Origin of the sequence: Buttiauxella noackiae ATCC 51607, from assembly GCF_001654865.1 — a bacterium.
Taxonomy (GTDB): domain Bacteria; phylum Pseudomonadota; class Gammaproteobacteria; order Enterobacterales; family Enterobacteriaceae; genus Buttiauxella; species Buttiauxella noackiae.
The window spans coordinates 1-115,343 of sequence record NZ_LXEO01000014.1; the positions used below are offsets into that span (position 1 = coordinate 1).

The following is a 115,343-nucleotide window of genomic DNA, read 5'->3' on the forward strand; positions in this document are numbered from 1 at the left end:
CGGCATTGCGCCGAAGCGGGTTTTTTATTAGCAATAACAATTAAGCGGTTTTCTTCGCTTTCTTGTCTGCTTTAGCAACAGGAACGACTGCTTTAGCCTGCGCTGCTTCGTTGCCATCTTCGGTGAATTCACGACCGTAGAAGGTATCCATCAGAATTTGTTTCAGTTCAGAGATCAGTGGGTAACGTGGGTTAGCACCGGTACACTGGTCATCGAACGCATCTTCAGACAGTTTATCAACGTGAGCCAGGAAGTCAGCTTCCTGAACGCCAGCTTCGCGGATGGACTTAGGAATACCCAGTTCAGCCTTGATGCTGTCAAGCCATGCCAGCAGTTTCTCGATCTTAGCAGCAGTACGGTCGCCCGGTGCGCTCAGACCCAGATGGTCTGCGATTTCAGCATAACGACGACGCGCTTGTGGGCGGTCATACTGGCTGAATGCAGTCTGCTTGGTTGGGTTGTCGTTCGCGTTATAACGGATAACGTTGGAGATCAACAGGGCGTTCGCCAGACCGTGAGGAATGTGGAACTGTGAACCCAGTTTGTGAGCCATTGAGTGACACACACCCAGGAAGGCGTTAGCAAACGCGATACCTGCGATAGTCGCAGCGTTGTGTACACGCTCACGAGCAACTGGGTTTTTAGAGCCTTCGTTGTAAGATGCTGGCAGGTTTTCTTTCAGCAGTTTCAGCGCTTGCAGAGCCTGACCGTCAGAGAACTCGCTCGCCAGAACAGAAACATAAGCTTCAAGTGCGTGAGTCACGGCATCCAGACCACCGAATGCACACAGAGACTTAGGCATGTCCATGACCAGGTTGGCATCAACAATCGCCATATCTGGAGTCAGAGCGTAGTCAGCCAGTGGGTATTTCTGGCCAGTTGCATCATCAGTTACAACGGCAAACGGAGTCACTTCTGAACCAGTACCGGAAGTGGTGGTAACCGCGATCATTTTCGCTTTTACGCCCATTTTCGGGAACTTGTAGATACGCTTACGGATGTCCATGAAGCGCAGAGCCAGTTCTTCGAAGTGAGTTTCTGGGTGCTCGTACATAACCCACATGATTTTCGCAGCATCCATCGGGGAACCGCCGCCCAGCGCGATAATCACGTCTGGTTTGAAGGAGTTCGCCAGTTCTGCACCTTTACGTACTACGGACAGAGTTGGATCAGCTTCTACTTCGAAGAAGACTTCAGTTTCAACGCCAGCTGCTTTCAGAACAGAGGTGATCTGGTCTGCGTAACCGTTGTTGAACAGGAAACGGTCGGTAACGATCATCGCACGTTTGTGACCATCAGTAATCACTTCGTCCAGCGCGATTGGCAGGGAGCCACGGCGGAAGTAGATAGATTTCGGAAGTTTATGCCACAACATGTTCTCAGCTCGCTTAGCAACGGTTTTCTTGTTGATCAGGTGCTTAGGACCCACGTTCTCAGAGATGGAGTTACCACCCCATGAGCCACAACCCAGAGTCAGGGAAGGCGCGAGTTTGAAGTTGTACAGGTCACCGATACCACCCTGAGAAGCAGGGGTGTTGATCAGGATACGTGCAGTTTTCATTTTGTCGCCGAAGTGCTTAACGCGCTCTGGCTGGTTGTCCTGGTCTGTGTACAAGCAAGAGGTGTGGCCGATGCCGCCCATCTCAACCAGTTTCTCAGCTTTAACAACCGCATCTTCGAAGCTCTTAGCACGGTACATAGCCAGAGTTGGAGACAGTTTTTCGTGAGCAAACGGCTCAGATTCGTCAACAACGCTAACTTCACCAATCAGGATCTTGGTGTCAGCCGGTACTGTGAAGCCTGCCAGTTCAGCAATTTTAGTTGCTGGCTGACCAACAATAGCTGCGTTCAGTGCGCCGTTTTTCAGAATGATATTCTGTACGGCTTTCAGCTCTTCGCCCTGCAGCATGTAGCCGCCGTGAGAAGCGAAACGCGCACGTACTGCATCATATGCAGAGTCAACAACAATGACGGACTGTTCAGAAGCACAGATTACGCCGTTATCGAAGGTTTTAGACATCAGGATAGAAGCAACAACACGTTTGATGTCGGCAGTTTCGTCAACAACAACAGGGGTGTTACCTGCGCCTACGCCGATTGCTGGTTTACCGGAGCTATAAGCGGCTTTAACCATGCCTGGGCCACCGGTTGCCAGAATCATGTTGATATCTGGGTGGTGCATCAGTGCGTTAGACAGTTCAACAGAAGGCTGGTCAATCCAACCAATCAGATCTTTAGGTGCACCGGCAGCGATTGCAGCTTGCAGAACGATGTCTGCTGCTTTATTGGTCGCGTCTTTTGCACGTGGGTGTGGAGAGAAGATGATCGCGTTACGTGTCTTAAGGCTGATCAGAGATTTAAAGATAGCCGTTGAAGTTGGGTTAGTGGTTGGCACGATACCGCAGATGATACCGATTGGCTCAGCGATGGTGATAGTACCGAAGGTGTGGTCTTCATCCAACACACCGCAGGTTTTCTCATCTTTATAGGCGTTGTAGATATACTCTGAAGCAAAGTGGTTTTTGATCACTTTATCTTCAACGATACCCATGCCAGATTCGGCAACGGCCAGTTTCGCGAGAGGGATTCGAGCATCTGCAGCAGCCAGAGCGGCGGCGCGGAAGATTTTATCAACTTGCTCTTGAGTAAAGTTGGCATATTCACGCTGGGCTTTCTTGACGCGCTCTACGAGTGCGTTAAGTTCAGCGACATTAGTTACAGCCATAATGCTCTCCTGATAATGTTTAAACTCTTTTAGTAAATGAGCTGCTCGAGACGACAGTATAGTCAGCGGGCAACAGCTTGCGTAAAAGACGGGCCACGACTATCCAAAAACTTCCCAAAACATCTTGCTGATTTACTAAAAGAGCCTTATCGAAAAACCTATTCATCGTGTGAATCAAATGCTCTTCGGATGTATCCAAGAGTACTCACTTCTGAGTAGGTTTTTTGTGATTTACATCACATTATATTAAGGCTGACTCCATTCAGCATGACTGATTTAGGTTACTGATAAGTCTTTAAAATTTCCGTCACAGCAATAGCGAAACAAATTACCATATTTTCAACATGTGGGTAACAATATCGTTTAATATCGCATTTGCTTATAAAAGTAGTTATCTATGCTGCGAAAGTGCGTGGCGCCAACACCTGTTTTCCATTACATTACGCCGGCCTTTGCTACTTTATTTGCGGAGTTTTGAGTGGCTCAATCCTTGTTCGATTTGCCTACCTATTTTAAGTTCTTTATTGGCTTGTTCGCGCTGGTAAACCCAGTGGGAATCATCCCTGTATTTATCAGTATGACCAGCTACCAAACGGCGTTGGCCAGGAATAAAACAAACCTCACTGCGAATCTCTCAGTAGCGATTATTTTATGGACGTCATTGTTCCTTGGTGATGGGATCCTGCAATTATTCGGCATATCAATTGATTCTTTCCGTATTGCTGGTGGTATCCTGGTGGTCACTATTGCGATGTCGATGATCAGCGGTAAACTCGGGGAAGATAAACAGAACAAACAAGAAAAATCAGAAAGTGCTATCCGTGAAAGTGTGGGTGTCGTGCCATTGGCATTGCCTTTAATGGCAGGTCCCGGTGCAATCAGTTCGACTATTGTATGGGGCACGCGTTACCATAGCTGGAATTATTTGGTTGGTTTTTCAATCGCTATTGCACTCTTTGCTTTTTGTTGCTGGCTGGTTTTCCGCCTTGCGCCGTGGTTAGTCCGTTTGTTGGGGCAAACTGGTATCAACGTTATCACCCGTATAATGGGGTTGTTGTTGATGGCGCTGGGTATTGAATTTATAGTGACTGGCCTGAAAACTATCTTCCCAGGGTTATTAAGTTAGTTCTGCTGAAAGCGGCAAATGAAAAAGCAGAATAATTATTCTGCTTTTTTTGTTAATTTTTTACCAATGCGATTAAAGCATAAGCATTTTTTTAGTTTTCATAAGAAAGTTATTCATAAGAAAATGCTTTGGAAACCGCGTATTAACTCCCTTCAGTTTTCCCCGCTGTACATAAAACTGACAATCAGTTCGTTATTTAACTCACACTACACAATGATGCTTGCTGCCGCTTTATTGAGATGATATTAGTAAATCATGCCATCAAGCAGATGAATGTGCTAAAAAACAACCAATTGTTAAATTTTCGTGAATGATGGTTGGGTGCCGTAAGCCCAGGTGAAATCCATCTTTCTTTTCACCGTTATATCTTTTATTTTTAAAGAGTTAACCGATTCCCTGGCACGGGAAAAACATCGTTACGAACCACTCTCTGAATAGATAAAAGAGAAATGGTTAACAAATTTGCAAATTGTATTGGCGGGCATCAGAGGCTTTTGATACTTTCCGGGCAACACAATTATCTGAGAAATGTTTCATTTACAGATGACTCATAAAAATCAACCTGGGTACAGGGTAGGTTGATTAAGAATCGACGGAGCAGGGTGCCAATAAGAGCATCCCAAAAAATAAAGTCGGTGATAGCAAGTAAGACAGAAGTTAATCCGGGCAGTCGCATAACGCTCTTGCACTGTTAAGGAACCCTAAGGGGAAGAGGCTGGCTTTCGGGTCGGTAATTATAATGAGTGGAGTATCAACACAATGTCCATCATCACAAAAAAAAGTCTGGTAGCAGCAAGTATTTTATCCGCGCTAATCGTAGGCAACGTGGCCATGGCGGCCGAAGTTCCTGCAGGTGTTCAACTGTCAGAAAAGCAAACGTTGATTCGAAATAACGGTGCTGAACCACAGTCTCTGGACCCAAATAAGATTGAAGGTGTTCCTGAGTCAAACGTTAGCCGTGATCTTTTTGAAGGCTTACTGATTACTTCTCCAAAAGACGGACACCCAATTCCGGGTGTAGCTGAGTCCTGGGATAACAAAGATTTCAAAGTCTGGACCTTCCATCTGCGTAAAGATGCTAAATGGTCTAACGGCGAACCCGTCACAGCGCAAGATTTTGTTTATAGCTGGCAGCGTCTGGTTGATCCAAATACCGCTTCCCCATATGCAAGCTACCCGCAATACGGCCATATCGTAAACGTTGATGCCATCATTGACGGTAAAATGAAACCAAGTGAATTGGGCGTAAAAGCCATTGACGACCACACTCTGGAAGTCACTTTGAGCGAGCCTGTTCCTTATTTCTACAAACTTCTGGTTAACCCGGCGATGTCCCCGGTGAATAAAACCGCCATTGAGAAGTTTGGTGAGAAGTGGACCCAACCTGCAAACATCGTCAGCAACGGTGCCTACAAACTGAAAGACTGGGTTGTTAACGAACGCATCGTAATGGAGCGTAATACCAATTATTGGGATAACGCTAAGACTGTTATTTCACAAATTACTTATCTGCCAATCTCTTCCGAAGTCACGGATGTGAACCGCTACCGCAGCGGCGAGATTGACATGACGTATAACAACCTGCCGATCGAGCTGTTCCAGAAGCTGAAAAAAGAAATTCCAGCTGAAGTACACGTTGACCCGTATCTGTGTACTTACTACTACGAAATCAACAACCAGAAAGCTCCATTTAATGATGCGCGCGTTCGTACTGCTCTGAAACTGGGCCTGGATCGTGACATTATCGTTAATAAAGTGAAGGCGCAGGGCGATCTGCCAGCATATGGCTACACCCCTCCTTATGCTGACGGCGCAAAACTGACTAAGCCTGAGTGGTTCTCATGGACCCAGGAAAAACGCAACGAAGAAGCTAAGAAATTGCTGGCTGAAGCGGGTTACACCAAAGATAAACCGCTGACCTTCGACCTGCTGTACAATACCTCCGATCTGCACAAGAAACTGGCAATCGCTGCCGCGTCTATCTGGCAGAAAAACCTCGGTGTGAACGTTAAGCTGGTAAACCAGGAATGGAAAACCTTCCTCGACACTCGTCACCAGGGCAACTACAACGTTGCGCGTGCTGGCTGGTGTGCGGATTACAACGAGCCGACCTCCTTCCTGAACACCATGCTTTCTACAAGCTCAATGAACACCGCGCATTATAAGAGCCCAGCCTTTGATGCCATTATGGCGGAATCGCTGAAAGCGACGGATGATGCACAACGTGCTGCTGCATACGATAAAGCGGAACAGCAATTGGGCAAAGATTCTGCAATCGTTCCGGTTTATTACTACGTGAATGCCCGTCTGGTGAAACCATGGGTTGGCGGTTATACCGGTAAAGACCCGATGGATAATATCTATACTAAAGATATGTATATCATCAAACATTAATGGCAATTCGTGGGGCAAGTTTTAGTCTTTCTACTTCACGCTGTACGTGAATTATTTAGGGTAATTTTTGCCCCATCGTGTCTTATTTTATCGCACTCTAAAGGCACAGCCAGAAGGTATGGGCAATGTTGAAATTTATTCTGCGTCGTTGTCTGGAAGCAATTCCGACACTCTTTATTCTTATAACAATTTCATTCTTCATGATGCGCCTTGCTCCAGGTAGCCCTTTTACCAGTGAACGCGCACTGCCGCCGGAAGTTATGGCGAACATTGAAGCCAAATACCATTTAAACGATCCGATCTCGACCCAGTATTTCAGCTATCTGAAACAACTGGCGCACGGTGATTTTGGCCCGTCATTTAAATATAAAGATTACTCAGTGAACGACCTGGTGGCTTCAAGCTTCCCTGTCTCGGCAAAATTGGGTGCTGCTGCATTTATCTTTGCCGTCGTGTTAGGCGTTTTGGCTGGGGTTATTGCCGCACTGAATCAAAATACCAAATGGGATTACGCAGTAATGGGGGTGGCCATGACGGGGGTAGTTATCCCGAGCTTCGTGGTGGCGCCATTACTGGTTCTTATATTTGCGATAACCCTCAAGTGGTTGCCCGGAGGCGGGTGGAACGGCGGGGCCATTCAATACATGATCTTACCAATGGTCGCGTTGTCTTTGGCTTATATTGCCAGTATCGCGCGTATCACTCGTGGCTCAATGATTGAAGTTCTGCACTCCAACTTTATCCGTACCGCACGTGCGAAAGGGTTGCCGATGCGCCGCATTATTTTGCGCCACGCCTTGAAACCTGCACTGTTACCCGTTCTGTCATATTTGGGCCCGGCATTTGTCGGTATCATCACAGGCTCGATGGTTATTGAAACCATTTACGGATTACCAGGTATCGGCCAGTTGTTCGTAAACGGAGCGTTGAACCGTGACTATTCATTGGTTCTGAGCCTGACCATTCTGGTCGGCGCGCTGACTATTCTCTTTAACGCGATTGTTGATGTGCTGTATGCCGTTATCGATCCGAAAATCCGTTACTGACGCTGGAGTACGCCATGATGTTGAGTAATAAAAACAGCGAGGCGCTGGAAAACTTCAGTGAAAAACTAGAAGTAGAAGGCCGTAGCCTTTGGCAAGACGCCCGTCGCCGCTTTATGCATAACCGTGCAGCGGTAGCGAGTTTGATTGTCCTGGCACTTATCGCGCTGTTCGTGACCTTCGCGCCGATGCTGTCGCAATTTAGTTATTTTGATACCGACTGGGGAATGATGTCCGCTGCACCGGATATGACCTCTGGTCACTATTTCGGGACAGACTCCTCGGGCCGTGACCTGCTGGTTCGTGTCGCAATCGGTGGTCGTATCTCGTTGATGGTGGGTGTTGCAGCAGCACTGGTCGCAGTAGTGGTTGGCACATTGTATGGTTCGCTTGCGGGCTATCTGGGTGGCAAAACCGACTCTGTGATGATGCGTCTGCTCGAGATCCTCAACTCCTTCCCATTCATGTTCTTCGTTATTTTACTGGTGACATTCTTCGGGCAAAACATCTTGCTGATTTTTGTCGCAATCGGCATGGTTTCCTGGCTGGATATGGCGCGTATCGTGCGTGGCCAAACGCTGAGCCTGAAACGTAAAGAGTTCATTGAAGCAGCCCAGGTTGGCGGTGTTTCTACCGTTAACATTGTGGTTCGTCACATTGTGCCAAACGTACTCGGCGTGGTAGTTGTTTATGCCTCGCTGCTGGTGCCAAGCATGATCTTGTTCGAATCGTTCCTGAGCTTCCTGGGACTGGGTACGCAAGAACCACTTAGTAGCTGGGGCGCATTGCTAAGCGATGGTGCCAACTCCATGGAAGTTTCTCCATGGTTACTGATGTTCCCGGCAGGCTTCCTGGTTATCACCCTGTTCTGTTTCAACTTTATCGGCGATGGCCTGCGTGATGCCCTCGACCCGAAAGATCGTTAAGGAGTGCCGCGATGAGCACAATTGAAAATCCTGCGGTGGTTACTCCACTGAGCCAGGCTTCTACGTTGTTAGACGTAAAAGATCTGCGCGTCACCTTCGGTACGCCAGACGGTGATGTTACTGCGGTAAACGATCTGAATTTCAGCCTGCGAGCCGGTGAAACGCTGGGCATTGTGGGCGAGTCCGGTTCCGGTAAATCGCAAACGGCTTTTGCTTTAATGGGTTTGCTGGCGGCGAATGGCCGTATTGGCGGCTCAGCGAAGTTTAATGGCAAAGAGATCCTGAATCTGCCAGAAAACCAGCTTAACCGCCTGCGTGCAGAACAGATTTCGATGATCTTCCAGGATCCAATGACCTCGCTGAACCCTTACATGCGTGTAGGTGAGCAGTTGATGGAAGTACTGATGTTGCACAAGAAATTGGGTAAAGCAGAAGCGTTTGAAGAATCAGTTCGTATGCTCGACGCAGTTAAAATGCCTGAAGCACGTAAACGCATGCGTATGTTCCCGCATGAATTTTCCGGCGGTATGCGCCAGCGCGTAATGATTGCCATGGCTTTACTGTGCCGTCCAAAACTGCTGATTGCCGATGAACCAACGACCGCACTGGACGTTACCGTTCAGGCGCAAATCATGACGCTGCTGAACGATCTTAAGCGTGAGTTCAACACCGCGATTATCATGATCACCCACGATCTGGGTGTTGTTGCCGGCATTTGCGACAAAGTACTGGTTATGTATGCCGGGCGTACTATGGAGTATGGTCAGGCGCGGGATGTGTTTTACAACCCGGTTCACCCGTATTCTATCGGCCTGCTGAATGCGGTACCGCGTCTGGATGCTGAAGGTGAATCTCTGCTGACTATTCCTGGCAACCCGCCAAACCTGTTGCGTTTGCCGAAAGGTTGCCCGTTCCAGCCTCGTTGCCCGCATGCGATGGAAATCTGTAACACGGCTCCGCCGCTGGAACAATTTGGCGAAGGCCGCTTACGCGCCTGTTTTAAGCCAGTGGAGGAGTTAGTATGAACGCCGTGACAGAAGAGAAAAAAGTCCTCTTAGAAATCGCCGATCTTAAAGTTCACTTTGATATCAAAGACGGTAAGCAGTGGTTTTGGCAACCTTCTAAAACCCTGAAAGCGGTTGATGGCGTGACGCTGCGTTTATACGAAGGCGAAACGCTGGGTGTGGTAGGGGAATCTGGCTGTGGGAAATCGACTTTTGCCCGCGCGATCATTGGCCTGGTGAAAGCGACCGAAGGCCGCGTAGCATGGCTGGGTAAAGATTTGCTGGGCATGAATCAGGACGAGTGGCGCGATGTGCGTAGCGACATCCAGATGATTTTCCAGGACCCGTTGGCGTCACTAAACCCGCGTATGAATATCGGCGATATTATCGCTGAGCCGCTGCGCACTTATCACCCGAAAATGCCACGCCAGGAAGTTCGTGATCGTGTAAAAGCGATGATGATGAAAGTAGGCTTGTTGCCAAACCTCATCAACCGTTATCCGCACGAATTTTCAGGTGGCCAGTGTCAGCGTATCGGGATTGCCCGTGCGCTGATCCTCGAGCCAAAACTGATTATCTGTGACGAACCGGTTTCCGCGCTCGACGTGTCAATCCAGGCTCAGGTTGTGAATCTGCTGCAAAAACTGCAACGTGAAATGGGGCTTTCCCTTATCTTCATCGCGCACGATTTGGCAGTGGTAAAACACATCTCTGACCGTGTTCTGGTGATGTATCTGGGCCATGCAGTTGAGTTGGGCACCTATGATGAGGTGTACCATAATCCGCTGCACCCTTATACCAAAGCATTGATGTCTGCTGTGCCAATTCCTGACCCGGATCTGGAAAGAAATAAAACGATACAACTTCTTGAAGGGGAGTTGCCATCGCCAATTAACCCGCCGTCAGGCTGCGTATTCCGTACGCGTTGCCCGATTGCAGGGCCAGAGTGTGCGAAAACCCGCCCGGTTCTGGAGGGCAGTTTCAAGCATGCCGTTTCCTGTCTGAAGGTTGACCCGTTATAATCTCGCAGGGCTGGCATATTGCCAGCCTTTTTCACAGGCGAGGTTTTCGTGACAGGGAATAAGAGTTCTTTAAGACAACGTTGTTACCACGTTTTATTTGACCAACGAACCCGCTCAGGGCGCCGCTCCGAAGTATTATGGGGTTTGCTGGCCCTGCTTAGTGTCATCACCGTTTTTATTGAATCCAGCATCGGCAATCAAGTCACTTTCACACCAGAGCAGTGGCGCTGGTTTATCGCCATCGAAATTGGTTTTACCCTGGTTTTCACCCTTGAATACATACTGCGCGTACTCACCTGGCCTGAGCCAGTGCGCTATGTATTTAGCTTCTGGGGTTTTATTGATCTCGCGACGATTCTGCCGCTCTATGTTTTGTGGCTATGGCCGGAGCTGGCAATACACTACTTCTTTGCCTGGCGTGCCATGCGGGCGGTTCGCGTGCTGCGTATTCTAAAATTACTGCGCTTAATGCCCGCACTAAATAGCTTATGGCGCGCAGTGGTCAATGCCCGCCACCAACTGATTCTATTCTATTCATTTATCGCCATCGTATTAGTTACGGCTGGTGCATTAATGTATGGAATTGAAGGGGCCGTTAACGGCTTCACAAGTCTTGGCGTTTCGGTTTATTGGGCCGTGGTGACGGTTGCGACAGTTGGTTACGGCGATATTACGCCTCACACTCCGTTAGGAAGGTTAGTGGCGTCATTACTTATCTTGATTGGCTACTCGGTGATTGCTATCCCAACCGGGATTTTGACCGCGCAGATGACGGCGGAATTACAGCGCAAACGGCTGGAGCGAAAATGCCCGTTATGCCATCAACAAGATCATGAGACTAACGCGCAGTATTGTAAGTCGTGTGGTGGGCGATTACCGCTAATAGGCAAAGAAGAGTAGCGCGGCAGCAGTGCCGCGCTAAAAGCATCACTCGCGCCAGAGGATATGGCAGAGTTTGTGATCTTTTTCGCGGCACAACAGCACACGAGCAAAGATATCGTTAATTTCGCCACCGTCTGTATCGGCAAGGCCAATCACGACTTCGGCGAAAAAGTCAGGGTTCAGGTCGAAATCTACATGTTCCTGCCAGTCTTCAGCTGGGTCAAAAAGCTCGGCACCGCCACGCTCTTCAAATTGCAGGTTAAATAAAATCACATCTGCCGGGTCGAGGTTATCTACCGCCAGTTCCAGAAAAATATCGTACGCCTGCTCGAGAGTTTCATCTTCTGTCAGGCGATTGTTCAGATCCATTTCCATCTCATTTTCCACTTATCGAGTGCTGATGCGCCACGTTTTACAGCAACGGGCTAAAGAAGTAAAACAGTCGCTCTACCACGCGTTGCCACATTGGGCGTTTCAACCACAAGCGTAGATCAACCAGCCGTGAGCGGGAGATATAATCGTCTTGCACGGCGGCAAGGTCGCTGGCAAAACCGGAGTCGTCGATAACCAGAGTTATCTCGAAATTGAGCCAAAGGCTACGCATATCCAGATTCACCGTGCCTACCAGACTGAGTTGTCCATCGACCAGAACGCTCTTGGTATGCAGCAAGCCACCTTCGAACTGATAAATTTTCACACCAGCCGCCAGAAGCTCGGTAAAGAATGCGCGGCTTGCCCAGCCCACCAGCAACGAATCATTCTTGTGAGGAACGATAATACTCACATCAACGCCACGTTGGGCAGCGGTACAAATTGCGTGAAGTAAATCATCGCTCGGCACGAAGTAAGGGGTCGTCATAATCAAATATTCACGCGCGGCATAAACAGATGTCAGCAATGCCTGGTGAATTAAATCTTCCGGGAAACCTGGGCCTGAAGCAATGGTGTGAATCGTATGACCGCTGGCTTCTTCAAACGGCATAATATTTGCGTCTGGGGCCGGTGGTAAAATCCTTTTACCAGTCTCAATTTCCCAGTCACAGGAATAAACAATGCCCATCGCGGTCGCGACCGGTCCTTCCATACGAGCCATTAAATCAACCCATTGCCCAACACCTGCATCTTGTTTAAAGAAGCGTGGGTCGACGAGATTCATACTGCCCGTATAAGCGATGTAATTATCGATCATCACCATTTTACGGTGCTGGCGTAAATCCATGCGGCGCAAGAACACACGCATCAAATTAACTTTGAGCGCTTCAACGACTTCGACACCGGCATTACGCATCATATTTGCCCACGGGCTGCGGAAGAAGGCTACGCTTCCTGCCGAGTCGAGCATTAAACGGCAATGGATGCCACGGCGAGCCGCGGCCATCAGGGACTCAGCAACTTGATCGGCTAAACCACCGGGCTGCCAGATGTAGAACACCATCTCGATATTATGGCGAGCCAACTGGATATCACGAATTAACGCATGCATCGTTTCATCAGAGGTCGTGAGTAGTTGCAACTGATTGCCTTTGACACCGCCAATTCCCTGGCGGCGTTCACACAACTGGAATAACGATGTCGCAACCTCGCTATTTTCTTCAGCAAAAATATGTTTGCAGCTTTTAAGATCGTTAAGCCATTTTGCGGTTGATGGCCACATAGCTCGTGCGCGTTCGGCGCGACGTTTGCCCAGATGCAACTCACCAAATGAGAGGTAGGCGATTATCCCTACCAGCGGAAGAATATAAATAATCAGCAGCCATGCCATGGCTGAAGGAACTGCGCGGCGCTTCATTAAAATTCGCAGCGTTACGCCTGCTATTAGAAGCCAATAACCTAAAATGATCAGCCAACTAACGACTGTATAGAAGGTTGTCATAGTTCAAAAATCCTTTAGAAACCGTATGCTTTTGAGTTTACGCACAACCGCCAGAGGTTGACACTAAAACTATACCCAAAATCATTTGAGTTGTAGGAAGGCTACGTACCAACAACTTTAAGTATGACGGGTATAATCGTAAAACGGCTGGTCTGGCGTGAAGAAGACACTATAATGGCGCGTCTTACATGCAACCTGAGTCGTAAAAATGAGGCGTAGTAGAACTGAGGTCGGGCGTTGGCGTATGCTTCGTCAGACACAACGGCGCAGATCGCGTTGGCTGGAAGGTCAGTCACGCCGTAACATGCGCATTCACGCCATCAGAAAGTGCCAGACAAACCGCCAGCGTAACTCCTTGCTGTTTGCCATTCACGATCAATGGGCGTCGTAAAGAAAAGGGCACCGCTTGCGGTGCCCAGTATCTTCAAAATCCCGGTCTTACGAGAAGTGCATTGCCAGTAAAATAATCAACACAGTAACTGATGCCGCCGCGACAATCACCAACGGATGTTTGGCAAGCCAGGCGTTCCAGCGTGCTTCCTGATTACCCACAGATTGCTTGTGGCGCTCATAAGACTCATCAAACAAATCCATAAAAATTTCCTGATAACTTTATTCACTGTACTAATAGTTGAATCAGAATACCTTTTTATATGGTTTGATCGCCACCTGCTTGTACACACCCGCAGCAATATAAGGATCTGCTTCAGCCCATGCTTGCGCATCTTCAAGAGATGCAAACTCGGCAATTACCGTTGAACCGGTAAAACCCGCAGCACCCGGATCGTTACTGTCGACAGCAGGCATAGGCCCGGCAGTTAACAGGCGACCTTCGTCGCGTAAAAGTTGTAGGCGGGCCAGGTGAGCAGGGCGCACAGCCGTGCGTTTTTCGAGAGAGTCGGCATTATCTTCCGCATAAATGACATACAGCACGTGCAGCACTCCTTATAGATATGAGATATGTAAAACACGGTAAGTGAATGGAGCTAAGACTGCAACTTGAAATCTGTTGTGTATTAACAAGATGTTAAATCGCTACGTTGAATGTGGGAAAATAGAGCGCCTGGTAGGAAAATGAGCGACTTTGTTCGATGCGTTGTTGAATATGATTGCTATTTGCATTTAAAATTGACGCCTGTTTAAGAGACCTAAGACATTATGACGTCAATGACCCTTGATTTACCTCGCCGCCGCTTTCCATGGCCGACCGCACTCTCCGTCGTACTTCATGGTGCTATTGTCGCGGCGGCTCTCTATACCTCGGTACATCATCAGGTTGTTGAGTTGCCAGCACCTGCACAGCCTATCAGTATCACTATGGTGACTCCGGCTGAGCTTGAACCCCCGCAACCTGAAGTTGTTCAGCCACCGCCAGAGCCGGTAGCTGAACCGGAACCTGAGCCTGAACCGATCCCTGAGCCGCCGAAAGAGGCGCCAGTTGTCATTCATAAGCCAGAACCGAAACCAAAACCTAAGCCAAAACCGAAGCCGGTGAAAAAGGTTGAAGAGCCGAAGCGCGAAGTAAAACCGTTTGAACCGCGTCCGACTGCGCCGGTAACTAACACCGCACCAGCACGTCCCGCGCCGGTTGCAAACACGGCACCTGTTGCCTCAGCAGCACCTGTTGCAACTGGGCCGCGCGCGCTTAGCCGTAATTCGCCACAGTATCCTGCCCGCGCACATGCGCTGCGCATTGAAGGCAGGGTACGTGTGAAGTTTGATGTTGCTGCAGATGGTAGTGTGAGCAATGTGACGATTCTTTCCGCGACACCTGCCAATATGTTCGAGCGCGAAGTGAAACTGGCGATGAAAAAATGGCGCTACGAAAGCGGCAAGCCGGGGCAGGGTATGATTGTCAACGTGGTCTTCAAGCTTAACGGCGGCGCGACGATGGAGTAATTCATCTCCTGCACCAAATAAAAACGGAACCTGATGTGGTTCCGTTTTTTTTTACTTACAGGAATGTGTAACTCAGGTTCACCCCCACACCATAATTGCGCCCCGGTGCGGGTTCGTAGTAGCGGCCATTGCCCTCATTGACGATAACGGAACCCACATATTCGCGATCAAACAGGTTATCGACGCGCCCCCAAATATCCAATAACCAGCTTTCCTGAATCCGCAGTTTATAACCACTGTTGAGAGAGGCGACAGTGTAAGCAGGTGCTTTCGCAGTATTCTCATCATTGGCCTGAATATCACTCATATAACGCACGTCAGCTCCTGCATAGAAGCCCTCTGGCGGCGTGTATTCAAGCGAAGCATAGCCCATATTACGCGCGATGCCCGGAATACGATTCCCCTCGCAGTTGTCATCACCGCATGAGTTGCTGCGATAGGTCGCATCGAGATAAGTCCATGCCATTTTTACGCGCCAGTCGTAGCCAAGTTGGCTATCAGCAGAGAGCTCCACCCCACGGCGGCGTGTTTCACCGGCGTTTTTGTAGGTCGTACGCCCACCACTGCTTTGGTCTGCAACAATCTCATCATCGGTATCGGTCTGGAACAGTGCTGCGGTAAGCAAACTATTGCCAACGCGCGTTTTACTGCCGATTTCTACGGTATCGCTGGTGGACGGTTTTAATCCAAAATTCAAACCTGACTGGCCGTTATCACGATACGAGAGTTCGTTGATGGTCGGCGTTTCAAAACCACGACCAGCAGAGGTGTAAATATTCCAGGCATCGGTCACGGCGTATTTCAACGCGGTGGCAGGTAGCCATTTGTGGTAGCTCGCGTCTCCGCTGTCATCACCATTTTTACCTTTGATGTATTGATCGTTCGAGTCGAAATAGACTGAGCTAAAACGCACGCCGGCATCAAGACTCAGTTTATCGGTGAGTTGCCAGGCAGTTTGCAGATACGGGTCAACGTTCCACATCAGGTTACGTTCATCACGGCGCAGATCGCCTTTCTCGCCTAAAACCGTGGTGCCGTTTTCTATCACAAAGTTTTCATACCCTTTGCGCTTTTCCGACATGGTTTCGTAATCAAGCCCGGAGGTTAACGTCACCGGCACAGACAGAAGATTGCCGCGGTGCGTCCAGCGAGAATCTATCCCTTGGTAATGGCGTGACAGTGAAATAACTCCACCCGGATGGGTCGGATTTAACTGCGGGGCGACAGGAATAGACTGATATTGCGTAGTTTCGCGCACCCCCGCATAGGTCATGACACTTAAATCATCATTGGCGGTTAGCTGCCTGTCGTAGCGCAGGCCAGCCTGAGTCTGTTTGGTGGTCTTGCGGGTATTGTACTGTTCGGCGCGAGGAGCCTGAGTCGGGTCATTGCGCCATTCCTGTTTAGTTAACCCGCCCGGATCGTTGGCATCAATATCCACGCTATTAAGCAGCAGCGTTAATTTGCTCGCTTCATTAAGACGTACACCAAGCTTTGCGTTGCCGAGATTTTTCTGGGCGCTGCTGTGGTCGCGATAACCGTGCGTGGTGAAGCGCGAAGCGGAAACGGCATAATCGACATCACCGGCATGAGTACCATCACCCGTGGCACCGGTTGCTTTAATACTATTACGCCAGCTTCCGAAACTGCCGTAATAGCTACTCGCCTCAAAGGTTGGGGGCTGTGTGCCGGTGGTGGTGTTAACGTTAATCACTCCGCCCGATGCGTTGCCGTACAGCGCCGAGAAGGGGCCGCGTAACACTTCAATGCTTTCAACGCTGTTAATATCGATATTTGAGGTTTGTCCCTGGCCGTCAGGCATGGTTGCAGGAATACCATCGACATACATTCTTATGCCGCGCACACCATAGGTGGAACGAGAACCAAATCCGCGCACCGAAAGCTGTAAATCTTGCGCATAGTTCTGGCGATTCTGAACCTGAAGGCCCGGCACGCTGCTCAGGCTTTCTGAAAGGTTAACGCGCGGTGCGGCCTGGCGCATGTCGTCGCCATTGACGACGCTGACCGCGGCTGGCGTGTCCAGCTCGGAAATCGGGCCCTGTGTGGCCGTAACGACCATCGTGTCCTCAGCGGCAAGAACGGGAAAGGCAAAAGACGACAGGGCAGGAGCTAATATCAGCGGGAGAGAAATCTTTCCATGGTGCGCAATTTTCATCAGACATTTTCACTGGTGGGAGCATTTTACGTTCCGGACGAACCATCTGGAACATTCAAGTGCGTATGTTAATACTTGTGATGAATGTTTGAAAAGTGTTAACGGCACATAACGTTAACGCAAGTTTTTATCGCTAAAAGTGTTTCGTGAGTATTTGCGCGGCGGGGAGTCAGGTTTAGTTAGTCAGAAAAAAGATTTTCATTTCCCTGCATCCAGTTTGTTTCCTCGTTCGTATATCAGAGTGTGAGCCAACAACGTGCTCCTGACTTGATGAGGAAATAACCATGAACAAAATCCTTAGTGCTGCGATCTCTACCTCGCTACTGTTTAGTGCTGCCGGCATGGCTGCCGTGATGTCAGACTCCGTGATGGTCGGCGGCGCGGCAATGTACCCTTCAAAAAATATCGTTGAAAATGCGCTCAACTCTAAAGACCACACGACGCTGGTTGCCGCCGTGAAAGCGGCAGGTCTGGTCGACACACTACAGGGAACCGGGCCATTTACCGTGTTCGCGCCGACCAATGCAGCGTTTGCCAAACTGCCCGCCGGGACGGTTGAGAATCTGGTGAAGCCGGAAAACAAAGCGGTACTGACCAACATACTGACTTATCACGTTGTGGCGGGAAAATACGATATGAAACAACTCGAGAAAAAAATTAAAGCGGGTGGTGGCCATGCGGAATTGAAAACCGTGAGCGGGCAGCCTTTGTGGATAATGAGCAACGGCCCGCACAACATCCAGTTGAAAGATGCCCAGGGAAATATCGCCAATATCAGTACTTATGACGTTAATCAGAAAAACGGTGTAATTGACGTTATTGATACTGTCCTGATGCCTAAATAAATCCTGTCTATACTCGGTGTGAGTGCGCGCGGCCTGCGTCCACTCACACTTCAATCAGGGCAGATATGGATAACAAGCAGGTTCAACAACAGGTAGTGCTGGTTAAGGCGATTGCCGGTGGCGATCGAGAAGCCTTTGAACAACTATATCGCCAGACGTCACCGATGCTTTTCCCGGTAGCGTTGCGTATGTTGCGCCGCTCTTCATGGGCCGAAGAAGTCCTGCATGACAGTTTTCTTGCCGTCTGGAATCGTGCTGCAACGTATGACCCTGCCTTTAGCTCCCCTATGACCTGGCTTACGCATATTGTGCGCAATCGTTGTATTGATTGGCTAAGAAGTGGCCCTGCGCGCAGCAGTGAGCTGGAAGAAGAACTAACCGACTATACGCCAGGGACGAGTTATCAAAGTGAAGAAAATCAGCATGACGATAAGCAAGTCGACAAGCTCACGGAGTGCCTGGCGCACCTGCCTGCGGATCAGCGGCAAAGCGTGGTGCTGGCTTACTATCAGGGCATGTCTCACAGTGAAATTGCGACCTGGTTGCATCAGCCGCTTGGCACGGTAAAAAGCTGGGTGCGCCGGGCGCTGGATCACCTTAAGGACTGCGTAGGATTATGAAAAGCAGACAAGATATCGACAATGCATTGAGCGCACAGTATGCCCTGGGCACGCTGCGTGGGAATGCGCGTCTGCATTTTGAAAAACGCCTGGCGCAGGAACAAGAACTGGCACAACAACTTGGGCGTTGGCAAACCTTGCTGGCACCATTTGAAAACAGCACACAGCCACAGATTCCGCCGGAACGGGTATGGAAAAAATTAGAGCTTAGCCTGCCGCCGCAAAAAACGACTGCTTCAATATGGAACTGGAATTACCTCGGATGGGCGCTCGCTGCCGGGCTTGCCGCTATCGTGCTGGTGCCGTATTTCACCAGCCGTTCGCCAGAACTCTCACCGCTGGTGGTGTTAAACAGTAGTGATGCAACAAAAGGGCAATGGATTGTTAATGCAGATAGCGAACGCAAAACGTTGCAGCTAGTTCCGGTGCAACCGCGCGAGATTGCGGCCAACAACAGCTTGCAGCTATGGGCGATACCTTCGGGGGCAAAACCGATTTCACTCGGGCTGGTTAACGCCAGCCAGTCTACTCAACTCACTACGGGCAACGTCGCCTTGTCTCCAGGCACGACGATTGCTATCAGTCTGGAGCCGCAGGGTGGTTCACCAACCGGGCAGCCAACCGGGCCGGTTGTATTCAGTGGGACGCTGTAAAATTAATGCCGGATGTCGCTAATGCTAATCCGGCCTGGAGTTTTAAAGTTTACTGCATAGAGCCATCTTCTTTATGCGCCAGTTCATGCACACGCTTACGTGTCCCGAACCAGCCCAGCACCAGAACGACGGCAATCAACGGAATTGAAGCGATAGTGTAGGTTCCGTTGGGATAATCGAAGGCCATCAGTACCAGCACGCTGAACAGGAACAACAGCGTCAACCATGAAGTAAACGGCGCGCCGGGTAATTTAAAGCTGACGTCAGCCGCTTTGCCTTCTTTAATCGCTTTGCGTAAGCGCATCTGGCAAACCATTATAAACGCCCAGGAAGAGATAATGCCCAGCGAGGCGACGTTAAGCACAATTTCAAAGACCTGCGAAGGCACAAGGTAGTTCAGCACCACGCCAATCACATAAATCCCAAGCGTGACCAGAATGCCGGCATAAGGCACTTGCTGCTTACTCATTTTCGACATGAATTGAGGCGCTGAACCGCCCATCGACATCGAACGTAAAATACGCCCGGTGGAATAGAGGCCCGAGTTCAGGCTCGAAAGGGCCGCCGTCAGCACCACCATATTCATGATGTCGCCGATATACGGTACGCCAAGTTTAGAGAAAAACGTCACAAATGGGCTTTGCCCTGCCTGATAAGCCGTCCAGGGTAGCAATAAAACCAACAATGTTACTGAGCCGACGTAAAACAGGCCGATACGCCAGATAACGCTGTTAATCGCTTTTGGCACCATTGTCTGCGGGTCTTTGCATTCGCCAGCGGCAGTACCCACCAGTTCGATAGAAGCAAAGGCAAACACCACACCCTGGATAAGCACCAGAGCAGGCAGCAGCCCATGTGGGAAGAAACCGCCGTTATCGGTAATTAAATGGAAGCCCGTTGTGTTGCCGTCGAGCGTTTTCCCGCTGCCGAGGAACACAGTCCCGACCACCAAAAAGGCGACGATAGCGAGGACTTTGATCAGCGCGAACCAGAACTCCATTTCAGCAAACCACTTCACACCAATCATATTCATGGTGCCGACAATACCAAGCGCACCGAGAGCAAACACCCACTGTGGCACATCGCCAAAAGCGCCCCAATAGTGCATATAAAGTGCCACGGCGGTGATATCGACAATGCCCGTCATTGCCCAGTTAACAAAGTACATCCAGCCAGCCACGTAGGAGGCTTTTTCACCGAGGAACTCGCGTGCATAAGAGACGAAACTGCCGCTCGAAGGGCGATGAAGAACCAATTCGCCTAGTGCGCGTAAAATAAAGAAAGAAAAGATGCCGCAGACCAGATACACCAGCGCCAGTGCGGGGCCAGCCATTTGCAGGCGCGCACCGGCACCCAAAAAGAGGCCTGTACCAATCGCGCCGCCGATGGCAATCATCTGCACCTGGCGATTACCCATTGCCTTGTGGTACCCGGAATCGTGCGAATTCAGCCAGCGCCGTTTAGCCGCGTGCTTTTCCGCTTCGGTTTTTTGCGTTGTGTTCATGTTACCCCTGTCTCCTGGTTAAAAGTCCCCGCAAGTGCCTGGCTTTTTATAATTTCAACGCCATGACAAAACGGGTGCCAGATCCTATCCAGAAATGTTAAAGGACGCTAATGTCTTTTTCACAAAAGGGAGGGATAACAAGCGATGGCTGAAAAAATAATCAGACCATCGCTGAAAACAAAAACTAGTCGCGAGTCCAGGTCAGCTCATAGTGGTAATGCTGTTTGTCGAGCAGATATTCTGGAGAAACGCTCGGGCTCCAGGAATCATCGCCGCCTACGCCCATATGGAAACCATCCAGATTTAGCCAACTACCAGGTTCCTTAACTAACAGATGACGATGCGAGGTTTCACGCAATTGTTGCTGGCTAAAGCGGCTGATATTGAAGTGGAAATTTCCCTGCCAAAGATTGTTACCGTACTCAAGCTGCTGAGTATCACAGCGCAGGCCATTTTCGGTCGGGAAAACATACGGCGTATGCATTTCATCCAGCGGCCGTTTCCAGCTATCGAACAGGGCGGATTGTTTGCGATCAGGATAGTTTTCATGTGGCCCTAATCCCAACCAGCTGACTTCGGAATGAACTTGCGATAACTGGCAGGTCAGCCCGATGCGCGCAGGCGGCGGCGTGCCATAAGCCACATCAACATCCACGCTCACGTGGAGTGCACCCTGGCAATCAATTCGCCAGTTCTTGTGGCTGATGAACACCGTTTTGCCGTCATGTTTCCAGTTATGAACGGTACGAATCAGGACTTCATTTGCAAGCTGCTCGGCTTCGCAGGTTTCCAGTTGGGATTCAAGTTGATACATTCCCGCTGCTTTCCAACGCTCGACCCAAGCGTTCGGGTCAATTCGAGTCACTTCGCTAACGCCAATATCGTTATCCAGCGGTGCACGGGTGAATTGATCCTGCAACGGCTGTAGCAACGCAGGCTGCTGCGCGGTCCACCACTGGTTCATCAATCCCGTTTCACGATTAAACTGCCAGTGATGCCGCCCGAGTCGAACATCACAATGGCAATGGCTAATGGTCAGCTCTGGTTTTTCACCGTTAAAAGGCAGTGAGGTTGCGGTGAGAATGCCAGGGAGTTGCCACTGATCCCATGCGCAAATATGCCCGGCTTCAGACCATGGTGTGGCGTTAATTTGCTGCACTTTTACCGTCAGCCATACATCGCCGCTGCGGGTAATATCAGGCAGGGAGTCGAAGATAACTGCCTGTTTGCCTTCAGGTGTTATATCGAGCAGCACTTCACCTTCAGCAAGCTTTTCACCCGCTTGCGAAACCTGCCAAATCAGGCGTTCGTTATCGCTATGGCGGAATAGATATTCGCTGGTGATCTCCAGGCGCAAAGACTCTTCGCGTTTCAGTTCAAACTGGAAAAACTGTTGTGCTTGCTGGGCTTCATATAGCGCCGGATGCGGTGTGCGGTCAGCAAAAACCAGACCGTTCATGCAGAACTGGCGATCGTTCGGTTTGTCGCCAAAATCGCCGCCGTAAGCAGAAAACGGCTCGCCGTTCTCATCGTGTTTAATCAGCGATTGATCCACCCAGTCCCAGACAAAACCGCCTTGCAGACGCGGGTGCTGGCGGAATGCCTGCCAGTATTTGTGGAAACCGCCAAAGCTATTGCCCATGGCGTGAGCGTATTCACACAGAATCAGCGGGCGCGTTTCGTCCGGCATGCCGATCCACTTTTTAATCGACCATTTTGGCACCGCCGGGAAGGGCTGATCTTGGTCGGCTCGCGCGTACATCGGGCAAATAATATCGGTTGCCGCGCTGTTGGCACCACCGCCTTCATACTGCACCGGGCGCGAAGGATCGACGGATTTAATCCAGCGATAAAGCGCGTCGTGATTCGCACCGTGACCAGATTCATTCCCCAGCGACCAGATGATAATGGAAGGATGATTAATGTCGCGTTGTACCATGCGCGTGACGCGCTCCGTCATCGCGGGCAGCCAGGTCGGGTCGTTGCTCAGGCGATTCATCGGCACCATGCCGTGGGTTTCAATATTCGCCTCATCCACCACATACAGGCCATAACGGTCGCATAGGCGGTACCACAAAGGATGGTTAGGGTAATGGGAGCAGCGCACCGCGTTAAAGTTATGCTGCTTCATCAGCAGAATGTCCCGGCGCATGGTTTCTTCGTCCATCACCTGACCATTTTCAGGATGATGCTCGTGGCGATTGGTGCCGCGAATCAGCAACGGTTTGCCGTTGAGCTTCAATAACCCTTGATGGATTTCGACTTTACGAAAACCGACGTCATAGGCTTCGGCTTCAATTATTTCGCCTGTGCTATCCAACAAAATAACGACAGCGCGGTAGAGATTGGGTATTTCGGCGCTCCACAGTTGCGGGTTTGCGACAGAGAGCCGGACGGTGGTTCGGTCGCTATAAGCGCCACGTTCATCAATAATCTCGCTGGTCAGCGCTTGTTGCCGCTCACTCACGCATTCTTCACCATGCCACAGTTGCACTTTTACCTGTAACTGGCCGTCGATGTCGCCTTTTACCGCAACAGCTGTTTCCAGCACGGCGTGGCTAAAGTCTTCGTTTAAATGCGAGATGATTCGCATATCGCTCAACTGGATGGAAGGTTTATGCAGCAATGTGACGTCACGGAAAATACCGCTCATCCGCCACATATCCTGGTCTTCCAGATAAGTTCCATCGCACCAACGCAGCACCATGACCGTAATGCGGTTCTGCCCCGAACGAAGGGCTTCACTGAGGTCGAATTCTGAGGGCAGGCGGCTATCTTGCCCATATCCTATCCAGTGACCATTACACCAAAGATGGAATGCCGAATTCACACCATCGAAAATAATCCTCGTCTGCCCCTCATCAAGCCATGATTGTTCGATATTAAATGTGAGCGAGTAACATCCAGTCGGGTTGTCATGTGGCACAAATGGCGGTGTAACCGGAATAGGATAGGTGACGTTGGTATAAATCGGGGCGTCAAAGCCATGCATTTGCCAGTTTGATGGAACGGGTAAGATTTGAGCGTCGGCTAAATCAGCCTCAAGCCAACTTTCGGGAACACTTTCGGGCTGAGTAAAATAGCTAAATTTCCAGTCACCGTTGAGACTGTGCAAACTATCAGATACTGAGTCGTCGCGCGCGGCGCTCGCATCACGCCAACTGGAAAATGGTGGGTGAGCAGGCAGGCGATTTAATTGCGTCACTGCTGGGTTCTCCCAGTCGCGTCGCCCAAGAATCGCGGCCAAAGTGGCAGCGACAAAACCCGAACGGATAGTCATATTTGATGTTCCTTTACATTTTTGCGAAGCGCTCACAATTATTAATTAATATGTTTTTTACCTGCGCAGATGTAAAGCAGTAAAACAATTTCAGGTGAGGCGATTCACAAAAATCACTTCAGGCGTGCGACCTGGCGGGCGAGTACCGCAAGCGCGTCGGCCAGGGCTTGTGGTGACGTGGCATCAGAATTTGGTACTGCTGTCGTTTTACGCTCAATCAGCGTGACGGGAAGAATAGTGGCATGGCCAGGTAAAGCGGGCGCGTGGATTTGGGCAATCAGTTGGTCAACACTGGTATTCCCCAGTGCTTTAAAGTCTTGTTTGATAGTGGTGAGCGGCGGGATAAAACAGGCGCTATCTTCGGTATCGTCATAACCCACCACTGAGACTTGCCCTGGAACGGATAAGCCTGACTCATTGAGCGCACGTAATGCGCCTAACGCCATTTGATCGTTGGCGACCAGCAGCGCGGTAAACTTCGCTCCCGTACTAATGAGCGCCAGTGTCTGAAGATAACCGGAGATTGAACTCCAGTCTCCCTGCAATTGCACGACAGCCTTCAGGTGGTGCTGTGCCAGAGCCTGTTGCCACCCTTCCTGGCGCAGACGGGCTGAAACAGAGGTCAAAGGTCCGCTTAACAAAGCAATATGCTGGTGGCCTCGCTGGACGAGATGAGTCACGGCCAACTGTGTGCCGGTGGTGGCATCAAATGTGATGCTGTGGGTATTGAGATCCGGGGATACATCGAGGAACAATACCGGCACATTGCCGCACATTTCAGTGATAGCGCGAACCTGGTCATCTTCCAGAGGAATATTCACAATTAGCCCATCAACTCGCTGGGAAAGCAGGCTATTCACAGCACCTTTGCAGGCGCTCAAATCAGGCTGTTCAATCATCGATATCACCACGTTAAAGTGGAGTTTGCTGGCCTGAGACTTAATGGCGGCTGCGATTTGCGATGGAGCGTGAAGGGACAAGTTGCTGGTCACAAGCCCAATCGTGTGGCTTAGTTTCCCGGCCAATTGCTGCGCCACCCGGTTAGGAACGTAGTTCAGTGCCTGCATCGCTGCTTCGACTTTACGGCGCGTTTTATCAGAAACGTGCTCTGCCTGATTGATAACCCGCGAAACGGTCTGATAGGAAACATTGGCATGCTTCGCCACATCATAGAGAGTCATCGACTTGGGTTTCATAGCGCATCCTTCTGGCACTCAATTTCAGGGAAATAGTCTACAGGCCTGTTGTAGCCAGAGCATTATCGATCATTTGCCCTGAAAAAAACGCTTTATAGTGAAGACATCGGATTTTAAGAGGTTGAGATGATGACTTTTGAGCGACAAACCTATTTTGCGCGTATTGGTTTTCAGGCGAAAGCCGTACCCACCTTAGAGACTTTGCAACGTATTCATCTGCTGCATACCTGTTCCATTCCTTTCGAAAATTTAGATGTTTTACTGGGACGTACCATCAGGCTTGAACTGGATAATGTTTTTGAAAAGCTCGTCGTCGCTGGGCGAGGAGGTTATTGCTATGAGCAAAATGCCTTACTGCGCGCAGCGCTCGAAGATATCGGTTTTGAGGTGGAAGACCTGGCGGCGAGAGTGTTGATAACGCAACCGCCTGAAATGCCACCAAGAACGCACCGCCTATTGCTGGTGACGATAAATCAACAGCGTTATCTGGCCGATGTAGGATTTGGTGGGAAAACGCTGACTTCCCCTTTGCGGTTGGAAACTGATGTTGAACAGCCTACGGCGCACGGCGTCTATCGCTTAACACATCTGGAGAGCGATTACTTGTTGAGTATCAAACAACCAGATGGCTGGATGCCTCTGTATCGTTTTGATCTGCAACCACAATATTTCAGTGACTTTCAGGTCTCTAATCACTATGTTTCGACATGGCCCGAGTCGTATTTCCGCCATCATTTAATAGTGTGTTTGCATAAAACCGATGGCACGACGTTAACGCTGAGCGACCGACAGTTTAGCGATGAGCAACGCGAGGAAATAGGGGGCGAGCGAGCAATGTATCAGCTACTGCAAGAAAAGTTTGGCTTGCGCCTGGACCATGGGCAGCATGGCATTAGCGTTGCGGAGTTTACCGCTATTTGCCCCAAATGATTTTCTGTTGCTATAACCTGATGTTTTAACGTATGAATAGAATTCGCCATTTTAAAGGAGATTTTTTGTGCCGCACATCACCGTAAAACACTTCCCGCGCGAATTGACTGAAGAACAAAAAGAGGCGCTTGCCGCGGATATTTGTGCCGTGCTTAAGAAGCACTTTAATTCATCTGACGAGTCGCTCTCTGTTGCCTTAACCCCTATTCAGAAAGATCGCTGGAAAGAGGATGTCTACGATAAAGAGATCGCACCAGTACTGGATATTTTGGCCAAAAAACCCGGCTACAGTATGTAGTTTGTTTCAAGAGCCGCTCTGTTTGCCAGGCGGCTCTTGCTCTTAGTTTTTTGTTACATCACTCAATAGCACGGCAATGCTTCTGCCACCTTCGTTTTGTTCTAGCGCTATTTTCACCGCGATAGTGAGTGGAACCGACAGTAGCATTCCCACCGGGCCCAGCAGCCAGCCCCAAAAAATCAACGATAAGAAAACCACCAGAGTGGATAAACCCAATCCGCGTCCCATCATGCGTGGTTCGATGATATTGCCAAACACAAGATTGATGGCCAGATAACCGGCGACGACAAGCAGTGCATCGTACAGCCCACTAAATACCAGTACTTGTGCAACCGGCGGGATTGCTGCCAGAACTGAGCCGATATTGGGAATATAGTTGAGTGAGAAGGCGAGTAGCCCCCAGACAAAGGCAAAACGCACATCCAGCGTGGCTAACATTATCCACACCACCAACCCCGTCACCAGACTGATAGCGGTTTTTAGCACCAGATAATGGCTGACGCTGTCCAAAGCTCGCTGGATAGCCCCCATACCTTCTTCCGGTCGGGACATCAATTGTTGAAGTTTTACCGGCAATTGCGGTACTTCAATCAACATAAATACTACGGTCAGCAGCAGCAAAAAGATTGATGTCATCGCGTTGGAAAGCTGAGTGATAAGACTCGTGACTAGCGTCATTGCCGCGTTAGGGTCGATATATTTAACCAGTTCATCCACCGACACAGATATCCCGATCCGTTGCAGCCACGGGTCCAGTGTTTGCAGAGGGGAGATTAATAATGACCGATATTGCGGCAGCGTACGCGTCAGCTCATTAAGCGTGGTTCCCAGGTAGGCGAGTAGCACGGCCATGAAGAAAATAATCACTGAAATGACAAAGCTAATCGCCAGCACACGCGGGACTCGAATGCGCTCCAGACGACGAATCATTGGGTTGAGGATAATGGCAATAAACAGTGCCAGAATAAATGGCACGATGATCTCTGCAGCCACTTTTATACCCACAAGGATGATGACTAACATCCCCAACATAATGACTGCTTTTAATCCACTTAACGTAATAATGGGTTTTGCCATTATTGACGGTCTCCATCAGAATAATTCGTTCCTTAATTGTGTATATAGTACGGGTGGGGAAAGGAGGGGTATACACTTATTTTTTTTGCTACCCAAGCGTAAAGAATTGAAAAGGGAAGTTAGACGCCTTAAAAAATATGGTACAAATTCAGCGTGTTTGACTACTGAGGACAATTTACTATCCGCAACTGATGAGAAGCAACACCGCGGATACGTTGTGAAAATTATGGACATTATGCTTACGAACAAGCTGTTCAGAACGTTAGTAACCCTTCAAGCCCCGTCTTTCTGTGCTTCATTTTCGCTTTCTGGTGAACAACACTGGCGCAACGCGCTGTAGATCTGCCTTCCTGAATCCCGAATTATCCCGGGATAAATAAACGCATTTTTTATTCGGCTTGCCTGCTATTTATGGCGTATTTGCAAGCTGTGGAACGGCTATTTTCTCTATCGGAGAGAAATCATGATCTATTGGATTTTATTAGCATTGGCTATTGTTGCCGAAATTACGGGTACCTTATCCATGAAATGGTCCAGCGTCAGTGATGATAATCTCGGCTATATTTTTATGCTGTTTATGATCACCTTATCTTATATTTTATTATCATTTTCGGTTAAAAAAATCGCTCTTGGCGTCGCGTATGCCATGTGGGAAGGAATTGGTATTTTATTTATTACCCTTTTCAGTGTTCTGTTGTTCGACGAATCAATCTCACTAATGAAAATCATCGGTCTGACCACGTTGGTTGTGGGGATTGCTTTGATTAAATCGGGAACCAGCGCTAAAAAAACGCGAACGGTAAAACCAGCAAAGGAGAGCGAACATGCAATCATTTGAATGGGTTCACGCGCTATGGCTGCTCCTGGCGATCGTGTTAGAAATTGCCGCGAATATTTTCTTGAAACACTCTGACGGGTTTCGCCGTTTTGGCTACGGCATATTGTCGCTGTGTGCGGTTCTGGCAGCCTTTAGCGCGCTGGGGCAGGCAGTAAAAGGAATTGAACTGTCTGTAGCTTATGCACTATGGGGTGGCTTCGGCATTATCGCCACCGTGGCGGCTGGCTGGATTTTGTTTGGACAGCGTCTTAACCGCAAAGGTTGGGTGGGGCTGGTTTTATTGCTAGCCGGCATGGTGCTTATCAAACTGGCCTAAAAGAAAACCGCCGGGTGCGAAACCCGGCGGTGAGATTATTGACTGGCTAAACTCTGTAGCTGGTCACGAAAACCGGTCACAGAAATTGCGCGATTATCTGCACGATATCGGTCTTTAGCCGCAGGCGCCGAGCTTTGTACCGCAATCAACTGCCAGCCATTGTCCGTTTTTAACATCAATGGTGAACCACTATCACCGGGTAACGTATCGCACTGATGCGACAGAACGGTTTTCTGTGCCCAACCGGTAATCAAACAATCGTTATGAGTATAGAGATCGTCAAGATGATCCTCGGGATAACCTGACTGTGTAACTTTACGATTCTGATTTTTTAGCGCTTCGGTGAGTGCGTCACGGTCGCCCTCAAACAATGGCAACGGCGTGATGCCGGAAGGCGGGTTGTGCAAAATAATCAGGCCAAAATCATGAGGTGCTGCACTGGCGGGAACAATCCAACCGTCACCATCAGGTTTAAGGCGACGACCCAGCGTAGATTCAACCCGGCCTTCAATATCATGAATTTCATAACGCCATTTGCCCTTATTAGACACAAAGCGCAGAGCGATGGCTTTATCGGGTTTCCCATGGGGGGGTTGTAGCAAACAGTGCCCGGCGGTAAGTGCCAGGTGAGGAGAAATTAAGGTCGCGGTGCAAAGATTACCGCTGGCCGTCTCAAGCTGACCGATAGCATCCCACGGCGGTGTTGCGGGATCATTCACTCTTGTGCGGTCATCCTTGCCAAAAAATAGCGTTTTGACATTTGCAGCACTTTCGTCATCGGCATGAGAAAGGGCAGGTAACAAGCACAGTACACCTAACAACATCACAACTTTTTTGCGCATATCACTCTCTGTGGGGCGATTAATTTTGATTGTTATATAAACCCAGCGAATGGACTAACTATAGACGGGTCGCACAAAAAGTGGGAGTAAAAAGTCATTACAGCCAGAAGCTTAGCGTAATAATGCCGCAAAGAATAAGCAGCGTGAGGATGATTTCAAAGCTGTAGCGTCGCAACATCATCCAGACTCCGGAAGTAAACACCCGGCGAACCGGGTGTTTTTAGTGTGGCTATGCTCTCGGGTTTGCCCCGATAACCTTATGCAGCTGGCTGAGTTGCAGGTTTTGCTGCTTCAGTTTTAGCGGCAGGTTTTTTGTGATGCTTTTTAGCAGCCTGGGCTTTCTGTGCAGCTGGTGTTGCCGCTTCAGTTTTAGTTACTGCTTTTTTGTGTTTTTTAGCAGCCTGAGCTTTCTGTTCGGTCTGGGCAGGTTTTGCTGCTTCAGTTTTCTTCACTTCTTTCTTGTGTTTTTTAGCGGCTTGTGCTTTCTGCTCGGTAGCGGCTTTTTTGTGTTTTTTATGATGAGTGGTTTTTGCAGCAGGAGCTTTAGCTGCAGCAGAAGTGGTAGCAGGAGCTGGGGTCGCAGTAGTTTCAGCAGCGAAAGCAGCAGAAGACAGACCCATTGCAGCGGCAACAACCAGAGCTAATACTTTATTCATCTCGACATCCTCAATTCATGTTTGAATTTATGTTTGTTTGAAGCCCTGCGGGGCCGTTGAGATGAACTATAGACTTGTGAATCAATGCGTTCAGTGAGTGATTAGTATCGGTGTGTAACGGATTGTACGAAGCCGGGGGGGGCTAAAAGTCTGAAAACAGACAAAAGAGACACTCTTTTTAGTTGCATTACCAATGAAATCGATGTTCAAAATCTGATTTATATCAAAACGGTTAATAATAAACAGCCAGAATGAAACGGCTTTTTAAATTATCCTTTTAAGCGGCAATAAATCTATTGCCGCTTTTTCGTGAGGAAAACGAATGAAACAACTACCTAAAGTTTCCAAAGTAGCTTTGGAAGAACTGGAATATAAAAATAAAACTAAGCCTGTTATTGCAGGGATTATTGCGACCATGTTATCCGGTGCGAGCATTCAGGCGAATGCATCTACTGATGCAAGCGTAATCACTCCTGCAATTCAAACCACTGTTACTCAGAATACCAATACCTCGGGTAATACATCGGCGGTTATTCTTAACAAACCGGCATTAGAGGGTGAAGCGTTCGCAGCCCATTACAGCCATTCAAGTCACTCCAGTCACTCAAGCCACTATTCTTGTACGCCGGGTTCGACTTGCTAAAATACATAGCCAGCGCAAAGCTGGCTATTTTAAGAAACAAAGGTGGATGTATGATTCCAGTTTATAAAGATAAAAATGAATTAGGCCAGTATGTTGCGTTAGTTCTGGATAAGGCGATATATAGCGATCGTGCGATTATGAAAACATGCTATGTATTCACTGACCGTTATTATATTCATGTAACAAGTTTATCCGCTGAACAATATCAAATCTATTTCTATTCCAAAGCAGAAATAGCCAAAAATACACAAATGGAATCACTCCCGATTCAGCATTTTCTGGAAGAGTTAAATGACAATCAATTGCGGCAAATCTTGTTAGCAGAAACGCAAGTTGTGCATGAAGAGATTGTGCGTAAAGCCTTTTCACCTGCGGCTCAACTGGCTTCCCGAGAGTATGCGCAAGATGCACTCAGCATTATGGTTTCGGCAGGGTGATATGAACATACAATTAGCATCAAATATTTATAGCCTGCCGGCGATTGAAAATATGCTGGAGCAATTTTCAGATTATCTGGAGGGCCATTGTGTATTCAATGGGGAACTGGATTTGCAGTTAAATGTTCGGGATGAGTTTCGTTCTGATTATGCGGAAATTATAAACTCTTTTTTGAATAATATCCTCGATTTGAGTATTCAGGAAAAACTTAACCATGAGTGTTAAATTTAGATCGAAAGAAGCCTTCAGTACTGAGAATTATTCTCTTTTACCTTTCCGCTTCACTAAAATTGATAGCGACCGTTATTTTCTTTCTACTGACTACGGTGAATGGTTAAGCCTTAATTCGGTAACGCTTAACTCATTATTAGCAAAAGAAAAAATAACGGATGAAGAAATCTATTTTCAGCTAAAATCCAGGCATTTTATCTCTACAGATAAGACAAATACGCAAATCGATCTTCTGGCTTCAAAATACAAAACTAAAAAATCGTTTCTCGAGAATTTTTCACAATTGCATATCTTTGTGTTAACGGTTCGCTGTAATAATTCTTGTGTCTATTGCCAGGCATCACGTAAATCCTGTCAGTCAGATCATAATCATTTTGATATGAGTGAAGAGGTTCTGGATAAGAGCATTGAACTGTTTTTATCCATGCCTTCATCCAAATTAACACTTGAATTTCAGGGGGGAGAGTCAACCCTAACGATGCCGTTAATTAAACAAGCGGTACAAAGAGTTAATGAATCAAATACCGATAAAGATATTCAGTATGTCGTCTGTACAAACTTATGTGAATTGAGCGACCAAGACCTGGATTTCTTGATAGACAACAACTTCTCGATTAGCACCTCGTTAGACGGCCCTGAAGAATTACATAACCATAATCGTAAGTTTGGACGCTCGGGGGCTTATGCTCCGCTGGTTGAAAACCTCAAAAAAATCAAAGTGAAAGGGGCTTTCAGCCAGGTTAGTGCGCTGATGACTACCACCCGGCAGAGTATTGAACAACCCAAAGAGATCATTGACGAATACGTGCGCCAGGGCTTTCGCAGCATTTTTATCCGTGAACTCAACCCTTACGGTTTTGCGCAAAAATACTTTCACAAAATTGGCTATGACTCAGCGACCTTCCTGCGCTTTTATGAACAATGCCTCGACTACATCATTGAACTGAATAAGCAGGGCATCGCTTTTCGTGAATCTTATGCCTGCCTGATACTGAAAAAACTCCTCACCCCGTGGGCGACGGGCTTTGTGGACTTGCAATCGCCGTGTGGCTCAGGCTTTGGCGTCACGCTGTATAACTACGATGGCAGCATCTACCCAAGCGATGAAAGCCGCATGATGGCCGAAACGGGAGACAAATATTTCCGTATGGGAAGCATCCTGGAAAACACACGTGAAGAGCTATTTTTTGGGCCAGTGATGCAAAAACTTGCCGCTGCGGGAGTCAACGATAGCTTGCCTGTCTGTAGTGATTGCGCGTTCGCGCCATATTGTGGTGCCGATCCGGTACGTCGCTATCAGGTCACCGGTTCCATTTATGGCCATCCTGGCAAAGATGAATTCTGTGTGAAAAACAAAAGTATTATTCAGATAGTGGTTAAAAAACTGCTCGACGCCGATCCCGAGACCAAAGAAATATTGTTGCAGTGGGGCATAAGATGAACACTCTGTCATTAGCTAAAGACACGCTGTTTCTGTTTTGTCAGGCGGTTGACACGCATCGTCTGAACCAGCCACTATTGGGCAAAGTGATTGTCGACGCCGGAGCGGGTTCTGCAAAAGATCTGCTTTTTTTAGATTCAGAAACGGCAGCGACTGATGTCACTCACACTCTATTTCAGGCCGTAATCTGCTCCATCACCCACCCGCAACTTGACTGGTTGGAAAAGTCACTCAATTGCCCATTAATCGTGGTAAGTGAGACAACCGTTTTCACCGCCGGGGATGTCGTTTCGGTCAGCGTAAAAGGCAGGATCCATCGTCATTATCGCGTCGCTTCCGGTAACAATGCTTTTTTGGTGACCGAAGCCTGTAATAATTTTTGCATTATGTGTCCGCAACCGCCTAAACCACTGAATCTTCAACCTGATGAATCAAGTGAGAGGCGGGTTAATCAAATTCTCAATCTGATCGAGAAAGAGCATATTCCCGATACGTTGTGCATTACTGGCGGTGAACCTACGATGCTGAAGCAGGAGTTGGTTAATATTGTTGAAAATATTTCAACCAAAATGCCAGACACACTGGTGCACCTGTTAACCAACGGACGGGCTTTCTGCTACGAAAAGTATGTTGCTGAAATCGCAGCGGCGGCGAAAGGGAAGATGCTGGCCGGAATTCCTCTGTTTGCACATGTTTCTGATATTCATGACTATATAGTCCAGGGCGAGGGCGCTTTTGATCAAACCCTGGCGGGTCTGTTAAATTGCTACAAATATGGTATCGCTGTGGAATTAAGAGTGGTTCTTCATCAGCAAACCATCCCGTATTTGCCGGAACTGGCGGAGTTTATCAGCCGAAATCTGTTTTTCGTGAAGCATGTTGCTTTGATGGGGATGGAGACGATGGGTTTTGCAAAAATGAACCGCGAAGAGCTGCATATGGATCCATGGGATTACAAAGACACGCTATCCCGGGCCACCAAACTTTTGAACCTTTATGGGATCGAAACCAGGATTTTCAATTTGCCGTTATGTGTCGTGAACAGCGATGTGCACCACCACTGCGCGCAGAGTATCAGCGATTTCAAGAACATTTTTTCGCCTGACTGCTCGGGTTGCACTAAACAGGATGTGTGCTGCGGCTTTTTCAGCTCATCAACGGAAAAGCAACCGTTAAGCACTCATATTGTTCCATTCCATTAATTCACTGGTTTTGTCGGTGCAGCAGTTAAGCCTTTGCCGCACCGACAAGGTGTTATAAATAACGCGCTTCTAAATGCTTACGGAAATACAACGGGTTAAGGTCTTCCCCCGTTGCATTGGTAATCAATTCAGACGTTGTGAATCGGCTACCGTGTTGCCAGATATTCTGACGTAACCAGTCGAACAATGCGCTGAAGTTCCCTTCAGCAATATCGCTATCAAGCTGTGGCAATGCGCGTTTGGCTGCATTGAACAGTTGAGCTGCATACATTGCACCCAGTGTGTATGAGGGGAAGTAACCGAAAGCACCGTCAGTCCAGTGAATATCCTGCATACAGCCATTGCGGAAGTTATCTTTGGTAGAAAGCCCCAACCATTGCTGCATTTTTTCATCCCACAGTGCCGGGATGTCTTCCACTTCAATTTCGCCATCAATCAGCGCACGCTCAATTTCATAGCGTAAAACAACGTGGGCAGGATAGCTGACTTCATCCGCATCAACGCGGATAAAACCACGTTCAACACGCTGGTTCACGGCAGTAAAGTTTGTGCTTTCAAATGCAGGCTGTTTGCCAAAGCGTGCCGTAACCATCGGTAGCAACAGTTTAAGGAACTCTTTGCTTCGGCCCAGTTGCATCTCAAAGAAGAGACTTTGTGACTCATGAATCGCCGTGGAACGCGCCAGAGCAACAGGCTGGCCAAGCCATTCACGTGGCAGGTTTTGCTCGTAACGCGCATGACCTGTTTCGTGGATAACGCCAAACAGTGCGCTGACCAGATCGCCTTCATCGTAACGCGTGGTAATGCGTACATCTTCCGGGACACCACCACAAAATGGATGTGCGCTAACATCAAGCCGGCCGCCGTTAAAATCAAAGCCCAATAGCTTCATGGTTTCCAGGCCAAGCTCGCGCTGGTCTTGCGTAGCGAAGGGGCCAACAGGTGTTATCACCGACTCTTTTGCTTGTTTATCGACAACTTTCTGCAACAGATCTGGCAGCCAGGTACGCAAGTCACCAAACAGAACGTCGAGTTTAGCGCTGCTCATCCCGGGTTCATAAATGTCTAACAACGCGTCGTACGGGGATTTCCCCTTTGCTTCGGCGCGCAGTTTCGCCTCTTCACGGCTAACACGAACCACTTCTTTTAAATTGGTGGAAAAACCCTGCCAATCGTTGGCTGGGCGTTGCGTTCGCCAGCCATGTTCACAGCGCGTTCCAACCAGAGATTTTTCTTCTACCAGTGATGCTGGTAATAGAATGGCTTCTTGATACTGACGTGTCATTTCGCGCAGGTTTGCACGTTCAACATCATTCAAATTTTCCTGAACCGCAGCCTGCAATAGCGTGGCGATTTTTTTATCGGTCAGAATTTGGTGCTGCAAAACACTCAGTTCAGCCAGGGCTTCGCCGCGTGCTGTGCTGCCGTTCGGTGGCATATTGGTAAACATATCCCAGCCAGCGATGGCTGAAAGATGATCAAAACGTGAAAGACGCTGGAAGGTGCGGGTGAGATGATTGTAGTTTTGCTTTTCCATAGGGCCTCATAAGAGATGGTTTACGCTGCGAAAATAGCAAAAAGCCATCCCGAAAACGAGGCCGTAACGGGGTTATTGTGCGCGATGATGCAAACGCGTCCCTACCAGTAATGAGATGACCAAAAGTGAGCCAATAAAACTCGCGACTCCCGACCAGCCAAACTGGTGCCAGAAAACACCGCCGAGCGTCCCGGCAAGACTTGAACCGAGATAATAGCTGAACAAATAGAGTGACGAGGCTTGCCCTTTAGCACGTTTAGCTCGCGGGCCAATCCAGCCGCTGGCGACTGAGTGTGCGGCGAAGAATCCTGCAGAAAAGAGCAGCATTCCTGCAAAGATAGTGATGAGGGGGGAGAAGACGGTAAGCACCAGACCTAATAACATCACCGCAGTGGAAAATATCATTACCGGGCCACGGCCAAATTTGGCTGTCATTGCCCCGGCTTTTGGCGAACTCCAGGTGCCGGTTAAATAGGCCACGGACAGCAACCCCACCACCGCCTGACTTAAAAACCAGGGGCCTTGCATCAAACGATATCCAATATAATTAAACAGCGTGACGAACGCGCCCATCAGTAAAAAACCTTGAGCAAATAAGAGCGGCAGACCCTGATCGCGCCAGTGCAGACGGAAGTTAATAAAGAGGGTTTTTGGCCGCAGCGAAGAAGGGCGAAAATGTTTTGATGCCGGTAATATTTTCCAGAACATAAGTGCTGATGCCAGCGCGAAGCAACCAATGGCTGCGACAGCGATACGCCAGTTAAAGAAGTCGGTAATCACGCCGCTTAACAGACGTCCACTCATACCGCCAATGGAGTTTCCGCTGATATATAGCCCCATCGAAAAGGCCACCACGCTTGGGTGAATTTCTTCACTCAGATATGTCATGCCGACCGCAGCTACTCCACTAAGAGACAGGCCAATCAAGGCGCGCATTACTAATATGCCGTGCCAACTTGTCATCATGGTTGAAAGCAGCGTGCAGCATGACGCGAGTAGCAGCGCGGTAACCATCACGGGCTTACGACCAATGGCATCAGACAGCGGGCCAGTAAAGAGCAGCCCAATCGCCAGCATGGCGGTAGAAACAGATAACGAAATACTGCTACTGGCTGGTGAAACCCCAAATTCATGGGACAGAACCGGCAGTATCGGTTGTACACAATAAAGCAGCGCGAAGGTGGCAAGTCCTGCGGAAAAGAGCGCGAGTGTAACTCGCATAAACTGAGGTGAACCACGCTTAATGTATGTGACAGGCTGGGGAGAACGTCTTTCGTCAACATCTGCTGCCGGGGCTGTGTTGACGAGGGTTGTACGGCTCAAAATGGATCCTTAAAAATACAAAAATGAAATCTTGTTTTCAGAGTAGAAAACTGTAAATGTTCTGTCTAATATATTAATAATCTCAATTGATATTTTTAAAGTATGAATATTGAATTGCGTCACCTGCGCTACTTTATTGCAGTGGCAGAAGAGCTGCATTTTGGGCGAGCTGCCGCGCGTTTACGTATCTCTCAGCCACCTCTGAGCCAGCAAATTCAAATCCTTGAACAGCAAATTGGCTCTCGTCTACTGGCGAGAACCAATCGCAGCGTAAACCTGACCGCCGCAGGCAGCCAATTTCTGCAAGATGCCAGGCAGATTTTAAACCAGGTTGATATAGCAGCAGGGCGCGCAGCGAGACTTCATCAAGGCGAAACCGGCGAGTTGCGTATTGGTTTCACCTCATCTGCTCCGTTTATTAAAACGGTATCCGATAGCCTTTCGACTTTTCGCCGCAGCTACCCGGACGTTCATCTCCAGATGCGGGAAATTAACACACGCGAGCAAATTGCCCCGTTAAACGACGGCGAACTCGAACTCGGTTTAATGCGCAACACTCGGCTTCCGGATACGCTCGCCTGGAGTCTGGTTCTACGTGAGCCACTACTGGCAATGGTGCATCGTGACCACCCGCTGGCTCAATGTTCAAAAGTTTCTCTGCAACAGCTGGCACATGAACCTTTTGTCTTCTTTGACCCACTTGTTGGGACGGGGCTGTATGAGGATATTCTCGGCCTACTGCAACGCCATGGTATTTCACCCTACATCACCCAGGAAGTGGGCGAGGCCATGACCATCATAGGGCTGGTGTCTGCCGGGTTAGGGGTTTCTATACTTCCGGCGTCATTTAAGCGTGTCCGTCTATCGGAAGTGGTGTGGCTGCCAATTGATGAACCGGAAGCGCAATCTGAAATGTGGCTGGTGTGGCCAAAACATCGTGAACTTTCTGCGGCGGCACTTCGCATCTGCGCGCTGCTCACTGAGTCAATAACGACGTTAAAAGGCGGTTAATACAGCAGATTATGTGCGGTAAATCACAACCCTACCTAAATATTTGACTCCTTCACTTGAAGTGTTTCACCATAGCCCAAAGTTTATTTCGAAGCGCGAAAATAAAGGGAGTCGCAAGTGGTTGCTGATAGTCAACCGGGCCATATTGATCAGATCAAGCAAACCAATGCGGGCGTAGTTTATCGCTTGATTGATACCCATGGGCCGGTGTCGCGCATCGATCTTTCTCGCCTGGCGCAACTTGCGCCCGCCAGCATCACGAAAATTGTTCGTGAAATGATTGAAGCTCATCTGGTGCAGGAAACCGAAATTCAAGACCCCGGCAGCCGCGGGCGTCCAGCTGTGGGCTTGATGCTGGAAACTGAAGCATGGCACTACTTGTCTGTGCGTATTAGCCGTGGGGAAATCTCCCTTGGCCTGCATGATTTAAGCAGCAAGCTGATAGTTGAAGATACGGTTGGCCTTGCTGTTAATGACTCACAACCTCTTATTGAACGCATCATCGCGCAGATTGACCAGTTCTTTATCCGCCATCAGCAAAAGCTTGAACGCCTGACGGCGATAGCTATCACCATGCCCGGAATTATCGACACCAAGCGTGGCATAGTGCATCGGATGCCGTTTTATGAAGTCTGCGATATGCCGCTCGGTGAGATTCTGGAAAACTACACCGGTGTGCCGGTTTACATTCAGCACGACATTAGTGCCTGGACGATGGCTGAAGGGCTGTTTGGTGCCTCAAAAGGTGCTCGTGATGTGATTCAGGTTGTTATTGATAATAACGTCGGTGCTGGCGTGATTACCGATGGACGCCTGCTCCATGCGGGCAGCAGTAGCCTGGTTGAAATTGGCCATACGCAAGTTGATCCTTACGGCAAACGTTGTTATTGCGGTAATCACGGTTGCCTAGAAACGATTGCCAGTATTGACAGCGTACTTGAGTTGGCACAGCTTCGCATGAGCCAGTCGATGGGTTCCATGCTGCATGAACAACCTCTGACGGTCGAATCTCTGTGTGACGCTGCATTAAGTGGCGATCTATTAGCGAAAGATATCATTCTTGGTATTGGCACCAATGTCGGCCGTATTCTTGCGATAATGGTGAATCTGTTCCATCCGCAAAAAATCCTGATTGGTTCCCCGTTTAACCGAGCCGCAGATATTCTGCATCCGGCAATCACCAATTGCATTCGCCAGCAGGCATTACCGGCGTATAGCGAGCATATGATTGTGGAAAGTACCCAGTACAATCATCGCGGAACTATGGCGGGAGCGGCGTTGGTAAAAGATGCAATGTATAACGGTTCGTTATTGATTCGCTTGCTGCAAGGCTAATGTCATTGCCTGATCCACTAAAAATTGCGCTATCTCAATCTGGTCGAATAACTATTCTTTTAGACTTTCACTCCTGAACTATTCAATTTTTAATCACTCATACCCAAAATATTTCGAGTTGCAGGCGGGCGATAAACGCACCTGCGACCTGAAGTTTGATGGGTATTTAAAGCATTGCATTGGGAGTTAGTCATGCTTACGCGTTTCTTTATAACGGGTACCGATACTGCAGTCGGGAAGACTGTGGTTTCTCGCGCCTTGTTGCAGGCTCTTGCAGCCAGTGGCAAAAGTGTCGTCGGCTATAAGCCGGTAGCCAAAGGCAGTAAAGAGACGCCAGAGGGCCTACGCAACAAAGACGCGTTAGTTCTACAAAGCGTTTCCACTGTCAATTTACCTTATGAAGCCATCAATCCTATCGCTCTTAGCGAAGAAGAAAGCAGCGTGAGCCATAACTGCCAGATTAACTATTCGCTGCTGTCTGATGGGCTACAGCGTTTGGCCGGGCAGGTGGATCATGTCGTTGTCGAAGGCACTGGCGGTTGGCGCAGCTTGATGAACGACTTACGTCCATTATCGGAGTGGGTGGTTCAGGAACAGTTACCGGTGTTAATGGTGGTTGGGATTCAGGAAGGGTGCATCAATCATGCCTTGCTGACCGCTCAGGCGATTGCCAATGATGGCTTGCCGCTGATTGGTTGGGTAGCAAACCGTATCAATCCCGGCCTTGCGCACTACGCAGAAATCATCGACGTATTAAGCAAGAAATTGCCTGCGCCGCTGGTGGGCGAACTGCCATATTTGCCACGAGCAGAGCAGCGTGAACTGGCAAACTATATCGATTTATCCCGTCTTAGCAGCGCTCTGACTGTAGACCGTTTGCGGGCGTAACCAGCGCGACAGCGCAGAAGCAATTACGCACGCCAGCAGTAAACCGGGGAGTAATGTAAACTCCCCGGTCATTTCACAAACCATCAATGTGGACATAATCGGTGCATGCGTGGTCGCCGCTAAAAGCGTTGCCATTCCGGTTAATGCCAGCAAAATAGCAATACTATCGCCACTCCACGCCCAGATTCCAAACCATTGACCCACCACCATTCCCAGTGCCGCTCCTACAAATAGCGTTGGCGTAAAGACACCTCCTGGTGCACCAGAACCGCTGCTTGCCAGTACTGCCGCCAGTTTGTAGACCAAAATGCCTGCGACAAACAGTAGTGCCGGGGGCTGCGAGAGGAACGATTGCACTACGCTATAACCATTTCCCCAAACCAATGGCGTAATAAGTGAAAGCAGCCCAACCAGCAAACCTCCTAACGCAAGCTGTAACGGAGGCATTAAATGCAAGCGCTGGAACAGTTTACTGCTGTGTGACATCAGCCAAAGAAACAGCGGCCCGGCAAGACCGGCAAGCAGGCCAAACGTGGCCATCAGCAAATACTGTATAGGCTGAGGAGCGCTTAACGTTCGCACGGTATACAACAACGCTTGTTCGTCATTGAGTAAATGAGTCATCAACAAGGCGCTGACGGCGGCAATCACGACTGGGCCTAGTGAGGCAAGCATCAACGTGCCAAACAGAATCTCTGCGATAAACAAACTACCTGCCAGCGGTGCGTGGTAGGCACTTGCCATCCCAGCGGCGGCACCGCAGGCGACCCACAATTTCCATTCATCTTTATTTGAGAAACGCTGGGCAAATACCGAAGCAAAAACGGTGGCCAGTAGCACCATAGCCCCTTCACGGCCAATGGCACTGCCGCTTGCTACCACAATCAGTGACGCGGCTGATTTGACCAGACTTGCGGATACATCAAGACGCCCGTCGCCGGTCTCTATGGCTTCCATATAGTCTGTGGGTGCAGAAGGGCGCTGGCGCGTGGCGCGTTGCCAGCCCCAAAGGAGTGTCCCCGCAAGTAAACCACCAATAGCCGGTGTGAGTAATCTACGCCACGGCGGTAATGCGGCGGCTGCGGCAACCAGGCTTCCGCTATGATCGCCAAGGAAAAGGCCTTCAAGGAAATACATTGACTGGCGAAACAGCCAGACTACCAATGCAGAGGCAACGCCAATCCAGACGGCGAATATTAGCCGTCGAAGCATGCCTTTCATATCGGGGAAGTGGTTTAGATGGCGCATCAAAGCATTGTAAGGTGGATGAGCGTTAGCGTCATCCACCGTTTGTTGCTGTTTTTTCGGATGTCGCTGGCGCTCATCCGACCCTATGGGTTGAGTGGTGCTGGCGTTATTAAACTACATTGAACTATGAAATATTCAGCGCCCGGCGGGTGCGGCCTGAACTGAGGTAATCGGCGATATAATCTTGCGAAATTTCACCGCTGTAGCGGCCATCTTCGTCAGTAATCGGCATCCACACCATGTTGTGCTCGTAGAGTTTTGATAGCACGATTCGCAGGTTATCTTCCGCACGCCCGGTCACGCGGAAAGGATGCAGTAACTCAGAGCATGAACCGATGGCACCACGCGCTTCGCGGCGCTTCACAAAGCCTAATGGCTTACCTTCACCATCCACCACGGTTATCGAGCGCATGTCGTTATCATCCATGGTAGAGAAGGCTTCCGCTAACGGTGTGGACTCACGCGCGGTAATTGTCGGTTGTTGGTCGGTCACATCACCGGCCTGAACTAACAATAGGCGTTTCAAGGTGCGGTCCTGACCCACAAACGACCCCACAAATTCATTGGCAGGCTTAGCTAATAGTTCATCGGGGCTGGCACATTGCACAATTTTACCCTGACGGAACACGGCGATACGGTCACCCAATTTCAGTGCTTCATCAATATCATGGCTGACCAGCATGACGGTTTTCTTCAACTGACGTTGCATTTCCAGAAATTCATTCTGTATCGCTTCACGATTGATTGGGTCGACCGCACCAAACGGCTCGTCCATCAGCAGCACCGGAGGATCCGCCGCCAGTGCTCGGATTACGCCGATACGTTGTTGCTGCCCGCCAGACATCTCACGCGGGTAGCGATTCAGGAAGCGGTTAGGGTCGAGCGCCACCATGCTCATTAATTCACTGGCGCGTGCTTTACAGCGTGCTTTATCCCAACCCAGCATTCGTGGCACGACGGTAATGTTTTCTTCAATCGTCATATTCGGGAACAGGCCGATTTGCTGGATAACGTAGCCAATATTGCGGCGCAGCGTGACGGTATCCAGCTCGTTAGTATTTTTACCGTTAATCAGAATATTACCGCCGGTTGGGGCAATCAGGCGGTTAATCATTTTCAGCGTGGTGGTTTTGCCGCAGCCGGATGGGCCGAGCAGTACACACATTTCGCCTTCAGGTACATTCAGGCTGACGTTATCAACCGCGTTAAATGTTTGGCCGTTCTTCTGAACGAACTGTTTGGTGAGATTTTCCAGTTTAATCATTATCGAATCCCCTTAGGAGTCAGCACCACTTGTAAACGGTGCAGTAACCAATCAAGCACAATAGCCAAAACACAAATCATCACCGCACCGGCAATCAACATACGGATGTCGCTGCTGCCGATGCCGTTTAGCAATAACAAACCTAAGCCCCCAGCACCGATCACCGCGGCAATCGCCATCACGCCAATATTCATGACCACTGCGGTACGAATACCACCAAAAATCACCGGTAAAGCCATTGGGATTTCCACCCAACGCAGGCGTTGCCAGAAGGTCATGCCGATGCCACGACCCGCTTCGCGTAAGCCGGGTGGCAGGCTATCTAATGCAGTGTGCGTGTTGCGTACAATCGGCAATAGCGAATAGAGGAAGACTGCGGTAATGGCGGGGAATACGCCAATCCCTTGTCCAACCAGTGAAAACAGCGGAATCATCAGACCAAACAGTGCGATAGAAGGAATGGTCAGCACTATGGTGGCGATACCCAGTACCGGTGTGGCGAGCCATTTGTGGCGCACGATCAAAATACCCAACGGCACGCCAATAACTATCGCCAGCCCCACAGCTAACAAAACTAGCCACAAGTGTTGTAGCGTCAGGCTGCTGAGATAGCCTGCGTTATCAATCATATAATGTAACGTTTCCATGATGCCTCCTTAGTGCAAGCCTTTTTGTTGCAGGAATTCTTGCGCAACTTTTTGTGGGGTTTCATGGTCGATATCCACTTTGGCATTCAGAGTAGATATCACGTCGTTATTCAGAGATGCGGAGAGGGTGTTGAGAGCGTCCTCAAGCCCAGGGTTTGCCGCTAATGTCTCTTTACGCACAACAGGCGTCACGGCATAACTTGGGAAGAAGGCCTTATCGTCTTCCAGCACTTTCAGATCAAAACCTTTTACGCGCCCGTCTGTGGTGTAAATCAACCCGGCATCCAAAAACCCATCGCGCACCGCGTTATAAACAAGGCCGGGGTCCATCTGGCGGATCTGTGGACGGTCGAGCGGCATGTTGTAGGCTTGCTGCAAAGGCTTCATGCCATCGCTTCGCCCGGCAAATTCCAGATCCAGACCGAGCATCCAGTTGTTATCAGGGTTTGTTTTGCGGACTTGTTCAATTTTTGCCACCAGTTCCGACATGGTATTGATGTTCTCTTCTTCAGCGCGTTTACGCTGCATCGCGAAGGCGTAGGTATTGTTCATGTCTGCCGGTTTCAGCCACACCAGCCCCAGTTTGGCATCAAGCTTCTTAACGGTGTCGTAGGATTCCTGTGGTGTCATTCGCTTGTTGATATGGTTAAAAATAATCAGAGATGTGCCGGTATATTCCCAGGTCATATCCACCTGTTTGTTGATCATCGCATTACGTGAAATTACGGTGGCAATGTTGGTCTGTGGCTTTACCTGGAAGCCTTTCTTACGCAGGTACTGTGTGGTCATGGCAGACAAAATATGTTGCTCGGTAAAGCTTTTTGTCGCCAGCACGATAGGCTCGGCTTTTACTGATCCTGCGAATAGAAACGTTGCGGTGATTGCGGCAAATAACGGTTTAAACGATTTCATGACGGGCTCCTTTTTATTGTTGTTATTTCACGGTGTGGGGGCTTAACACGCGCCCTAAACCTGCGAGTGCAACATCAAGGATCAGGGCAAAGAGCGCTGTGGCAGTTGCACCCAAAATCAGCGTCGGGAAATCATTGAGGTAGATGCCCGGGAATATCAACTCACCGTAACTGCTGGCACCTATCAAAAACGCCAGCGGCGCAGTACCAACGTTAATTGCTGTCGCGATACGGATGCCTGAAAGCATGACTGGCCATGCATTGGGTAACTCGACCTGGCGCAGGCGTTGCCATTTAGTCATACCAATACCGTTGGCAGCTTCGATAAGCGAAGCAGGGACGCCGGATAAACCCGAGTAGGTATTGCGGACAATTGGCAGCAGCGAGGCGAGGAATAGCGCGATTATTGCAGGTTTGTCACCAATCCCGATAAACACCATCGCTAACGCTAAGACGGCCAACGGAGGCAAGGTATTTCCGACGTTAAATATTTGCATCGCATATTCAGCGAAACGGCGAGCAGCAGGGCGACTAAGTAGAATTCCGCTGGGGATCCCCACCAGTAAAGCCAGAGCCATTGAGCTAAACACCAAAATTAAGTGTTGTTGCCCGAGATAAAGCAAATCCACTTTACGAGCGATTAGGGTTTCGGGGCCAATTCCCCAAATCAATAATCCGAGGACGACAATTATTGCCAGCGCACCAAAAAAAGTGCGTTTTACGATGGATGTATTATGCATTGCGGTGTGTCTCCCTGGGTGCACGTTATAGCAACCTCGAGGTCGCTTGTTGTTATGCCTTGTGTCGGCAGGGTGTTTTGACCTATAGCAACGCTGCGGGAATGATTCCAGTAAATAGGGAAATTACCAGGCCAAAGATTAGCGGGTAAATTAACGAGTTAGCCTTGTGCCGCCTCGCTTGAAACATGGTTGTAAAGAATTGTCTTAAAAGTGTTTGAATAAAGTTACGTTGTAACTTTTATGAAAAAATTATCGGGAGTAAATGTCGGATAATGTGGGGTAAATACGGGGGTTCGATATTGGAAAAATAGTTGGTGGATAAGCGCAAACGCTATCCACCGTTACTCAGATTCTTAGGAATAGAGCTCTTTTTGTGCGACAGGGATCTGCAAACCCTTACTCCAGTCAGCAAGTGTCAGGCGAGTTAATTCGCCTAACGCCTGATAGAACGGATGATCAGCATTGGCGATAAATAACTCCAGGAAACGCCCGCTCCACGGCAGGATGTGCCAGGCAAGAAGTTCGTCAACTTTCGGCTGTAGCCTTTCTTCAGCAAGCCAGGCGGCCAGCATCAGCAGCAAACCGAAGTGATCTTCGGGTTCGTTGCTTTCTTGCTCGTTGGAGATGTCGTTTTTACGCATCCAACGACGCAACTCAAGCATCGAATCACCAAAAAGCACTTGTTCTTTATCGAGATAGACCGAACCCCAGGGCGAGGCGGGTAGAGCATCCGGGCCGATGAACAGCCGCTGCCAGGCTCCACTCAAAGATTCTGGCTCGTAGTTAAAACCTTCCGCCATACGCTGCGCGATACTCGCCAGCTCTTCATGCTGCACTGGCCATTGCTCAGTCCACGATGGGTCCTGAAGTGAGGCATACAGTGATGCAACATCCCGGCTTTGGGGTTCTTGATAAAAAAGCGCACCGAGCACTCTTCCCGTCAGGGCGATAGTCGCCAATCGTTGCGTTGTTTCAGACATCATTCTCTTCCTTGTTGCACGAGTTATGCCGCGCATTCTCTACGGATTGCCTGCCAATTGCTATGCATTAGAGATCTACATCCGTTTTAATAACTACTGTGGCTCACTTTGTGACCCATCCTGCGTACTACCACCGCTTACCGGATAGTTTCCGCTGCTGGTACGCGTATAAAGAATTTTTTGCGTATCATTACCACAATGCCCAACAACTTGAGCATCAGGCTTATCAGCTTGATCGTTAGGAACAATGGTTAAGCTAAAGCCAGATTCAGGGACACCGTTATTGATTATCTTTTGCTGAATGTCGGCCTTGACTGTATCGCAGGAAGTTTGTGCGGCCAGTACAGGAGTTGCGGCAGCAAACAGGCATACACCAAGCCAAATTGAACGTTTCATCGTATCTTCCTTCTGTTGAGGGGCTGTATTAAGAATAGTATCTGCAGTGTAAATTGTTGTATTTGCTTATACCCTTCATACTCCAGGTCGAATTATTTTGGGTATATTATTGTTTTTACATTTCAAGTCGGGGACAGGAGTTACGTGAATAAAATTATTATCCTCTGTGCGCTGGTAGCGTCTGTTGCCGGGTGTGACAATCCGAAAAATACGCTTTCTTACACACCGGAAATGGCGAGTTTCTCGAATGAATTTGATTTTGATCCACTGCGTGGGCCGGTAAAAGACTTCAGCCAGACATTAATCAATGAAAAAGGTGAAGTCGTTAAACGCGTTGTTGGCCTGATATCGGAACAAGGGTGCTTCAACGAGCTCGAATTTCACGATCTGGAAAACAATACCGGTGCAACCCTGGTGTTGGATGCTAATTACTATCTTGACGCCATCACCCGCGAAAAACGGGTAAAGCTTCAGGGGAAATGCCAGTTGGCAGAATTGCCGAGTGTCGCAATTACCTATGAGACGGACGATAAAGGTTTTGTGGTGGCCGCGCACGGTGAAGCGACATCTATTGTTTATAACTATGACGCTGATGGATATCCGTTAGGTAAGGTAACTAAAGCAAAAAATGACACCCTGGCTATCAAGGCGAAATCGGGTAGCGACAACAAGAAAAAACTCGATTACACCTCTGAAAGCACGCTCAACGGCAAGTCTATCGCTTTGGTTAAACAAACTTGCGACTACGACGGCTATTTCAACCCACTGGAATGTGTGCTGAACATCACCGATAAAAGCGTCAAACCGCCGAAAGTTGAAAGCTTTACGATTAAAAATAGCATCAATTATTATTGATATTTAGAGCTTGAGTCAGCTTCCTGACCCAAGCTTTTATCAGAGCTACGCGGCGCGAACCTTAGCAATCAGCGCCTGTTTTTCTGCATCAGTTAAGAAGGCAATTCTTAAACCATTCTCTTGTGCGGTACGAATATGTGCCGCACTCAAACCTGCCTGTGGTGCCGCCACATTATATTCATGAATAATATCGATACCCTGGACGGCTGGGTCATCAGTATTGATCGTGGCCAGCACACCTTTATCCAGGAAGGTCATCAACGGGTGCTTATCCATTGAGGCTATAGTGCTGGTTTGGATATTGGACGTCAGGCAAGACTCAATGCCAATTCTGTGTTCCGCAAGGAAATCCATAAGCGCCGGATCTTCAACTGCCTTAACGCCATGTCCGATGCGTTCGGCACCCAGCTCACGAATTGCCTGCCAGATACTTTCCGGGCCAGCGGCTTCACCGGCATGAACAGTGATATGCCAGCCTGCATCGCGCGCACGGTTAAAGTGATTAAGGAACAGACTCCCCGGGAAGCCGAGCTCATCACCGGCCAGGTCAAGGGCAGTAATGCTGTCGCGATGGGCCAGCAGGGCCTCCAGTTCAGCCTGACATGCGGCCTCGCCAAAAGTACGGCTCATAATCCCAATCAAGCGGGCTTCAACACCAAAATCACGGCAGCCCTGGCGTACGCCTTCAATTACCGCTTCTACCACACCCGCAACAGGCAGGTTATGGTTCATGGCCATATAGCCCGGAGAGAAACGTAGTTCGACATAATGCAGGCCATTGAGGGCTGCATCTTCAATGTTTTCCCATGCTACGCGGCGGCAGGCATCGAGATCTGCCAGGACTTTTACGCCCCAGTCCAGTTTTTGCAGGAAACTCACCAGGTCAGGTGCTGTTTCCACGACTTGGACATGAGGACGAAGTGCTTCAAGGGAGTCAGCCGGGATTGGCAAATTAAACTGGCGGCCGAGATCGAGAATAGTTTGCGCACGAATATTGCCATCAAGGTGGCGGTGCAAATCGGTTAACGGCAGGGTGGTATCAATCATGGTCGCACTCTTTTTTTGATTTAAGTGCGCAACAGTATAAGAACAAACGCACCTAAATAGCTACGTTGCGCAAACAAAAAGGGGAGTTTTCTCCCCTTAACTTCACTGGAGAGATTTTATCGCTGCGATTAGGCGCTTCACACCTTCTTCAAGCTTAACGCGTGGGCAGCCGGTGTTAAGTCGCACAAATCCTTTCCCTTCTTCACCGTAGGTATATCCCGGCATGATGGCGACTTTTTGCTGCTCGATAAGCACTTTTTGCAGCGCATTGTCGTCTATAGCCAATGGGCGCAAATCTATCCATGCAAGATAAGTGGATTCCGGTGGATGCCAGTTCAGTTGCGCAAACTCTCCGTTCAGCGCATCGGCGACAAAGCGGAGATTACTTTGCAGGTATACCCGGAGCTCATCAAGCCAGGCGGAACCTTCTTGATACGCCGCAATATGTGCGACAACGGCAAGAATAGCGGGGGATGATAATCCATCCTGACCTTTCAGCACATGTAAGTATTTCTGGCGCTCATCTCTCTCATTGATCAAGCCATAAGCACCTGTTAATGCAGGAATGTTGAAGCTTTTGGAACCTGATGTGAACAGAGCCCACTGACCTTTGCCCACTTCATTCCACGGCGTGTGCTGGTGGCCTTCCCATACCATATCCATATGGATTTCATCACTGATAACTCTCACGCCATGACGTTCGCAAAGTATTGCCATGGTTTCAAGTTCAGTGCGTGTCCAGACTTTGCCGGTAGGATTTTGCGGGCTGCAAAGCAGCATGATTTTGCATTCAGGCTTCGCCAGTTGCGCTTCGAGAGCAACCATATCGCACATCCAACTGCTTTCGGTTTTATGCAACGGAGCACTAAACACCTGGCGTTGGTTGCCCTCAATGGCTTTATAAAATGCGTCATACGCAGGGGTATGGATAAGCACTGCATCGCCAGGTTCAGACCACTGGCGAATGAGTTGCGACACCATGTAGATAACAGACGGGCCGTACACGACTGACTCTTTATCAATCACACTGTTAAAACGTGTGTGATACCAATGTGCGATCGAGCCAAGAAACTCATCATTTTTCCAGCGGCTATAACCTAATACACCGTGAGATAAACGCTGTTGCAGAGCTTCAAGAATGACTGGGGCGGTAGGGAAATCCATATCGGAGATGGTAAAGGGCAGCAGGTCGGCGGCACCGAAACGGTCAGCGACATAATCCCACTGAGTACACCAGGTTCCGTGGCGGTCAACGACTGTGGAAAAATCGAACATATTACCTCGCAACAAACGGGCGCCTCGGCGCCCGTTATGGTTTACGCCTGAGCTATTTGCATCAGATGCGCCATTTCATCTTTCACCGACTGGACCTGCGGACCAATCACCACTTGCAGATTGTGCTGGTTGAGTTGCACCACACCGATGGCACGGAGGTTTTTAAGCGCAGCACTGTCGACCAGAGACATATCTTTCACCGATAAACGCAGACGTGTAATGCAGTTATCCAGGGAGACAATATTATCCTTACCACCCAATGCGGCAAGAATTGCGGGGAAGTTATAACCAGACTTGCCCACTTGTCCAACAATCGCTTTTTCGATTCCGCTTTCAATATCGCGCCCCGGGGTTTTGATGTTGAAACGGGTAATCGCGAAACGGAAAATAACGTAGTAAGCACAGAACCAGATAGCGGCCACAACAGGTACTAAATACCATTTCGTTGCAAGGCCGTGCAGAATGCCGAACACAACGAAATCAATTATGTTGCCATCAGTATTCCCGATAGTGACACCTAATACCGCCATGATGGTAAAACCAAGGCCGGTTAACAGGGCATGAATGAGATACAGAACAGGAGCCACAAACAGGAACAGGAATTCCAGTGGTTCAGTCGTGCCACCGATGACACAGGCAATAACGCCGGAAATCAACAGACCTTTAATTTTGTGGCGGTTTTCAGGACGAGCACAGTGGTACATGGCTAAAGCGGCACCCGGTAAACCGCCCAGGAAGGCAGGCATCTTACCTTGTGACAAGAAGCGAGTAGCACTTTCGGAGAAACCATGAACGCTCGGGCAGCTTAGCTGAGCCTGGAAGATGGTTAATGCACCGCTGACACTGTGGCCGCAAACATCCATAGTGCCGCCAGCTTCAGTAAAGCGGATCAGAGCAACCAGAATGTGGTGCAACCCAAATGGCAGTAACAGACGTTCGCCGGTACCGAAGATCATTGGCCCAAATATACCCGCGCTGTTGATCATATTGCCCAGCGCGTTGATCCCTGCGGCAAATACAGGCCAAATCAGCGGGATCACTAGGCCAACAATTCCCATGACCAGCGTCGTTATAATCGGTACAAAGCGCGTACCTCCGAAGAATGCCAGCGCATCAGGCAAGCGCACATTATGGAAACGCTCATGCAGCAGGAATACAATCACACCGACAATCACGGCACCCAAAATACCGGTATCAATAGATTGAATACCAAGAATATTTTGGATGTTGTTTGCTTTCAGGATGGCGGCATCTGTTGTCGGTAAAATGCCTTTGGCCGTCAGCCAGAAGTTCACTGCAAGGTTCATTACCGCGTAACCGACAAAACCGGAAAACGCCGCTACACCTTTGTTTTCACGCGCAAGCCCAAGCGGGATTGCGATACAGAACATAATTGGCAGGAAGCTAAAAGCAAATGAGCCAACTTTCCCCATCCAGGTGAAAATTAGCTGTAAAACAGGATTACCTAATGCTGGAAGCAGAGTTACGACATCGTGGCTACTGAGCGAACTCCCGATGCCGAGCATGATGCCGCAGAACGACAAAAGCGCCACGGGCAACATAAAGGTTTTGCCAAGGTTTTGAAAAAACTCCCAAAGCGTAATTTTTTGTGGTGTATTAGCCGCCATAACGACTCCTTAAACCCTGGTTGATAGATGAGTGGTGGTACAGAACGAAGCGGATGATAAAACGTTTTACCAACCTTTATTGCGCTGTAGTTCACAGATCTAAAGCTCACCAGAGTGCTTAATACTTCATATCAGGTTAAACGTTTTATCCCTAAATTTTGTTTCATGGAGGGTCCGTCGGCCTAATGACGACTCAGGAAAAGAAAATAACAATTAATGAAGTCGCTGAAGCAGCTGGGGTTTCTGTTACGACAGTTTCTCTGGTTCTCAGTGGCAAAGGGCGCATTTCACCAGCGACCGGATTGCGCGTGAATGAAGCCATAGAAAAATTAGGATTCGTGCGTAATCGCCAGGCCGTTTCATTACGTGGTGGCCAGAGCGGGGTTATTGGGTTGATCGTGCGTGATCTATGCAATCCTTTTTATGCCGAGCTCACCGCAGGTTTAACGGATGAACTTGAAAAACAGAGCAAGCTACTCTTCCTGACCCAAAGTGGCGCGCAGGGGCAGCATATGCAGCGTTGCTTTGACATGTTAGTTGCACAAGGAGTGGATGGCATTATTGTCGCCGGTGCGGCGGGACAGGGGGCGGATATGCGTACCATTGCGCAACAGAAAAATTTACCCCTGGTATTTGCCTCTCGCGCGAGCTATCTCGATGAGGCCGATATTATCAGGCCTGATAATATGCAGGCCGCTCAGCTTGTCACCGAACATTTGATCAAGCGGGGGCACCAACGCATTGCCTGGCTCGGTGGCGATGGTGCCTCTTTGACTCGCGCCGAGCGCGTCGGTGGTTATTGTTCCACGCTTCTGCAATACGGCTTGCCATTCCACAGTGAGTGGATAATCGAATGCGAGCCGAGTCAGAAAAAAGCGGCGGATGCTATCACCACACTTCTACAGCACAACCCAACAATTACTGCTGTGCTCTGCCATAACAGCACTGTAGCGATGGGGGCATGGTTTGGTTTACTGCGCGCAGGGCGACAAAGCGGTGAGGGGAGTATCGACAGCTACTATGACCGCCATGTGGCGCTGGCAGCTTTCGCTGAAGTGATGGACGATGAACTCGATGACTTGCCATTAACATGGGTCTCAACACCTGCTCGTGAGATAGGCCGTATGGCCGGGCAGCGGATCCTGCAACGTACGCAACAAGGTGATACCAGTGCACTCAGTCAGATTATGCCGGCACGATTAGTGGTGAGAAAAAGTTAAAAAGCCTCCCTTTAGGGAGGCTTCAGACGGATGACAAACTTCATGCGCCCATAATATAGGCATATGTGACCGAAAAAATAACAAGGAAAATCAATTCATTGGTTTTCGGCTGATAACCACAAAGAAGGAAAAACCACGCTTTTTCCTTCTTTGTCAGCAAGTTCAAGCCTCCCTAAAGGGAGGCTTTTAGCCAAGCATCGCTCACAATTACTGTTGAGGAACCGCAGGCGCTTCTGGAACAGCAGGTGTTTCTGGTTCTGGTACCGGGGCTGCTTCTGGCTCACCCATAGTCGGCATACCAAACATTCCTAACAGATCGCCCAGTGCCATTTTCTGGCCGTTCAGCGTGACCTGACCGTTGGAGTACTGCAGGCTGGAAACCACATTATTGTCTTCCATAGTGGTCACGCGGAACATTTGGCCCATTGCGGCCAGGCCTTTGATTTGCTGCTCGGCAAGTTTAGCTGCTTCGGCAGGCTGGTAGCCTTCAAGCTGTGCAACTTGCGTCATCAATTCGGTCGCCATATCTACCGGGATAACCAGTTTGCTATCGAGAGATTTCACCACACGGTTGAGTTGTTCTTCCGGAGTTTTTGGTTCACCCGTTGATTGCGCCGGATCTTTCAGGAACAAAGAGAGATTAAAGCTGCTTTCGCCTTTGGCATTTTTCCAGCTTAACGGTGCAACGGTAATCACTGGATCACCTTTTAACAGCAACGGCAGGTTGGCGGCAAAGAGCTCAACAATTTGCTGCTGATAAGCTTCTGGATTCTGTGAAAATGCAGGATCTGCCAGCAGTTTCTGCGACTCGGCATTATATTTCTGGCTAAACTCGCGTACTGCTGCCCCGTCAAGATTACCGACTTTGAGCGTTAGCTTGCCGCTACCCATATCTTTGTTCTGTACTTTCAGAGAATTAAGTGCGTAATCGATTTGACCAGAAAGATGTTTTTTATCTTCCTGAAGTTCAGATTTGGCGTTGATGTTAAAACCTTCCACAACGGCCATTTCTTTGCCTTCGATAGAAATAGCTAACTTGTCGATAGAGGCTTTCTGGCTACCAATACGCTCGATAAATTCACTACGAGTACTGTTACCTTCGGTTTTGATACCGTTGAAAGTGATTTGTACGTGCTGACCGTATTCATTGACGGTATTGACCAGGCCGCTTTGTGCTTCACCACTCACGGCAATTTTATCACCCTGACCATCGACATCAGCCTTGAACTCACCACCGCTAAAGGCAACTTTTTGCTCGCCATTTTCATAATTCAGCGGCAGCAAGTTGATATCAGAAGAGGTGTCACCGCTATAGCCAATACGCGTTTGGGCATCAATAAAGGACTGACCTTTAGCAATATCAAACAATGGCTTAGTGGTTGGGTTATTCATCAAAGTGGTATGAACTGACGCCATGGAAGGCAACAGATTGAATTTTTTCAGTTGTGCGAACGGGAATGGGCCATGATCAATGGTTTCGTTAAATACGATAGTTTGATCAGGCTTAAGGATCGCGCTTGTCATTCCTGCGGTTGGTTTGATGACTAAGTGCATGGTGCTGCTGAACAGACCACGATGATAATCCTGGTAGCCCAGCGTCAAGCCAGCTTCGGGCGAGGCTTTATTCAACTCGGTATTAGCATTGCTGATCATCTCCGCCATACGGCCTTCGAGCTGTTTACCGGTGTACCAGGCTGTACCCGTCCACACCACACCCAAAGCAACAATAACACCTACTGCAACCAGTGATTTTTTCATTCTGTCGTAGTCCATATTAAGTGCATCTGCCGGTAGTCCTCCGGCAGATGATTGAAATGCCCATGGGCATTGAAGAAACTGATTCTACACAGCTTAGCAATCCTACCCAAAAAGATCAGTAAGTTGCTTTAAACTCAGATTTTAGAGAACACGCGTGCAACACGACCTACGCCGCTGATTAATACCGGCGACTCAGCCGCAGAAATAAATGCAGATTCACCGGGTTTAAGAGTCAGTTGCTGCTGGTCTTTGCTTAAAATCGCTTCACCTTCAGTGCAGAACACAATGGCCGCACTTGGCTGGGCAAGCTCAACCTGCTGAGTGCTGAGATCGTGCAACGAGAAGGCGAAGTCATCAACCGGAATAGGGAAGTCCAGTTCATTGCCATTCTTCTCAGGCTGAGTCAGCAATTGAGCGGCAGGTTTTGGCTCAAACTTAACGTTTGCGACCAGCTCAGGAATGTCGATGTATTTTGGCGTGAGCCCTGCGCGCAGAACGTTATCCGAGTTCGCCATCACCTCAAGAGCCACACCTTTAAGGTAAGCGTGAGGGGTTTCAGCAAACAGGAACATTGCTTCACCCGGTTGTAATTTCACCACGTTCAACAGCAGTGGCGAGAATAAGCCACTGTCGTCGGGGTAAAACTCAGAAATCACGCGAATGGTTTCCCACGGCTCGCCTTGCTGATTATTCAAAGCCGCTTTCAACACGCCGAGGGCCAGAGATTTCTCATCGCCTTTCATATTCAGCAGGCTTGCGAAAAGCTGTGATAAACGTTCGGCATTTGGCTCTTGTAAGAAATGAGCAATGGCAGGGTGTGCGCCAGAAACTGGCTGGAGCAAAGAGACGATATCGCTAAATTCACGGAACGCGTTCATTGCTAGGAAGGGGGTAAGTGCGAACACCAGCTCTGGTTTATGGTTTGGATCTTTGTAGTTACGTTCGGCGGCATCTAATGGAATGCCTGCTGCGTTCTCTTTAGCGAACCCCAATTCAGAAGCTTTTTTATTTGGATGGACCTGAATGGAAAGAGGTTGATCGGCGCACAGCACTTTGAAGAGAAAAGGTAGCTCACCAAAACGCTCTGCAACGGCCTTACCCAACAACGCAGGCTTGTTTGCATCAATCACGTCACGCAATGAATGCTGCTGTCCATTATCAAGAATTTTCGAACTGCTTTTAGGGTGAGCACCCATCCATAACTCTGCCATTGGCAAGTTATCTGGATTTTTCACGCCGTAAAGTTCTGTTAACGCAGTCTTACTTCCCCAAGCATAGTTTTGTACTGAGTTAATGAGTTTTTGCATTATTAGACCCTGTTGTAATCTAGACAAAGTTGAGACTATTAAACCAATTATCTGAGATGAAGTAACCAGGGGAGTAAAAAGTCGTACTAGTCTCAGTTTTTGTTAAAAAATTGTGTAGCATATTGTGGTCTGTATTGTTAACGCAGCAACTGGTCTTGCGCTAAAAGATAAAACTAACGTAGCTGATGTCGTAAGTGAGAGAACAATGTCGAATAAAGCCTTTCATTATCAAGAGCCGTTCCCGTTAAAAAAAGATGAAACTGAGTATTACCTGCTAAGCAGCGATTATGTTTCAGTATCCGAGTTCGAAGGGCAGGAAGTCCTGAAAGTAGATCCTAAAGCCCTCACGTTACTTGCCAAACACGCCTTCCACGATGCCTCGTTTATGTTACGCCCGGCGCACCAGCAACAAGTCGCCGATATCCTCAATGATCCTGAAGCCAGCGAAAATGATAAGTATGTCGCGCTGCAATTCCTGCGTAACTCTGAAATCGCTGCAAAAGGTATTTTGCCAACCTGCCAGGATACCGGCACGGCAATTATCATGGGTAAAAAAGGCCAGCGTGTCTGGACCGGCGGTGGCGACGAAGAAGCACTGTCACGAGGCGTCTATAACACCTTTATTGAAGATAACCTGCGCTACTCGCAAAACGCAGCGCTGGATATGTACAAAGAGGTCAATACCGGCACTAACCTGCCTGCGCAAATCGACCTTTACAGTGTTGATGGCGCTGAATACAAATTCCTCTGTATCGCCAAAGGTGGCGGTTCAGCGAACAAAACCTATCTGTATCAGGAAACAAAGGCGCTGCTGAGTCCTGGACGTCTTAAAGATTACCTCGTCGATAAAATGCGCAGCCTCGGTACTGCCGCGTGCCCACCGTATCATGTGGCGTTTGTGATTGGCGGTACATCGGCTGAAGCGACGCTTAAAACCGTAAAACTCGCCTCAACCAAATATTACGACGGGCTGCCAACCGAAGGTAACGAACATGGCCAGGCATTCCGCGATGTACAACTTGAAGAAGAGTTGTTGAAAGAGGCTCAGAATCTTGGCCTTGGCGCACAGTTTGGCGGTAAGTACTTCGCTCACGATATTCGCGTTGTGCGCTTGCCGCGTCACGGTGCTTCATGCCCGATTGGCATGGGTGTTTCATGTTCTGCGGATCGCAATATCAAAGCGAAGATCAACCGTGATGGCATCTGGATCGAAAAGCTTGAACACAACCCTGGGAAATTTATCCCGCAAGAGTTGCGTCAGGCGGGTGAAGGTGAGGCAGTTAAAGTTGATCTGAATCGTCCGATGAGTGAGATCCTGAAACAACTGTCGCAGTACCCTGTTTCAACTCGCCTTTCTTTAAGCGGCACGATAATTGTGGCGCGTGACATCGCCCACGCTAAACTCAAAGAACGTATCGACAACGGTGAAGGTTTGCCGCAATACATCAAAGATCACCCGGTGTATTACGCGGGGCCAGCTAAAACGCCAGACGGTTATGCATCAGGTTCGCTTGGGCCAACGACTGCCGGGCGTATGGACTCCTATGTTGACTTATTACAAGCCAACGGGGGCAGCATGGTGATGTTGGCAAAAGGCAACCGTAGCCAGCAAGTGACGGATGCCTGCCATAAACATGGCGGTTTCTATCTTGGTAGTATCGGCGGTCCGGCGGCGGTTCTGGCGCAGCAGAGCATCAAGAGCCTGGACTGTGTCGAATACGCTGAGTTGGGGATGGAAGCCATCTGGAAAATAGAAGTGGAAGATTTCCCGGCCTTTATTCTGGTCGATGATAAGGGCAACGACTTCTTCCAGAAAATACACGCCTCACAATGTACACGTTGCGTGAAGTAAGACACTCAAGCCGCCCACCAGGGCGGTTTTTTTAGCTCAAAGGAGAATGAAATGGCATCCAGTCGTAGTGAAAAAGACTCAATGGGCCCGATCGACGTCCCGGCAGATAAACTGTGGGGTGCGCAAACTCAGCGCTCACTTGAGCATTTCCGTATTTCCACCGAAAAAATGCCCGCGGCGCTGATCCACGCGCTGGCATTAACTAAGCGAGCTGCCGCAAAGGTGAATATGGATCTTGGATTGCTGGTGGAGGACCGCGGTAACGCCATTATTAAGGCGGCCGATGAAGTTCTGGCAGGCAAACACCCGGATGAATTCCCGCTGGCTATCTGGCAAACCGGCTCAGGTACACAGAGCAATATGAATATGAACGAAGTGTTGGCAAACCGGGCGAGTGAAATCCTTGGCGGCGTGCGCGGCATGGAACGAAAAGTTCACCCCAACGACGATGTAAATAAGAGCCAAAGTTCGAATGACGTTTTCCCAACGGCGATGCATGTTGCTGCTGTCATTGCGGTTCGCGAACAACTTATCCCGCAGCTAAACGTATTAAGAGAGACATTGCAGGGTAAAGCGGAAGCCTTCCGTGACATCGTTAAAATTGGACGTACCCACTTACAAGACGCAACCCCACTTACCCTGGGCCAGGAGATTTCCGGTTGGGTGGCAATGCTTGAGCATAATCTCAGGCATGTTGAAAACAGTCTGCCACATATTGCGGAACTGGCATTAGGCGGTACGGCTGTTGGAACCGGGCTGAATACCCACCCGGAATACGCAGTGCGCGTCGCTAAAGAACTGGCTGAAATTACCGGTCAACCGTTTGTCACTGCGCCGAATAAATTCGAAGCGCTGGCGACCTGTGATGCGCTGGTTCATTCGCATGGTGCCCTAAAAGGGCTTGCGGCGTCGTTAATGAAAATCGCCAATGATGTGCGCTGGTTATCTTCCGGCCCGCGCTGCGGGATTGGCGAAATAGCCATTCCTGAGAATGAACCCGGTAGCTCAATAATGCCTGGAAAGGTCAATCCGACCCAGTGCGAAGCCATGACGATGCTGTGCTGCCAGGTGATGGGCAACGATGTGGCGGTGAATATGGGGGGCGCATCCGGCAACTTTGAGCTGAACGTATATCGTCCGATGGTTATTCATAACTTCCTGCAATCGGTGCGTTTACTTGCCGATGGCATGGAAAGTTTCAACGAACATTGCGCCGTGGGTATTGAGCCGAATCGCGACCGCATTACGCAATTACTGAATGAATCACTGATGCTGGTTACGGCACTCAATACGCATATTGGTTATGACAAAGCAGCAGAAATTGCCAAGAAAGCCCATAAAGAAGGGCTGACTTTGAAGGCTTCAGCGCTGAAACTCGGCTATCTGAGTGAGGACGAGTTTGATGCCTGGGTGCGACCAGAAGAGATGGTTGGCAGTATGAAACAGTAAGTTTGACGCGCCTGCATTTACTCCTCGCAATACAAATGCAGGCGCGGAATGATCAGCCGTAGCGGTTGCGCATCCGGCTTATAGCGATGGCGAATATTCTCCGCATCATAATTTAATAACTCACCCATCTCCGGTGGTATTTCGCCATTGTCACGATTACACAGCACCACCAGAGGGGACGGGCAGGCATGTTGTACCTGTTTTTTATGCTCCTGATACCAGGCGCGGGCGACTGGTTGTACTTTTACCGGGCGTTTAATCTTCAGGCGTACGTTATCTGAAAGGCTTGAAATGGAATTGAGCTCGCGGGTAATTTGCTCTGCCCATTGTTCACGGGTATAGGGCGGTACAGCACGGTTCGCTTTGAGGCTCTTTTCAAGTATTTCAATAACTTCCCTACGTGAGTAATTCTTGATGATTTGTTTATTTGCCCAACCAAAATTCAACGTTGTAGGGTTTTCCAACAGTGTAATAGAGCGGTAAGCATTAAGGGTGATAAGCCCAGGAAGCTGGCGGTGAACCCACTCAAAGCGCTGCACGCTGGGCAGTCCCGACTCCACGCTGATAATGTTTTCAAGCTCCTGCTTACGTTGGTTAATGCGTTCAACCAGGATTTGAGTCTGGTGACGGGCGGTTTCGTCAACCTGATAGCAAACGGCACCAGGCAGGCGCACAGCGGCTTTGCTACTGGTTTTCTCGGACTGCTGCTGGATAAACAAATGAGTGAAGTGGGAGAGGGTGGACTGATGTGCTTCTCTACCAAGTCGCTGTGTCACCTCGATTTTGCTTATCGCATCATGTTCATTACCTTTATCAACCGTAGGCAATTGAAAGACACGGCCGACTAATAATCTGTAGCTGTCGAGTTGTTCGCTGAACAGATGCAGATCTCGCTCGAGCTCACGAAATGTACTGTTAAGGCGCTCAATCAAATCATATTTTGTCATTTCGCCATCACTTTAGTTACAACATACTATTATTTGTTTATAACACAAGGAGATGAGCCTGACCACCAGTGCTGTCATAGTCAGGCAGGAGACAATGTGATTTTTAGCGGCTTGGCTTGATAGAGGCTAGCGACATTGTGGATTCAGTTTTAATTGGCCAGCTAAAGCGAAAACGAGCGCCGCCCAGGGCACCGCTATCAACGACCACAGAACCTTCCATGGCGGTTGCGACAGAATGCACAATCGCCAGCCCAAGACCACAGCCGCCGGTAGCGCGGTCGCGACTCGGGTCCAGGCGAACAAATGGTTCAAATACCCGCTCACGTTCTTCTGCTGGTATACCGGGGCCGTCGTCTTCCACCTGCAAAATCGCGGTTTGTCCATCAAGCCACAGGCTAATACGTAATTTCTCTTTGCTGTAACGCAGTGCGTTGTTGACCAGGTTATCTGTCACACGTTCCATCAGGCGCAGGTCAATCAATCCAAAATTGCCGCCAGGTGGGGTATCCAACAAGATATCGAGATGCGAATGAATAATTCGGACGTCAGCAATGTGCTCATCAAGCCAGCGAGGAACGTTCACACTCGCCAGTTGTAACTCAGTTTGCGGGCGATCCAGACGCGCGTAGGTTAACAACTCCTCAATTAATGCTTCCAGTTGCCCAATGTCGCGGTTTAGCGCCAGTGATTCCGCTTCCGTAAGATTTTCACTCATCTCAAGACGATAACGTAAGCGGACTAATGGTGTACGCAGTTCATGAGCAATCCCGTCAATCAGGAGCTTCTTACTCGCAATTTGCGCATTAATGCTATCGGCCATCTGGTTAAACGCGACGCCCAGACGCTCAAAACTTGAGGCACTGTCGAAATGAATACGCTCATCAAGATGACCTTGCCCTAATCTTTGCGCCGCCGTTTCCAGTTTGAGCATGTCCTTCCAGTGCGGTCGCATCCAGATAAATACCGGGAAGGCGAGGGAAATCGCAATAAACGCCATCAGTGCGACGTCCAGTAAGCGCATTTGGTGTAAGAAAAAGAGATAGGGTATTGGCCCGACTGCCAGAACATAGTGGCTGCGAGGAATGCGTTGGATAAACGTGTATTCATCATCGAGGGCGACAATTTCACCTGCGCGTAGGTGATGCATGTTCATCTCATCAAGCTTGAATTTATCCATTGGCTCAATGTGCAACTTAAAAGATAAATTCAGGTCGAGATCTTTAATGGTGCGGTTCCAGTCGCGGGGAGGAATTTCTCGCAACTCGCTACGCATCAAATACAGCGAGCTTTTCATCAAATCATCCAGCGACTGGCGGCCTGCTCGTTCGGCGGTGAATTTGTACACCAGGCCAACCAGCATGGTCATCACCAAAAAGCAGACGAACAGCAAAAGATAGAATTGAATAAATAACTTTTTCAATGAAGATCACCGGATTATTGCGTATCTGGATACTGGCTCCTGCTGTACAGGAGCGCTATGGGGATATGAGTGATGTCATTTCAGAATTTTCATACCCCATCTGGCAGGGTATGAAAGCAGGGTTTGCCCCTGCTGACAATATCTGGCGTGTATAAGTGCGGTATTTAATGATAATGGTGGCTTAAACTATCGCTTCAATCTCAGGCAGACAATGACCTGGTTGCATTTGCATCTTGTCTTGCTCCGCCAGAAGTTGACACACAACTTTTCCCGGTAAAGGGCGGTGGAACAAGTACCCCTGGCACAACTCAATGCCAGCCATCTTCACTAATTCTAGTTCCTGCTCGGTTTCAACACCTTCGATGAGTATTTCACACTGAACAACCATGCATAATTTAACTACCTGTTGCAGGAAGCTAAACCCATCCGGCTTGGCCAGGCCGAGAACCATCGATCTATCGAGCTTTATCTTATCCAGTGGATAGCGTGTCAAATAATGCAGTGTCGAATATCCCGAACCAAAATCATCAAGGGCGATTTTGATACCGAGGTTGCGCAACTTTTCCATCACTTCTGCGACACGTACGGGTTCCTGAACCTTCTGTGATTCTGTTATCTCAAACTCAAGACTCCAGCCAGCAGGTAATGGTTTGGCCAGCACCTTGTTCACAATATGCAGGAGTCGATAGTCGACTAATGTCTGTGGAGAAATATTGACCGAAAGAGTCATCCCCTCTGTTTCAGACATATTTTCTCTGACGTAGTCCAGTGCGTTTTCCATTACCCAAAAATCTACCTCCGGCATCAGACCGGCTCGCTCATAATATTTCAGGAATGTTGGCGGCGTGATCTTTCCGTTGTCGTCCTGATGGCGAATTAAAACCTCGACGGCGAAGATTTTATTGTCAGATAACCGTACCTGCGGCTGGAAAAATAGGATGAATTGGCCGCTGGTTTGCAGTTTCTCTATTTGTCTCTGCGCTTCAAGGTGGCTGTATTCTTCTACAACATGATTGTAGTTAGGCACCATCTCAATGTTAGTCGGTTGGCTGATTTTCACCTCACCAGTGAGTAAGTCCATGTCATTATTTACAGTGTTTTTTTGTTTTAATGTACTTTTGACAAACGGGTAATAAATGGCCACGCCCAAAGCAACAAGAGCAATGTATAACATTACGGCGGCGCTGGATTCCCCGCTGGCTAACCACACCTTGATAGGCCCTGGTGTAGACCAACTGACGATTGCGGTAATTCGCGGAATAAAACTATAGTAAGTCGCGCCGTACGCCACGACATAAGAGACTAATGGCGTCAGAACGAACGGAATAATCATTACCGGGTTGAGAACAATCGGAAAACCAAAAATTAGCGGTTCGTTGATGTTAAACAATGCCATTGGCCCGGCAATGGTCAGCAGGCGGCGGTGTGGGCTATTTTTCTGCATTAAAATACAGATGACCAAACTCAGTGTATTTCCTGTTCCACCAGAATTGCACCACATGTCATAGAAGACAGGGCTGAGAATGTTGAGTGCGCCGCGTCCTGAATACCAATCGTTAATATTTAATTTTGCTGCAGCAGTAAAGGCAACATCAATGTCCATAAATAGATAATAGCCGTGTAGACCAAAGAACCATGGAACACTGCGCAATAGGACGTATGAAATGCCATTCAGGAAATTAGTGGGGTAAAAATAAAGAGACAGTTGCTCAAAGAAACTCATTGCATGATGTAAGCTAGCTTCAGCCACTAATTTTATAATGCTACTGAATATGGCGATTATCATTAACGTAACAAAAAATGATACAATCGTAACGTTATTGCTATCTTTCCATTGGCGAACTTTTAACATGTTCTTACTGACGATTTCCTGCAACACATTACCAATTATTCCAGAGGCCAAAGCCATAGGAATACTGATATCCAGGAAAAATTGTGCGTTGTCGTCCAGTATTCGCCGGAAAATCATTAATGTACTGATGCTTAACGCAATACAGTATATTTGCGACAGACGGTTTCTGACGGCCCAGTGAACCGCAACATAGATATTCATCACCAGCGGTGCGAGCGCTAAAAAACCAATCTGTAACTGCATAAACCACAGTGCTGCATGGTTAAAACCTGCGGTTTCACAAAGTACCGATGCGGTGATAACCAGGCCACGAACAATCGATAAGGGAACTATAGCCATGGTGCTGGCAATAACGGCATGGGCATAGCGATTGTTTAATAACTTGATTTGACTGTTATTTAAACGGTGCAAAATATTGTTTTGTAGCCACGCTTTTATCACAAAATTACCTGAAGCAATTACGCTCATAATGGTGTTTTTAAACAGATAACTAAATTTCAAATTGAGTTATCCGGTGTTAAGGGTAAGGTGAAATAGCTATTTTTCTACATTTATGGGGTTGTTCCCCACAAGTCATGTTGAAATATTATTTTTGTGAATTCACATAAGTAACAAAACGAATACATGGTGATAATAAAAATAGTGCTTTTGCGAAATATTAATCTGATTTATTACTGAAAGAGAAGTATAGAAAGAAATCTACCATATTAGTTATGTACATTTCTATACATAAGTGTACAGAGTTAAAACGAACGCAGTGAGGCAATGAAATATATTCGGAGGGATTTTGCAGGGAAGTACTTTAATCAGCATAACCGTTCATGCGATGAACGGTTATTTATAGCGTTAAGTAAGTTAAATACTCGGCATCTAAACTTCGCTTTCCCAGGCATGTGGGGCGAACAAATAGCCTTTATTACGCACTGTTTTGATACGAAACGGTTCAGTAGCACTGTCGTAGAGTTTCTTTCTCAGGCGTGAAATAGCGACGTCGACGCTACGATCCAGGCCGTCGTAAGTCACCCCACGCAAGTTTTTAAGCAACGCATCGCGATCCATAATTTGCCCTGCGTGAGTTGCCAGTTCCCAAAGCAGATCGAAATCAGCAGTGGAAAGTGTGATGTTCTCTGAACCTAGCGTGACCTGACGGTTGACAGGGTCAATGCACAGCGCACCAAAGCGCATAGCTTTGTGTGGTTTAAGCGCTGTAGGGCTGCTTTCAACAGTATGTTGTGCAGAAACGCGTTGGCGTAAATGCAAGCGTAAGCGTGCCAGAAGAACAGCTGGAGGCGTAGTTTTGAGGATATAGTCGTTAGCGCCCATCTCCAGTGACAATATGTGGTTCATATCGCTATCCAGGGAGGTAAGTAGCACAATCGGGCCATCCCACTGAGGGCGTAAGTCACGGCACAATGTCATACCATCTTTACCAGGGAGCATGACATCGAGCAAGACAAGGTCAGGGCGCTGCTGATGAATGGTTGCTTCAGCACAATCACCACGGCTTTCAACAATAACGTCAATGTCATGTTTACCGAGGTAAGCTGCAATTAACGCTCCTACTTCAGGATCGTCTTCTACGTATACGATTTTGTTCATAGCCCGATACTTTGGATCAAAAAGAAAACATACACTGCAAAAGGTTTTAATGCCATAAATCGAGGGTAAACAAAATTATCTAAGCGGCCTGCCGCCATCGACGCAATGGGTGCGCCCTGTGACGTAACTGCTGTTTAACAGGTAAGTGACTAACCCAACTATTTCTTGTTCGCCCGGCACTATTTTCATCAATGATTTATTCAATGCTTCTTTCCGATACTCGATATCATCGTGCTCATTGAACATGATCATTGCCGGAGCAATAGCATTCACTTTGATTTCAGGTGCCAGTTTGCGGGCAAACGAACGAGTCATATTATCAAGTGCAGCTTTACTGGCGGCATAGGCAATATGCTTATCGCTTCCACGTTCTACAACGTAATCTGTGAAATGAATAATATCGGCACCGGAATGCCCACCTCCACGCAATAACGGCTCAAGAAGATGATTGAGAAGGTAGGGGGTATTAACGTGGATTTGTAGCATTTCAGCCAGCGTTTGCGCCGGTGATGAGTGAGGAGATTCCGCAAGCCAGGCACTGGCATTGTGCAAAATGGCACGCAGGCCTTTGCAATGCTGTGTTACGTTCAAGGCAAATTGCTCAATGCCCTGATTAGTTGAAAAATCTGCGAACAGGCAAGTTGCCCCAGCCTGTTCCAGTTCATCAACCGCTGGATAACGGGTACGGTAACTGATGATGACGGATTGCTCCTGGGCCAGAAAGTGCCGTGCCAGTGCCAGGCCAATTCGTTTACCTGCACCAGTAATCAAAATGGGACGATCCATCAACGACTCCTTGCTATTGTTCTCTGGAGATTTACTTTACCAGTACCCATGTTGCAGGAAACGCAGCCACCAGCATCAGGAAAATGACCGATCTTTCCTTGAAGTTAAGTTTGATGTCATGCGTATGCGTACTGCGCGTATACATAAAGACTAATAATCCTGGCGCATACAGTACCACCGAAAGCAATAAATGCATGGGACCTGATGCATATAGCAACCATAAGCCATAAATGCATGCACCAAGGCCAATTGCTTTATGTAAAGGCCGCGTCGAGACTTTTAGTAAAAAGGCACCAACCAGGAAGTAGGGAACCAGAATCATCTCTGAAGCGATTGTCAGCAGCGTGTTATAATCTGAACCCGTCAACCAAATCAACACAAGGCAAATCTGCACACTAATATTGGTAAGCCATAAAGAAGCAGACGGCGCGTTATTCTTGTTTTGACGAGCAAAAATTTTCGGGAAGGCCTTATGTGTGGCTGCAAGATAGGGTACTTCCGCAGCCATGATAGTCCAGCTCAGATAGGCACCACACACTGAAACAATGAGTCCAGCAGCAATAATGACTTCACCCCAAGGGCCTATCATTTCGACCATCAATCCGGCCATTGAAGGATTGCGCATTCCGGCGAGTTCCGGGCGGGCAATCACCCCCAGCGAAAGCAATGTTACGAGCAGGTACACGCCTAATGCCGCAATAACAGCAAGAAGTGTTGCTCGCCCGACATCATTTTTATTACGCGCACGAGCAGAAACCACCACCGCACCCTCAACACCAATAAATACCCACAGGGTAATCAGCATGGTGTTCTTCACCTGCTCCCAAACGGGAACACCCAGCGCAATACCGCTAAAATCAAGGGTGAAGGTATGAAGTTTAAAGGCCAAAGCGGCGAGAACGATAAACAGACCTAACGGTAATAACTTCGCAAGAGTGGCAACGAGATTGATACTGGCCGCTGTTTGCACTCCGCGAAGTACCAGGAAGTGGACCATCCACAGTAGCACCGAAGCCCCAATAATTGACTGCCAGGTATTCCCATCACCAAACAGGCGTAGTTCTGGTGTATCAGTGAAGAAACTCAGTGCGGAGAAAACAATGACCAGGTAGGAGACATTAGCGATCACGGCGCAAAGCCAATAGCCCCATGCGGAGAAAAATCCGATCAGTTCGCCAAAACCTTCTCGTGCATAGGTGAATATTCCACCGTCCAGATCGGGCCGTAGGCGGGTTAGCACCAACATTGCCAGCGCCAGCAATAAAATCCCTGCACCTGTAATAGCCCAGCCAATCAGTAATGCTGAGGGACTGGCCACACTCGCCATGTTTTGCGGCAGGCTAAATACACCAGCACCGAGCATCGAACTCAATACCAATGCAGTTAATGCGGCGAGGCCAAGCTTCTTTTCCATAGCAGTCCCGTGATATTCAAATAAGACCCAGAATAATTATCATGCTTTTGTGCATAAAAATGGTGGGTAACACTAAGGCGCGGAATTTTACGGAGTGTAGACGCTGCTTGCAATGACATGAGCCATAAAATGCTCGGGAAATAAAAAAAGGGTGGCAGATCCACCCTTTTGCTACAAAAGCTGCGCTTATTTATACAAATCAGCGCTAATTGTCATGTTGCCGCCACGTTCGTCCCATTGACGGGTGATGTGGTAGTACTTAGCACCTTTCTTGGCCGCACGTTTGGCAACCTGGTAAGAAATTTCAGTACCGCTGCCATAGTGGCCAGTGAATTTCACGCTATCAAACGGAACCATTTGAGCGGCAGTCACTTTATTGAGTTCCTGAATTTTAGTGCCATCTGGCAGCGTTACAGTGTAACGCCCACCTTTACTTGTTTGTGTTTCAAAGAAGCGACCAACATCAGAGCTTGGCATGCTTGAACTTGCTACACCTGGAATCTCAACTTTGGCCGCTGCAGCACCACCGGCAGCCAGCGCTGCTTTACCCGCTTCTGAGTCAGCAGGAATCGCGTCAGCGCTTTGCAGAACACGTTTTTTCGCATCTTTTTTATAGATGAAGGCCGTAATACGCTGGTTACCACCGGAGTTTGCATCAACCTGGCGCACAATAAAGAAGGAGTCGGCTCCTTTTTCTTTAGCTGCACGGGTGATCACATCGTTAACTTCAGGTTGGCTGCGGTAAAAGCCCTGGACTGTCACAGTATCGAATGGCTCAAGCGCATATGCCTGGTCTTTCGGTAACTCTGTCACGCCATTGATGACGCGATTTGACGTATTATCGGCTTTAGGGGCATCAGCATGATACACATCAGCAACTACGCGCCAGTTACCGCTATTACTGGCATCGTTAGTGCTCTGAACATAGAAAGATGCAGCGCCGATCTTATCCGCACGACGGGAAACAGCATCGACAGCGTCACTAATAGCATTAAAACGACCGGTGATAGTAATGCGATCAAATGGTTTAAGAGCCGCAGCTTGATCCGGTGTCAGTTCCGTTGCTGCCTGAGCAGACAGCGTCGTTAAGGAAATAAGTGCTGACGCCAGAAGGGTGTTCTTGAGCTTCATAAAAATAATCCTTCGCCTTGCGCAAAATGAATACAAATACCGCATTCTCTGAGGGTTACCTGTTAGCCGCCGATTATTACATTGAAACCTGAAACTGTCTGCGGCATTTTTCACTCAGTAGTTGTTGGTTGCAGATATTTTGCATAACTAAAATCTATACTTTCGTAAAAGGGCACTTTGACCAGTAAAAGTGGTAAAGCTTACAACTTAATTGGTTAATGTAATGTTAAATATGCAATTTGCAGCGGCGCAGAATCGTGAATTGCCGCGATGATGAAGCGTATTATCAGGTGTTGTAGATGAAAATTAGTCGAAAAGAGCTGTCTTAAAGCCCTTGAGCTAAATTTTTACGATAATGATACAAATACTGAGATCCTGATCTAGATCACAGGCGTTATTTTCAGTAGGTTATAAATAGTTTGTTACAGATGTATTTTTAATTGAACTGGTAACGGAACTGACGATTGCCATGGCAATGTCTGACAAACCATCAACAAAAAATCAGATGGAAGGGAATACTATGCGTATTGGGGTACCAAAAGAGCGGTGGGCGGGCGAATCCCGCGTGGCAGCCACGCCAAAAACAGTGGAGCAATTGCTGAAACTGGGCTTCACCGTCACAGTCGAAAGCGGCGCGGGCAAACTGGCGAGCTTTGATGACGAAGCATTTGTACAGGCTGGCGCGACCATTTCAGATACCGCTGAAGTCTGGCAATCTGACATCGTTCTGAAAGTGAATGCACCGCAGGATAGCGAAATTGAGCTTTTGCGTGAAGGTTCCACGTTAGTGAGCTTCATCTGGCCTGCTCAGAATCCTGAGTTGCTCGAAAAGCTCGCCGCTAAAAATGTCACCGTAATGGCGATGGATTCCGTGCCACGTATTTCACGTGCGCAATCGCTCGATGCCCTAAGTTCAATGGCTAACATTGCGGGTTATCGCGCAATTGTTGAAGCCGCTCATGAATTTGGTCGCTTCTTTACCGGGCAAATTACCGCTGCGGGTAAAGTGCCTCCGGCGAAAGTGATGGTCATCGGTGCTGGTGTTGCAGGCCTTGCAGCGATTGGTGCGGCAAATAGCCTTGGCGCTATTGTGCGAGCCTTCGATACCCGTCCTGAAGTGAAAGAACAAGTGCAAAGTATGGGCGCTGAGTTCCTTGAGCTGGACTTTAAAGAAGAAGCTGGCAGTGGTGATGGTTACGCCAAAGTGATGTCCGAAGCCTTCATCAAAGCTGAAATGGAACTGTTTGCAGCCCAGGCCAAAGAAGTCGACATCATCGTGACTACGGCGTTGATTCCAGGCAAACCAGCTCCAAAACTTATCACCCGTGAAATGGTTGATTCCATGCAAGCGGGCAGTGTGATTGTCGATCTTGCAGCACAAAACGGTGGCAACTGTGAATATACTGTTGCAGACCAAGTCACTGTAACGCCAAACGGTGTGAAAGTTATTGGTTACACCGATTTGCCTGGTCGCCTTCCAACACAATCCTCTCAACTTTACGGTACTAACCTCGTTAATTTGCTGAAACTGCTCTGCAAAGAGAAAGATGGCAATACCGTGATTGATTTTGAAGATGTGGTTATTCGTGGTGTGACGGTTATTCGTGATGGTGAAGTCACCTGGCCGGCACCGCCAATTCAGGTTTCTGCACAGCCCCAGGCTGCGGCGAAGAAAGCTGCTGTTCCTGTCGAAGATAAAAAGCCGGCTTCACCGTGGCGCAAATATGCGTTTATGGCGTTGGCGATCATTCTGTTCGGCTGGCTTGCTGATGTGGCTCCAAAAGAGTTCCTCGGCCACTTCACTGTGTTCGCCCTGGCTTGTGTCGTCGGGTACTACGTCGTCTGGAATGTTTCTCATGCACTTCATACCCCATTGATGTCGGTCACTAACGCCATTTCAGGGATTATCGTAGTTGGTGCATTGCTGCAAATTGGTCATGGCGGGTGGGTTAGCTTCCTGAGCTTTGTTGCCGTACTGATTGCCAGTATCAATATTTTTGGTGGTTTCACCGTCACTCAGCGCATGCTGAAAATGTTCCGGAAGAACTAAGGGGTAACACATGTCTGGTGGATTAGTTACAGCAGCATACATTGTTGCCGCTATTCTGTTTATTTTCAGCCTGGCGGGGCTGTCAAAACACGAAACATCCAAGCAAGGTAACTTGTTCGGTATGGCCGGTATGGGTATCGCCCTGGTGGCGACTATCTTTGGGCCTGAAACCGGCAACGTAGTGTGGATTATCGTAGCAATGGTTATTGGTGGTGCCATCGGTATCCATCTTGCTAAGAAAGTAGAAATGACTGAGATGCCGGAGTTGGTGGCAATTTTGCACAGCTTCGTGGGTCTGGCAGCGGTTCTGGTGGGCTTCAACAGCTATCTGGATCACGCGCCAGGTCTTGAGCCGATTATGGAAAACATCCATTTGACGGAAGTTTTCCTCGGTATCTTCATTGGTGCGGTGACCTTCACGGGTTCTATCGTGGCGTTTGGTAAACTGCGCGGTAAAATTTCGTCTAAACCGCTAATGTTGCCACATCGTCACAAACTGAACCTCGCGGCGCTGGTTGTTTCCTTTGCCATGCTCATCATCTTTGTGCGTACTGAAAGTGTTGGCTTGCAAGTATTAGCATTGCTGGTGATGACAATCATTGCATTGATTGTTGGCTGGCACCTGGTTGCGTCAATTGGTGGCGCGGATATGCCAGTTGTCGTCTCAATGCTGAACTCCTACTCTGGTTGGGCGGCAGCGGCAGCGGGCTTCATGCTCAGCAATGACTTGCTGATTGTTACCGGCGCCTTGGTTGGTTCTTCCGGTGCGATTCTGTCTTACATTATGTGTAAGGCAATGAACCGTTCCTTTATCAGCGTTATCGCCGGTGGTTTTGGTACTGACGGTTCTTCTACTGGTGAAGATGATGAAGTCGGTGAGCACCGTGAAATCACGGCGGAAGAGACAGCAGATATGCTGAAAAACTCTACGTCTGTGATCATCACTCCAGGGTACGGCATGGCTGTTGCGCAGGCGCAATATCCGGTCGCGGAGATTACTGAGAAACTGCGCGCGCGTGGCATCAAAGTTCGCTTCGGTATCCACCCGGTTGCTGGGCGTTTGCCCGGCCACATGAACGTTCTCCTGGCGGAAGCCCGCGTTCCGTATGATGTGGTTCTGGAAATGGATGAAATCAACGATGATTTCGCTGATACCGACACCGTTCTGGTTATCGGTGCAAATGACACCGTTAACCCTGCGGCACTTGAAGATCCACGCAGTCCAATTGCAGGTATGCCTGTGCTGGAAGTGTGGAAAGCGCAGAATGTTATCGTGTTTAAGCGTTCGATGAACACCGGTTATGCAGGTGTGCAGAACCCGCTGTTCTTTAAAGAAAACACTCAAATGCTATTTGGCGATGCTAAAGCCAGCGTTGAAGCGATTCTTAAAGCACTTTAATTTTATTAGAACATCAGTTATTTCTTAAACCGCCTTTCGGGGCGGTTTTTTTGTATTATTTAAAAACAACACTATCAATACGAAGGAAGATCAATTCAGATGGGAGTAGTAATATTGTGATGATGCAAGCCGCACGATACAATTAATAAAAATACAGTTATCACGGTTGTTGTTTATGAAAAGAGTTATCATTTTTAGTGCCGCATTAATTCTCTCAGGCTGCGTTACCCACCGTTGGGTAAAAGAGGGTGCAACCGAACAGGACAAGAATATGGCAGAAACGGCCTGTAAAGCGGAAGCGTTAAGGGGCCTGCCTCCCGACTATGTGGTTAACAGCAAAACCACAACAAAAGATAAAAAACACAATTCAAGCAGTACAAACTACTCGTCTATAGATGCCAATGAAATTAAACGTGGAATTCTTGAAAAGGATTGCATGTATCAGAAAGGGTGGTCGCAAATAGACGTTCAGAATTAATCTAATGAAGGTTGTTATATTAATAAATATCCTTTGTTAAATTTATTATCTTTCTTGTTCTAATTATTTTAAATAGATCAGGATATTAAAAATGCCGCTGTTGAGCGGCATTTTGTTTTTACTGTACAGTTAAACTCTGGCGGCTAATCATCTTCTTCGTCATCCATTTCTACCGGCGTTTGGTAATCATCAGGTTTGATGACCAGTAAATCGCAACGCAAATGGTCGATAACCTGTTCCGCAGTATTGCCAAGGAATGCTGCAGAAAGCCCGGTGCGGCCTACCGTACCGAGCACTACGATACCAGCTTGCAAATGTTCCGCGAGATCAGGAATCACTTCTTCCGGCAATCCTTTCTCAACGTGAGTCATCTTTTCATCGATCCCGAATTTTTGGCGTAACGCTTTCATCGCAACTAAATGCTGGCCGCGAATGGCATCGTTATAAACGCTGGGGTCAAAATCAGGGAGTTCGATGGCAATATTAATTGGGGTTATTGGGTAGGCACCGACAAGGTGAACTTCAGTGTGGTTAACATCCTCGGCTAAACGAATGGTTTCTTTAACCAGCTTTTCATTGAGCGCATTGTGGTACTGCTCTTCACTGGCGAGGTTTACCGCAACGACAGCTCGGCCACCTTCAGGCCACGGTTTTTCATTAACCATCCATACCGGGCTTGGGCACTTACGCAACAAATGCCAGTCGGTTGGTGTGAAAATTACCGCTTCCAGTTTATCGTGCTGATGCGTCATTTTGAGCACCAGATCATGACCACCGCTGATCACTTCCTGAATAATTGCCTCGAAGGGACGATTATGCCAAACCACTTTAATCTCAATTGGTACACCCGAATCGATGTAGTACTGGGCTTGTTCTTTTATCCAGGCCGCACGTTGGCTAATGACGCCTTTGCGCATAGCTGTGCGTTCATCCGGTGACAGAAGGGTGGTCATTTCGTAGGAAAAATCATAGATAGGCAGAAATGCTTTGATCCTGCCACCAATCCGTTGATGCAAATAAACCGCACGTCGCAGGGCGGGTTGATCGTCCTGATTAGGATCTATAGCGACTAGCATGTTTTGATACTTTGCCATACAGGTCTCCTTACAACTGCTTAACCACAGTCTGTAAATTAAGATTAACCCATATGCGATGAATGAAACAGGTGATAAGTCTATGTGGGATCAATAAATCAGGAAAATTTACTTATCCCACATAGGAAAGGAGATACTACGCGACGTTACGCGATTGACCAGCGAGTTGCGCAAGAAGATCGGTATTTTCGATGGTAATGTACTTTCCTTTCACGGCCAGCATGCCACTTTTCTGGAAACGGCCTAACAGGCGACTGATGGTTTCCACCGTCAATCCAAGGTAGTTACCGATATCGCCACGCGTCATGGTCAAACGGAATTCCCGAGGGGAGAAACCGCGCTGGGCAAAGCGACGTGAAAGATTGTAGATAAATGCGGCCAGACGCTCTTCTGCATTCTTTTTGGAAAGCAGCAGAATCATATCCTGGTCACCCTTAATTTCGCCGCTCATCAAACGCATCATCTGCTGGCGCAGATTAGGCATTTTACCCGACAAATCATCAAGGGTTTCGAATGGGATTTCGCAAACCATGGAGGTTTCCAGTGCTTGTGCAAAGCTTGGATGCATACCCGTGCCAATAGCGTCAAAGCCCACAAGATCGCCTGCTAAATGGAAGCCGGTAATTTGCTCGTCACCTTGTTCAGTGATGGTGTAGCTCTTGATGGTCCCTGAACGAATTGCGTACAGCGACTTCAGCTCATCACCGGCCTTAAACAGGGTTTGTCCCTTCTGAATAGGCTTCTTACGCTCGATGATATTATCAAGCTGATCAAGCTCATGTTCATTGAGCGTGAAGGGGATGCATAATTGGCTGATGCTGCAATCCTGGCAATGGATAGCACAACCGCCAGACTGAATGCGTCGAATAATTCGCTTTTCAGGGATCATAGATATGCTCGGGCCGTTATTGATATTGGTCAATTTTAACATCTTTTTCTTGAGCACGTAAGTATGATGAAAGCGCATTCAGAATATATCAGCCAATAACCCTGTGGTTATAGAGCTATCCTATTGAAATTAATGGAACTGTACATTTATCCGCATTATTATTATGTGAATAAAGAACATCCCTCTGTACATAATGCGCTAGAGCAACAAATATCCTTCATGTCGCAACAACCACTCTTTTCGACTCACACCTCCGGCATAGCCCGTCATTGTGCCATTACGGCCAATCACACGATGACATGGCACCACTACGCTTACTGGGTTTGAACCATTTGCAGCGCCCACCGCTCGTGCAGCACCGGGTCTGCCTAATTGGTCTGCTAGCTGCCCGTAATGCATGATTTGCCCGCAAGGAATGGCGCGTAATGTTTGCCAGACCTCACGTTGAAAGGCGGTTCCCGCAGTAGCGGTAGGGAGTGTTTCAATTATCGCCAAATCACCTTCGAAATAGTCGCGAAGTTTATCGCTCAACCCGTCTGGATTTTTGCACGCCACGCGCTGATAGCCGCTGACACCATAATGAAGACCGAGCAATTGCACCATTCTGTCGCTATGTTCTTCCCATTCCACTGCACGCAGGTGGTATTGCTCGTCGCAAATGACCCATAAAGGTCCTAGCGGTGTATCAATCTTGTCTTCTAACAGTGTCAGCATTTCATTCTCCGGTTACTTGAGATGCGGGTAAATCCCAGGCCCAATAGGCAAGCCGACAAGATACCACGCCACCAGTAGTAGCAACCAGACACCCAAAAAGATGATGGGGTAAGGTAATACTAAAGAGTAATAAGTCCCCAATTTAGCCTCTGGCTTATAACGTTGCAGGAACCCCAGGAATAATGGAATAAACGGCGAAACGGGAGCTAATGGGATAACTGATGAATCTGCCACGCGGAACAGAATTTGCGCAAAAGCGGGATGGAAGCCCAGCAACATAAACATTGGGACGAAGATAGGTGCCAGAATAGACCAGATAGCCGAACCGCTGGCAATAAACAGACACAGGAATGAAGAGAGCACAGCAAGGCCAAGAAATGCAGGAATACCATTGAGCCCTGAACCTTCCAGCACATCAGTCAAGCCGATCGCCATAAATTTACCCATGTTGCTCCAGTTGAACATGGCAACAAATTGCGCCAACGGGAACACCATCACGATAAAACCGGCCATCTCCTTCATGGGTTCAATCATTAGCTGTGGTAAATCTGCTTGCTTACTTATTTTTTTAGTCGCGATGCCATACGCCAGTGAAACGACGAAAAAGAACATGATAATCAATGGCACAATGCCACTAATAAAAGGCGAAGGGATGATGGTGCCTTTCACCGGGTCGCGCAACAAACTATGCTCTGGCACCAGCAGCAGGGCGACAATCGCGATAAATAACAGCGCAACAATACCCGTGACACGTAAACCAAAGCGCTGGACATCATCGAGTTGTTGAAGTTTCTCGGTATGTTTGCCTTGCCAGGCACCTAAACGTGGCTCCACGATTTTATCGGTAATCAGCCCGCCGGTAATCGACAACACAAGCACTGACGTTGCCATAAAATACCAGTTATCAATCACGCTGACGTGCATCAACGGGTCAATAATATGAGCCGCTTCTGTACTGATACCCGATAGCAACACATCGGTGGTGACAATCAACAAATTCGCTGTGAACCCACAACCGACGCCAGCAATCGCAGCCAATAGCCCCGCTACCGGATGGCGACCTACGGCAAGAAAAATCAACGCGCCCATCGGCGGCATAATGACAACTGCTGCATCAGAAGCAACATGGCTAAAGAAGGCGATAAACAAAACCATGTAGCTGGCATAACGCGCGCTGACGTGTGATGCCATTTTCACCATCAGACTCGGTAACAGCCCAACGCGTTCAGCCAGACCGGCACCCAGTACCAGCGCCAGAATTGACCCAAGCGGCCCAAATCCACTGAAATTCTTAATCACGTTCGGCAAAAACCAGTGAACGCCTTCGGCACTCAGCAGGTTATTCACATGAACAAGACTCCCGTCAGCAGGGTTACGAACACTCACGTTCAACACTGAAAGTACGGCTGTACTCACTGACAAAATGACAATCAAATAAACGAACAACAAAAAAGGATGGGGCACTTTGTTGCCAATTTTTTCTACCAGGCCGTACAGCTTGCCAGAGCCGGAGTGCGTGGGTATGGAGGAAAGACTCATAGATGGGCCTCTATCGATTGCGATGTTTTTATTTATGGTTTTGTTGTGTGTCAGGTGGATAAGCAAAACGCCATCCACCATTTACACCGATTAAGACGGGTGGCGCTGCACATATCCGCCCTAAAAAACGATCAATCTATGGTTTGTGATTATTTTAAAGGTGACGGTGTAACATTTTTTGGGATCGGACACTGATAAGGGCGCTCGGCGAGTTGTGCGTGCAACTCACTTTGGCAAGCTTCCAGTGTTTTTGGGTTGGTGAAGAGTTCCAGCGCGGTTGCCGCCATAATTTTACCCGCATGCAGCATACCTTTATGGGCGATGGAGGTACGTCCCTGGCTCACCAGTTGCCAGGTGTGTAACGGAGTGCCGACGGTAAAGCACGGGCTAAAACATTGGGCAACCGGCACTTTCCAGCTGACATCACCGACATCCGTTGAGCCAGGAAGAATTTTGTCATTTACGGCATACGGCGCAATTTCGTTAATTAACAAGGTCTCACGATGGCGACGAGCAAACGCTTTGCCCTCATCATTAGAGGTATTAGCGATGTTATTTAAGCTGTTTTGCAGATCATTGTCGGTCAATGTTGCCCGAATCTGTTTGGCAAAAGCCAGTTCCTCATCGCTCCATTGCGGCAGACCAATTGCCTGCAAAGCCTGATACATCACACCTTCAAGCTCGCGGTTAGGCAGGTAATTAGAACAGGCTTTATCAAAACGCACATTCACAGTGGTTTCAGTCATAAGCGCAGCCCCTTCGGCAACTTTATTGATGCGCTCATAAATATGCTGTGCCTGAGCCATTTCAGGAGCGCGAATCAAATAGAGTACTTCGGCCTGCGCTTGTACGACGTTTGGAGAAATACCTCCGGCATTGGTGATGGCGTAATGTACGCGCGCTTTTTCGATAATGTGTTCGTTAAGGAAGTTCGTGCCAGTCGTCATCAGCGTAACGGCATCGAGTGCACTGCGCCCAAGATGTGGCGAGTTTGCCGCGTGCGCCGCAATACCATTGAAGCGATATGCCACCTGGATATTTGCCAACGAACTGGTGCTGAAGATGCCGGCATACGCTTCCGGATGCCATGTCACCGCAGCATCAACGTCGTCAAATAAGCCTTCGCGCACCATAAAGGTTTTGCCAGAACCGCCTTCTTCACCGGGGCAACCGTAAAAGCGCACAGTTCCTCGGCCACCGTATTGCTCAAGCCAGTTTTTTACCGCCACCGCACCGGCAAATGCTGCCGTGCCGAGTAAATTGTGACCACATCCGTGGCCGTTCGCACCCTCAACCAATGGATTGGGTGAAACCTCCGCTGAACATTGGCTTAGTCCCGCCAGCGCATCATATTCACCCAGTAGAGCGATAACAGGATGGCCCGAGCCAAAACTTGCTACAAAAGCCGTTTCGATATTCCCGGCATTACGCGTAACGCTGAAACCCTCCGCCTCTAAAGCGCAAGCCAGGCGTTCAGCAGACCAGTGTTCTTCAAAACGAGTTTCCGGGTGATCCCAGATATCATCGGCAATGGCGGTAAACTCGCCACGTTTGGCTTCAATTGCATCATCAACAAACTGAAAAATCGAACTCATCACACACCTCGCTGCCAGGGGAAATTAAGGGCGAGGCGGGCCATGGTATTCACGGCAACTTCCATCACCTTCTCATCGAAATCAAATTTCTCGTTATGGTGGCCGGCACTTAAGTGCGTACCGAAAACCATATAAGAGGCTTTGCCACCTTGTTCCTGAACCCGAGCCATCATCAAGGTAGCATCCTCAGAGCCGGTGGCACCTTTCACGGTATCGACAACTTGCGTAACACCGCTGACTTCATCGGCCTGTTGGCGAATAAACGCCACCCATTCTGGTGATGGTTCACTGTTGGTCGCAGCGCCCATCAATTTCACTTCTGCTTCAATGCCATACATCGTGGCAATGCCACGAATAATCTCTTGAGCACGTTCAAACACGTAGTCGTTGATAACGTTGGTTTCACCACGGGTTTCTACTTTCAATAACGCCTGAGCTGGCACCACATTGCGACCGCTACCGGCTTGAAGAACACCTACATTGACGCGAGATGCTCCAGCGCTATGAGGGGCAATGCTGTGCAGGGCTAGTGCAGTTTGAGCCGCGGCCAGCAGGGCATTACGGCCTTCTTCTGGTTTGCCGCCCGCATGCGCTGCAACCCCGGTAAATTGCACATCAAACTTAGTGGTCGCCATAAAATTATCGCTGCCACACACCACGGTGCCGGAAGGGATGCCGGTACCGATGTGAATCGCCGTAAAGTAATCGATATTGTCGAGCGCACCGGCTGCGACCATGGCACGCGCACCGCGTGTCCCTTCTTCAGCAGGCTGGAAAATCAGTTTAATGGTGCCGTTTAGCTGGTCTGAAAACTGTTGCAAAACGGTGGCGAGTCCAAGTCCAATAGCCGTATGCCCATCGTGACCGCAGGCATGCATCATTCCAGCATTACAGGATGCAAAACCTTCCGCAAACGGGCGATGCGAAGGCTGTTGCATCTCGCCCAAGTCCAGGGCATCCATATCTACGCGAAAAGCGATAGTTGGACCGGGACGGCCAGTTTCAAGCGTGGCGACAATCCCTGTAAATCCGCCGGAAAAATGCTCTATCCACTGCGGCAGTGCCCCTTGTTCCAGCGCTCGTTGTTCTTCTCGTGCCAGTACTTCAGCCGATGGCAACCCCATACGGGCGGCGTCATCAACCACATCGCGGCCTAAAGCCAGCTGATAACCTAATTGATGAAGTGTTTCGGCAACGTGAGTGGCAGTACGAAATTCCAGCCAGCCGGACTCGGCAAAGTGGTGAAAATCGCGCCGCCATTGCTGCATGCGTGGAGCCAGTTCATGTACTGCCAGTTCTGGTTGCTTCATATCCCATCCCGTCATAAGCATCTTCTGTGATCAAGTTCACGCTGTGATAGTTTTTACTTATCACCCAGCGATTTTTGGAAGTTTTCGCCGTACCTGGATTACCCTGGCATAAGAGATTGAATTACAGTAGATGACAAAATCTTTCAGCTGATAGCTATTGGTTATCAGGAGGCCATGTGACTTTTCAGGTTAAGCTCCATCAGATCCGCGCATTCGTGGCTGTCACGCAAAATGGCAGTATTCGCGGAGCCAGTCGGGCGTTAAATCTTTCGCAGCCCGCGCTCACAAAATCGATTAAAGAATTAGAAGAGGGAATGTCCGCACGTTTGTTTATCCGACGTAGCCAGGGCGTGGCGTTAACCGAATGCGGTGAAAGTTTTTACCAGCACGCGCGTTTGATTCTGGAAGAGTTAAGAGCTGCCCAGGAAGATATCTTGCAACGCCAGGGGCAACTGGCTGGGCAAATTAATATTGGTCTTGGGGCCAGTGTTTCGCGCACCTTAATGCCGCCCGTTATCACCGCGTTTCATCAAAAACACCCACAAGTTAAAGTCCGTATTATGGAAGGACAGCTGGTGTCGATGATTAACTCGCTGCGGCAAGGGGAGCTGGATTTCACTATCAATACTTATTATCAGGGGCCTTATGATCAGGAATTTACCTTTGAACGGTTGTTTGAAAAACCGTTTGCGGTGTTTGCCCGAGAGGACCATCCAGCAACCAATGCCACAACCTTAAAAGAGTTACTGCACTACAACTGGACGTTGCCAACGCCACGCGGCAGCTACTACAAACAACTGGAAGAGCTATTTCAAAAGCGTTCAGAAATTCCTAATATCAGTGTGTTCTGCGAAACCTTTTCAGCCTGTATTAGCCTGGTAGCGCAGAGTGATTTTCTGAGTATTTTACCTGCTGAATTAGGACACGACCCGCTGTTAGCCCATAGGTTGAAGCAAATTAACATCATCGAAACACTGCCCAATGCCACCTATTATCTGATTCAACGGCGAGATGTGACCCAGGCGCCACTCACTACTGCGCTTATCAACCAATTTCGTCGCGAATGCCGTTAATAGGGCATTGAGCCTCGGTTCATCGGCGGCTATAGTGACTTCAGAATTAAGACTGGAGGATTTGCACATGAACCTTGACGAAAAATCGCTGTTTCTGGACGCCATGGATGACGTCAAGCCGCTGAAAAACTGTAACAGCAGCCAGTGGTTGAAACCGGTGAAGGAGAAGGTGGTGCAAAAGCTCGATACTGTTCAGTTAGATAACTTTCTGACCACCGGTTTTCTGGAAATTATTCCGCTCGACACGTTGCTTGAATTTAAGCGTGAGGGGCTGCAAACCGGGGTGCTCGATAAGCTGCGACAAGGGAAATACAAACAGGAAGCAAGTCTTAACCTCATCCGCCAACCCGTTGAACAATGCCGCCAGATGCTTTTCGCCTACATCCAGGAAGCCAAAAAAGATGGCCTGCGTAATTTGCTGATCGTTCATGGCAAAGGGCGCGAAGATAAATCACATGCCAATGTTGTGCGCAGTTATGTCGCTCGTTGGCTGGCGGAATTTGACGAGGTACAGGCGTTTTGCAGCGCGATGCCGCACCACGGCGGCAGTGGGGCTTGCTACGTGGCGCTCAAAAAATCCGACCAGGCGAAAGTGGAAAACTGGGAGCGCCACGCAAAACACAGCCGCTAACCCACACGTCAGCCGTGTAGGTCGGATAAGCGTAGCGCCATCCGACGTTTCCGACCTGCCTATTTCAACAACAGCGACAACTCCTGCGCCGCTTCCTGCAACTTAGGCAGTACACGGTTAAGCAATTCTTGTGCGGAAACCTGCCCGGCATGAACACCAACGTTAAGTGCTGCAACCACCGTTCCTTCTGGGTTGACCAGGGGAACGGCTATCGAACGCAACCCCATCTCCAGTTCCTGATCGTTAAGCGCGTAACCTTGCTGGCGCACGCGTTTTAACTCTTCGCGAAGTTTGCTCACCGAATCCACAGTCTGCGGTGTGTAACGAATCATAGTGATGCGACCTAAGAAATCGTTGAGCTGTTCTTCTGGCAAATAACTCAGTAATACGCGGCCCATGGATGTTGACCACGCGGGCAGGCGGCTGCCGATATCCAAATCAATGGTCATGATGCGCGAGCTGGAAGCGCGGGCGATATACAGAATATCGTCGCCATCTAACGTGGCGATTGAACAGGACTCGTTGAGCATCTCACTCAGATGCTTGAGCACCGGTTGCGTGGATTTCGCCAGTGGCGTAGAGGCCAGATAAGCATGGCCCAGCGATAAAATTCTGGGGCGCAATTGGTAGTATTTACCGTCTTCGGCGTAGACAAAACCAAGCTTGCCCAGAGTGTACAAACAGCGTCGCACCGCCGCGCGGGGAATCCCGGTCTTCTGGCTAATTTGTGAAATAGACATTTGTCGCCGCTGTGGGGTGAATGCCTGAATCACTTCTAATCCGCGAGCCAGAGATGCCATAAAATTCGGGTCGCCTTTAAAGGGATCGACTTCCCCAGTCGTTACTTCATCACGTTCAATTTCCATTCTGTTCTCCTCAAATTTCGCCGCTGATCACACTCTGAAAACAAAGATACATGATGTTCGATAATCGCACCATATTTCGATTATCGCCCTTGACCAGCTTCGTTAACGGGGTCACATTTTGTTCGAACAACGCAAACTTGTGCGAATGACGCACACCAAGGAGCAGAGTGATGATCAACAAAAGTGTGGCTTCGCTTGAAGAAGCGGTTGACGGAATTTTCGACGGAGCCACCATCATGATTGGTGGCTTCGGAACCGCAGGGCAACCCACCCATCTTATTGATGCCTTGATTGAGCAGGGCGCTTGTGACCTGACGATTATCAATAACAACGCAGGAAACGGGGAAGTGGGGCTAGCGGCACTTTTGAAAGCCGGACGCGTGCGAAAAATGGTCTGCTCATTCCCACGCCAGGTGGATTCGCAAATTTTTGATGACCTGTATCGCCGCGGTAAAGTCGAGCTGGAACTGGTGCCACAAGGCAACCTTGCAGCCCGCATTCAGGCTGCGGGTTCAGGTTTAGGGGCGGTATTCACGCCCACCGGTTTCGGTACGCCACTGGCAGACGGCAAAGAAACACGCGAAATCGATGGCCGCCAGTACGTGCTGGAATATCCGCTAAAAGCTGATTTTGCATTAATCAAAGCGTATGAAGGTGACCGCTGGGGAAACCTGGTGTACCGCAAAGCGGCACGTAACTTTGGGCCAATCATGGCGACCGCCGCGACCGTAACCATCGCCGAAGTCAGCCGCGTGGTGCCATTAGGTGAGCTCGACCCAGAAAATATCGTCACGCCGGGCATTTTTGTTCAGCGTCTGGTCGCAGTCGAAAACTCACTGGCGCAAAGTGCATAAGGAGCCCAAAGTGAAAAAATTAACCCGTGATGAAATGGCACAACGTGTCGCTCGTGATATCCCCGAAGGTGCTTACGTTAATCTTGGCATCGGTTTGCCAACGCGCATCGCTAACTACCTTCCGGCGGATAAAGAGATCTTCCTGCATAGCGAAAACGGCTTGTTGGGCATGGGGCCAAAACCCGTAGAAGGCGAAGAAGACCCTGAGCTAATAAATGCCGGAAAAGAGTTTGTCACCTTGTTGACCGGTGGCTGCTTTTTCCACCACGGCGACTCTTTTGCCATGATGCGTGGCGGCCATCTTGATATCTGTGTTTTGGGTGCTTATCAGGTTTCCGCAACGGGTGATCTCGCTAACTGGAGCACTGGCGCACCGGACTCCATCCCGGCGGTGGGGGGAGCAATGGACTTAGCCATCGGCGCTCGCCAGGTCTTTGTGATGATGGACCACCTGACGCGCGACGGCGAATGCAAGCTGGTGGAAACCTGTACCTATCCGCTAACTGGAATCGGCTGCGTCAGCCGCATCTACACCGACCTCGCGGTGATTGATATCACTGAAAAAGGCCCGGTAGTGCGCGAAATCTTTAATGGCCTCTCTTTTGAAGAACTACAACGTATTACCCCGGTCACACTTGGCTTCGAACAACTGGCAGAAAGCGCGTAAGGAACTATGATGAATCAAGCATTTATCTGTGATGGAGTGCGTACTCCGTTCGGCCGTTTTGGTGGCACACTGTCCACTGTTCGTAGCGATGATTTAGCCGCACTGCCGCTGAAAGCCCTCATCGCACGCCACCCAAATCTCGACTGGTCGGCGATTGATGATGTGATTTTCGGCTGTGCAAACCAGGCGGGGGAAGATAACCGCAACGTAGCGCGTATGGCGCTGTTGCTGGCTGGAATGCCGGAAACTGTTCCGGGCAGCACCATCAACCGTTTGTGTGGTTCAAGCCTTGATGCGCTGGGGGTTGCGGCAAGGGCTATCAAAAGCGGTGAAACGCAGCTAATGATTGCCGGTGGCGTAGAAAGCATGTCGCGTGCACCGTTTGTGATGGGCAAAGCGGAAAGTGCCTTTAGCCGCAATATGAAAATGGAAGACACCACCATTGGCTGGCGTTTTATCAACCCGCTAATGAAAGCGCAGTATGGTGTTGATGCAATGCCAGAAACGGCAGAAAACGTGGCGACTGACTTTAATATTAACCGTGAGGATCAGGACTCCTTTGCCTTACGTAGTCAGTTACGCACCGCTCGAGCCCAGGAAATGGGTATTTTTAATGATGAGCTCATTCCCGTTTCCATCGCCCAGCGCAAAGGCGAAGCGCTCCTGTTTACCCGCGACGAACATCCGCGTTCTACGTCCATTGAGTCGTTGGCAAAGCTTAAAGGCGTGGTGCGTGCAGAGGGCACCGTTACAGCCGGGAACGCATCGGGTGTTAATGACGGTGCATGCGCTTTGCTGCTCGCCAGCGAACAGGCGCTCAACACTCACGGTTTGCAGCCGCTGGCGCGTGTCGTCGGCGTGGCAACCGCAGGCGTTGCGCCACGGATTATGGGCTTTGGCCCGGCTCCGGCAGTGCGCAAAGTGCTGGCGCAAACTGGGTTAACGCTCGCACAGATGGATGTGATTGAATTAAATGAAGCCTTTGCCGCACAGGCACTGGCGGTGATGCGCGACCTTGGCCTGCCGGATGACGCAGAGCATGTGAATCCTAACGGCGGCGCCATTGCGCTTGGGCATCCGCTTGGAGCATCCGGTGGGCGTCTGGCTATGACTGCCGCGTATCAACTCAAGCGCAGCGGCGGGCGTTACGCGCTTTGTACCATGTGTATTGGTGTTGGTCAGGGGATTGCACTGATTATTGAACGCGTTTAAGGAGCTGGCATGACACTGTTTACCCCAATGTTGCGTGCATCACCGCTAACTGAAATTTTCAGCGATGAAAACACGTTACAAGGGATGTTGGATTTTGAAGCCGCACTGGCACAGGCCTGTGCGCAATGCGGCGTGATCCCGGCGTCGGCGGTAAATGCTATTTCCGGGCAGTGTCAGGCCACAAAACTCAATAGTGAAGCCTTAGCACAAGCGGCGGCAGGCGCTGGAAATCTGGCGATCCCACTGGTGAAACAGCTCACCGCCAACGTAAAACAGCAAGATGAACAGGCCGCGCGTTACGTTCACTGGGGAGCAACCAGTCAGGATGTGATTGATACCGGTCTGGTGCTGCAACTGCGTACTGCATTCGATGCCTCTGAATTGCTGCTCGGCCAGTTGATCGATGTTTTAGCCGCGCAAGTCCAACAAAACCGGCATAGCGTGATGCCTGGCCGCACCTGGATGCAGCACGCATTGCCGATTACTTTTGGTCTTAAACTGGCAGGAACGCTTGATGCACTGTTGCGCTGGCAGCAGCGTTTGTATGAATTAAAACCGCGTGTTTTGGTGCTGCAATTCGGCGGAGCTGCGGGCACGTTGGCATCGCTTAAAGATCAGGGCATTCCTGTGGCGCAAGTGTTGGCAAACATCCTGGCGCTAAATCCGTCCGATACTCCGTGGCATAGCCAGCGCGACAGATTAATTGAGGCTGCCACATGGTTTTCCGGCGTCAGCAGCACACTCGGCAAATTCGCCAACGATTTTTCATTACTGATGCAAACCGAAGTTGCAGAAGTGGGTGAACCGGTTGCTGAAGGGCGTGGTGGCTCATCCACCATGCCCCATAAACGAAATCCGGTGAGTTGTGCCGCTATTCTGACTGCCACCATGCGTATTCCGGGGATGATGGCAACGCTGTACGCCAGCCAGAATCAGCAACATGAAAGGGCGCTCGGCGGCTGGCAGGCGGAATGGGAAACCCTGCCACAGCTTGTGATGCTGACGGGGGGCGTGATGCAAACCACGCTCGAATTGCTGACCGGAATGCAGGTTAACACCGCGAAAATGCGTACGAACCTGGATATCACTCACGGCTTGATTATGGCGGAGTCGGTCACGCTGGCGCTGGCGAAGTTCATCGGAAAACAGGCTGCTCACCATCTGGTGGAGCAACTTTGTCATCGCGCGCTTGATGAAAACCAACCGCTTGCGACGCTACTTGCACAACATCCTGATGTCAGTGCACATCTTTCAACGACACAAATCGAACATTTGCTCGACCCGCAACACGCCATTGGCAGTAATGATCATTTCATCAACCAGGTTCTGGCGCGGGCGACACAACAAACCAGGAGGGTAAAATGAGCCTTTATTATCAACTGGAAGGGCCAGCTGGCGCGCCAGTGGTAGTGCTATCTAATTCATTGGGTACCACGTTTGAAATGTGGCAGCCGCAAATGGCGGCATTGCGCGAAAACTTTCGCGTGTTGCGTTACGACACGCATGGTCACGGGCGTACAACGAAAAACGAGAAAACAACACTGCCACAACTGGCGGAAGATGTTATCAGCGTGATGGACGATGCGGGCGTTAAGCAGGCGCATTTCTGCGGGATTTCAATGGGGGGGTTAACAGGCCTTTGGCTGGCGCGTTTTGCACCAGAGCGTTTTCTTTCGGTCACCGTCGCCAACAGTGCCGCGAAAATTGGCGAACAAAGCGGTTGGCTGGATCGCGCTCGCACTGTTCGCCAAGAAGGGATGTCGGCGATTGCCAAAAGTGCGCCGTCGCGCTGGTTTACTGATGATTTTGTTAAGCACCATCACGAGCAAGTCGATGCGTTATGTGCAACCCTGGCGCAGACCAATACCGAAGGTTATGCCGCCTGTTGTGAAGCACTGGCAGCGGCAGATTTACGTGCAGAAATTGGCAGCATCACATTACCGATGCAGTTTATCGCCGGAGCCAACGACCCGGTTTGTACCTTAGCTGACAGTGAGTTTATGCATCAGCAGGTGCGCAGTTCGCATCTCGTTACGCTCAAGGCTTCACACCTCTCCAGCATTGAAGATGCGCACGGTTTCAACGTCGCGCTGCTTAACTTTATTCAACAGGGCGACTGAGATGAAGGACGAAGAACATTACCAGCAAGGGATGGACGTGCGCCGAGCAGTGCTGGGTGATAAGCATGTCGATCGTACATTGTCGCAACTTACGCCGCTTAATGAGGAGTTCCAGAACTTCATTACGCGCTATGCCTGGGGGGACATCTGGACACGCCCAGGACTTGAACACCACACGCGTAGCATGATAACCATCGCCATGTTGATTGCGCTTAACCGTGAGGCTGAGCTGAAAATGCACCTGCGAGCGGCGTTTAACAACGGCGTGACGCGTGATGAATTAAAAGAGTTGATCATGCATTCGGCGCTGTACTGCGGTTTACCCGCCGCCAACGCCACTATGCATCTTGCACAACAGGTGTTTGATGAGATGGATGCAGCTGGTTAATTAATGTTGGATGACGCTGACGCGTATCCAACCTACGAAAAGGGCGTGGTAGGGTGGATAAGCCGCGGGCGTTATCCACCATTATTCAACCCGGAATCGACTTGCGAATCGAAGCCAGCAGAATTTGTGCACTCGCTGAAAGCGGTGTATCTACGCGAGTCAAAATACCAATCGGCTCACCAGCACCTTGTGTTGCCACCGGCAGCGAGGTCAACGTTCCCTGGCGTAAATCTTCTTTCACCGCGCCAGATGGCACAAACCACACGTAGTTATAATCCACGGTCAACTGGCGAGAAAGAGAGGCGGAAAGCGTTTCGACGCAGCCTGCAGGCATTTTACAGCCCTGGCTTGAAAGCAGCGATTCAGCATTCTGACGTGGAATCGTCCCTTTTGGCGACACCACCACCGGCCACTCCATCACGCGGCTTAGCGTGATGTTTTCATGCAGTAGTGGGTGCCCTGGACGAACCACCAGTTTTAACGATTCCAGAAATAACAGTTCATAGTTAAGCCCGGTCATCAATTCAGGATCGGACATTCGGCCAATGCCTAAATCCAGCTCACCAGATTTTAAACCTGATAGCAGCATGGTGTTATTCATGGTGGCGACTTGCAACGTAACGTCACTTTGCTGCTTGTGAAACTGGCCGATAACCTTTGGTAATATGCCAAGAGCTGCCGTCGGTAACGCACCAACACGGATAACCGTCGTGTTTTGCCCATCTTTTTGATTAAGCGATTGCCCTGCGTGATTGAGCGCATCGAGCACCTTTACCGCGTGCGTCAGAAACTGCTCACCCATCAGCGTCATTTGTGCGCCAAGACGCCCACGCTCAAATAAACGCGTGCCGGTTAGCTGCTCTAATTCATTAAGTGTTTTCGATAATGCAGGCTGGCTAAGATTAAGTGTTTCAGCCGCGCGCCCCAGAGTTCCCTGTTGAGCGACAGCCACGAAAGTATGAAGATGGCGCAAGCGAATGCGCTGACTAAACAAACCGTTTTTTTCCATAACCTGATGTTAAAAACAGACCCGTAGCGCTGACAAGATAAGTTGTTTGATTTTGATAACTTGCTAGCAAAATTTCATTAACATAAATCGATAATTGATAACAATTGGTGAGGGAAGGTTAATTTAAATTGATGATTCGGGTTAGGCGAGGGTTTATTGGAAATGGGTGGGGTTCCAATAAATATAGAGCAATTGTAGGTTTTCCGTTCACACCTAATTTCTGCGTTCGTGGGTATACTTGCTAACGGTGAACGTGTAGGGGGGATTAAGGTAGCCCCCCTACACGTTCACCGTTTCGGTGATTACAGAGATCACTGAACGTTCAGTGAACAGAAAATGCCGGGCCCGCCCCAGGCGAACAACTAAACATCAAAAAACACCGTCTCCTTCTCACCCTGAAGATAAATATCAAACGTATACACCACATCACTGCCACGCTTCTCGCGCTTGCCGATTAGCGTATTACGCCGAACTTCCCACTCGATGAGATTGAGTACCGGGTCGGCTTCATTTGCTGCCTGCTCGTCGGAAAAATACATCCGTGTGTTCAGGCCGATATTAATTCCGCGCGCCACAATCCACAGATTCAGATGCGGGGCCATCACGCGCCCATCTCGTCCAGTGACAGCACCGGGTTTGATGGTCTCAAAACGCCATACGCCGCTGTCAAAATCTGAACAAGTACGTCCCCAGCCCCGGAAATCCTCATCCAGTTGTTTCTCTGCTTGCTGATCCGCAGGATGGTTATAACGCCCGGCGGCGTTGGCTTGCCATACTTCAAGCAACACATCGCGCACCAGAGTACCAGAGCCGTCAAACACGCGTCCTTCAACGATAATGCGCTCGCCATGAGTATGGGAGTTAGTCAGCACATGACTAAAGTTTTTCTCGAAAATGTTAAAACCGGCAGCTTGCGGAGCCAGGCCGATGTGCACATACGGGCCAGCTGTTTGCGATGCGGTTTCCGCTAAATAATCTTTCATTACACGGCTCCTTGAGTGCGGTTTTCAAACAGCGTGGCGCGTTGGCCGCGTAACACCAAATCAAAGCGGTAGGCCAGGCAATCGAGCGGCACAGCTGCGTGCGTGTCCAGTTCGGCAATCAGTGTACGAATGGCGTCGTCGTTATTAATGGTTTTCACAATCGGGCACTGTTTAATCAGTGGATCGCCCTCGAAATACATCTGCGTGATCAAGCGTTGCGCGAATGAGTCACCGGAAAGCGAAAAGTGGATGTGGGAAGGGCGCCAGTCACTGGCCTGGTTACGCCATGGATAGGGGCCTGGCTTGATGGTGCGGAAAAAGTAATAGCCATTTTCATCGGTCAGGACGCGCCCGCAGCCACCAAAATTTGGGTCGATAGGGGCCAGGTATTTGTCTTTTTTGTGGCGGTAACGCCCGCCCGCATTGGCCTGCCACACTTCAACCAGCGTATTTTTCATTGGACGGCCGAATCCGTCGCGAACATAACCATGCACAATAATGCGTTCACCAATAGGCAAGCCGTCTTTGGCGTAATTCATGATCAGATCGTTATCAAGGGGGTCGAGATCTTTTGCACCAAAGATTGGCCCGGTAATCTCAGACAGTGAGTTCTGCAAAGAGATCAGCGCATTGCGTGGTGAGCGTAACACGCTGGTTTTATACCCCGGCGCGAAAGCCGGAGGATGGGAATCGTAGTCGCGATGTACAAGCTCACGAGGTTGCCAAATTTGTGACATAGCCAGCTCCAGTTGTGGGATACAGGAGGCGATGTATTTTAATTTTAACTATCGCCAGTCACAGTCTCGGTTAACGGCATGTTAAATTAAAGTGAATTTAAAGGCTGGTTTATATAACCTTAAGCTATGAAATAATCAGTAAACATTACTTATGATGTATGGCTGTATAGTCGATCACAAAACGAAAATTCTTCGCCCAAAACTCCCGCGCAACATTCTACGCTTTCAGCAATATTCACTGGAGATACGACATCATGGCGAACAACATCACGGCTGATGATATTCGGGAAAAATTTTCGCACGCAATGTCGGCGATGTACCAGCAAGAGGTGCCTCAGTACGGAACCTTGTTAGAGTTAGTCGCCGATGTAAATCTGGCGGTGTTGGAAAATAACCCCGATCTGCAACAGCAATTAGAAAATGCCGATGAACTGGCGCGCCTGAATGTAGAGCGCCATGGCGCAATACGAGTGGGTAAAGCGGAAGAGTTGGCGACCTTACGGCGCGTTTTTGCGGTAATGGGGATGTATCCAGTCGGCTATTACGACCTTTCGCAAGCGGGCGTCCCGGTGCATTCCACCGCGTTTCGTCCGATTGATGATGCGGCGCTGGCGCGTAATCCGTTCCGTATTTTTACCTCGTTGCTGCGCCTTGAGCTAATCGACGATGCGCAACTGCGTAAAACTGCGGCAGCTATTCTCGCAGAACGCGATATTTTCACCCCTCGTTGTCGAGCGTTGCTGGATATTTACGATCAGCAGGGAGCTTTTAACGAAGAGCAGGCCGACGAGTTTGTGAGTCAGGCGCTGGAAACGTTCCGTTGGCATAGTCATGCCACGGTCGATGCGCAAACTTACCAGGCGTTTCACCAGCAGCATCGTCTGATTGCCGATGTGGTCTGTTTCCGTGGTTGCCATATCAACCACCTGACACCACGGACGCTGGATATCGACCGCGTTCAGGCGTTGATGCCTGAATATGGCATCGCGCCAAAAGCGATAATCGAAGGCCCGCCACGGCGTAATTTCCCTATTCTTTTGCGTCAGACCAGCTTTAAAGCGTTGGAAGAACCGATTATTTTTGCCGGCGTCCATCACGGCACGCATACTGCCCGCTTCGGGGAAATCGAGCAGCGCGGTGTGGCGTTAACGCCAAAAGGGCGTGCGTTATACGATGAGTTGCTAAATGAAGCCGGTAATGGGCAGGATAATTTCAGCCATCAGCAGCATTTGCAGGAAGTTTTCAGCCGCTTGCCTGACAGTGAAACGCTTATGCGTTGCCAGGATCTGGCTTATTTCCGCTATCGTTTAACACCAGTGGGTGAAATGCACCGTCAGGCGATTAAACCCGGTGATGACCCGCAGTCATTGATCGAACGAGGTTGGCTGGTGGCGCAGCCGATTATTTATGAAGATTTTCTTCCAGTAAGTGCTGCGGGAATTTTCCAGTCGAATCTGGGGAGTGAAAGTGGGGCACGAAGCCATGGTCACTCAAGCCGCCAGGCATTTGAACAAGCACTCGGTGCGCCGGTAGCAAATGAGTTTGAGTTGTACCAACAGGCATCTGACCGCAGTAAACGGCGTTGCGGATTGTTGTAAAACTATTTAAATAATTTGGATAGCTAATAATATGCCCGCAAATTAAATGCGGGCCTGTTAATTCAGACTCTAATCAGAACTGGTAAACCAGACCTAAAGCAACGATATCATCGGTAGAGATGCCGTTGTCTTTATAGAAGCTGTCATTTTCGTCCAGCAGGTTGATTTTATAATCAACATAGGTGGACATATTTTTATTGAAGTAATAGGTCGCGCCAATATCTGCATATTTGACCAGGTCTTTATCACCGGTCACGGAGCTATTATTTGTTGCGGTAAGGTCTTTGCCTTTAGACATCAGGAAAGAAACAGCAGGACGAAGACCGAAGTCGAACTGATATTGTGCAGTGACTTCAAAGTTCTGAGTTTTATTTGCCACACCGTTGCTATCGCCATATGACGTCATATTACGGGTTTCAGAATACATGGTCGCCAGATAGATGTTATTAGCATCGTATTTCAGGCCCGCAGTCCAGGCGTCCGCTTTGTCTCCCTGCGCATTAGTCTGGGTTTGTTGATCATTACTACGGTCAGATGAGGCGTAAGCTGCGCCTGCGCTGAAGCCCATGCCCAGATCGTAAGTGGTTGATAAACCCCAGCCGTCGCCATTTTCGTTGCGAACGTCGTTATCATCGTTACGATTTGCGGTTCCTTCCTGGGTATTGGTGGAGTTTTCATTCGCCCCCTGGTACTGAGCGGCGATATTCAGGCCGTCAACCAGGCCGAAGAAATCGGTATTACGGTAAGTTGCCACGCCGTTGGCACGGTTGGTCATGAAGTTATCAGCCTGGCTGTAGGAGTCACCGCCGAATTCTGGCAGCATATCTGTCCAGCCTTCAACGTCATACAGCACACCGTAGTTGCGGCCGTAATCAAATGAACCGTAGTCACCGAATTTCAGACCAGCGAAAGCAAGACGAGTCCATGACTGGTCACCGCTGCTTTCCGTGTTATTTGCCTGAACGTTATATTCCCACTGTCCATAACCGGTCAGCATATCGTTGATCTGAGTTTCACCTTTGAAACCCAGACGCACATAAGTTTGATCGCCATCTTTATTGGCATCGTCAGAGAAATAGTGCAGGCCATCAACTTTACCGTACAGGTCAAGCTTGTTGCCATCCTTGTTATAAACTTCTGCCGCATGAAGAGAACCCGCAGCCAATAATGCCGGGATTAGAATTGCCAATGTTTTTCTAAACATGAGAACACCCTCTGATGAGTATATTATTATCCATTAATTGTTCACTAATCGTACGAGACGACAAGTGAGTCAATCCTACTCATTAAGTTCAGTTATGCTCACAGGATAAATGTAACCAAAATGGATGTTATAATTCAAAAGGATACAATAGAAATGAGCATTCGTTTCATGAATATATTCGCTTCAATCATTCTTAATTTGCATTTTAACTCACCTTAATTAATTGATAGCGTGAAGAGGTTCGTTATATGCCAATAGCGTCCGTTATATGCCAATACTGTTAATCATTTAATTTAATCTGTCTTTTTTTATCATTAGAAATGCCTTTAGCCTGGATTTATCCAGGATTTTTTTTACCCGTTATAAAATATTTCGTGATCTGTATCTCTTATTTGACGGTTACATTTGGGGGTGGGGAAGAATGTGATCTTACTCGCTTAAAGTCAGCAAACTCTCCTTAAAAGCCTCAAGTGCAGGACTTTCCTCGCTGCCAGATCGCAAAGCCAATCGGTAACTGGCTCCCGTTTTTACCTCGTTGGTAAACGGCTGAACCAGGCGCCCGCGGCGTAAATCTTCGGCCACCAGCGTGGCATCGGCAATCGCAATGCCAAACCCCTGAATCGCGGCACTGATCGCTAAATCCATGGTATCGAAGTGTTGATTTTTATTCATGGCAGGCGCGATGGCGGTATTTTGCGCGAGCCAGAGTGTCCAGTCGGTGCGATCGGGCGTTGGGTGCAAAAAGGTGAAACGACTTAGATCTTGTGTGGTTAATACACCTTCCGGCAACAGGTGCTGGCTCAAGACCGGCGTAAGTCGCTCCTCAAACAGCAACACGCCACTACTACCTTGTTGACCAAAAATAATCGCTGCATCAAAAGGTTCGTTTTTGAAATTCACGCCGTGTTCCACGGTCGTGGTTAATGCAACCTGAATCTCGGGCGATACACTTTCCAGTTGTACAAGTTTCGGCACCAGCCAGCGCATGGCGCAGGTCGGGGCTTTCAGGCGGATAACGCTGGACTTGTGGCAGGCATTGCTTGCCACATTGAGTAAGTGTTCAAAAGCGTGTTGTAACTCCGGGAGCAGGGCAGAACCTTGCGGGGTGAGATGCAAGCCACGGGCATGGCGGTCAAACAACGCATAGCCAAGCCACTCTTCGAGCGTCGAGATTTTACGACTGACAGCACCTTGTGTCAGACAGAGTTCTTTTGCCGCGCGAGTCAGATTCAGATGTTTGGCCGTTACCAGGAAAGCATCAACAGTATTAAGGGGGAAGTTGCGCCGCATTCGATTGCTCTCCGCTGAGCTATGAGTTTTTTGCATGGCTATTATGACAACAATTCGGTTGTAGTAGCAACCTGTTGCATATTGAATAGTTATGCAAATCGCGTTTTAACAGGAGAGGCCATGACTATGCGAACCCCGGTGCAATTTCGTTCAAAATTACCGGATGTTGGAACCACTATTTTTACCGTTATTGGTCAACTCTCGGCGCAACATAACGCCATTAACCTTTCTCAGGGCGCACCAAACTTTTCACCTGACCCGAAGCTGATTGCCGGTGTCACTAAAGCGATGCAGGATAACCATAACCAATACGCATCGATGACGGGTTTCGGGCCGTTAAAAACCCTGATTGCAGAAAAAGTTGCCGCGCTGTACGGCTCAACGTATGACGTTGATGACGAAATCTTAATAACGGCCAGTGCCAGCGAAGGGCTTTACTCTGCCATCAGTGGGTTAGTGCATCCTGGCGATGAAGTGATTTACTTCGAACCTTCTTTTGATAGCTACGCGCCTATTGTTCGCCTGCAAGGTGCAACACCAGTAGCGTTGAAACTGGCGTTGCCAGATTTCACCGTCAATTGGGATGAAGTGCGCGCGGCAATTACCCCTCGTACCCGTATGATCATCGTTAACACACCTCACAACCCAAGTGGGCAAGTGTTTAGCGCGCATGATCTGGAACTGCTGGCCGAGCTGACGCGTAATACCGACATCATTATTTTGTCCGATGAAGTCTACGAACACATCGTGTTTGATGGCGAGCGTCATCACGGTATGGCAACACATCCGGCGCTGGCTGAACGCAGCGTTATCGTTTCGTCATTCGGTAAAACCTTCCACGTTACCGGTTGGCGGGTAGGCTACTGCCTGGCTCCGGCAGAATTGATGACTGAAATCTGCAAAGTGCATCAGTTTTTAATGTTCTCAGCCGATACCCCTATGCAATATGCCTTTGCTGAATATATGGCGAACCCAGATACTTATCTTTCACTGGCGGCGTTTTACCAACGCAAACGCGATTTAATGCAGACCTTGTTGGCTGAGTCTCCGTTTAAATTGCTGCCAAGTGCCGGGTCTTTCTTCCTGCTGGCGAAGTTCGATCATTTCACCGATGAATCAGATAGCGAATTAGTAAAACGTTTAATTACTCAATACGGCGTGGCGACCATTCCGCTCTCCGCGTTTTATACCGACGGGACAGACAACAAATTGATTCGTTTGTCATTTGCTAAAGATGAAGCTACGTTACGTGCGGGTGCTCAGGCACTTTGCCAGGTTAAGCCACGCTGATACGAGGTCATAATGAAAAAAGTTTATGCGTTAAGTTTGTTGGTTGGGATGTGTGCGTCATTCTCGGCATTCGCAGCAACCGAACTGCGCTACGGCGTGGAAGCTGAGTATCCGCCGTTTGAAAGCCGTAACTCTGCGGGCGAACTGGAAGGGTTTGATATCGATTTAGGCAACGCGATTTGTAAAGCGGCAAGCCTGAAATGTTCATGGGTAGAAACGTCGTTTGATGCGCTGATTCCAGGGCTGATGGCGAAGAAATTCGATGCGATTAACTCCGCAATGAATATCACCGAGCAGCGCCGCAAAAGCATCGATTTTACCCAGCCAATTTACCGTATTCCATCACAACTGGTCGGCAAAGCCGACAGCGGTATGGAAGCAACACCTGCCGGGTTGAAAGGCAAAACTATCGGGGTGTTGCAAGGTTCCATTCAGGAAACTTATGCGAAAGAGCACTGGGAAAAAGAGGGCGTAACAGTGGTTTCTTATAAAGACCAAAATATGGCGTGGGGCGATTTGCTCAATGGCCGTATCGATGCGTCTTTGGTGATGTCAGCAGCAGGCCAGGCAGGCTTCCTGAGCAAGCCGCAGGGTAAAGGTTTTGGCTTTATCGGCAAGCCGGTGAGCGACGATACAATTCTGGGTAGCGGTATTGGCTACGGGCTGCGTAAAGGCGATGAAGCAACCAAAAAACAGCTTGATGCCGCTATTGATAAAGTGCGTGCTGATGGCACGATTACCGCACTTGCCAGAAAGTATTTCCCTGGTATCGATGTAGCCGTCAAATAACTGTTCTCCAGGTCGGATTAGCGTAGCGACATCCGACCCTGCCTGTGTAAATGGTGGATGGCGCATTCGCTTATCCACCCTACAAACTCCATCCTACAAATTTTGCGTAAAGGTCTGTGTCTCTGATTGGTTTTTCAGTGATTTTTGTCTAGAGTGTGCGGTCTAGATTTTGCCGTTGTTCTGCCTCTCGTGGGACGAAACACATCGACAATGAAGGACAATTTTTCAGGCATGAACCGCAGACGTTTTATCAAAGCCTCAATGGCTCTCGCCGCAGTCAGCGGCACAACTTCAATTGCCACGCTCTTCTCACGTGCGGCTTACGCTGCAGAGTCTGAAATTGCCGATGGTCGCACCACCGCATTCGATTTTTCTGTGCTCCAGTCAATGGCCCATGACTTGTCGAAGAAACCATGGGTTGGCAAACCGCGTCCGTTGCCGGACACACTGGCAAACTTAACTCCACAGGCTTACAACGCGATTCAGTATGATGCTGAACACTCGCTGTGGAATAACATTGAAAACCGCCAACTTGACGTGCAGTTCTTCCACGTTGGTATGGGTTTCCGCCGTCGTGTACGCATGTTCTCCGTTGATTCAGCCAGCCATCAGGCACGTGAAATCCACTTCCGCCCTGAGCTGTTTAACTACAACGATGCAGGTGTTGATACCAAACAACTCGAAGGTCAGATTGATCTTGGCTTTGCCGGGTTTAAAGCCTTTAAAGCCCCCGAACTGGCACGCCGCGACGTGGTTTCGTTCCTGGGTGCCAGCTATTTCCGTGCGGTAGATAACACCTACCAATACGGGCTTTCTGCCCGTGGCCTGGCGGTTAACACCTATACCGATCAGTTGGAAGAGTTCCCGGACTTTACCTCTTTCTGGTTTGAAACCGCGAAAGCGGGTGACACGAAGTTTGTGGTCTACGCGCTGCTTGATAGCGCAAGCGTCACCGGGGCATACAAATTTACAATCAGTTGTGAAGCTGAGCGTGTGGTGATGGATGTCGATAACCACCTGTATGCTCGTGAAGATATTAAGCAATTGGGCATCGCACCGATGACCAGTATGTTTGCCTGCGGCACCAACGAACGCCGTATGTGCGACACTATTCACCCACAAATTCATGACTCCGACCGTCTGGCGATGTGGCGTGGAAACGGTGAGTGGGTAACGCGTCCGCTTAATAATCCACAGAAATTACAGTTCAACGCCTATACCGATAACAACCCAAAAGGTTTTGGTCTGCTGCAACTCGACCACGAGTTTGCTAACTATCAGGACATCATGGGTTGGTATAACAAGCGCCCAAGCCTGTGGGTTGAGCCACTGAACAAATGGGGCAAAGGCACTATTGGGCTGATGGAGATCCCGACTACGGGTGAAACGCTCGATAACATCGTCTGCTTCTGGCAGCCGGAAAAACCGGTGAAAGCTGGTGATGAGCTGGAGTTTAAATACCGTTTGTACTGGAGTGGATTGCCGCCGATTCAGTCGCCACTGGCGCGTGTTTACGCAACCCGTACCGGTATGGGCAGCTTCCCGGAAGGTTGGGCTCCTGGCGAGCATTTCCCTGAAAAATGGTCACGCCGTTTCGCCATTGATTTTATCGGTGGAGATTTGAAGGCTGCGGCACCGAAAGGTATCGAACCGGTTATCACGCTCTCTAACGGTGAAGCCAGGCAGATTGAGATTTTGTATGTCGAGCCATTTGATGGCTACCGTATCCTGTTTGACTGGTATCCAACAGACGACTCTACCGATCCGGTAGATATGCGAATGTTCCTGCGCTGCCAGGGTGATGCCATCAGTGAAACCTGGCTGTATCATTACTTCCCGCCAGCACCGGATAAACGCAAATACGTTGATGACCGCGTAATGAAATAGACCTGAAGGCCCCGCAAATGCGGGGTTTTTTTTGCGCTATAAACGGTGGGTTAGTTCTACCCCATCCGACAAAAGCCGTTCTGTCGGCTACTTCAACTTCATCTGCTTGCTGAGCATTTCAACAATATAGCTATTTACCGACATGCGTTTTTCGGCGGCGGCAATCGCTAAACGCTCACCGAAAGACTCCGGGTAGCGCAGAGTAAAAGTTTTTATCTTCTCTTCGCGCTCATAGGGTTCAATCCCGCGTGATCTGCAATCAGCAAGATACTCATTTAGCGAAATCTCACCTTCCTGCATTAGCCCTTTGGCACTGTCTGCAACAAAATCACAGTAACCTGAAAGGCCTAAAAATTTACCGCGAAACAGGTTAATTTCAGGAATCCAGGTGATCAGCGCTGGTTGGCCGCAAATTACCATAGTGTTTGGAATTGAGTGTGAATCCGTCATGGTGTTACTCCAATACTTTCAAACCATTCTAGTAAATTGACGATGGCACCTTTGTCTGTATCAGGGGACGGGTGGGGACGGTGAAAGCGCGCAATACTACCGTTCAATAAAAAGCGTACTCGCGATCCGTTGCCACTACTGACCTCGCCACCTAACGCTACTATCAGCATTTCCACATCCTGCCATTTGATATTGCTCGCCGTGGGTTTACTAAAAACTTGCTTTAACGTGCCCTGGTGTTTATTTCGCAGAGTGTCCTTGCCATATCCCATGAATCCTTCCGTGATATCAAATTATGAAGTCATGCTAGCATATAAAAAAATGACGTCAATTTCTGACGTCATTTCTGGAACATCCTTCAGGATTTGAATGAAAGATTGTGCAACGTTACTCGAGCGGCCCACCGAGAATGGTTTCGCGCATTCCGGAAAGCACCCGTTCACCAGTTTCAACTTTCAGTTCTTCATACCAGCTATGCGTGATGGCCATATCTTTACCATGGGTCACATCGCAGCGTTTGCGCGCCTTGAGCACCAGATCTTTTACGCGGTACGCGCGTTTCCCCTGATAGCGCAGCAATGCATCCTCCACGCCAAGAGAGTTAGTTTGCAGCGCGACAGCTAATACAACGGCGTCTTCCATGGCAGCGCACCCGCCCTGGCCGATGTCCGGCGTTGTGCTGTGGCCGGCGTCACCAAGCAGTGCAACACGACCACGAACTAATTGCATAAATGGCTCTATATCATGAATTTCTATGCGATTTGTGGTGTCAGGGTTAATGGTGGAAATCAGTTTTTGCACCGGTTCTGCCCAGCCAGCAAAGTAACGGGTTAAATCGGCTTTTACTGTGCTGCGATCCTCCGGCAGTCCTTTTTCTAATGGCACATCAAAGAAGAAGTAAAAACGATTTCCCGCGACAGGCATCAGCGAAACTCGTTTGCCTTCTCCGACGAAAGTCGTCCACTGGTTGCCTGGTGCAATAGTTTCATCAATTTCGACCAGACCATTCCAGTTAACGTAACCGGCATAACGGCGCTCTGTCTGGTGGCCGAGCACATAGGGGCGAATCACCGAATGGGTGCCATCAGCGGCGATTAACACATCGCCAACGGCGACGTGGCCATCGTCAAAATATGCCCGCACGCCACCGTCAAACTCTTCGATACGCGCCACGCGCTTGCCAAACTGAATATCGGCACGCCCATAATTATCAATCAGCATGTCTTGCAGTTCAGCGCGCGCGACCGGATAGGGGCGCTCGCCAACACTTTGAATTAAAGGATCGAGACTAAAGCGCGTCATGGTTTGGCCGTGGACAAATTCTTTATAGGCCATAAATTCCATCGGCCCACCCAATTGCTGAAGCTGTTCTTTCATGCCGAGCCAGTTGAGGCACTTCACGCCATTTGGCCAAATCGAAATCGCCGCACCAACCGGTTTGATTTCTTTGACCGCTTCATAGACTTCCGTTGTAATGCCACATCTTTTCAGGGCAATTGCCGCCGAGAGTCCACCAATGCCGCCGCCAATTATGATCGCTTTCATCTGAGTCTCCTTTGGGTTACAAAGATGTTAAGCAATATCTATACCAGCATGTGAAGCAGCCCGGCAGCGGTTCGAGGCGAGCGTGAAACTGATTTGTGCATTGGTGGGGATTGTCTGTGGTGCAATCTATTTTTCTGCACCATTATTTTCCACAGATAAAAAGAAGGAGAGGGTGCGTGCGCGATTCTGATAACTGGCAAGACGACGTGATTAATATTGATGACCACATAACGCTTCATTCAATCAATGAACGTTATGTGGATGAGATTTTTGCTTTGGTGCAAAAGAACAAAGCCTGGTTACAAACAGCGATGGACTGGCCGCGGTTCGTGTTGTCAGTTGAGGACTCGCGCAAAATGGCGCAGGGCAACTATATCCTCCATCATCGTGGTTACGCGAAAATGTTCCTGATTTTCCAGGATAAAAAAATGGTGGGGGTGTTCTCTTTTAACCAGATAGAGCCGACCAATAAAACCGCCTATATCGGTTACTGGTTGGATAAGGATGCTCTGGGGGCGGGGATTATTTCGCGAGCGTTAGACACGGTCATTCATAAGTACGCTCGTGAAGGGTTGGTCCGCCGCTTTGTGATCAAGTGTATTGTCAGTAATGTCGCCAGTAATCAGGTGGCCTTGCGTAATGGTTTCGTGCTTGAAGGGCGCCTGAAACAAGCTGAGTTTTTAAATGGCGAGTTTCACGATCAGAACATTTATGCGCGGATAATTGGTTAACCCAACACTTCTTAAAACACGCCATAAAACGGTGAGCGAGTCACACGCTGCTCGCCGTTAATATCCTTAATGCCACGAATATGAATGAGCTCTCCGTCCAGGCCATCAATCGCCGCTTTATCGTAGATCTGCACATTATTCTCTATCAGAACATTGCCGGTGACGCGCGCCTGGCCGTAAATCTGCACCTGGTTATCTAATTGGATAGGGCCGCCAATGAGTGTTGCATCATCGAAGATATGCACATTGTGTTTTAGCAAACAATCGCCCTCAATAAGCGCATTGCCATAGACCTGCGAAGAGTAGCGGATAGTTGGGATCTGGTCCTCACCGCGCCCTGCTATAATCCGCGCATTATCAAAAACTCGAGCGCAGTCGCAGACCCAGATATTGTTCTCGTCATTGCCTTCAAGAATTGCCTGCCCGAATACTTCAGCGCGGTGTTCAATAAAGGCGTTATTCACCACCGCGTTCCCAAAGATCTGTGCCTGATGAACCACGCGGGATGCGTTTACCGTAGCGTTGCCATAAATTTGCAGCACTTTATCGTTGTCGGCGGTCAGTCCACGAACCGCAATCACCTGGCTGCCGTTAACAATGCGCGCGGCATCGTAAATACGGCATTCACCGCTAACCAGTGATTCTTTAACGATGCTTCTTCCGCTGATATGTGCCTTGTGGCAGAGGGTAGAATTACCATGAATTTGTGCATCATCATTAACACTTGAACCACCGTATACCTTGCACTCGCTGCCATAAATCCAGCAGTTCCCATGTTGGCTAAGGTTATCTTCGTTTTCAATCCAACCGCCCAGTTGCCCGGTTTTGATGTTACTGAAATCGCATAGGGCTATGACTTGCCAGAGTTTTACCTCCTGTTTTTTTCCATCGACCAGATAATCATGAAGCTGCCAATCGCCCGTTAACTGATACTTGTTCATCATTTTCGCCTTAGTGTTCTTTCTGTTTAAAACTTAGCAGGTAAATCCTCAGATGGCGTTCTTCGGTGCAATCACATAAAATGCATCTCAAATACATTTTAAGTTTTAAACGAAATGAATAAATCAGTAACGCGAACCATGCTTAATCTGCCAGCTGGGTACTTCGGTATGGTACTCGGGACCATCGGAATGGGTTTTGCCTGGCGCTATGCTGCCACGATTTGGCCAGTATCACCGGTGATTGGTGAAGCATTTGAGATCCTGGCGATTGTTATCTGGCTCGCTCTGGCGCTGGCTTTTATCGTGCGCCTGGTGAAATTCCCGCAAACGGTTATCGACGAGGTTCGACATCCGTTAAAGGGCAGTTTTGTGAGCCTTTTCCCTGCGACAACGATGTTAGTTTCCATCGCCATAGTACCGTTTATTCGACCGCTTGCCGTGGGCATGTTTGTTTTTGGTGCGACAGTGCAGTTAGCGTACGCCGCCTGGCAGAGTGCCGGGTTATGGCGTGGCAGCCACCCGCATACCGATACCACACCAGGGCTATATTTGCCGACTGTTGCCAATAATTTTATTAGCGCGATGGCCTGCGGCGCACTTGGCTTCCACGACCTCGGTATTTTGTTTTTCGGTGCGGGCGTATTTTCCTGGTTAAGCCTGGAACCGGCGATTTTGCATCGGTTACGCAGCGCTGGTGAGCTCCCGGAATCCACAAGAAGTTCACTTGGTATCCAACTCGCACCTGCTCTGGTTGCCTGCAATGCTTATTTAAGTGTTAACGGTGGGCAACCTGATTTCTTTGCCAAAATGCTGTTTGGCTACGGGCTGCTGCAATTACTGTTTATGTTGCGCCTGATGCCCTGGTATTTGATGCAGCCCTTCAATGCCTCGTTCTGGAGCTTCTCGTTCGGTATCTCAGCACTTGCAGCCACGGCGCTTCATCTGGGCATGGGAAGTAACGACGGGCTTTTTACTGCGCTTGCGGTACCGCTTTTTATCTTCACTAATTTCATTATTGGCCTGCTGCTGGTGCGCACAGTAATCCTGCTTTATCAGGGTAAATTACTGCTGCGTGCCGAACGGCCTGCAACAAGGAAAAACTAAATGCTTTCTGAAAATCATTACACCGAGAAATATGGCTTAACGGCAACCCATTCTGATGTGGTGAATGCGGCGACGATAGTACCGCCGGGTAAAACGTTGGATCTTGGCTGCGGTAGTGGGCGCAACAGCCTGTATCTGAATCAAAAAGGTTTTGATGTTACCGCCTGGGATAAAAACCAGATGAGCATCAGTAATGTGAACAGAATTATTGAGGCGGAAGGGCTAAAAAATATCACCACCGATGTTGTTGACCTCAACACATTAACTTTTGATGGCGAATACGATTTTATTCTTTCGACAGTGGTGATGATGTTTTTAGAACGCAACACGATCCCCGGTCTTATCGCTAATATGCAGCGCTGCACCAACTTGGGCGGCTATAACCTGATTGTTGCAGCGATGGATACCGAAGATTTCCCTTGCACCGTCGGTTTCCCATTTGCCTTTACAGAAGGTGAGTTGCGTAATTATTACGCCGGTTGGGAATTGATTAAATACAATGAAGACGTCGGCCAGTTACATAAAACCGACGCTGAAGGTAACCGTATTAAATTGCGCTTCGCGACTATACTGGCACGTAAAATTTAAGCAGCAGGCCAGGCGCGGTTTTGCAACACCACGCGGTAACCATCGTTATCGACAAACGTGCGCCCGGCGATATCCCAGTACGGATTAAAACTGTTAATGGTTAAAAAGCCTGCATTCAGCATTTGCTGGCAGGTTTTTTGCCATTGAATGTTATCTGGATAGTACAACACTAACAGGTCATCAACCGTTGCGGCAGGTTCTACCGGGTGGCGGTGGCAAATAGTAAACTCCAGATGCCAGCTTAAATCATCACGCCCCAGCATCACTCCGCTAAAACCATCGTGTTCGCTAAAATTCCCGAGTTCCTGCAAATCTAATCCCTGGCAATACATCTCTTTGCTTTGAGCAAGATCGGTCACCGGACGAGCAATACGCAGATGCGGAATCATAATCACTCCATATTTTTTATGTATGCAAGGTTATCTTATATACGAAAAACTATATGATTTGAGCTAAATAATAAGCATGTTAAGAAGAAATTTCGCGCATGTTATCTGAGTTTTGAAAAATAGCATTTATAACTTCATGCGTATTCCAATTTTTTTGCTATAACTGAAAGGCTTACATGCAATTTACAGGGATAAAATATGCGCACTTCTTTATGTGTTAAAGCCGCCTGTCTAACAGGCTTATTAGCCTTGGCCGGCTGTTCCTCGTCTGTAACCGCTCCAGAGAAATATTCCGGTTTTTTAAAAAATTATTCCGGTCTTCAGGAAACAAAATCACCATCTGGAAAAACCATTTTACGTTGGGTTGATCCAGGATTTAAAAGCAGCAACTACGACAAGCTTATCTACAATCCGTTGACGTACTATCCGGTGCCGAAACCGACTACCCAACTGGGTGCTCAGACACTGGATAAAATTCTTGTGTACGCTAATCAACAGTTGAAAGCGAGTGCCGAGAAGCGTATCCAACTGGTCAGCAAGCCTGGTCCGCGTACTTTGATTTTCCATGGTGCAATTACGGGCGTAGACAGCAGCAAACAAGGTTTGCAGTTCTATGAAGTGATTCCAGTGGCAATGATTGTTGCGGGTACTGAAGCGGCAACCGGCCACCGTACGATGGAAACAAATCTTTATTTTGAAGGGGAACTTGTTGACTCCTCAACTAACAAAGTCGTGATGAAAGTCGTTCGTAAAGGTGAAGGTAAAACGGTAAGTAATGAAAATACACCGATTACCGTAGATTCGTTGAAATCAGTGATTGATGACATGGCGACAGACGCATCCATGTTTGAAGTCAAATAACACGCTATTACACAGAAAAAGGGAGCTATGCTCCCTTTTTTACCTCTTATGCTGCCCGCTTGCGCCAGGGGAGTGCAGTAAACATCCCCGGTTTTGAAAACATCACCAGATTGCCCAGCAAGATCATGATAAGCCCGATAATGGCATTGCTATGCCAGACATACCCCTCATAAATCGTTGAGAGACTGAGCGCCACCAGAGGGAAAAGCAACGTGCTATAAGCTGCCTGGCTTGCACCGATACGCCCAACCAGGGTGAAATATGCACCAAAGGCGATAACCGAACCGAAGATTGCCAGATAGAACAGCGATCCGAGATAGCGCAGCGTAAATTCTGGCATAAACGAATCACCACGCACCAATGCCAGTACACCCATAATGATGGTGCCGTAAAACATGGCATAAGTGTTGGTGGAAAGCGTCTCTAGTCCACGACGCTGGTGGCGGGTACTGATCATATTGCCGAGTGAGAACCCGTAAGTGCCCAGTGCGCTCAAGCCGATTCCCAACAGTAGAGAAGGGGCAAGTTGTGTCGCGACCAAATCATGCCAGAACAGCGCAACAACCCCGGCAATGCCAAGTACTGCGGCCGGTAGCAAATTTTTGTGTGGGCGCTGACGGAAGAAAACCATGCTGTTAACCGCATTAAACAACACGGCCATAGAGAATATCACCGACTCCAACCCCGAGCTGATATATGTCGCGGCATGATAAAAACAGAAGAAGTTAAAACCAAAAACACATCCGCCTTGTAGCATGCAGAACAGATGGTCACGTAAGCTGATACGGCGTAAACGTCCCAACGCCAACAGCACCACCAACATCACGATAGCTGCTACGGCAAAACGCCAGAAAATAGATACTGGCACCGACACCACACCTTGCTGCATGTAAATTGCAAGCCAGGTTGTCCCCCAAATCACCACCACCGAAATATAAAGCAATGCATTCATTTTGTTATCTCCCCAACTGGTTAACGGGAGTATCCGGAAATTTACCGCTCGTTGCTTTCACCAGCTTGCGTGGCTTGCATATTCTTGCGGTTTTATTTGCAGAGTAGATTGTTAATGGCTGGTAACGAGTGCTGGCACTACATACACTGTCAGTCCCGAACTTTGATGGTAATAAGTTATGAACCTGCCGTATCACGCATTCGAAAATCTTCGCCAGCATAATGCCGTGCTGGAAGATAACGTGCAGCTGGGTTCCGGGATTCAATTGTCGGCCTGGTCAAATAGTCTCGACCGTGTGACGCAATGTAGCGATCACCATACGTTAAGCATGTATGTGAATGAAGGTTATGAAACCTACCAAAAAACCCATTCAGGTTGGAAAAATGGCGGTGGACCAGACCGATTCTGTCTGATGCCGAAAGATGGAGAAACCACCTGGGATATTCGCAACCATTTTTCATTTGTGCATCTGTATTGCACAGATGAACATTTGCGTCATATTGCGGAGCAGATCTGGGATCGCAGCCCGGCAGCACTTCAGCTTGATGAGAAAATCTTCAGCGAGGATCCGCGTATTACTCAGTTGTATCGCCACTTTCTACTCAGCAGTGACTGGCAACAGCAGGCGAACCATTTGATGTTGAGCACAGCATCTACATTGCTGTTGACCCACCTGGTGCAGACCTACAGCAACGTACAGTGGCGTTTACCCAATGTGCGTGGAGGCCTTGCACCCGCGGTGTTGCGAAATATTCAGGCATATATTGAACAGCACCTTAGTGAGCCATTAACACTGACTGAACTGGCACAGGAAGCAGGGCTCAGCGAGTTTCATTTTGCGCGTATGTTTAAGCAATCAACTCAGCTCGCACCACATCAATATGTGATGCAAAGGCGCATGTTACGCGCCGAGGCATTAGTGAAAAACAGCCCGTTATCGCTGACGGATATTGCGATGGCCTGCGGGTTTAGCTCCGCAAGCCATTTCAGTAATCGTTTTAAAGCGACAACAGGCGTGACACCGTCACAGCTTCGCGCGGCGGGTAAATGAGAACAACGCGTAACATATCCCGCCAGCCACCAGCCCCCAAAAAGCAGAACCAATCCCCAGCAAACTGACGCCAGATGCGGTGACCAGAAACGTGACGATAGCCGCATCACGCTCACGCTCGTGGTTTAATGCCTGATACAAACTTCCTGCAATGGTACTCAGCAACGCCAGACCTGCCAGCGTATGGATATAGGCAACAGGCAGAGCGGTGAGTAACGTGGTAATTGAGCCGCCAAAAATACCGGCAAGCAAATAAAACGCGCCAGCCGCAGCGGCAGCAAGCCAGCGCTTCGATGGATCCGGATGCGCTTCAGAACTCTGGCAAATAGCGGCAGTGATCGCCGCAAAACAAATAGAAAACACACCAAAAGGTGCCAATAGCAGAGCAATCGCCGCGGTGACAACAATTAATGGTGATACTGGGATCTCATAGCCCGAGGCTTTTAGTGTGGCAACGCCAGGTGCGTTTTGTGACGCCATGGTCACCAGGAAGAAAGGGATACCGATGCCTAGCAGGCTCGATAGTGAAAAGTGTGGCGTGGTAAATTCTGGCATAACCATTGCGACCGGTACGCTGCCGTTTTGCAGGTTTCCACTCATGACACACACCAACAGGCCGACAATCATTGCTACCACAACGGCATAACGTGGAGCCCAGGTTTTTGCCAGTAACCAGCCGAGCAACATACTGGCACAGAGTAAGAAATTCCCCTGCAAAGAAGTAAATGCATCCAGGCCAAAGCGCAGCAGAATACCTGCCAGCATTGCAGCGGAAAGTGTTGAAGGGATAAGGCGCATCAAACGGGCGAAGAGGCCGGTCACACCGCACAGCAGAATTAAAAATGAGGCGAAAATAAACACGCCGATAGCTTCATTGAGCGAATGGCCTGGCAAACTGGTCGCGAGCAGCGCCGCACCGGAAGTGGACCAGGCGGTGAGAATCGGTGTGCGATACCAAACGGTTAGCACGAGAGTACTGATCCCCATGCCTATCCCAAGCATTGTCAGCCAACCCGCGATTTGCAGCGTGTTAGCACCGGCCGCTTCCGCAGCTTGCCAGATAATAGCCGCCGAACTGGCATAACCAACTAAAACAGCAACGAACCCGGCCAGAATCGTGGGCAATGGAATGGATATTGTGCGCATTTTTTCCCTTTATGGTTATAGCGTCGTCGAACTATAACATCACAAATCATTAACAACAGGCGTGATGATGTTGAAAACTCTGCAAGTTCACTTTCATGAAATGTTTTGTGAGGGCCAGAACAGGGGATTGCTCTCCGTGCGAAGAGCAATAAAAACCTTATGCGAATTCGCTACTGGATTCTTCTGCAATGGCGGTGCTGAGATAAGCAAACGCGTTTGCGCGCTCCAGAGGGCGCGAGAAGTAGTAACCCTGCATATAAGGGATGCCACATTTCTCAAGTAACTGGCGTTGTTTTTCCGTTTCCACGCCTTCTGCGATCACACTGAAGTTGAGGCTGTTAGACATATTCATCATCGCCTGAACAATAGACAGGCCTTTTTGTTCGATATGCTGAATAAACGAACGGTCAATTTTGATGTAATCAATATTCATATTCTGGATAACTGACAAACTAGAGTAGCCCGTCCCAAAATCATCTACTGAGAATTTCACGCCACATTGTTGTAACTGACTGACCTTCTCATTAATCATCATCTGTTCAGACTGGAAGAGTGATTCAGTGACTTCCAGATGCAGTAAATGCCCCGGTATTGCATAGCGCTCAATAACCCGATTGACGTTATTGACGAACCCTTTGTCGTAAAACTGAATCAACGAGATATTCACGCACATGCAGATTTCCGCATTTGTTTTATGCATTTTCGCCAGTGTTTTACAGGCCTCTTCCAGCACCCAACTTCCCACTTGAACAATACGGCCGCTTTGTTCCATTAATGGGATAAATTCAACTGGCGAGATCTCCTGCTCCTGATAACGCCAGCGCATCAAGGCTTCAAAACTAACTATCTGGCCGGTGGCGTCGACAATCGGTTGATATACAAGACGGAACTCATCGCGCTCCAGAGCACCTTTTAGTGCTTCATTGAGCGTCATCTTGCGGCGCAGATTGTGTTCGAGTTCGAGGTTATAGAAAGCAAAACGTTCAGGATATTTGCCTTTTTGCGAATACATGGCGATATCCGCAAGTTGAATCAGTCGCGTAATTGAAAAGTCATGCTCAGGACAAACTGAAATACCGATGGTTGCATTCAGGGCAATGGTTTGGTCATCAAGACGGATCGGTAGGGAGAGGCTGGCGATGATATTTTCAGCAAGTTCACTGGTAATAGCATGCGAACTTTCCTTAACCAACAGAATAAATTCATCACCACCCCAACGGCACATAAAGTTAACGTCACCGATAAAGCTCTTAAGTCTGGTACTTAATGCAATCAGTACTTTGTCGCCGACATTGTGACCGAGCGTATCATTAATATTTTTAAAACCATCGAGGTCGATAAAGAAGATGGAGAAGCCCGCTATATGGTTCTGCTCAAATTCGCGCTCAATCCCTTCTACTGCCGATAAAAAAGCAGTGCGGTTATAGAGACCCGTGAGGGAGTCTATATTTGAGATAACATAAACTTCCTGTGTTCTTTCTCGGATGGTCTCTTCCATGCTGGAAACAAGTTTTTTGTTTCGGTAACGTAACAAGATTGCTTCTTTAATATAATTGGCTGAGCGTGCAGAAGAGATAATCATGATTAAAGTAAAACAGATGCCCAGCCCGCCGAGATTAATTTTATATTGTTCTGGCTGCAGCATTAGCAATACAGACATCGGCATTAAAATAATAATGTTATAGAGCGCGGATAGCAGAAAACTTGCAGAGAGAATACTTGTCGCTCCCCCCGCCATGGCGGCAAGTATCACATTTGTAGAGCTAAGTTCTTCAACGGTAAATTGCGGGTAGAAAGTGACCGCATAGACGCTCCACAACATGGCAGTTATTAAACAGCCGATTGAAAAGCGCACCACCCAGTCCTTTCGGTCTTTAGATTTGGCGTCACTTTTTATCCACATATGGGTATCAATGAGTCGAATGGCCAGAACCAGAGTCATGAACAGCCACCAGGTCATTTTGGCGTAGAAATTATTATTGTCGATAAAAGTGAAGGCAAGAGTGGTAGACGCAATAAAAGTAATCAGAATGCCGGGTAATGAGTTGTTGTATAACAGCTTAACGCCTTCTGACTTATAAAGTCTTGAATGTTCTATGTTTATGGTCATTTCCCATCATCTTAACTGAGTCATTTAACTAGCTCCCACTTTAATAGGTCTAATATGATCACTCTTTGTAATTATTCCAGCGGAAGTATAAATTAAAACATTTCGTAATACACCGTCTTTAGCTACCGCCAGCATTACTACCGGCCTATGTTGTTACGCCGTTTCATATGTGTTGGAAATTAATAAATTGAAGGTTGCTGGAGGTTTAGTTTGCTCTTACCTTTGCAGATCTATGCTTACGCGACCAATCTGACTACAATACCCGCCTTTCGCCCATAACATAGAAACAGACCCACTATGCGCCTGCACGCCAATCATCTTGAATTACTCAGCCCAGCTCGTGACACCTCCATCGCCCGCGAAGCCATTCTGCATGGCGCGGATGCGGTCTACATTGGTGGGCCTGGCTTTGGCGCTCGCCATAATGCCGGCAACAGCCTGCAAGACCTTGCTGAACTGGTGCCGTTTGCTCACCGTTATGGGGCGAAGATTTTTGTTACGCTGAACACCATTTTGCATGACAACGAACTGGAACCTGCACGTCGAATGATCCACGACCTGTATCAGGTAGGCGTGGATGCGCTAATTGTGCAGGATATGGGCGTGCTGGAAATGGATCTGCCGCCGATTGAGATTCATGCCAGTACTCAGTGTGATATTCGCAGCGTAGAAAAAGCGAAATTCCTCTCCGATGCAGGCTTCTCGCAAATCGTTCTGGCTCGTGAACTGAACCTCAATCAAATTCGTGCAATTCATGAAAATGTTGATGCCACAATTGAGTTCTTTATTCACGGTGCGTTATGTGTGGCCTATTCGGGGCAATGTAATATTTCCCACGCCCAGACCGGGCGTAGTGCAAACCGCGGTGATTGCTCCCAGGCTTGCCGTTTGCCGTACACCCTGAAAGATGATCAGGGCCGTGTAGTGGCTTATGAAAAACATCTGTTATCGATGAAAGATAACGATCAAAGCGCCAACCTTGCAGCACTGGTAGATGCGGGTGTGCGTTCCTTCAAAATTGAAGGGCGCTACAAAGATATGAGCTATGTGAAAAATATCACCGCTTATTATCGCCAGTTGCTGGATGAATTAATGGAGCAGCGCACTGATTTGGTTCGTGCTTCCTCTGGCAAAACTTCGCATTTCTTTATCCCTTCACCGGATAAAACCTTCCACCGTGGTAGCACAGACTACTTCGTTAATGAGCGCAAAATCGATATCGGCGCGTTTGATTCACCAAAATATATCGGCTTACCGGTAGGTGAAGTCCTGAAGGTGGGCAAAGACTTCCTGGATGTCAGTGTTACCGATACGCTGACCAATGGTGACGGTCTGAATGTGTTGATCAAGCGTGATATCGTTGGCTTCCGCGCTAATACGGTAGAAAAAACGGGTAAAAATCAGTATCGCGTCTGGCCAAATGAGATGCCGGAAACGCTGAAAAATGTGCGTCCGAACCACCCACTAAACCGTAATCTTGATCATAACTGGCAGCAGGCTTTGACGAAAACGTCCAGCGAACGCCGTATAGCAGTGGATTTGGAACTGGGTGGTTGGGAAGAACAGCTGATTTTGACCCTCACCAGCGAAGAGGGGGTCAGTGTAACTAAAACACTGGAAGGGCAGTTCGAAGTGGCGAACAACCCGGAAAAAGCTTACTCAAACCTGCGTGATGGCCTGACGAAACTGGGTCAAACCCTGTATCAGGCGCGAAAAGTGGATTTGAAGCTTCCAGCACCTTTATTCGTGCCAAACAGCCAGTTGAATCAACTGCGCCGTGAAGCTATCGACGAGCTAACCGAAGCGCGTTTGCAGCAATATCAACGTGGCACCCGCAAACCTGTTAGCGTCCCGCCTCCGGTTTATCCGGAAGAGCATCTGACGTTTCTCGCCAACGTTTACAACCATAAAGCGCGTGAGTTTTATCAGCGTTATGGCGTGAAACTGATTGATGCCGCTTATGAAGCCCATGAAGAGAAGGGTGAAGTTCCGGTGATGATCACCAAACACTGTCTGCGTTTTGCCTTTAACCTGTGCCCGAAACAGGCGAAGGGTTCAGTAAAAAGCTGGAAAGCTTCGCCAATGCAGCTGGTGCATCAGGATGAAGTGCTGACGCTGAAATTTGACTGCAAACCGTGCGAGATGCACGTTATCGGCAAGATGAAGAACCACATCCTCAAGATGCCATTACCGGGTAGCGATGTTGTAGCGTCCATCAGCCCGGACGAATTGTTGAAGACGATGCCGAAGCGGAAATAATCTTCGGTTGTTAGATGACGCTGCGCTTATTCGACCTACAAGACTGATTTGAAAAATGGTTTTGTAGGTCTGGTAAGCGCCGCCTGACATCGTTTAAGGATTCTGCGCCCGCAACTGATCAATCATCCATCTTCCCGCAGGGCCTGGCGGCGTTTTATTTGACCACAAAACATCCACATCAATGCGCTGGGGCCACCCAGCAATGGGTAACTCCTGCAAGACACCGTGACCAAATTGCTCCACCAACCAGCGTGGCAAAATCCCCCAGCCAAACCCTTGCTCTGCCATTTCCAATAGCATTAATAACGATGGCGATGACCACATCGGTCCACCGCTTTTATTGCGGGTCGGATCGGTAAAGGTGCTCAAACAAAGCTGGCGTTCAGTCTGTAGCATATCCATTTCAATCGCAGGCAGACGAGCCAACTCATGCTTGCGGTGAATAAAAATCGCCATCTCCGCACCGACCTGCAGACGCGCCACCGTAACATCCACCGGGTAGCGAGGCTGCACACGCAACACACCGACATGCGCACGGCCAATTTGTATCAGGTCGATGACATCTTCATCCTCAGCAATCAGACATTCGAATTCGATATCGGGAAAGCGTTGTGAAAAACGCTGGAGAATCGATTCGTGATGTGAAGTTTGCCAGACATCAGAGAGCACAAAACTCAGGCGTGGCTCAACATTGCCGGCAAGGCGTACCGAAACTTCATCCAGCCTTTCGCTTGCCGCAAGTATCGACTGAATATAGGGCAAAACGTGTTTTCCCTGGTCAGTCAATACGGGTTGGCGGCTCTGGCGGTCAAACAAGGTCACGCCCAGGTCGGCTTCTAAATTTGCAATCGCGCTGCTTATGGTTGACTGGCTTTTCTTTAGTTTCCTCGCAGCCGCAGAAAACGAGCCGGTTTCAACCGCTTGCAGAAAGGCCTCAAGAGATTCGGGAGAATACTTCATCTTCTATCGCTTTTATCGATGGCTATTAACTTAATTCTATCAGTAATAGCGATAATAATACGCCGCAGAGCCATATTGCTTTTATATCGTCTGGAGTGAGTTATGCAGTCTCAAAATAGAACATTTGCCGAACGCATCCTGCATGCGGTGGGTTTTGAAGTTATCGCGATTGCGATTTGTGCGCCTTTAGCCGCGTGGATTATGGATAAGCCACTGTTTCAGATGGGCGCGCTGGCTATCATGCTGTCGACCGTTGCGATGGTATGGAACATTATTTATAACGCTGGGTTCGATAAAATTTTCCCGATGGGCCAAAAACGCCGCTTGCCACTGCGTGTCGCTCATGCGCTGGGCTTTGAAGGGGGCTTTATCCTGATTGGCTTGCCATTGGCGGCCTGGATGCTGGATATTTCTCTATTGCAGGCGTTTATGGTCGAGATCGGGTTCTTCCTGTTCTTCCTGCCGTATACCGTGATTTATAACTGGATGTACGACACGCTGCGTGCTCGCTGGATTCAGTGCCCGGCTTCTTCTACAAAATAGTCCAAATGGTGGGGGCGTTTGCGCTTACGCACCCTTGCATATTTTCCGCTTACATTTAGAACACATCCCCTGAGTCATTTGAGTTGCCTCCCGGCGGCTTAAATGGTTCAGGGGGTTTTTGCAGGATTGTGCAATCATCTAACAGCATTGCGCTACAGGAAATACACCGTCTCAGATGACACTGAACCGGTCAAACATACCTGGAGCGCATCATGAAAACTATCAATCACATCTATATCAATGGCCAGTTTGTTATCCCCCATGGCAATGAGCTGTTCGATCTTGTTAACCCAACTACCGAAGAAACCGTTGCGCAAGTGCAACTGGCAGATGTTGAAGATACTCGCCTGGCGATTGCTGCTGCAAAAGCGGCATTCCCAATGATGCGCAGCTCTTCCCGCGAACAGCGTATGGACTGGCTGCAACAACTGCATGACGCCGTAAAATCCCGCGAAGTTGAGCTGATTGATACCATGGTGGAAGAGTACGGCTGTATGCCTGTGTTTGCTCAGGGTACCGTGAATCATGCCATCGATAGCTTTATGCAAATGCGCGATGTGCTGGCTAGATTCCCCTTCGAAACACGCGTTGGTAATGCTCGTGTGATCATGGAGCCTTTGGGTGTGGTGGGGCTGATTACACCGTGGAATGGTAATTATGGTTTTATTGCCTCTAAGCTTGCGACGGTAATTGCTTCTGGCTCAACGGCGGTGATTAAACCCAGCGAGCTAAGTGCCCGCCAGACGGCATTAATTACTGAATGTCTACATGCTGCAGGTCTGCCGAATGGGGTGATTAATATTGTTACCGGGCGTGGGGATGTTGTTGGTGCTGAAATTACCCGCCATCCTGATATCGCAAAAATCTCGTTTACGGGTTCTACCGCCGTGGGAAAAACCATTGCCCGTGGTGCGGTGGATACGCTCAAGCGCGTGACGCTCGAACTGGGCGGGAAGTCTGCCAACGTGCTGCTTGATGATGTCTCTCTTGAAGAAGCCATTCCACTGGCGTTGCAGGTGATGTCCTGGAACAGCGGCCAGGCGTGTATTGCTGGTACACGTTTGTTAGTCCATGAAAACCGCCTCGAGGAAGTGAAAGCACAGTTACGCCAGGACATATCTTTACTGGAACCTGGTAAGAATGTTGGAACAGCGGTGACGGCACAGCAATATGAGCGCGTGCAAGCATACATCCGTAAAGGAATTGAAGAGGGTGCTGAATTACTCTGTGGGGGTGAAGGCCGCCCGCAAGGTTTTGAGCGTGGTTACTATGTGAAGCCGACTGTTTTTGTGAATGTTCGTAACGATATGACTATTGCCCAACAAGAAATTTTTGGCCCGGTGCTGTCGGTGATTACCTATAAAGATGACGCAGAAGCTATCGCGATCGCCAACGATACTTTGTACGGATTACAGGCATATGTGAGTGGTAAAGATGTGCAACGTACACAGGCGATCGCAAGCCAACTTATCGCCGGACGAGTGTTCGTCAACGGAGTTTATAATGAGCCACAAGTACCATTTGGTGGTTTTAAACAGTCGGGGATTGGACGAGAATTTGGTACTTTCGGGCTGGAAGGGTATCTTGAACCAAAAGCCATAATGGGGCAGTGAAATGCCGGAAAGAGAAAACATTTTGCGGCCTGATGGCCGCATTTTAGCTGAGCTTTGTCAAAACGTGGAGCGGCATTACCAATGTGCGGAAACGTCTGAGATGGAGCTGCAAACCGCAGTGCCCTGGCTTCGATTTATCCGCGTATCTGAACCGACGCTGTTTAATCGAGGCATGCTGGAACCGTCGATGTGTATGCTCCTTCAGGGGCGTAAAAAAATGCTTATTGGTGACAACGTCACGGAATATGGCCCCGGGAATTACTCAATGGCGGCGGTAGACATGCCCGTTTCCGGCCAGGTGACCCAGGCCACTGTGTCTGAGCCTTATTATGGCGTGCGCATTGACCTCAATAGCCGGGAAATTGCCGATTTAATCGTCTCATTGCAAATTAAGCTGCCCGAAAAACAAGGTGAAAGTGTCAAACCTGGTGCCTGGATATCCAGTGCTGATGACGCGTTGCAGGATGCTTTTTTACGGCTGGTGAAAGTGCTGGATACCCCTGATGATTTACTGGTGATGTCCAAACTTATTAA

The 115,343-nt window shown here is 48.9% G+C and carries 108 protein-coding genes (1 of these 108 running past the window's edge); 53 read left to right on the forward strand and 55 right to left on the reverse strand.

The window, feature by feature from the left end; translation table 11 throughout:
• Positions 1–40: 40 nt before the first annotated feature.
• On the reverse strand, positions 41–2,725 hold the full coding sequence (gene adhE / locus M979_RS05260) for a bifunctional acetaldehyde-CoA/alcohol dehydrogenase (RefSeq protein WP_064554009.1): 2,685 nt from the start codon (positions 2,723–2,725) through the stop codon (positions 41–43).
• Between the two features lie 478 nt (positions 2,726–3,203).
• Between adhE and M979_RS05265 the strand changes: the two genes are divergently transcribed.
• From M979_RS05265 to M979_RS05300, 7 genes are all read left to right on the forward strand, one after another.
• The gene (locus M979_RS05265; RefSeq protein WP_034455840.1) at positions 3,204–3,851 is read left to right on the forward strand and encodes a YchE family NAAT transporter; all 648 of its coding nucleotides are present in this window, start codon (positions 3,204–3,206) and stop codon (positions 3,849–3,851) included.
• 759 nt (positions 3,852–4,610) lie between these two features.
• Positions 4,611–6,245, forward strand: coding sequence for an oligopeptide ABC transporter substrate-binding protein OppA (oppA, locus tag M979_RS05275; RefSeq protein ID WP_034455837.1), 1,635 nt, complete (start codon positions 4,611–4,613; stop codon positions 6,243–6,245).
• 125 nt (positions 6,246–6,370) lie between these two features.
• Positions 6,371–7,291 carry an oligopeptide ABC transporter permease OppB gene (gene oppB / locus M979_RS05280; protein ID WP_034455836.1) on the forward strand — a complete coding sequence of 307 codons (921 nt, stop codon included), beginning with the start codon at positions 6,371–6,373 and terminating at the stop codon, positions 7,289–7,291.
• Between the two features lie 14 nt (positions 7,292–7,305).
• Positions 7,306–8,214 carry an oligopeptide ABC transporter permease OppC gene (gene oppC, locus M979_RS05285; protein ID WP_064518507.1) on the forward strand — a complete coding sequence of 303 codons (909 nt, stop codon included), beginning with the start codon at positions 7,306–7,308 and terminating at the stop codon, positions 8,212–8,214.
• A gap of 11 nt (positions 8,215–8,225) precedes the next feature.
• A complete protein-coding gene (gene oppD / locus M979_RS05290) occupies positions 8,226–9,239 on the forward strand; it encodes an ABC transporter ATP-binding protein (RefSeq protein WP_034455834.1) in 1,014 nt (337 codons plus the stop codon).
• Positions 9,236–10,240, forward strand: coding sequence for a murein tripeptide/oligopeptide ABC transporter ATP-binding protein OppF (gene oppF / locus M979_RS05295; protein WP_064554010.1), 1,005 nt, complete (start codon positions 9,236–9,238; stop codon positions 10,238–10,240). The genes oppD and oppF overlap by 4 nt, the downstream gene beginning before the upstream one ends.
• 48 nt (positions 10,241–10,288) lie before the next feature.
• Positions 10,289–11,140, forward strand: a complete 852-nt coding sequence (locus M979_RS05300; RefSeq protein WP_034455831.1) for an ion transporter — start codon at positions 10,289–10,291, stop codon at positions 11,138–11,140.
• 27 nt (positions 11,141–11,167) lie between these two features.
• Here M979_RS05300 and M979_RS05305 read toward each other — a convergent pair whose 3' ends face one another.
• The gene (locus M979_RS05305) at positions 11,168–11,497 is read right to left on the reverse strand and encodes an HI1450 family dsDNA-mimic protein (protein ID WP_034455830.1); all 330 of its coding nucleotides are present in this window, start codon (positions 11,495–11,497) and stop codon (positions 11,168–11,170) included.
• Positions 11,498–11,534: 37 nt separating this feature from the next.
• Positions 11,535–12,995 carry a cardiolipin synthase gene (gene cls, locus M979_RS05310; RefSeq protein WP_034455829.1) on the reverse strand — a complete coding sequence of 487 codons (1,461 nt, stop codon included), beginning with the start codon at positions 12,993–12,995 and terminating at the stop codon, positions 11,535–11,537.
• Between the two features lie 208 nt (positions 12,996–13,203).
• On the opposite strand from cls, the gene M979_RS22395 reads away from it, so the two are divergent.
• Positions 13,204–13,386 carry a YciY family protein gene (locus M979_RS22395; RefSeq protein WP_072009405.1) on the forward strand — a complete coding sequence of 61 codons (183 nt, stop codon included), beginning with the start codon at positions 13,204–13,206 and terminating at the stop codon, positions 13,384–13,386.
• Positions 13,387–13,433: 47 nt separating this feature from the next.
• On the opposite strand, the gene M979_RS23250 is transcribed toward M979_RS22395, so the two are convergent.
• A complete protein-coding gene (locus M979_RS23250) occupies positions 13,434–13,589 on the reverse strand; it encodes a hypothetical protein (protein ID WP_154150139.1) in 156 nt (51 codons plus the stop codon).
• Positions 13,590–13,631: 42 nt separating this feature from the next.
• A complete protein-coding gene (locus tag M979_RS05315) occupies positions 13,632–13,928 on the reverse strand; it encodes a YciI family protein (protein WP_034494998.1) in 297 nt (98 codons plus the stop codon).
• 225 nt (positions 13,929–14,153) lie between these two features.
• On the opposite strand from M979_RS05315, the gene tonB reads away from it, so the two are divergent.
• Positions 14,154–14,894, forward strand: coding sequence for a TonB system transport protein TonB (gene tonB / locus M979_RS05320; protein WP_072009404.1), 741 nt, complete (start codon positions 14,154–14,156; stop codon positions 14,892–14,894).
• 55 nt (positions 14,895–14,949) lie between these two features.
• On the opposite strand, the gene pqqU is transcribed toward tonB, so the two are convergent.
• Positions 14,950–17,070, reverse strand: a complete 2,121-nt coding sequence (gene pqqU / locus M979_RS05325) for a TonB-dependent receptor PqqU (protein WP_064554011.1) — start codon at positions 17,068–17,070, stop codon at positions 14,950–14,952.
• Between the two features lie 284 nt (positions 17,071–17,354).
• Here pqqU and M979_RS05330 point away from each other — a divergent pair, with 284 nt between their 5' ends.
• The 3 genes from M979_RS05330 to M979_RS05340 all read left to right on the forward strand — a co-directional run bounded on the left by M979_RS05330 (position 17,355) and on the right by M979_RS05340 (position 19,188).
• Positions 17,355–17,915 (forward strand): fasciclin domain-containing protein, encoded by a 561-nt coding sequence (locus M979_RS05330; RefSeq protein ID WP_064554012.1) that lies wholly within the window; start codon positions 17,355–17,357, stop codon positions 17,913–17,915.
• Between the two features lie 65 nt (positions 17,916–17,980).
• Positions 17,981–18,535 carry an RNA polymerase sigma factor gene (locus M979_RS05335; RefSeq protein ID WP_064554013.1) on the forward strand — a complete coding sequence of 185 codons (555 nt, stop codon included), beginning with the start codon at positions 17,981–17,983 and terminating at the stop codon, positions 18,533–18,535.
• Positions 18,532–19,188, forward strand: a complete 657-nt coding sequence (locus M979_RS05340; RefSeq protein ID WP_064554014.1) for an anti-sigma factor — start codon at positions 18,532–18,534, stop codon at positions 19,186–19,188. The genes M979_RS05335 and M979_RS05340 overlap by 4 nt, the downstream gene beginning before the upstream one ends.
• A 49-nt stretch (positions 19,189–19,237) precedes the next feature.
• Here M979_RS05340 and ansP read toward each other — a convergent pair whose 3' ends face one another.
• The 3 genes from ansP to M979_RS05355 all read right to left on the reverse strand — a co-directional run bounded on the left by ansP (position 19,238) and on the right by M979_RS05355 (position 25,168).
• Positions 19,238–20,692: an L-asparagine permease gene (gene ansP / locus M979_RS05345; protein ID WP_064554015.1), complete on the reverse strand. Its 1,455-nt coding sequence runs from the start codon at positions 20,690–20,692 to the stop codon at positions 19,238–19,240.
• A 184-nt stretch (positions 20,693–20,876) separates the two neighbouring features.
• On the reverse strand, positions 20,877–23,972 hold the full coding sequence (locus tag M979_RS05350; protein ID WP_064554016.1) for a beta-galactosidase: 3,096 nt from the start codon (positions 23,970–23,972) through the stop codon (positions 20,877–20,879).
• 113 nt (positions 23,973–24,085) lie between these two features.
• Positions 24,086–25,168 carry a LacI family DNA-binding transcriptional regulator gene (locus tag M979_RS05355; protein ID WP_064554017.1) on the reverse strand — a complete coding sequence of 361 codons (1,083 nt, stop codon included), beginning with the start codon at positions 25,166–25,168 and terminating at the stop codon, positions 24,086–24,088.
• 126 nt (positions 25,169–25,294) lie between these two features.
• Between M979_RS05355 and M979_RS05360 the strand changes: the two genes are divergently transcribed.
• Entirely contained in the window at positions 25,295–26,098 is an 804-nt protein-coding gene (locus M979_RS05360) for an arylamine N-acetyltransferase family protein (RefSeq protein ID WP_245164657.1), read from the forward strand.
• 67 nt (positions 26,099–26,165) lie between these two features.
• Positions 26,166–26,396 (forward strand): tautomerase PptA, encoded by a 231-nt coding sequence (gene pptA / locus M979_RS05365; RefSeq protein ID WP_064554019.1) that lies wholly within the window; start codon positions 26,166–26,168, stop codon positions 26,394–26,396.
• 42 nt (positions 26,397–26,438) lie between these two features.
• Here the strand turns inward: pptA and M979_RS05370 are convergent, their stop codons facing one another.
• Positions 26,439–27,473 (reverse strand): AI-2E family transporter, encoded by a 1,035-nt coding sequence (locus M979_RS05370; RefSeq protein WP_064554020.1) that lies wholly within the window; start codon positions 27,471–27,473, stop codon positions 26,439–26,441.
• Between the two features lie 235 nt (positions 27,474–27,708).
• Between M979_RS05370 and M979_RS24120 the strand changes: the two genes are divergently transcribed.
• The 3 genes from M979_RS24120 to mdtI all read left to right on the forward strand — a co-directional run bounded on the left by M979_RS24120 (position 27,709) and on the right by mdtI (position 28,627).
• Complete coding sequence (locus tag M979_RS24120) at positions 27,709–27,813, forward strand: protein YdgV (protein ID WP_483413602.1); 105 nt, start codon at positions 27,709–27,711, stop codon at positions 27,811–27,813.
• A 120-nt stretch (positions 27,814–27,933) separates the two neighbouring features.
• A complete protein-coding gene (gene mdtJ, locus M979_RS05380) occupies positions 27,934–28,311 on the forward strand; it encodes a multidrug/spermidine efflux SMR transporter subunit MdtJ (RefSeq protein ID WP_122973983.1) in 378 nt (125 codons plus the stop codon).
• Positions 28,298–28,627, forward strand: coding sequence for a multidrug/spermidine efflux SMR transporter subunit MdtI (mdtI, locus tag M979_RS05385; protein ID WP_034455813.1), 330 nt, complete (start codon positions 28,298–28,300; stop codon positions 28,625–28,627). Before mdtJ ends, mdtI begins: the two co-directional genes overlap by 14 nt.
• 35 nt (positions 28,628–28,662) lie before the next feature.
• Here mdtI and M979_RS05390 read toward each other — a convergent pair whose 3' ends face one another.
• The 3 genes from M979_RS05390 to asr all read right to left on the reverse strand — a co-directional run bounded on the left by M979_RS05390 (position 28,663) and on the right by asr (position 30,125).
• Positions 28,663–29,469 carry a trypsin-like serine peptidase gene (locus tag M979_RS05390; RefSeq protein ID WP_034455812.1) on the reverse strand — a complete coding sequence of 269 codons (807 nt, stop codon included), beginning with the start codon at positions 29,467–29,469 and terminating at the stop codon, positions 28,663–28,665.
• A gap of 97 nt (positions 29,470–29,566) precedes the next feature.
• Positions 29,567–29,671: a small membrane protein YdgU gene (ydgU, locus tag M979_RS24125; protein WP_456061802.1), complete on the reverse strand. Its 105-nt coding sequence runs from the start codon at positions 29,669–29,671 to the stop codon at positions 29,567–29,569.
• Between the two features lie 55 nt (positions 29,672–29,726).
• The gene (gene asr, locus M979_RS05395) at positions 29,727–30,125 is read right to left on the reverse strand and encodes an acid resistance repetitive basic protein Asr (protein ID WP_064554022.1); all 399 of its coding nucleotides are present in this window, start codon (positions 30,123–30,125) and stop codon (positions 29,727–29,729) included.
• A 322-nt stretch (positions 30,126–30,447) separates the two neighbouring features.
• Here asr and M979_RS05400 point away from each other — a divergent pair, with 322 nt between their 5' ends.
• From M979_RS05400 to hxsC, 5 genes are all read left to right on the forward strand, one after another.
• On the forward strand, positions 30,448–30,768 hold the full coding sequence (locus tag M979_RS05400; RefSeq protein WP_064554023.1) for a hypothetical protein: 321 nt from the start codon (positions 30,448–30,450) through the stop codon (positions 30,766–30,768).
• 50 nt (positions 30,769–30,818) lie between these two features.
• Entirely contained in the window at positions 30,819–31,205 is a 387-nt protein-coding gene (gene hxsD, locus M979_RS05405) for a His-Xaa-Ser system protein HxsD (RefSeq protein ID WP_064554024.1), read from the forward strand.
• Position 31,206: 1 nt separating this feature from the next.
• Positions 31,207–31,431: a hypothetical protein gene (locus M979_RS05410; protein WP_064554025.1), complete on the forward strand. Its 225-nt coding sequence runs from the start codon at positions 31,207–31,209 to the stop codon at positions 31,429–31,431.
• The gene (gene hxsB / locus M979_RS05415; RefSeq protein ID WP_064554026.1) at positions 31,421–32,878 is read left to right on the forward strand and encodes a His-Xaa-Ser system radical SAM maturase HxsB; all 1,458 of its coding nucleotides are present in this window, start codon (positions 31,421–31,423) and stop codon (positions 32,876–32,878) included. Before M979_RS05410 ends, hxsB begins: the two co-directional genes overlap by 11 nt.
• Before the next feature lie 86 nt (positions 32,879–32,964).
• Positions 32,965–34,080: a His-Xaa-Ser system radical SAM maturase HxsC gene (gene hxsC, locus M979_RS05420; RefSeq protein ID WP_245164660.1), complete on the forward strand. Its 1,116-nt coding sequence runs from the start codon at positions 32,965–32,967 to the stop codon at positions 34,078–34,080.
• Between the two features lie 52 nt (positions 34,081–34,132).
• On the opposite strand, the gene M979_RS05425 is transcribed toward hxsC, so the two are convergent.
• On the reverse strand, positions 34,133–35,617 hold the full coding sequence (locus M979_RS05425) for a carboxypeptidase M32 (RefSeq protein WP_064554028.1): 1,485 nt from the start codon (positions 35,615–35,617) through the stop codon (positions 34,133–34,135).
• A 72-nt stretch (positions 35,618–35,689) separates the two neighbouring features.
• Positions 35,690–36,940 carry an MFS transporter gene (locus tag M979_RS05430; protein ID WP_064554029.1) on the reverse strand — a complete coding sequence of 417 codons (1,251 nt, stop codon included), beginning with the start codon at positions 36,938–36,940 and terminating at the stop codon, positions 35,690–35,692.
• 102 nt (positions 36,941–37,042) lie between these two features.
• On the opposite strand from M979_RS05430, the gene M979_RS05435 reads away from it, so the two are divergent.
• From M979_RS05435 to bioD, 3 genes are all read left to right on the forward strand, one after another.
• Positions 37,043–37,951 (forward strand): LysR family transcriptional regulator, encoded by a 909-nt coding sequence (locus M979_RS05435; RefSeq protein WP_064554030.1) that lies wholly within the window; start codon positions 37,043–37,045, stop codon positions 37,949–37,951.
• A 117-nt stretch (positions 37,952–38,068) separates the two neighbouring features.
• A complete protein-coding gene (gene mlc / locus M979_RS05440) occupies positions 38,069–39,286 on the forward strand; it encodes a sugar metabolism global transcriptional regulator Mlc (protein ID WP_034455806.1) in 1,218 nt (405 codons plus the stop codon).
• A gap of 192 nt (positions 39,287–39,478) precedes the next feature.
• A complete protein-coding gene (gene bioD, locus M979_RS05445) occupies positions 39,479–40,174 on the forward strand; it encodes a dethiobiotin synthase (RefSeq protein WP_064554031.1) in 696 nt (231 codons plus the stop codon).
• Here bioD and clcB read toward each other — a convergent pair.
• From clcB to M979_RS05480, 7 genes are all read right to left on the reverse strand, one after another.
• Complete coding sequence (clcB, locus tag M979_RS05450; RefSeq protein ID WP_064554144.1) at positions 40,127–41,422, reverse strand: voltage-gated ClC-type chloride channel ClcB; 1,296 nt, start codon at positions 41,420–41,422, stop codon at positions 40,127–40,129. The two genes, bioD and clcB, sit on opposite strands and share 48 nt — an antisense overlap.
• A 124-nt stretch (positions 41,423–41,546) precedes the next feature.
• On the reverse strand, positions 41,547–42,686 hold the full coding sequence (gene osmV / locus M979_RS05455; protein WP_064554032.1) for an osmoprotectant ABC transporter ATP-binding protein OsmV: 1,140 nt from the start codon (positions 42,684–42,686) through the stop codon (positions 41,547–41,549).
• Positions 42,686–43,333 carry an osmoprotectant ABC transporter permease OsmW gene (gene osmW / locus M979_RS05460; RefSeq protein ID WP_034455802.1) on the reverse strand — a complete coding sequence of 216 codons (648 nt, stop codon included), beginning with the start codon at positions 43,331–43,333 and terminating at the stop codon, positions 42,686–42,688. Before osmW ends, osmV begins: the two co-directional genes overlap by 1 nt.
• 9 nt (positions 43,334–43,342) lie before the next feature.
• Positions 43,343–44,245, reverse strand: coding sequence for an osmoprotectant ABC transporter substrate-binding protein OsmX (gene osmX / locus M979_RS05465; RefSeq protein ID WP_064554033.1), 903 nt, complete (start codon positions 44,243–44,245; stop codon positions 43,343–43,345).
• 22 nt (positions 44,246–44,267) lie between these two features.
• Positions 44,268–44,984, reverse strand: a complete 717-nt coding sequence (gene osmY / locus M979_RS05470; protein WP_064554034.1) for an osmoprotectant ABC transporter permease OsmY — start codon at positions 44,982–44,984, stop codon at positions 44,268–44,270.
• Positions 44,985–45,337: 353 nt separating this feature from the next.
• Positions 45,338–45,964, reverse strand: coding sequence for a Tat proofreading chaperone DmsD (gene dmsD / locus M979_RS05475; protein ID WP_157093207.1), 627 nt, complete (start codon positions 45,962–45,964; stop codon positions 45,338–45,340).
• 93 nt (positions 45,965–46,057) lie between these two features.
• Positions 46,058–46,360 (reverse strand): DUF1161 domain-containing protein, encoded by a 303-nt coding sequence (locus M979_RS05480; RefSeq protein WP_064554036.1) that lies wholly within the window; start codon positions 46,358–46,360, stop codon positions 46,058–46,060.
• Between the two features lie 144 nt (positions 46,361–46,504).
• On the opposite strand from M979_RS05480, the gene M979_RS05485 reads away from it, so the two are divergent.
• Complete coding sequence (locus M979_RS05485; protein ID WP_064554037.1) at positions 46,505–47,215, forward strand: YnfC family lipoprotein; 711 nt, start codon at positions 46,505–46,507, stop codon at positions 47,213–47,215.
• 45 nt (positions 47,216–47,260) lie between these two features.
• Here the strand turns inward: M979_RS05485 and add are convergent, their stop codons facing one another.
• From add to malX, 3 genes are all read right to left on the reverse strand, one after another.
• Complete coding sequence (add, locus tag M979_RS05490; protein WP_034455796.1) at positions 47,261–48,262, reverse strand: adenosine deaminase; 1,002 nt, start codon at positions 48,260–48,262, stop codon at positions 47,261–47,263.
• 102 nt (positions 48,263–48,364) lie between these two features.
• A complete protein-coding gene (locus M979_RS05495) occupies positions 48,365–49,537 on the reverse strand; it encodes a MalY/PatB family protein (RefSeq protein WP_064554038.1) in 1,173 nt (390 codons plus the stop codon).
• 41 nt (positions 49,538–49,578) lie between these two features.
• Positions 49,579–51,165 carry a maltose/glucose-specific PTS transporter subunit IIBC gene (malX, locus tag M979_RS05500; protein ID WP_064554039.1) on the reverse strand — a complete coding sequence of 529 codons (1,587 nt, stop codon included), beginning with the start codon at positions 51,163–51,165 and terminating at the stop codon, positions 49,579–49,581.
• Between the two features lie 185 nt (positions 51,166–51,350).
• Here malX and M979_RS05505 point away from each other — a divergent pair, with 185 nt between their 5' ends.
• Entirely contained in the window at positions 51,351–52,385 is a 1,035-nt protein-coding gene (locus tag M979_RS05505) for a Mal regulon transcriptional regulator MalI (protein WP_064554040.1), read from the forward strand.
• Between the two features lie 207 nt (positions 52,386–52,592).
• On the opposite strand, the gene M979_RS05510 is transcribed toward M979_RS05505, so the two are convergent.
• Together M979_RS05510 and manA are read right to left on the reverse strand one after the other, a co-directional pair.
• A complete protein-coding gene (locus tag M979_RS05510; RefSeq protein WP_064554041.1) occupies positions 52,593–54,143 on the reverse strand; it encodes a YdgA family protein in 1,551 nt (516 codons plus the stop codon).
• Between the two features lie 134 nt (positions 54,144–54,277).
• The gene (gene manA / locus M979_RS05515) at positions 54,278–55,450 is read right to left on the reverse strand and encodes a mannose-6-phosphate isomerase (protein WP_064554042.1); all 1,173 of its coding nucleotides are present in this window, start codon (positions 55,448–55,450) and stop codon (positions 54,278–54,280) included.
• A 205-nt stretch (positions 55,451–55,655) separates the two neighbouring features.
• Between manA and fumA the strand changes: the two genes are divergently transcribed.
• Positions 55,656–57,302: a class I fumarate hydratase FumA gene (fumA, locus tag M979_RS05520; protein WP_034455760.1), complete on the forward strand. Its 1,647-nt coding sequence runs from the start codon at positions 55,656–55,658 to the stop codon at positions 57,300–57,302.
• A gap of 51 nt (positions 57,303–57,353) precedes the next feature.
• The gene (gene fumC / locus M979_RS05525) at positions 57,354–58,751 is read left to right on the forward strand and encodes a class II fumarate hydratase (protein ID WP_064554043.1); all 1,398 of its coding nucleotides are present in this window, start codon (positions 57,354–57,356) and stop codon (positions 58,749–58,751) included.
• Positions 58,752–58,768: 17 nt separating this feature from the next.
• Here fumC and tus read toward each other — a convergent pair whose 3' ends face one another.
• From tus to ydgH, 7 genes are all read right to left on the reverse strand, one after another.
• Entirely contained in the window at positions 58,769–59,698 is a 930-nt protein-coding gene (tus, locus tag M979_RS05530; RefSeq protein WP_064554044.1) for a DNA replication terminus site-binding protein, read from the reverse strand.
• Positions 59,699–59,801: 103 nt separating this feature from the next.
• The gene (gene rstB / locus M979_RS05535) at positions 59,802–61,118 is read right to left on the reverse strand and encodes a two-component system sensor histidine kinase RstB (RefSeq protein WP_064554045.1); all 1,317 of its coding nucleotides are present in this window, start codon (positions 61,116–61,118) and stop codon (positions 59,802–59,804) included.
• Between the two features lie 181 nt (positions 61,119–61,299).
• Positions 61,300–63,471, reverse strand: coding sequence for an EAL domain-containing protein (locus tag M979_RS05540; RefSeq protein ID WP_064554046.1), 2,172 nt, complete (start codon positions 63,469–63,471; stop codon positions 61,300–61,302).
• A 369-nt stretch (positions 63,472–63,840) separates the two neighbouring features.
• Complete coding sequence (rstA, locus tag M979_RS05545; RefSeq protein ID WP_034455755.1) at positions 63,841–64,569, reverse strand: two-component system response regulator RstA; 729 nt, start codon at positions 64,567–64,569, stop codon at positions 63,841–63,843.
• Positions 64,570–64,644: 75 nt separating this feature from the next.
• Positions 64,645–65,355: a dihydromonapterin reductase gene (gene folM, locus M979_RS05550; protein WP_034455754.1), complete on the reverse strand. Its 711-nt coding sequence runs from the start codon at positions 65,353–65,355 to the stop codon at positions 64,645–64,647.
• Positions 65,356–65,386: 31 nt separating this feature from the next.
• A complete protein-coding gene (locus M979_RS05555) occupies positions 65,387–66,769 on the reverse strand; it encodes an amino acid permease (RefSeq protein ID WP_064554047.1) in 1,383 nt (460 codons plus the stop codon).
• Positions 66,770–66,955: 186 nt separating this feature from the next.
• Positions 66,956–67,900 carry a DUF1471 family protein YdgH gene (gene ydgH / locus M979_RS05560; RefSeq protein WP_064554048.1) on the reverse strand — a complete coding sequence of 315 codons (945 nt, stop codon included), beginning with the start codon at positions 67,898–67,900 and terminating at the stop codon, positions 66,956–66,958.
• A gap of 520 nt (positions 67,901–68,420) precedes the next feature.
• Here ydgH and pntA point away from each other — a divergent pair.
• The 3 genes from pntA (at position 68,421) to M979_RS05575 (ending at position 71,827) form a co-directional block, all read left to right on the forward strand.
• Positions 68,421–69,950 (forward strand): Re/Si-specific NAD(P)(+) transhydrogenase subunit alpha, encoded by a 1,530-nt coding sequence (pntA, locus tag M979_RS05565; RefSeq protein WP_064554145.1) that lies wholly within the window; start codon positions 68,421–68,423, stop codon positions 69,948–69,950.
• A 10-nt stretch (positions 69,951–69,960) separates the two neighbouring features.
• Positions 69,961–71,349: a Re/Si-specific NAD(P)(+) transhydrogenase subunit beta gene (gene pntB, locus M979_RS05570; protein ID WP_064554049.1), complete on the forward strand. Its 1,389-nt coding sequence runs from the start codon at positions 69,961–69,963 to the stop codon at positions 71,347–71,349.
• 175 nt (positions 71,350–71,524) lie between these two features.
• Positions 71,525–71,827, forward strand: a complete 303-nt coding sequence (locus tag M979_RS05575) for a hypothetical protein (protein ID WP_034455750.1) — start codon at positions 71,525–71,527, stop codon at positions 71,825–71,827.
• Between the two features lie 143 nt (positions 71,828–71,970).
• On the opposite strand, the gene uspE is transcribed toward M979_RS05575, so the two are convergent.
• The 6 genes from uspE to M979_RS05605 all read right to left on the reverse strand — a co-directional run bounded on the left by uspE (position 71,971) and on the right by M979_RS05605 (position 78,968).
• Positions 71,971–72,921, reverse strand: coding sequence for a universal stress protein UspE (gene uspE, locus M979_RS05580; protein WP_064554050.1), 951 nt, complete (start codon positions 72,919–72,921; stop codon positions 71,971–71,973).
• A 136-nt stretch (positions 72,922–73,057) separates the two neighbouring features.
• Positions 73,058–73,810 (reverse strand): fumarate/nitrate reduction transcriptional regulator Fnr, encoded by a 753-nt coding sequence (fnr, locus tag M979_RS05585; RefSeq protein WP_122974000.1) that lies wholly within the window; start codon positions 73,808–73,810, stop codon positions 73,058–73,060.
• Between the two features lie 198 nt (positions 73,811–74,008).
• Positions 74,009–74,524 carry a methylated-DNA--[protein]-cysteine S-methyltransferase gene (gene ogt, locus M979_RS05590; protein WP_064554051.1) on the reverse strand — a complete coding sequence of 172 codons (516 nt, stop codon included), beginning with the start codon at positions 74,522–74,524 and terminating at the stop codon, positions 74,009–74,011.
• Positions 74,525–74,536: 12 nt separating this feature from the next.
• Complete coding sequence (abgT, locus tag M979_RS05595) at positions 74,537–76,063, reverse strand: p-aminobenzoyl-glutamate transporter (RefSeq protein WP_064554146.1); 1,527 nt, start codon at positions 76,061–76,063, stop codon at positions 74,537–74,539.
• 149 nt (positions 76,064–76,212) lie between these two features.
• Positions 76,213–77,658, reverse strand: coding sequence for a M20 family metallopeptidase (locus M979_RS05600; protein WP_064554052.1), 1,446 nt, complete (start codon positions 77,656–77,658; stop codon positions 76,213–76,215).
• A complete protein-coding gene (locus tag M979_RS05605; RefSeq protein WP_064554053.1) occupies positions 77,658–78,968 on the reverse strand; it encodes a M20 family metallo-hydrolase in 1,311 nt (436 codons plus the stop codon). The genes M979_RS05600 and M979_RS05605 overlap by 1 nt, the downstream gene beginning before the upstream one ends.
• Positions 78,969–79,144: 176 nt before the next feature.
• On the opposite strand from M979_RS05605, the gene M979_RS05610 reads away from it, so the two are divergent.
• Together M979_RS05610 and smrA are read left to right on the forward strand one after the other, a co-directional pair.
• The gene (locus M979_RS05610) at positions 79,145–80,041 is read left to right on the forward strand and encodes a LysR family transcriptional regulator (RefSeq protein ID WP_034455745.1); all 897 of its coding nucleotides are present in this window, start codon (positions 79,145–79,147) and stop codon (positions 80,039–80,041) included.
• Positions 80,042–80,108: 67 nt separating this feature from the next.
• The gene (gene smrA, locus M979_RS05615) at positions 80,109–80,672 is read left to right on the forward strand and encodes a DNA endonuclease SmrA (RefSeq protein ID WP_064554054.1); all 564 of its coding nucleotides are present in this window, start codon (positions 80,109–80,111) and stop codon (positions 80,670–80,672) included.
• A 59-nt stretch (positions 80,673–80,731) separates the two neighbouring features.
• Here smrA and M979_RS05620 read toward each other — a convergent pair whose 3' ends face one another.
• The gene (locus M979_RS05620) at positions 80,732–81,538 is read right to left on the reverse strand and encodes an IclR family transcriptional regulator domain-containing protein (RefSeq protein WP_034455743.1); all 807 of its coding nucleotides are present in this window, start codon (positions 81,536–81,538) and stop codon (positions 80,732–80,734) included.
• A 170-nt stretch (positions 81,539–81,708) separates the two neighbouring features.
• Between M979_RS05620 and M979_RS05625 the strand changes: the two genes are divergently transcribed.
• From M979_RS05625 to pcaC, 6 genes are read left to right on the forward strand one after another with little or no spacing between them, the layout of a single operon-like run.
• A complete protein-coding gene (locus tag M979_RS05625) occupies positions 81,709–82,392 on the forward strand; it encodes a 3-oxoacid CoA-transferase subunit A (protein ID WP_064554055.1) in 684 nt (227 codons plus the stop codon).
• A gap of 10 nt (positions 82,393–82,402) precedes the next feature.
• Positions 82,403–83,059, forward strand: coding sequence for a 3-oxoacid CoA-transferase subunit B (locus M979_RS05630; RefSeq protein ID WP_064554056.1), 657 nt, complete (start codon positions 82,403–82,405; stop codon positions 83,057–83,059).
• Positions 83,060–83,068: 9 nt separating this feature from the next.
• A complete protein-coding gene (pcaF, locus tag M979_RS05635) occupies positions 83,069–84,271 on the forward strand; it encodes a 3-oxoadipyl-CoA thiolase (RefSeq protein WP_064554057.1) in 1,203 nt (400 codons plus the stop codon).
• A 9-nt stretch (positions 84,272–84,280) separates the two neighbouring features.
• Complete coding sequence (locus M979_RS05640) at positions 84,281–85,636, forward strand: 3-carboxy-cis,cis-muconate cycloisomerase (protein ID WP_064554058.1); 1,356 nt, start codon at positions 84,281–84,283, stop codon at positions 85,634–85,636.
• Positions 85,633–86,391 (forward strand): 3-oxoadipate enol-lactonase, encoded by a 759-nt coding sequence (pcaD, locus tag M979_RS05645; protein WP_064554059.1) that lies wholly within the window; start codon positions 85,633–85,635, stop codon positions 86,389–86,391. The genes M979_RS05640 and pcaD overlap by 4 nt, the downstream gene beginning before the upstream one ends.
• 1 nt (position 86,392) lies before the next feature.
• Entirely contained in the window at positions 86,393–86,779 is a 387-nt protein-coding gene (gene pcaC, locus M979_RS05650; protein ID WP_064554060.1) for a 4-carboxymuconolactone decarboxylase, read from the forward strand.
• An 85-nt stretch (positions 86,780–86,864) separates the two neighbouring features.
• Here pcaC and pcaQ read toward each other — a convergent pair whose 3' ends face one another.
• From pcaQ to pcaH, 3 genes are all read right to left on the reverse strand, one after another.
• Positions 86,865–87,788 carry a pca operon transcription factor PcaQ gene (gene pcaQ, locus M979_RS05655; protein ID WP_034455736.1) on the reverse strand — a complete coding sequence of 308 codons (924 nt, stop codon included), beginning with the start codon at positions 87,786–87,788 and terminating at the stop codon, positions 86,865–86,867.
• Between the two features lie 362 nt (positions 87,789–88,150).
• Positions 88,151–88,771 (reverse strand): protocatechuate 3,4-dioxygenase subunit alpha, encoded by a 621-nt coding sequence (gene pcaG, locus M979_RS05660; protein WP_064554061.1) that lies wholly within the window; start codon positions 88,769–88,771, stop codon positions 88,151–88,153.
• Positions 88,771–89,508: a protocatechuate 3,4-dioxygenase subunit beta gene (gene pcaH / locus M979_RS05665; protein ID WP_034455734.1), complete on the reverse strand. Its 738-nt coding sequence runs from the start codon at positions 89,506–89,508 to the stop codon at positions 88,771–88,773. The genes pcaG and pcaH overlap by 1 nt, the downstream gene beginning before the upstream one ends.
• Before the next feature lie 254 nt (positions 89,509–89,762).
• Here pcaH and hglS point away from each other — a divergent pair, with 254 nt between their 5' ends.
• Complete coding sequence (hglS, locus tag M979_RS05670) at positions 89,763–91,106, forward strand: 2-oxoadipate dioxygenase/decarboxylase HglS (RefSeq protein ID WP_064554062.1); 1,344 nt, start codon at positions 89,763–89,765, stop codon at positions 91,104–91,106.
• 73 nt (positions 91,107–91,179) lie between these two features.
• Here hglS and ompC read toward each other — a convergent pair whose 3' ends face one another.
• Complete coding sequence (ompC, locus tag M979_RS05675) at positions 91,180–92,310, reverse strand: porin OmpC (protein ID WP_034455732.1); 1,131 nt, start codon at positions 92,308–92,310, stop codon at positions 91,180–91,182.
• A 429-nt stretch (positions 92,311–92,739) separates the two neighbouring features.
• Entirely contained in the window at positions 92,740–93,600 is an 861-nt protein-coding gene (locus M979_RS05680; protein WP_064554063.1) for a LysR substrate-binding domain-containing protein, read from the reverse strand.
• Between the two features lie 120 nt (positions 93,601–93,720).
• Here M979_RS05680 and M979_RS05685 point away from each other — a divergent pair, with 120 nt between their 5' ends.
• The 3 genes from M979_RS05685 to M979_RS05695 all read left to right on the forward strand — a co-directional run bounded on the left by M979_RS05685 (position 93,721) and on the right by M979_RS05695 (position 97,566).
• Entirely contained in the window at positions 93,721–94,890 is a 1,170-nt protein-coding gene (locus tag M979_RS05685) for a pyridoxal phosphate-dependent aminotransferase (protein ID WP_064554064.1), read from the forward strand.
• Positions 94,891–94,902: 12 nt separating this feature from the next.
• The gene (locus M979_RS05690) at positions 94,903–95,679 is read left to right on the forward strand and encodes a transporter substrate-binding domain-containing protein (RefSeq protein ID WP_034455729.1); all 777 of its coding nucleotides are present in this window, start codon (positions 94,903–94,905) and stop codon (positions 95,677–95,679) included.
• 231 nt (positions 95,680–95,910) lie between these two features.
• Positions 95,911–97,566 (forward strand): glucan biosynthesis protein D, encoded by a 1,656-nt coding sequence (locus M979_RS05695; RefSeq protein ID WP_034455728.1) that lies wholly within the window; start codon positions 95,911–95,913, stop codon positions 97,564–97,566.
• A gap of 87 nt (positions 97,567–97,653) precedes the next feature.
• Here M979_RS05695 and M979_RS05700 read toward each other — a convergent pair whose 3' ends face one another.
• The 3 genes from M979_RS05700 to hpxO form a co-directional block, all read right to left on the reverse strand.
• A complete protein-coding gene (locus M979_RS05700; RefSeq protein ID WP_034455727.1) occupies positions 97,654–98,016 on the reverse strand; it encodes a type II toxin-antitoxin system HicB family antitoxin in 363 nt (120 codons plus the stop codon).
• Positions 98,013–98,288, reverse strand: coding sequence for a type II toxin-antitoxin system HicA family toxin (locus M979_RS05705; protein WP_064554065.1), 276 nt, complete (start codon positions 98,286–98,288; stop codon positions 98,013–98,015). The genes M979_RS05700 and M979_RS05705 overlap by 4 nt, the downstream gene beginning before the upstream one ends.
• Before the next feature lie 115 nt (positions 98,289–98,403).
• Positions 98,404–99,561, reverse strand: coding sequence for an FAD-dependent urate hydroxylase HpxO (hpxO, locus tag M979_RS05710; RefSeq protein WP_064554066.1), 1,158 nt, complete (start codon positions 99,559–99,561; stop codon positions 98,404–98,406).
• A gap of 176 nt (positions 99,562–99,737) precedes the next feature.
• On the opposite strand from hpxO, the gene rimL reads away from it, so the two are divergent.
• Positions 99,738–100,292, forward strand: a complete 555-nt coding sequence (rimL, locus tag M979_RS05715; protein WP_064554067.1) for a 50S ribosomal protein L7/L12-serine acetyltransferase — start codon at positions 99,738–99,740, stop codon at positions 100,290–100,292.
• 11 nt (positions 100,293–100,303) lie between these two features.
• On the opposite strand, the gene ydcK is transcribed toward rimL, so the two are convergent.
• Entirely contained in the window at positions 100,304–101,233 is a 930-nt protein-coding gene (gene ydcK, locus M979_RS05720) for a YdcK family protein (RefSeq protein ID WP_064554068.1), read from the reverse strand.
• Between the two features lie 114 nt (positions 101,234–101,347).
• Between ydcK and tehA the strand changes: the two genes are divergently transcribed.
• Together tehA and tehB are read left to right on the forward strand one after the other, a co-directional pair.
• The gene (tehA, locus tag M979_RS05725; protein WP_064554069.1) at positions 101,348–102,337 is read left to right on the forward strand and encodes a dicarboxylate transporter/tellurite-resistance protein TehA; all 990 of its coding nucleotides are present in this window, start codon (positions 101,348–101,350) and stop codon (positions 102,335–102,337) included.
• Positions 102,338–102,925, forward strand: a complete 588-nt coding sequence (tehB, locus tag M979_RS05730; RefSeq protein WP_064554070.1) for a tellurite resistance methyltransferase TehB — start codon at positions 102,338–102,340, stop codon at positions 102,923–102,925.
• Here the strand turns inward: tehB and M979_RS05735 are convergent.
• Positions 102,922–103,314 carry a hypothetical protein gene (locus M979_RS05735; protein WP_064554071.1) on the reverse strand — a complete coding sequence of 131 codons (393 nt, stop codon included), beginning with the start codon at positions 103,312–103,314 and terminating at the stop codon, positions 102,922–102,924. The genes tehB and M979_RS05735 overlap by 4 nt on opposite strands.
• Before the next feature lie 198 nt (positions 103,315–103,512).
• On the opposite strand from M979_RS05735, the gene M979_RS05740 reads away from it, so the two are divergent.
• On the forward strand, positions 103,513–104,175 hold the full coding sequence (locus M979_RS05740) for a DUF3313 domain-containing protein (protein WP_064554072.1): 663 nt from the start codon (positions 103,513–103,515) through the stop codon (positions 104,173–104,175).
• 46 nt (positions 104,176–104,221) lie between these two features.
• On the opposite strand, the gene M979_RS05745 is transcribed toward M979_RS05740, so the two are convergent.
• Positions 104,222–105,127, reverse strand: coding sequence for a DMT family transporter (locus tag M979_RS05745; RefSeq protein ID WP_064554073.1), 906 nt, complete (start codon positions 105,125–105,127; stop codon positions 104,222–104,224).
• Between the two features lie 178 nt (positions 105,128–105,305).
• On the opposite strand from M979_RS05745, the gene M979_RS05750 reads away from it, so the two are divergent.
• The gene (locus M979_RS05750) at positions 105,306–106,178 is read left to right on the forward strand and encodes an AraC family transcriptional regulator (RefSeq protein ID WP_064554074.1); all 873 of its coding nucleotides are present in this window, start codon (positions 105,306–105,308) and stop codon (positions 106,176–106,178) included.
• Here M979_RS05750 and M979_RS05755 read toward each other — a convergent pair.
• Positions 106,152–107,324 carry a benzoate/H(+) symporter BenE family transporter gene (locus tag M979_RS05755; protein WP_064554075.1) on the reverse strand — a complete coding sequence of 391 codons (1,173 nt, stop codon included), beginning with the start codon at positions 107,322–107,324 and terminating at the stop codon, positions 106,152–106,154. The two genes, M979_RS05750 and M979_RS05755, sit on opposite strands and share 27 nt — an antisense overlap.
• Before the next feature lie 157 nt (positions 107,325–107,481).
• Positions 107,482–109,434, reverse strand: a complete 1,953-nt coding sequence (locus M979_RS05760) for a putative bifunctional diguanylate cyclase/phosphodiesterase (RefSeq protein WP_064554076.1) — start codon at positions 109,432–109,434, stop codon at positions 107,482–107,484.
• A 297-nt stretch (positions 109,435–109,731) separates the two neighbouring features.
• Between M979_RS05760 and M979_RS05765 the strand changes: the two genes are divergently transcribed.
• Positions 109,732–111,693 (forward strand): peptidase U32 family protein, encoded by a 1,962-nt coding sequence (locus M979_RS05765; protein ID WP_064554077.1) that lies wholly within the window; start codon positions 109,732–109,734, stop codon positions 111,691–111,693.
• A 93-nt stretch (positions 111,694–111,786) separates the two neighbouring features.
• Here the strand turns inward: M979_RS05765 and M979_RS05770 are convergent, their stop codons facing one another.
• Positions 111,787–112,653, reverse strand: a complete 867-nt coding sequence (locus M979_RS05770; protein ID WP_034455713.1) for a LysR family transcriptional regulator — start codon at positions 112,651–112,653, stop codon at positions 111,787–111,789.
• Positions 112,654–112,755: 102 nt separating this feature from the next.
• Here M979_RS05770 and M979_RS05775 point away from each other — a divergent pair, with 102 nt between their 5' ends.
• The 3 genes from M979_RS05775 to M979_RS05785 all read left to right on the forward strand — a co-directional run.
• Positions 112,756–113,196 (forward strand): multidrug/biocide efflux PACE transporter, encoded by a 441-nt coding sequence (locus tag M979_RS05775; RefSeq protein WP_034455712.1) that lies wholly within the window; start codon positions 112,756–112,758, stop codon positions 113,194–113,196.
• A gap of 212 nt (positions 113,197–113,408) precedes the next feature.
• Positions 113,409–114,809: an aldehyde dehydrogenase family protein gene (locus M979_RS05780; protein ID WP_064554078.1), complete on the forward strand. Its 1,401-nt coding sequence runs from the start codon at positions 113,409–113,411 to the stop codon at positions 114,807–114,809.
• Position 114,810: 1 nt separating this feature from the next.
• A protein-coding gene (locus M979_RS05785) for an AraC family transcriptional regulator (protein ID WP_064554079.1) crosses the window boundary here: on the forward strand, positions 114,811–115,343 show its 5' portion. Its footprint extends 412 nt past the window's final position; only the first 533 of its 945 coding nucleotides appear in the window; it begins with the start codon at positions 114,811–114,813; its stop codon lies beyond the right edge, outside the window.

What these genes read in the sequence shown, in the direction of transcription:
- adhE (WP_064554009.1), bottom strand. Translation starts at nt 2,725, where the DNA reads ATGGCTGTAACTAATGTCGCTGAACTTAACGCACTCGTAGAGCGCGTC.
- oppA (WP_034455837.1), top strand. Translation starts at nt 4,611, where the DNA reads ATGTCCATCATCACAAAAAAAAGTCTGGTAGCAGCAAGTATTTTATCC.
- oppB (WP_034455836.1), top strand. Translation starts at nt 6,371, where the DNA reads ATGTTGAAATTTATTCTGCGTCGTTGTCTGGAAGCAATTCCGACACTC.
- oppC (WP_064518507.1), top strand. Translation starts at nt 7,306, where the DNA reads ATGATGTTGAGTAATAAAAACAGCGAGGCGCTGGAAAACTTCAGTGAA.
- oppD (WP_034455834.1), top strand. Translation starts at nt 8,226, where the DNA reads ATGAGCACAATTGAAAATCCTGCGGTGGTTACTCCACTGAGCCAGGCT.
- oppF (WP_064554010.1), top strand. Translation starts at nt 9,236, where the DNA reads ATGAACGCCGTGACAGAAGAGAAAAAAGTCCTCTTAGAAATCGCCGAT.
- M979_RS05305 (WP_034455830.1), bottom strand. Translation starts at nt 11,497, where the DNA reads ATGGAAATGGATCTGAACAATCGCCTGACAGAAGATGAAACTCTCGAG.
- cls (WP_034455829.1), bottom strand. Translation starts at nt 12,995, where the DNA reads ATGACAACCTTCTATACAGTCGTTAGTTGGCTGATCATTTTAGGTTAT.
- M979_RS22395 (WP_072009405.1), top strand. Translation starts at nt 13,204, where the DNA reads ATGAGGCGTAGTAGAACTGAGGTCGGGCGTTGGCGTATGCTTCGTCAG.
- M979_RS23250 (WP_154150139.1), bottom strand. Translation starts at nt 13,589, where the DNA reads ATGGATTTGTTTGATGAGTCTTATGAGCGCCACAAGCAATCTGTGGGT.
- tonB (WP_072009404.1), top strand. Translation starts at nt 14,154, where the DNA reads ATGACGTCAATGACCCTTGATTTACCTCGCCGCCGCTTTCCATGGCCG.
- pqqU (WP_064554011.1), bottom strand. Translation starts at nt 17,070, where the DNA reads ATGAAAATTGCGCACCATGGAAAGATTTCTCTCCCGCTGATATTAGCT.
- M979_RS05330 (WP_064554012.1), top strand. Translation starts at nt 17,355, where the DNA reads ATGAACAAAATCCTTAGTGCTGCGATCTCTACCTCGCTACTGTTTAGT.
- M979_RS05335 (WP_064554013.1), top strand. Translation starts at nt 17,981, where the DNA reads ATGGATAACAAGCAGGTTCAACAACAGGTAGTGCTGGTTAAGGCGATT.
- M979_RS05340 (WP_064554014.1), top strand. Translation starts at nt 18,532, where the DNA reads ATGAAAAGCAGACAAGATATCGACAATGCATTGAGCGCACAGTATGCC.
- ansP (WP_064554015.1), bottom strand. Translation starts at nt 20,692, where the DNA reads ATGAACACAACGCAAAAAACCGAAGCGGAAAAGCACGCGGCTAAACGG.
- M979_RS05350 (WP_064554016.1), bottom strand. Translation starts at nt 23,972, where the DNA reads ATGACTATCCGTTCGGGTTTTGTCGCTGCCACTTTGGCCGCGATTCTT.
- M979_RS05355 (WP_064554017.1), bottom strand. Translation starts at nt 25,168, where the DNA reads ATGAAACCCAAGTCGATGACTCTCTATGATGTGGCGAAGCATGCCAAT.
- M979_RS05360 (WP_245164657.1), top strand. Translation starts at nt 25,295, where the DNA reads ATGATGACTTTTGAGCGACAAACCTATTTTGCGCGTATTGGTTTTCAG.
- M979_RS05370 (WP_064554020.1), bottom strand. Translation starts at nt 27,473, where the DNA reads ATGGCAAAACCCATTATTACGTTAAGTGGATTAAAAGCAGTCATTATG.
- M979_RS24120 (WP_483413602.1), top strand. Translation starts at nt 27,709, where the DNA reads ATGCTTACGAACAAGCTGTTCAGAACGTTAGTAACCCTTCAAGCCCCG.
- mdtI (WP_034455813.1), top strand. Translation starts at nt 28,298, where the DNA reads ATGCAATCATTTGAATGGGTTCACGCGCTATGGCTGCTCCTGGCGATC.
- M979_RS05390 (WP_034455812.1), bottom strand. Translation starts at nt 29,469, where the DNA reads ATGCGCAAAAAAGTTGTGATGTTGTTAGGTGTACTGTGCTTGTTACCT.
- asr (WP_064554022.1), bottom strand. Translation starts at nt 30,125, where the DNA reads ATGAATAAAGTATTAGCTCTGGTTGTTGCCGCTGCAATGGGTCTGTCT.
- M979_RS05400 (WP_064554023.1), top strand. Translation starts at nt 30,448, where the DNA reads ATGAAACAACTACCTAAAGTTTCCAAAGTAGCTTTGGAAGAACTGGAA.
- hxsD (WP_064554024.1), top strand. Translation starts at nt 30,819, where the DNA reads ATGATTCCAGTTTATAAAGATAAAAATGAATTAGGCCAGTATGTTGCG.
- M979_RS05410 (WP_064554025.1), top strand. Translation starts at nt 31,207, where the DNA reads ATGAACATACAATTAGCATCAAATATTTATAGCCTGCCGGCGATTGAA.
- hxsB (WP_064554026.1), top strand. Translation starts at nt 31,421, where the DNA reads ATGAGTGTTAAATTTAGATCGAAAGAAGCCTTCAGTACTGAGAATTAT.
- M979_RS05425 (WP_064554028.1), bottom strand. Translation starts at nt 35,617, where the DNA reads ATGGAAAAGCAAAACTACAATCATCTCACCCGCACCTTCCAGCGTCTT.
- M979_RS05435 (WP_064554030.1), top strand. Translation starts at nt 37,043, where the DNA reads ATGAATATTGAATTGCGTCACCTGCGCTACTTTATTGCAGTGGCAGAA.
- bioD (WP_064554031.1), top strand. Translation starts at nt 39,479, where the DNA reads ATGCTTACGCGTTTCTTTATAACGGGTACCGATACTGCAGTCGGGAAG.
- clcB (WP_064554144.1), bottom strand. Translation starts at nt 41,422, where the DNA reads ATGCGCCATCTAAACCACTTCCCCGATATGAAAGGCATGCTTCGACGG.
- osmV (WP_064554032.1), bottom strand. Translation starts at nt 42,686, where the DNA reads ATGATTAAACTGGAAAATCTCACCAAACAGTTCGTTCAGAAGAACGGC.
- osmW (WP_034455802.1), bottom strand. Translation starts at nt 43,333, where the DNA reads ATGGAAACGTTACATTATATGATTGATAACGCAGGCTATCTCAGCAGC.
- osmX (WP_064554033.1), bottom strand. Translation starts at nt 44,245, where the DNA reads ATGAAATCGTTTAAACCGTTATTTGCCGCAATCACCGCAACGTTTCTA.
- osmY (WP_064554034.1), bottom strand. Translation starts at nt 44,984, where the DNA reads ATGCATAATACATCCATCGTAAAACGCACTTTTTTTGGTGCGCTGGCA.
- dmsD (WP_157093207.1), bottom strand. Translation starts at nt 45,964, where the DNA reads ATGTCTGAAACAACGCAACGATTGGCGACTATCGCCCTGACGGGAAGA.
- M979_RS05480 (WP_064554036.1), bottom strand. Translation starts at nt 46,360, where the DNA reads ATGAAACGTTCAATTTGGCTTGGTGTATGCCTGTTTGCTGCCGCAACT.
- add (WP_034455796.1), bottom strand. Translation starts at nt 48,262, where the DNA reads ATGATTGATACCACCCTGCCGTTAACCGATTTGCACCGCCACCTTGAT.
- M979_RS05495 (WP_064554038.1), bottom strand. Translation starts at nt 49,537, where the DNA reads ATGTTCGATTTTTCCACAGTCGTTGACCGCCACGGAACCTGGTGTACT.
- malX (WP_064554039.1), bottom strand. Translation starts at nt 51,165, where the DNA reads ATGGCGGCTAATACACCACAAAAAATTACGCTTTGGGAGTTTTTTCAA.
- M979_RS05505 (WP_064554040.1), top strand. Translation starts at nt 51,351, where the DNA reads ATGACGACTCAGGAAAAGAAAATAACAATTAATGAAGTCGCTGAAGCA.
- M979_RS05510 (WP_064554041.1), bottom strand. Translation starts at nt 54,143, where the DNA reads ATGAAAAAATCACTGGTTGCAGTAGGTGTTATTGTTGCTTTGGGTGTG.
- manA (WP_064554042.1), bottom strand. Translation starts at nt 55,450, where the DNA reads ATGCAAAAACTCATTAACTCAGTACAAAACTATGCTTGGGGAAGTAAG.
- fumA (WP_034455760.1), top strand. Translation starts at nt 55,656, where the DNA reads ATGTCGAATAAAGCCTTTCATTATCAAGAGCCGTTCCCGTTAAAAAAA.
- fumC (WP_064554043.1), top strand. Translation starts at nt 57,354, where the DNA reads ATGGCATCCAGTCGTAGTGAAAAAGACTCAATGGGCCCGATCGACGTC.
- tus (WP_064554044.1), bottom strand. Translation starts at nt 59,698, where the DNA reads ATGACAAAATATGATTTGATTGAGCGCCTTAACAGTACATTTCGTGAG.
- rstA (WP_034455755.1), bottom strand. Translation starts at nt 64,569, where the DNA reads ATGAACAAAATCGTATACGTAGAAGACGATCCTGAAGTAGGAGCGTTA.
- folM (WP_034455754.1), bottom strand. Translation starts at nt 65,355, where the DNA reads ATGGATCGTCCCATTTTGATTACTGGTGCAGGTAAACGAATTGGCCTG.
- M979_RS05555 (WP_064554047.1), bottom strand. Translation starts at nt 66,769, where the DNA reads ATGGAAAAGAAGCTTGGCCTCGCCGCATTAACTGCATTGGTATTGAGT.
- ydgH (WP_064554048.1), bottom strand. Translation starts at nt 67,900, where the DNA reads ATGAAGCTCAAGAACACCCTTCTGGCGTCAGCACTTATTTCCTTAACG.
- pntA (WP_064554145.1), top strand. Translation starts at nt 68,421, where the DNA reads ATGCGTATTGGGGTACCAAAAGAGCGGTGGGCGGGCGAATCCCGCGTG.
- pntB (WP_064554049.1), top strand. Translation starts at nt 69,961, where the DNA reads ATGTCTGGTGGATTAGTTACAGCAGCATACATTGTTGCCGCTATTCTG.
- M979_RS05575 (WP_034455750.1), top strand. Translation starts at nt 71,525, where the DNA reads ATGAAAAGAGTTATCATTTTTAGTGCCGCATTAATTCTCTCAGGCTGC.
- uspE (WP_064554050.1), bottom strand. Translation starts at nt 72,921, where the DNA reads ATGGCAAAGTATCAAAACATGCTAGTCGCTATAGATCCTAATCAGGAC.
- fnr (WP_122974000.1), bottom strand. Translation starts at nt 73,810, where the DNA reads ATGATCCCTGAAAAGCGAATTATTCGACGCATTCAGTCTGGCGGTTGT.
- ogt (WP_064554051.1), bottom strand. Translation starts at nt 74,524, where the DNA reads ATGCTGACACTGTTAGAAGACAAGATTGATACACCGCTAGGACCTTTA.
- abgT (WP_064554146.1), bottom strand. Translation starts at nt 76,063, where the DNA reads ATGAGTCTTTCCTCCATACCCACGCACTCCGGCTCTGGCAAGCTGTAC.
- M979_RS05600 (WP_064554052.1), bottom strand. Translation starts at nt 77,658, where the DNA reads ATGAGTTCGATTTTTCAGTTTGTTGATGATGCAATTGAAGCCAAACGT.
- M979_RS05605 (WP_064554053.1), bottom strand. Translation starts at nt 78,968, where the DNA reads ATGAAGCAACCAGAACTGGCAGTACATGAACTGGCTCCACGCATGCAG.
- smrA (WP_064554054.1), top strand. Translation starts at nt 80,109, where the DNA reads ATGAACCTTGACGAAAAATCGCTGTTTCTGGACGCCATGGATGACGTC.
- M979_RS05620 (WP_034455743.1), bottom strand. Translation starts at nt 81,538, where the DNA reads ATGGAAATTGAACGTGATGAAGTAACGACTGGGGAAGTCGATCCCTTT.
- M979_RS05625 (WP_064554055.1), top strand. Translation starts at nt 81,709, where the DNA reads ATGATCAACAAAAGTGTGGCTTCGCTTGAAGAAGCGGTTGACGGAATT.
- pcaF (WP_064554057.1), top strand. Translation starts at nt 83,069, where the DNA reads ATGAATCAAGCATTTATCTGTGATGGAGTGCGTACTCCGTTCGGCCGT.
- M979_RS05640 (WP_064554058.1), top strand. Translation starts at nt 84,281, where the DNA reads ATGACACTGTTTACCCCAATGTTGCGTGCATCACCGCTAACTGAAATT.
- pcaD (WP_064554059.1), top strand. Translation starts at nt 85,633, where the DNA reads ATGAGCCTTTATTATCAACTGGAAGGGCCAGCTGGCGCGCCAGTGGTA.
- pcaC (WP_064554060.1), top strand. Translation starts at nt 86,393, where the DNA reads ATGAAGGACGAAGAACATTACCAGCAAGGGATGGACGTGCGCCGAGCA.
- pcaQ (WP_034455736.1), bottom strand. Translation starts at nt 87,788, where the DNA reads ATGGAAAAAAACGGTTTGTTTAGTCAGCGCATTCGCTTGCGCCATCTT.
- pcaG (WP_064554061.1), bottom strand. Translation starts at nt 88,771, where the DNA reads ATGAAAGATTATTTAGCGGAAACCGCATCGCAAACAGCTGGCCCGTAT.
- pcaH (WP_034455734.1), bottom strand. Translation starts at nt 89,508, where the DNA reads ATGTCACAAATTTGGCAACCTCGTGAGCTTGTACATCGCGACTACGAT.
- hglS (WP_064554062.1), top strand. Translation starts at nt 89,763, where the DNA reads ATGGCGAACAACATCACGGCTGATGATATTCGGGAAAAATTTTCGCAC.
- ompC (WP_034455732.1), bottom strand. Translation starts at nt 92,310, where the DNA reads ATGTTTAGAAAAACATTGGCAATTCTAATCCCGGCATTATTGGCTGCG.
- M979_RS05680 (WP_064554063.1), bottom strand. Translation starts at nt 93,600, where the DNA reads ATGCGGCGCAACTTCCCCCTTAATACTGTTGATGCTTTCCTGGTAACG.
- M979_RS05685 (WP_064554064.1), top strand. Translation starts at nt 93,721, where the DNA reads ATGACTATGCGAACCCCGGTGCAATTTCGTTCAAAATTACCGGATGTT.
- M979_RS05690 (WP_034455729.1), top strand. Translation starts at nt 94,903, where the DNA reads ATGAAAAAAGTTTATGCGTTAAGTTTGTTGGTTGGGATGTGTGCGTCA.
- M979_RS05695 (WP_034455728.1), top strand. Translation starts at nt 95,911, where the DNA reads ATGAACCGCAGACGTTTTATCAAAGCCTCAATGGCTCTCGCCGCAGTC.
- M979_RS05700 (WP_034455727.1), bottom strand. Translation starts at nt 98,016, where the DNA reads ATGACGGATTCACACTCAATTCCAAACACTATGGTAATTTGCGGCCAA.
- M979_RS05705 (WP_064554065.1), bottom strand. Translation starts at nt 98,288, where the DNA reads ATGGGATATGGCAAGGACACTCTGCGAAATAAACACCAGGGCACGTTA.
- hpxO (WP_064554066.1), bottom strand. Translation starts at nt 99,561, where the DNA reads ATGAAAGCGATCATAATTGGCGGCGGCATTGGTGGACTCTCGGCGGCA.
- ydcK (WP_064554068.1), bottom strand. Translation starts at nt 101,233, where the DNA reads ATGAACAAGTATCAGTTAACGGGCGATTGGCAGCTTCATGATTATCTG.
- tehA (WP_064554069.1), top strand. Translation starts at nt 101,348, where the DNA reads ATGAATAAATCAGTAACGCGAACCATGCTTAATCTGCCAGCTGGGTAC.
- tehB (WP_064554070.1), top strand. Translation starts at nt 102,338, where the DNA reads ATGCTTTCTGAAAATCATTACACCGAGAAATATGGCTTAACGGCAACC.
- M979_RS05735 (WP_064554071.1), bottom strand. Translation starts at nt 103,314, where the DNA reads ATGATTCCGCATCTGCGTATTGCTCGTCCGGTGACCGATCTTGCTCAA.
- M979_RS05740 (WP_064554072.1), top strand. Translation starts at nt 103,513, where the DNA reads ATGCGCACTTCTTTATGTGTTAAAGCCGCCTGTCTAACAGGCTTATTA.
- M979_RS05745 (WP_064554073.1), bottom strand. Translation starts at nt 105,127, where the DNA reads ATGAATGCATTGCTTTATATTTCGGTGGTGGTGATTTGGGGGACAACC.
- M979_RS05750 (WP_064554074.1), top strand. Translation starts at nt 105,306, where the DNA reads ATGAACCTGCCGTATCACGCATTCGAAAATCTTCGCCAGCATAATGCC.
- M979_RS05755 (WP_064554075.1), bottom strand. Translation starts at nt 107,324, where the DNA reads ATGCGCACAATATCCATTCCATTGCCCACGATTCTGGCCGGGTTCGTT.
- M979_RS05760 (WP_064554076.1), bottom strand. Translation starts at nt 109,434, where the DNA reads ATGACCATAAACATAGAACATTCAAGACTTTATAAGTCAGAAGGCGTT.
- M979_RS05765 (WP_064554077.1), top strand. Translation starts at nt 109,732, where the DNA reads ATGCGCCTGCACGCCAATCATCTTGAATTACTCAGCCCAGCTCGTGAC.
- M979_RS05770 (WP_034455713.1), bottom strand. Translation starts at nt 112,653, where the DNA reads ATGAAGTATTCTCCCGAATCTCTTGAGGCCTTTCTGCAAGCGGTTGAA.
- M979_RS05775 (WP_034455712.1), top strand. Translation starts at nt 112,756, where the DNA reads ATGCAGTCTCAAAATAGAACATTTGCCGAACGCATCCTGCATGCGGTG.
- M979_RS05780 (WP_064554078.1), top strand. Translation starts at nt 113,409, where the DNA reads ATGAAAACTATCAATCACATCTATATCAATGGCCAGTTTGTTATCCCC.